This is a genomic window from Fibrobacter sp. UWEL (assembly GCF_900142535.1).
Lineage (GTDB): Bacteria > Fibrobacterota > Fibrobacteria > Fibrobacterales > Fibrobacteraceae > Fibrobacter.
On the sequence record NZ_FRBE01000008.1, the window covers coordinates 1 to 115,343 of the forward strand.

General features: G+C 48.9%; 93 protein-coding genes, 1 tRNA gene and 1 pseudogene (1 of these 95 running past the window's edge). 71 read left to right on the forward strand and 24 right to left on the reverse strand.

Annotated features, from left to right (window positions below; translation table 11 throughout):
* Window positions 1-266: 266 nt before the first annotated feature.
* From BUB59_RS06635 to BUB59_RS06660, 6 genes are all read left to right on the forward strand, one after another.
* A complete protein-coding gene (locus tag BUB59_RS06635) occupies window positions 267-716 on the forward strand; it encodes a hypothetical protein (protein WP_073227438.1) in 450 nt (149 codons plus the stop codon).
* Between the two features lie 18 nt (window positions 717-734).
* On the forward strand, window positions 735-4,673 hold the full coding sequence (locus BUB59_RS06640) for a carbohydrate kinase family protein (RefSeq protein ID WP_073227443.1): 3,939 nt from the start codon (window positions 735-737) through the stop codon (window positions 4,671-4,673).
* A 3-nt stretch (window positions 4,674-4,676) separates the two neighbouring features.
* A complete protein-coding gene (locus BUB59_RS15170) occupies window positions 4,677-5,381 on the forward strand; it encodes a hypothetical protein (RefSeq protein ID WP_143160262.1) in 705 nt (234 codons plus the stop codon).
* Between the two features lie 85 nt (window positions 5,382-5,466).
* A complete protein-coding gene (locus BUB59_RS06650; protein WP_073227449.1) occupies window positions 5,467-7,278 on the forward strand; it encodes a glycoside hydrolase family 9 protein in 1,812 nt (603 codons plus the stop codon).
* Between the two features lie 195 nt (window positions 7,279-7,473).
* On the forward strand, window positions 7,474-10,212 hold the full coding sequence (locus BUB59_RS06655) for a beta-L-arabinofuranosidase domain-containing protein (RefSeq protein WP_083540208.1): 2,739 nt from the start codon (window positions 7,474-7,476) through the stop codon (window positions 10,210-10,212).
* Between the two features lie 90 nt (window positions 10,213-10,302).
* Window positions 10,303-12,072, forward strand: a complete 1,770-nt coding sequence (locus tag BUB59_RS06660) for a DUF4832 domain-containing protein (protein WP_073227453.1) — start codon at window positions 10,303-10,305, stop codon at window positions 12,070-12,072.
* A 166-nt stretch (window positions 12,073-12,238) separates the two neighbouring features.
* Here the strand turns inward: BUB59_RS06660 and rpe are convergent, their stop codons facing one another.
* Window positions 12,239-12,886: a ribulose-phosphate 3-epimerase gene (gene rpe, locus BUB59_RS06665; protein WP_073227455.1), complete on the reverse strand. Its 648-nt coding sequence runs from the start codon at window positions 12,884-12,886 to the stop codon at window positions 12,239-12,241.
* A gap of 131 nt (window positions 12,887-13,017) precedes the next feature.
* On the opposite strand from rpe, the gene BUB59_RS06670 reads away from it, so the two are divergent.
* The gene (locus BUB59_RS06670) at window positions 13,018-13,512 is read left to right on the forward strand and encodes a glycogen-binding domain-containing protein (protein WP_073227458.1); all 495 of its coding nucleotides are present in this window, start codon (window positions 13,018-13,020) and stop codon (window positions 13,510-13,512) included.
* Window positions 13,513-13,669: 157 nt separating this feature from the next.
* Window positions 13,670-16,585, forward strand: a complete 2,916-nt coding sequence (locus BUB59_RS06680; protein WP_159433338.1) for a CotH kinase family protein — start codon at window positions 13,670-13,672, stop codon at window positions 16,583-16,585.
* Between the two features lie 16 nt (window positions 16,586-16,601).
* Here BUB59_RS06680 and BUB59_RS06685 read toward each other — a convergent pair whose 3' ends face one another.
* The 3 genes and pseudogenes from BUB59_RS06685 to BUB59_RS06695 form a co-directional block, all read right to left on the reverse strand.
* On the reverse strand, window positions 16,602-17,876 hold the full coding sequence (locus BUB59_RS06685; RefSeq protein WP_073227465.1) for an ATP-binding protein: 1,275 nt from the start codon (window positions 17,874-17,876) through the stop codon (window positions 16,602-16,604).
* Window positions 17,877-17,962: 86 nt separating this feature from the next.
* Window positions 17,963-18,196, reverse strand: a pseudogene (locus BUB59_RS06690) (hypothetical protein); the annotation flags it as partial.
* A gap of 44 nt (window positions 18,197-18,240) precedes the next feature.
* Window positions 18,241-19,809 carry a hypothetical protein gene (locus tag BUB59_RS06695; protein ID WP_073227472.1) on the reverse strand — a complete coding sequence of 523 codons (1,569 nt, stop codon included), beginning with the start codon at window positions 19,807-19,809 and terminating at the stop codon, window positions 18,241-18,243.
* Between the two features lie 491 nt (window positions 19,810-20,300).
* Here BUB59_RS06695 and BUB59_RS06700 point away from each other — a divergent pair, with 491 nt between their 5' ends.
* Both BUB59_RS06700 and lysA read left to right on the forward strand, forming a co-directional pair.
* Window positions 20,301-21,347: a PDDEXK nuclease domain-containing protein gene (locus tag BUB59_RS06700; RefSeq protein ID WP_073227477.1), complete on the forward strand. Its 1,047-nt coding sequence runs from the start codon at window positions 20,301-20,303 to the stop codon at window positions 21,345-21,347.
* Window positions 21,348-21,528: 181 nt separating this feature from the next.
* The gene (lysA, locus tag BUB59_RS06705; protein ID WP_073227480.1) at window positions 21,529-22,791 is read left to right on the forward strand and encodes a diaminopimelate decarboxylase; all 1,263 of its coding nucleotides are present in this window, start codon (window positions 21,529-21,531) and stop codon (window positions 22,789-22,791) included.
* Between the two features lie 91 nt (window positions 22,792-22,882).
* Here lysA and BUB59_RS06710 read toward each other — a convergent pair whose 3' ends face one another.
* Complete coding sequence (locus tag BUB59_RS06710; protein WP_143160263.1) at window positions 22,883-23,332, reverse strand: hypothetical protein; 450 nt, start codon at window positions 23,330-23,332, stop codon at window positions 22,883-22,885.
* 173 nt (window positions 23,333-23,505) lie between these two features.
* On the opposite strand from BUB59_RS06710, the gene BUB59_RS06715 reads away from it, so the two are divergent.
* From BUB59_RS06715 to BUB59_RS06725, 3 genes are all read left to right on the forward strand, one after another.
* Window positions 23,506-24,672 carry a ribose-phosphate diphosphokinase gene (locus BUB59_RS06715; protein WP_073227487.1) on the forward strand — a complete coding sequence of 389 codons (1,167 nt, stop codon included), beginning with the start codon at window positions 23,506-23,508 and terminating at the stop codon, window positions 24,670-24,672.
* Between the two features lie 150 nt (window positions 24,673-24,822).
* Window positions 24,823-26,214 (forward strand): Na+/H+ antiporter NhaA, encoded by a 1,392-nt coding sequence (nhaA, locus tag BUB59_RS06720; RefSeq protein WP_073227490.1) that lies wholly within the window; start codon window positions 24,823-24,825, stop codon window positions 26,212-26,214.
* 167 nt (window positions 26,215-26,381) lie between these two features.
* Window positions 26,382-26,738, forward strand: a complete 357-nt coding sequence (locus BUB59_RS06725; RefSeq protein WP_083540210.1) for a GIY-YIG nuclease family protein — start codon at window positions 26,382-26,384, stop codon at window positions 26,736-26,738.
* Here the strand turns inward: BUB59_RS06725 and BUB59_RS06730 are convergent.
* Genes BUB59_RS06730 through BUB59_RS06740 form a run of 3 tightly spaced genes read right to left on the reverse strand, consistent with a single transcriptional unit; the run spans window position 26,677 to window position 32,260 of the window.
* A complete protein-coding gene (locus BUB59_RS06730; RefSeq protein ID WP_234979978.1) occupies window positions 26,677-27,456 on the reverse strand; it encodes a sulfite exporter TauE/SafE family protein in 780 nt (259 codons plus the stop codon). The two genes, BUB59_RS06725 and BUB59_RS06730, sit on opposite strands and share 62 nt — an antisense overlap.
* The gene (locus BUB59_RS06735; protein WP_073227493.1) at window positions 27,453-28,736 is read right to left on the reverse strand and encodes a cell envelope integrity TolA family protein; all 1,284 of its coding nucleotides are present in this window, start codon (window positions 28,734-28,736) and stop codon (window positions 27,453-27,455) included. Before BUB59_RS06735 ends, BUB59_RS06730 begins: the two co-directional genes overlap by 4 nt.
* A gap of 47 nt (window positions 28,737-28,783) precedes the next feature.
* Window positions 28,784-32,260 carry a transglycosylase domain-containing protein gene (locus BUB59_RS06740; RefSeq protein ID WP_083540211.1) on the reverse strand — a complete coding sequence of 1,159 codons (3,477 nt, stop codon included), beginning with the start codon at window positions 32,258-32,260 and terminating at the stop codon, window positions 28,784-28,786.
* A gap of 95 nt (window positions 32,261-32,355) precedes the next feature.
* On the opposite strand from BUB59_RS06740, the gene BUB59_RS06745 reads away from it, so the two are divergent.
* The 11 genes from BUB59_RS06745 (at window position 32,356) to BUB59_RS06790 (ending at window position 43,980) form a co-directional block, all read left to right on the forward strand.
* Window positions 32,356-32,444 (forward strand) — tRNA-Ser (locus tag BUB59_RS06745).
* 366 nt (window positions 32,445-32,810) lie between these two features.
* Complete coding sequence (locus tag BUB59_RS06750) at window positions 32,811-33,695, forward strand: Rpn family recombination-promoting nuclease/putative transposase (protein ID WP_073227497.1); 885 nt, start codon at window positions 32,811-32,813, stop codon at window positions 33,693-33,695.
* Between the two features lie 50 nt (window positions 33,696-33,745).
* Window positions 33,746-34,945 carry an FISUMP domain-containing protein gene (locus BUB59_RS06755; protein WP_159433339.1) on the forward strand — a complete coding sequence of 400 codons (1,200 nt, stop codon included), beginning with the start codon at window positions 33,746-33,748 and terminating at the stop codon, window positions 34,943-34,945.
* Between the two features lie 207 nt (window positions 34,946-35,152).
* Complete coding sequence (locus tag BUB59_RS06760; RefSeq protein WP_073227503.1) at window positions 35,153-36,088, forward strand: PD-(D/E)XK nuclease family transposase; 936 nt, start codon at window positions 35,153-35,155, stop codon at window positions 36,086-36,088.
* A gap of 80 nt (window positions 36,089-36,168) precedes the next feature.
* Complete coding sequence (locus BUB59_RS06765; protein WP_073227506.1) at window positions 36,169-37,413, forward strand: FISUMP domain-containing protein; 1,245 nt, start codon at window positions 36,169-36,171, stop codon at window positions 37,411-37,413.
* Window positions 37,414-37,568: 155 nt separating this feature from the next.
* On the forward strand, window positions 37,569-37,739 hold the full coding sequence (locus BUB59_RS15355) for a hypothetical protein (RefSeq protein ID WP_159433340.1): 171 nt from the start codon (window positions 37,569-37,571) through the stop codon (window positions 37,737-37,739).
* A gap of 21 nt (window positions 37,740-37,760) precedes the next feature.
* Window positions 37,761-38,081, forward strand: a complete 321-nt coding sequence (locus BUB59_RS06770; RefSeq protein WP_073227509.1) for a hypothetical protein — start codon at window positions 37,761-37,763, stop codon at window positions 38,079-38,081.
* Between the two features lie 94 nt (window positions 38,082-38,175).
* Window positions 38,176-40,101 carry an LTA synthase family protein gene (locus BUB59_RS06775; protein WP_073227513.1) on the forward strand — a complete coding sequence of 642 codons (1,926 nt, stop codon included), beginning with the start codon at window positions 38,176-38,178 and terminating at the stop codon, window positions 40,099-40,101.
* A gap of 56 nt (window positions 40,102-40,157) precedes the next feature.
* Window positions 40,158-41,273 carry a glycosyltransferase gene (locus BUB59_RS06780; protein WP_073227517.1) on the forward strand — a complete coding sequence of 372 codons (1,116 nt, stop codon included), beginning with the start codon at window positions 40,158-40,160 and terminating at the stop codon, window positions 41,271-41,273.
* A 3-nt stretch (window positions 41,274-41,276) separates the two neighbouring features.
* A complete protein-coding gene (locus BUB59_RS06785) occupies window positions 41,277-42,455 on the forward strand; it encodes a CDP-glycerol glycerophosphotransferase family protein (protein WP_073227522.1) in 1,179 nt (392 codons plus the stop codon).
* Window positions 42,448-43,980: an oligosaccharide flippase family protein gene (locus tag BUB59_RS06790; protein WP_073227524.1), complete on the forward strand. Its 1,533-nt coding sequence runs from the start codon at window positions 42,448-42,450 to the stop codon at window positions 43,978-43,980. Before BUB59_RS06785 ends, BUB59_RS06790 begins: the two co-directional genes overlap by 8 nt.
* Before the next feature lie 123 nt (window positions 43,981-44,103).
* On the opposite strand, the gene BUB59_RS06795 is transcribed toward BUB59_RS06790, so the two are convergent.
* Together BUB59_RS06795 and BUB59_RS06800 are read right to left on the reverse strand one after the other, a co-directional pair.
* Window positions 44,104-44,496 carry a putative toxin-antitoxin system toxin component, PIN family gene (locus tag BUB59_RS06795; protein WP_083540213.1) on the reverse strand — a complete coding sequence of 131 codons (393 nt, stop codon included), beginning with the start codon at window positions 44,494-44,496 and terminating at the stop codon, window positions 44,104-44,106.
* 11 nt (window positions 44,497-44,507) lie between these two features.
* Complete coding sequence (locus BUB59_RS06800) at window positions 44,508-44,750, reverse strand: AbrB/MazE/SpoVT family DNA-binding domain-containing protein (protein WP_073157877.1); 243 nt, start codon at window positions 44,748-44,750, stop codon at window positions 44,508-44,510.
* A gap of 374 nt (window positions 44,751-45,124) precedes the next feature.
* On the opposite strand from BUB59_RS06800, the gene BUB59_RS06805 reads away from it, so the two are divergent.
* The 10 genes from BUB59_RS06805 to BUB59_RS06850 all read left to right on the forward strand — a co-directional run bounded on the left by BUB59_RS06805 (window position 45,125) and on the right by BUB59_RS06850 (window position 57,904).
* The gene (locus tag BUB59_RS06805) at window positions 45,125-46,705 is read left to right on the forward strand and encodes a site-specific DNA-methyltransferase (RefSeq protein WP_073227531.1); all 1,581 of its coding nucleotides are present in this window, start codon (window positions 45,125-45,127) and stop codon (window positions 46,703-46,705) included.
* Window positions 46,705-49,317 carry a DEAD/DEAH box helicase gene (locus tag BUB59_RS06810; protein WP_073227534.1) on the forward strand — a complete coding sequence of 871 codons (2,613 nt, stop codon included), beginning with the start codon at window positions 46,705-46,707 and terminating at the stop codon, window positions 49,315-49,317. The genes BUB59_RS06805 and BUB59_RS06810 overlap by 1 nt, the downstream gene beginning before the upstream one ends.
* 62 nt (window positions 49,318-49,379) lie before the next feature.
* On the forward strand, window positions 49,380-50,192 hold the full coding sequence (lptC, locus tag BUB59_RS06815; RefSeq protein ID WP_234979979.1) for an LPS export ABC transporter periplasmic protein LptC: 813 nt from the start codon (window positions 49,380-49,382) through the stop codon (window positions 50,190-50,192).
* A complete protein-coding gene (locus BUB59_RS06820; RefSeq protein ID WP_073227537.1) occupies window positions 50,192-51,715 on the forward strand; it encodes an LptA/OstA family protein in 1,524 nt (507 codons plus the stop codon). Before lptC ends, BUB59_RS06820 begins: the two co-directional genes overlap by 1 nt.
* Window positions 51,712-52,449 carry an LPS export ABC transporter ATP-binding protein gene (gene lptB, locus BUB59_RS06825; protein ID WP_073227540.1) on the forward strand — a complete coding sequence of 246 codons (738 nt, stop codon included), beginning with the start codon at window positions 51,712-51,714 and terminating at the stop codon, window positions 52,447-52,449. The genes BUB59_RS06820 and lptB overlap by 4 nt, the downstream gene beginning before the upstream one ends.
* Window positions 52,450-52,458: 9 nt before the next feature.
* Window positions 52,459-54,096 carry an RNA polymerase factor sigma-54 gene (rpoN, locus tag BUB59_RS06830; RefSeq protein ID WP_073227544.1) on the forward strand — a complete coding sequence of 546 codons (1,638 nt, stop codon included), beginning with the start codon at window positions 52,459-52,461 and terminating at the stop codon, window positions 54,094-54,096.
* Between the two features lie 948 nt (window positions 54,097-55,044).
* On the forward strand, window positions 55,045-55,362 hold the full coding sequence (gene hpf / locus BUB59_RS06835; protein ID WP_073227547.1) for a ribosome hibernation-promoting factor, HPF/YfiA family: 318 nt from the start codon (window positions 55,045-55,047) through the stop codon (window positions 55,360-55,362).
* 34 nt (window positions 55,363-55,396) lie between these two features.
* Complete coding sequence (gene hprK / locus BUB59_RS06840) at window positions 55,397-56,428, forward strand: HPr(Ser) kinase/phosphatase (protein ID WP_073227550.1); 1,032 nt, start codon at window positions 55,397-55,399, stop codon at window positions 56,426-56,428.
* Window positions 56,421-57,335, forward strand: a complete 915-nt coding sequence (locus tag BUB59_RS06845) for an MlaD family protein (RefSeq protein WP_073227555.1) — start codon at window positions 56,421-56,423, stop codon at window positions 57,333-57,335. The genes hprK and BUB59_RS06845 overlap by 8 nt, the downstream gene beginning before the upstream one ends.
* Window positions 57,336-57,433: 98 nt before the next feature.
* Window positions 57,434-57,904, forward strand: a complete 471-nt coding sequence (locus BUB59_RS06850) for a TraR/DksA family transcriptional regulator (protein ID WP_073227558.1) — start codon at window positions 57,434-57,436, stop codon at window positions 57,902-57,904.
* A 137-nt stretch (window positions 57,905-58,041) separates the two neighbouring features.
* Here the strand turns inward: BUB59_RS06850 and BUB59_RS06855 are convergent, their stop codons facing one another.
* Complete coding sequence (locus tag BUB59_RS06855; RefSeq protein ID WP_234979980.1) at window positions 58,042-59,127, reverse strand: serine hydrolase domain-containing protein; 1,086 nt, start codon at window positions 59,125-59,127, stop codon at window positions 58,042-58,044.
* Window positions 59,128-59,266: 139 nt separating this feature from the next.
* On the opposite strand from BUB59_RS06855, the gene BUB59_RS06865 reads away from it, so the two are divergent.
* The 14 genes from BUB59_RS06865 (at window position 59,267) to BUB59_RS06925 (ending at window position 77,510) form a co-directional block, all read left to right on the forward strand.
* A complete protein-coding gene (locus BUB59_RS06865) occupies window positions 59,267-60,685 on the forward strand; it encodes a response regulator (protein WP_083540215.1) in 1,419 nt (472 codons plus the stop codon).
* Window positions 60,672-62,954, forward strand: a complete 2,283-nt coding sequence (locus tag BUB59_RS06870) for a hybrid sensor histidine kinase/response regulator (protein WP_073227564.1) — start codon at window positions 60,672-60,674, stop codon at window positions 62,952-62,954. The genes BUB59_RS06865 and BUB59_RS06870 overlap by 14 nt, the downstream gene beginning before the upstream one ends.
* Before the next feature lie 8 nt (window positions 62,955-62,962).
* A complete protein-coding gene (locus BUB59_RS06875) occupies window positions 62,963-65,647 on the forward strand; it encodes a response regulator (protein ID WP_073227568.1) in 2,685 nt (894 codons plus the stop codon).
* Window positions 65,647-66,738, forward strand: a complete 1,092-nt coding sequence (locus BUB59_RS06880) for a BMP family ABC transporter substrate-binding protein (RefSeq protein WP_073227572.1) — start codon at window positions 65,647-65,649, stop codon at window positions 66,736-66,738. Before BUB59_RS06875 ends, BUB59_RS06880 begins: the two co-directional genes overlap by 1 nt.
* Window positions 66,731-67,828, forward strand: a complete 1,098-nt coding sequence (locus BUB59_RS06885; RefSeq protein WP_073227575.1) for a BMP family ABC transporter substrate-binding protein — start codon at window positions 66,731-66,733, stop codon at window positions 67,826-67,828. Before BUB59_RS06880 ends, BUB59_RS06885 begins: the two co-directional genes overlap by 8 nt.
* Window positions 67,818-70,484, forward strand: coding sequence for a response regulator (locus BUB59_RS06890; protein ID WP_083540216.1), 2,667 nt, complete (start codon window positions 67,818-67,820; stop codon window positions 70,482-70,484). Before BUB59_RS06885 ends, BUB59_RS06890 begins: the two co-directional genes overlap by 11 nt.
* Window positions 70,468-71,004 carry an NUDIX hydrolase gene (locus BUB59_RS06895; protein ID WP_073227582.1) on the forward strand — a complete coding sequence of 179 codons (537 nt, stop codon included), beginning with the start codon at window positions 70,468-70,470 and terminating at the stop codon, window positions 71,002-71,004. The genes BUB59_RS06890 and BUB59_RS06895 overlap by 17 nt, the downstream gene beginning before the upstream one ends.
* On the forward strand, window positions 70,997-71,863 hold the full coding sequence (locus tag BUB59_RS06900; protein ID WP_234979981.1) for a patatin-like phospholipase family protein: 867 nt from the start codon (window positions 70,997-70,999) through the stop codon (window positions 71,861-71,863). Before BUB59_RS06895 ends, BUB59_RS06900 begins: the two co-directional genes overlap by 8 nt.
* Window positions 71,864-71,886: 23 nt before the next feature.
* Window positions 71,887-72,573 carry a hypothetical protein gene (locus tag BUB59_RS15615; protein WP_234979982.1) on the forward strand — a complete coding sequence of 229 codons (687 nt, stop codon included), beginning with the start codon at window positions 71,887-71,889 and terminating at the stop codon, window positions 72,571-72,573.
* A gap of 35 nt (window positions 72,574-72,608) precedes the next feature.
* Window positions 72,609-73,043 carry a GGDEF domain-containing protein gene (locus BUB59_RS14980; RefSeq protein WP_234979986.1) on the forward strand — a complete coding sequence of 145 codons (435 nt, stop codon included), beginning with the start codon at window positions 72,609-72,611 and terminating at the stop codon, window positions 73,041-73,043.
* Between the two features lie 204 nt (window positions 73,044-73,247).
* Entirely contained in the window at window positions 73,248-74,525 is a 1,278-nt protein-coding gene (locus tag BUB59_RS06910; protein ID WP_073227585.1) for an O-acetylhomoserine aminocarboxypropyltransferase/cysteine synthase family protein, read from the forward strand.
* A 180-nt stretch (window positions 74,526-74,705) separates the two neighbouring features.
* Complete coding sequence (locus tag BUB59_RS06915; protein WP_073227751.1) at window positions 74,706-75,539, forward strand: EcoRI family type II restriction endonuclease; 834 nt, start codon at window positions 74,706-74,708, stop codon at window positions 75,537-75,539.
* A gap of 12 nt (window positions 75,540-75,551) precedes the next feature.
* Window positions 75,552-76,508, forward strand: a complete 957-nt coding sequence (locus BUB59_RS06920; protein WP_073227588.1) for an adenine-specific methyltransferase EcoRI family protein — start codon at window positions 75,552-75,554, stop codon at window positions 76,506-76,508.
* Between the two features lie 84 nt (window positions 76,509-76,592).
* Window positions 76,593-77,510, forward strand: coding sequence for a hypothetical protein (locus BUB59_RS06925; protein ID WP_073227591.1), 918 nt, complete (start codon window positions 76,593-76,595; stop codon window positions 77,508-77,510).
* A gap of 124 nt (window positions 77,511-77,634) precedes the next feature.
* Here the strand turns inward: BUB59_RS06925 and BUB59_RS06930 are convergent, their stop codons facing one another.
* Window positions 77,635-78,570 (reverse strand): DMT family transporter, encoded by a 936-nt coding sequence (locus BUB59_RS06930; protein ID WP_073227594.1) that lies wholly within the window; start codon window positions 78,568-78,570, stop codon window positions 77,635-77,637.
* 77 nt (window positions 78,571-78,647) lie between these two features.
* On the opposite strand from BUB59_RS06930, the gene BUB59_RS06935 reads away from it, so the two are divergent.
* Genes BUB59_RS06935 through BUB59_RS06945 form a run of 3 tightly spaced genes read left to right on the forward strand, consistent with a single transcriptional unit; the run spans window position 78,648 to window position 82,188 of the window.
* Window positions 78,648-79,151: an RNA polymerase sigma factor gene (locus BUB59_RS06935; protein WP_073227597.1), complete on the forward strand. Its 504-nt coding sequence runs from the start codon at window positions 78,648-78,650 to the stop codon at window positions 79,149-79,151.
* Complete coding sequence (locus BUB59_RS06940) at window positions 79,151-79,969, forward strand: hypothetical protein (protein ID WP_073227601.1); 819 nt, start codon at window positions 79,151-79,153, stop codon at window positions 79,967-79,969. Before BUB59_RS06935 ends, BUB59_RS06940 begins: the two co-directional genes overlap by 1 nt.
* Complete coding sequence (locus BUB59_RS06945; protein WP_143160264.1) at window positions 79,969-82,188, forward strand: caspase family protein; 2,220 nt, start codon at window positions 79,969-79,971, stop codon at window positions 82,186-82,188. The genes BUB59_RS06940 and BUB59_RS06945 overlap by 1 nt, the downstream gene beginning before the upstream one ends.
* A gap of 99 nt (window positions 82,189-82,287) precedes the next feature.
* On the opposite strand, the gene BUB59_RS06950 is transcribed toward BUB59_RS06945, so the two are convergent.
* The 3 genes from BUB59_RS06950 to aroC are packed head-to-tail and all read right to left on the reverse strand — an operon-like array spanning window position 82,288 to window position 85,917.
* Window positions 82,288-83,826, reverse strand: coding sequence for a hypothetical protein (locus BUB59_RS06950; RefSeq protein WP_073227608.1), 1,539 nt, complete (start codon window positions 83,824-83,826; stop codon window positions 82,288-82,290).
* 59 nt (window positions 83,827-83,885) lie between these two features.
* Complete coding sequence (locus BUB59_RS06955; RefSeq protein WP_073227612.1) at window positions 83,886-84,815, reverse strand: tetraacyldisaccharide 4'-kinase; 930 nt, start codon at window positions 84,813-84,815, stop codon at window positions 83,886-83,888.
* Window positions 84,816-84,834: 19 nt separating this feature from the next.
* Window positions 84,835-85,917, reverse strand: a complete 1,083-nt coding sequence (aroC, locus tag BUB59_RS06960) for a chorismate synthase (RefSeq protein WP_073227615.1) — start codon at window positions 85,915-85,917, stop codon at window positions 84,835-84,837.
* A gap of 138 nt (window positions 85,918-86,055) precedes the next feature.
* Between aroC and BUB59_RS06965 the strand changes: the two genes are divergently transcribed.
* The 3 genes from BUB59_RS06965 (at window position 86,056) to BUB59_RS06975 (ending at window position 88,070) form a co-directional block, all read left to right on the forward strand.
* On the forward strand, window positions 86,056-86,622 hold the full coding sequence (locus BUB59_RS06965; RefSeq protein ID WP_234979983.1) for a hypothetical protein: 567 nt from the start codon (window positions 86,056-86,058) through the stop codon (window positions 86,620-86,622).
* 322 nt (window positions 86,623-86,944) lie between these two features.
* Window positions 86,945-87,529 carry an NADH peroxidase gene (locus BUB59_RS06970; protein ID WP_073227622.1) on the forward strand — a complete coding sequence of 195 codons (585 nt, stop codon included), beginning with the start codon at window positions 86,945-86,947 and terminating at the stop codon, window positions 87,527-87,529.
* Between the two features lie 22 nt (window positions 87,530-87,551).
* Window positions 87,552-88,070 (forward strand): Fur family transcriptional regulator, encoded by a 519-nt coding sequence (locus BUB59_RS06975; protein ID WP_073227626.1) that lies wholly within the window; start codon window positions 87,552-87,554, stop codon window positions 88,068-88,070.
* A 607-nt stretch (window positions 88,071-88,677) separates the two neighbouring features.
* On the opposite strand, the gene BUB59_RS06980 is transcribed toward BUB59_RS06975, so the two are convergent.
* From BUB59_RS06980 to BUB59_RS06990, 3 genes are read right to left on the reverse strand one after another with little or no spacing between them, the layout of a single operon-like run.
* Window positions 88,678-89,334, reverse strand: coding sequence for a potassium channel family protein (locus BUB59_RS06980; RefSeq protein WP_073227629.1), 657 nt, complete (start codon window positions 89,332-89,334; stop codon window positions 88,678-88,680).
* A 29-nt stretch (window positions 89,335-89,363) separates the two neighbouring features.
* Window positions 89,364-90,077: an FISUMP domain-containing protein gene (locus BUB59_RS06985; RefSeq protein WP_073227632.1), complete on the reverse strand. Its 714-nt coding sequence runs from the start codon at window positions 90,075-90,077 to the stop codon at window positions 89,364-89,366.
* Between the two features lie 54 nt (window positions 90,078-90,131).
* Complete coding sequence (locus BUB59_RS06990; protein ID WP_073227637.1) at window positions 90,132-91,538, reverse strand: TrkH family potassium uptake protein; 1,407 nt, start codon at window positions 91,536-91,538, stop codon at window positions 90,132-90,134.
* A 117-nt stretch (window positions 91,539-91,655) separates the two neighbouring features.
* Between BUB59_RS06990 and BUB59_RS06995 the strand changes: the two genes are divergently transcribed.
* The 4 genes from BUB59_RS06995 to BUB59_RS07010 all read left to right on the forward strand — a co-directional run bounded on the left by BUB59_RS06995 (window position 91,656) and on the right by BUB59_RS07010 (window position 95,360).
* Window positions 91,656-92,552: a bile acid:sodium symporter gene (locus BUB59_RS06995; RefSeq protein ID WP_073227640.1), complete on the forward strand. Its 897-nt coding sequence runs from the start codon at window positions 91,656-91,658 to the stop codon at window positions 92,550-92,552.
* Between the two features lie 12 nt (window positions 92,553-92,564).
* Window positions 92,565-93,371 (forward strand): DNA alkylation repair protein, encoded by an 807-nt coding sequence (locus BUB59_RS07000; RefSeq protein ID WP_073227643.1) that lies wholly within the window; start codon window positions 92,565-92,567, stop codon window positions 93,369-93,371.
* Between the two features lie 96 nt (window positions 93,372-93,467).
* On the forward strand, window positions 93,468-94,196 hold the full coding sequence (locus BUB59_RS07005; protein ID WP_143160265.1) for an MBL fold metallo-hydrolase: 729 nt from the start codon (window positions 93,468-93,470) through the stop codon (window positions 94,194-94,196).
* Window positions 94,197-94,352: 156 nt separating this feature from the next.
* Window positions 94,353-95,360 (forward strand): ADP-ribosylglycohydrolase family protein, encoded by a 1,008-nt coding sequence (locus tag BUB59_RS07010; protein WP_200778807.1) that lies wholly within the window; start codon window positions 94,353-94,355, stop codon window positions 95,358-95,360.
* Window positions 95,361-95,369: 9 nt separating this feature from the next.
* On the opposite strand, the gene BUB59_RS07015 is transcribed toward BUB59_RS07010, so the two are convergent.
* Together BUB59_RS07015 and uvrC are read right to left on the reverse strand one after the other, a co-directional pair.
* Window positions 95,370-95,996, reverse strand: a complete 627-nt coding sequence (locus BUB59_RS07015; protein ID WP_073227649.1) for a formate/nitrite transporter family protein — start codon at window positions 95,994-95,996, stop codon at window positions 95,370-95,372.
* A 412-nt stretch (window positions 95,997-96,408) separates the two neighbouring features.
* Complete coding sequence (gene uvrC, locus BUB59_RS07020; RefSeq protein WP_073227652.1) at window positions 96,409-98,274, reverse strand: excinuclease ABC subunit UvrC; 1,866 nt, start codon at window positions 98,272-98,274, stop codon at window positions 96,409-96,411.
* Window positions 98,275-98,460: 186 nt separating this feature from the next.
* Between uvrC and BUB59_RS07025 the strand changes: the two genes are divergently transcribed.
* Window positions 98,461-99,414 (forward strand): coiled-coil domain-containing protein, encoded by a 954-nt coding sequence (locus BUB59_RS07025; protein ID WP_073227655.1) that lies wholly within the window; start codon window positions 98,461-98,463, stop codon window positions 99,412-99,414.
* Window positions 99,415-99,457: 43 nt separating this feature from the next.
* A complete protein-coding gene (locus tag BUB59_RS07030) occupies window positions 99,458-99,787 on the forward strand; it encodes a hypothetical protein (protein WP_073227658.1) in 330 nt (109 codons plus the stop codon).
* A 141-nt stretch (window positions 99,788-99,928) separates the two neighbouring features.
* Here BUB59_RS07030 and BUB59_RS07035 read toward each other — a convergent pair whose 3' ends face one another.
* Window positions 99,929-100,786 carry an FISUMP domain-containing protein gene (locus tag BUB59_RS07035; RefSeq protein WP_073227660.1) on the reverse strand — a complete coding sequence of 286 codons (858 nt, stop codon included), beginning with the start codon at window positions 100,784-100,786 and terminating at the stop codon, window positions 99,929-99,931.
* A 68-nt stretch (window positions 100,787-100,854) separates the two neighbouring features.
* On the opposite strand from BUB59_RS07035, the gene BUB59_RS07040 reads away from it, so the two are divergent.
* Window positions 100,855-101,247, forward strand: coding sequence for an NADH-quinone oxidoreductase subunit A (locus BUB59_RS07040; protein WP_073227663.1), 393 nt, complete (start codon window positions 100,855-100,857; stop codon window positions 101,245-101,247).
* Window positions 101,248-101,430: 183 nt separating this feature from the next.
* Here BUB59_RS07040 and BUB59_RS07045 read toward each other — a convergent pair whose 3' ends face one another.
* Window positions 101,431-102,549: a BamA/TamA family outer membrane protein gene (locus BUB59_RS07045; protein WP_073227666.1), complete on the reverse strand. Its 1,119-nt coding sequence runs from the start codon at window positions 102,547-102,549 to the stop codon at window positions 101,431-101,433.
* A gap of 119 nt (window positions 102,550-102,668) precedes the next feature.
* On the opposite strand from BUB59_RS07045, the gene BUB59_RS07050 reads away from it, so the two are divergent.
* The 6 genes from BUB59_RS07050 to BUB59_RS07075 all read left to right on the forward strand — a co-directional run bounded on the left by BUB59_RS07050 (window position 102,669) and on the right by BUB59_RS07075 (window position 109,545).
* Window positions 102,669-104,267 (forward strand): hypothetical protein, encoded by a 1,599-nt coding sequence (locus tag BUB59_RS07050; RefSeq protein ID WP_143160266.1) that lies wholly within the window; start codon window positions 102,669-102,671, stop codon window positions 104,265-104,267.
* 43 nt (window positions 104,268-104,310) lie between these two features.
* Window positions 104,311-105,531 carry a fibrobacter succinogenes major paralogous domain-containing protein gene (locus BUB59_RS07055; protein ID WP_073227674.1) on the forward strand — a complete coding sequence of 407 codons (1,221 nt, stop codon included), beginning with the start codon at window positions 104,311-104,313 and terminating at the stop codon, window positions 105,529-105,531.
* Window positions 105,532-105,554: 23 nt separating this feature from the next.
* A complete protein-coding gene (locus BUB59_RS07060; protein ID WP_143160267.1) occupies window positions 105,555-106,124 on the forward strand; it encodes a hypothetical protein in 570 nt (189 codons plus the stop codon).
* A 157-nt stretch (window positions 106,125-106,281) separates the two neighbouring features.
* A complete protein-coding gene (locus tag BUB59_RS07065) occupies window positions 106,282-108,111 on the forward strand; it encodes a toxin-antitoxin system YwqK family antitoxin (RefSeq protein ID WP_073227680.1) in 1,830 nt (609 codons plus the stop codon).
* A gap of 85 nt (window positions 108,112-108,196) precedes the next feature.
* Window positions 108,197-108,709, forward strand: a complete 513-nt coding sequence (locus tag BUB59_RS07070) for a helix-turn-helix domain-containing protein (protein ID WP_200778808.1) — start codon at window positions 108,197-108,199, stop codon at window positions 108,707-108,709.
* 2 nt (window positions 108,710-108,711) lie between these two features.
* Window positions 108,712-109,545, forward strand: coding sequence for an IS3 family transposase (locus tag BUB59_RS07075; protein ID WP_234979987.1), 834 nt, complete (start codon window positions 108,712-108,714; stop codon window positions 109,543-109,545).
* Between the two features lie 297 nt (window positions 109,546-109,842).
* On the opposite strand, the gene BUB59_RS07085 is transcribed toward BUB59_RS07075, so the two are convergent.
* Window positions 109,843-111,414, reverse strand: coding sequence for a hypothetical protein (locus BUB59_RS07085; RefSeq protein WP_143160269.1), 1,572 nt, complete (start codon window positions 111,412-111,414; stop codon window positions 109,843-109,845).
* A gap of 191 nt (window positions 111,415-111,605) precedes the next feature.
* Here BUB59_RS07085 and BUB59_RS07090 point away from each other — a divergent pair, with 191 nt between their 5' ends.
* From BUB59_RS07090 to BUB59_RS07100, 3 genes are all read left to right on the forward strand, one after another.
* Window positions 111,606-112,496: an Rpn family recombination-promoting nuclease/putative transposase gene (locus BUB59_RS07090; protein WP_159433341.1), complete on the forward strand. Its 891-nt coding sequence runs from the start codon at window positions 111,606-111,608 to the stop codon at window positions 112,494-112,496.
* 145 nt (window positions 112,497-112,641) lie between these two features.
* Entirely contained in the window at window positions 112,642-112,896 is a 255-nt protein-coding gene (locus tag BUB59_RS07095; RefSeq protein ID WP_255370636.1) for an AgmX/PglI C-terminal domain-containing protein, read from the forward strand.
* 99 nt (window positions 112,897-112,995) lie between these two features.
* Window positions 112,996-114,051 (forward strand): helix-turn-helix domain-containing protein, encoded by a 1,056-nt coding sequence (locus BUB59_RS07100; RefSeq protein ID WP_073227697.1) that lies wholly within the window; start codon window positions 112,996-112,998, stop codon window positions 114,049-114,051.
* 198 nt (window positions 114,052-114,249) lie between these two features.
* Here the strand turns inward: BUB59_RS07100 and BUB59_RS07105 are convergent, their stop codons facing one another.
* Window positions 114,250-114,522: a CopG family antitoxin gene (locus BUB59_RS07105; RefSeq protein ID WP_234979985.1), complete on the reverse strand. Its 273-nt coding sequence runs from the start codon at window positions 114,520-114,522 to the stop codon at window positions 114,250-114,252.
* 327 nt (window positions 114,523-114,849) lie between these two features.
* Between BUB59_RS07105 and BUB59_RS07110 the strand changes: the two genes are divergently transcribed.
* Window positions 114,850-115,343 carry the 5' portion of a PD-(D/E)XK nuclease family transposase gene (locus tag BUB59_RS07110; RefSeq protein WP_073227701.1) on the forward strand. It continues 373 nt past the right edge of the window, so only the first 494 of its 867 coding nucleotides appear in the window; the start codon lies at window positions 114,850-114,852; the stop codon falls past the right edge of the window.

The window sequence follows — 115,343 nt, forward strand, 5'->3', positions numbered from 1 at the left end:
TGGTAGAGATCAAAAGCCCGAATCCATTCTTTTTCTGTGTGTTTCTTATACATGAAAACCCCGAAGGTTGTGTCCAACTTTCGGGGTTCACATCACATTCGCCTTTGGGGATTTTTGTTTTTAGTTCGTCGGAAGTGGAGCGTCCGCGACTTGGTTCCTTTTGAAAACATAAAAATGGTGGGAAATTTTTTAGAAGCCTCGTTTTTTTTTGGTAGATTTAGTAAGGGTTAACTCTTGAGAATAGATGTAAAATTTAAAGGAAAAAAATGAAAAAAGTTTTTTTATCTCTGTTGATGTTTTTCACTTGTAGTGCGATTGCCCAGAACGAACCTGTGTGCAACGGAAGCAACTCCAATGGTTTTGCGGGTATTCCGCTAACGTCTTGCGCATACTCAATATCGTCGTATAGTATAGGGATGAATGCGGGATTGTTTTTTGTAGATACGGGGTATGATGTAACTTATAATGGAAAAAAATATCGTCTACGATTGGCGGTAACCTCTTCCAGTGCTTATTACAAGGATTATCAGGCTATTCTGCAAACGGCATATGCGACAAGAAGCAAGATTCAATTGATTTATCCAAATTTTGCATTGGTGGGTGTAGGCGATGCCAATGTGGGAATGAGTGATACAGAATGCCGTATGAACCATGATAATGAAGGCAACCCAGCAAATATGTATTGTCCAATTCAGGCAGTCGAGTTACTTAACTAGTTTTTCACATAGATTGTTATGCTTGCCAACTATCGGAATATCCTTGTAGTTTTGTTCATTTTAGCACAATGTGGTTTAGCTTCTGTTCATAAGATTTATCACAATGTTGCGACTATCGTTTCCTTACAAGATGGCGATGAAATTGTACTAGATAGCATGCCTCTGAGTTGGGGCGTGAGTAGGGTTGTGCTAGGTGTGAACTCTGTTCCTGCTTTGCAATTGTCTGGGTATTTGACGATAAATGGGTGTAAGTATTATTTAGATAACTCTTATAAGCAAATAGATTTTGCTTACAATAGTGTTATTTCAGTTAAGTATTATGGTTCAGCACAAAAACTTCCTATCCAGTGGTGGGTGGATTCAGCTCCTATTCAATCAAAATGTGATGATGGCTTCGAGAGTGCTAGGAAAGATTCTATTCGTAGCATTCTTCAGCATTTTGTTGATTCTGTACATGCTTTCAGAATAAAGGATTATGTTGACCTAGGTGAAATTAACTCAGTGACGAATTTTGAAGGTAGTTCTGAAATGTTTAAAATTACAAAACTGCCTGATTGGTTTTATAATCAAATTAATGTAATGATTGAAGCTACAGATGGTCGCGAATTACGTGGGTATGTATATGTCGGTGGAAAAAGGGTGAAGGTTGAGGGATGGAGTTCTAGATTTACTTTGTATCAAAAGACTTCTTTGGTACCGTTCTTTGAGATTGCTTTTCCAGAATATAGAAAGGTGAGAGTTAGATGGTGGGTTGAGTCAAAATCGGTTTCTAAAACAGAGGTAAAGGCTAAAGAAAACATTTTTTCAGAGGATTCTATTAAGGTTGATTACTTATTTGGACAGACTCCTTATACAAAGGAGGTGGTTAGCCTTGTATTTGATAAAAATTCCTTTAGAGACAAAAAGATTCCTTCGGTAGAACGATTGTCTTTTGATCCGCAAGGACCTAATAGGTCGGCTGATTTAGCTATACGTGGTGCAATCTATGATGTGCACGCTGTTTTGAATAGTGGCGATAGTGTTGTTTTCGCTTTGCCTTTGGAATTTGTCTATGATGTTGAACGAGATTCTGTAACCATAGAACATTTTATTGAAGAGGAAAATCGATGGATTGAGGAATCTGTTGATAGTATTGTAGGAAATTACGCTTATTTTAAAGTGGGACATTTTTCGTGGCTACGTACTCTTTGCCGAACTATAACCACGGGCATTGTACACACAATGTTTCCGGCTGTGGCCGTATGTGAAACACTTTCGGAAGAATGTAAAAGAATTGTAAGTGGAGCTATTAATAGTGTCGCGGATGTGGAAACGGGTGCTATGAATGGCGTTGGTTGGGTGCTGACGTTGCTTGAAAACATTGCATGTGGTAGTTTTGGTGTTGTAAAGGATATGTTTTTTCCACCTCAGGATTCAATGTGGAGTATTGGTCAGGGAAAATTGGATACCGCTGCGATTCGAAAGCATGGTGTAGATGTTATTAAGGAATTGAAAAAATTGAGAGAAATGCCACTCAAGATGCTTTCTAAAACTCAATGCGGTATAGGGACTCCGCTACAAACTTGCAGATGGGAAACAACAAAAGATAATTTGGACATTTTGCTGGCTGATGCGATACTTGCACAATTTCCACCTAGCGATGGAGACTCTTCTTATGGAAAAAACAAATATGTTTTTTCCATGGATGAGGAAAAAGGTATGTTAAAAACAATAGCTGGTGATTCCGTAAAGGAAATGAAGTATACGGATTATTTTATGTCTCATAGTTCCTTTGTCGATGAGGCTGTAACCTCCATAGATGGTGTTTTGCAATGTTTTAATGTAGTGAATTACAATGGTTCAAAAATACAGAGTTATGTGAATTTCTATAAATCGTTATTTAGTCTTTCTGGCTATACAGAAACTTGTCATGATTTTTTTGATTTGATTGTTGGTAATGATTTAGGATATCTTGGGTCTACATACGATTGTGCTGTAGATGGGATTTCTGGATTAAGTTTTCTTGTTGATAATTTTGGTGGGTATACGGATATTCTTCAAAAAATATCAGATGTTATGGTAAGGGTGTCTTTGTTAGCTTGGTTAAAAAATGGGGATGACTTTAGAAATTTTTCACTTTTGAAATACAAGACCACATATGACGGGATTCGTGCCTGGCTAGAACTTGTTGGTCCTTTCCTTGCGGAAAATAACATTGTGGTGAAAACATATGGCAGTTTGGCTCTGTATGAGTATATTCATTATGGAACAAAAGAAAATCTTGACATGATAAATAGTGGTTTAAATCGTCATTATGGTCCGAATGGTGGGTATTCCGAAGGTATGGGTTACTCTCAATATATATGGGATGATTTAACCTATGTTCTAGCGGCGCTACAAGATGCGTATAAATCAAAAAATGTGAATTTTCCTGGTATTAACGGAAAATTCTTGAAATCTCCGGATTACATATTTGAATTCTCGAGGCCGGTGAGAACGGTTGTGGAAGATGTTTACTATCCTCTAGGTTTAATTCCCGTGGAAGCTGATGATGGTGTGACGTATAATCCAGACTATCGTGTGTGGGCAAAATTAAAGAATGATCCGAAGTACCTGGCGATGAGTGAAGCATTCCCTTTAAAGGCTGAAAACGGTAAAATTAATGTTCTAGTCTCATTTGGGTTTCCCGATGATAGTTTGTATAAATCTAGCAGAAAAATACTTCCTCAAAGGGATTCTCTTTGGGGAAGTTTTAAGGATGGTGTAGGACTGATTACTGTGGTGAAAAATAGGGATACTGTTGCTCTTTCAATGATTGCCGAAGATGGCGAACTTTGGACTCGTGGGCAGGCGCATGATCAGCAGGACAATTTATCAATTACTCTTTCTAGCTCAAAAAGCGGTTTTTTGATTCAGGATAGGGGGTATTCTAGTTTTGATAAGAGAGGTTCCTCTGATAAATTTCATCGTTATAATGATCACAATGTGTTGACCTATGAGGAGGGACAAGGTGATAATAAGCATATTCCCTTTAGTGATATTTGGTCAAGAGCGTATGATATTTTGGATGACTACCCTGGTTTCAGTTTAGATTTGCTCATCGGAATATTTGATTTATGTAATCGGGTTGGTAATAAGGACTATAATTTTACCGTGGAGGGTGGTCAGGACGCGTCTGTTTTGGAACGTCGAATCGAGGATTATGAAAATAAGGTCGTTGGTTATACGGCAAGGATGACTTGGTCCCATAAAAAAGATGATACCTATGATGCTGTAATTGAAAATAATCGAACAATTCTGTATTTTGGCGAAAACTTTTGGGTAATTGACCGGCCGAACATGGCTGGGTTGAATTGGCTAGCAAATTCACCGATTAATTCTTGGAAAAATACGAAATTAAAATTGTATAGTTCCGCACAGAAGGATGCGGTGGACTTAGGCGCTGAAAATAATCAAAATGGCTTTGATATAGTGCAGAAAGTGTTCAGGGCAGATTTTCATTTTAATGATAGAGGAGAGGTTGTGCTTACGAATTATCCTTATTCGTTGAGTGATGAAAATGCCTTGACATACGTAATGACTTATGCTTTGGGTGAAACCTCCCTTGAAAGGGATGAATTGAATTGTAAAGAGAATTATCAATGTTTTATGAGTTTGAATAAAAGACTGCGGCTTGTCGTTCCGCCAAGGGGTGAAAAATTCAAAATTTGTGATGTACTTCCATTTGATGAGTGTTCTGGCGATGTGTTTTCAAATGGAATAACGATGTTTACAAACTTAGAGAATGATGGTAAGTGGAATTCTTCTTGGGTTTTAGATGGAAGACTGACTTGTGTTGAAAAGGGTAGGGAAGAGGAGTGTGAGTCAGTGAAAGTTTCAAAAACTAATTATTCTTTTGCCAGAAAGGATGGCTCTGTTGTAAACGGCAAATACTCTAATGCGTATTTACCTGCTGTTCCGATTTTATTGTTGAGGTAGATTGTGCAAAAGCTTTTATGGGTGATCCCGCCTTTGCTGATTTTTTTAGGGTGTGATATGAATGCTGGCTGTGATGGAACTTTTGTCAGTTGTTGTGACGGAAGCACGAAAAGACATGCCGAGAGTAATTTGCTGTTGCACTTTTATACAAAATGTAATTTTGATGATGGATGTGACTTAAACTTGTATTTTTCAGGGGCTTTTCGTGATACTATTCGAGGCTCTTGTGGCCTTGATTTTAATTTAATGCTTCAGTCGGATGATTCGCTGGTTTCTGTGCGAAGTGATAGAACGTATATGTTTTCTGTAAAAGAGAAAGAAGATGCTTCCTGGTGGTTTAAAAATGGTGAATATTTCAATTTTCCTTTAATTCATGAAGACCATATTAAGTTCTCTTTAATTGATGCGGATAAGGTGTCGAAGGATTATGATATCGATGTATCTGAAATAGTCCATTCCTATGAGTATGATGGTGATTCTGTACGGGTGAAGGTTTTGGATAATTGCCGTGTGACTTTATTTTGGAGAAAAAAAGGGTATGTTGAAAAAAATTTTGAGTATTATAGAGGTAATATTCAGGGCGAATATTTTTCATTTCCCATATCAGATGATTACCTGTCGTATTTTGATTGCAATTGTTGGCTTCACAAACAAAGCTCTTTTGGAACGGATGATGTTGAAATGGCCTTTCGTATATACTGGAAGTGATTTTTGGGGCTTTTGGTTCCTTTTGAAAACATAAAAATGTGGGTTGCTTTAGCACAAAATCTTGTTTTGTAAGTATATTCAGGACATGAAAAAGTTTAATTCTGTTGTTTTGTCTGTTGCGCTGGGTAGCGCCTTGTCCACAAGCGCTGTCGCCGGCCCCCTTTTGATCAACCAGCTGGGCTTTACCCCGGAATCCGAGAAACTGGCCATTGTGCCGGGCAGTGATGCCAACGAGCTGGAAGTCCGTGACCTTAATGGAAAGACTGTCCTGAAGATGGATGCCCCCATGGTCTATGACTGGGAATACAGCGGGGAAGAAGTTCAGACATACGACTTTTCCGCCGTGAAGACTCCGGGAACCTACCGCCTCTACCGCGGTGGCGAATACCTGGGCAACCCCATTGTCATTGGTGACTGCGTTTATGAAGAGTTGACCAAGGGTGCCATCAAGTGGTTCTATTACCAGCGTGCCAGCATGCCTATCGAGGCCCAGTACGGTGGAAAGTGGGTCCGTGCCGCCGGCCATCCCGATGACCAGGTGATCGTCTATGGTACCGATGCCCGTACCGCTCCTGGCTACGAGAAGGCTGTAGGGAAGAAGCATCCCAAGGCTGGTCAGAACGTGATGATCAACTCTTCCAAGGGTTGGTACGATGCGGGCGACTACGGCAAGTATATCGTGAACTCCGGCATTACCGTGTTCACCCTGCTGGAAATGTACGAGGATTTCCCGACTTATATGGATACCCTCTCCTGGAACATTCCCCGCGAGTTGAAGAACTACCCGGCGCTTCTGGAAGAAGTGAAGTACAATCTGGACTGGATGCTTACCATGCAGGATGTTGACGGTGGCGTTTACCATAAGGTTACCACCTTGATGTTTGGCGCTTCCGTGATGCCGGAACTGGATGGCGCTCCCCGCTATGCCATTATCAAGAACGTCACCGCAACTCTGGATTTTGCCGCAGTCATGGCCCAGGCTTCCGTGATTTACAAGAAGGCCGATGCTGCTTATGCGGAAACTTGCCTGAAGGCTGCAGAAAAGGCTTACGCCTGGGCTAAGAAGTATCCCAAGGCATTCTACAAGCAGCCTTCTGATGTGCAGACCGGTGAATACATGCATGGTGGTGAAGACGGCAAGGATGAATTCCGCTGGGCTGCCGCTGAACTTTATCGCGCCAAGGTTGCCTACGGTGCCGGCAAGGACAAGGCCGCTGCAGGTTACCTGGCTGACCTGAAGAAGAACAAGTTTACTCCCGATGGCGCCTGGTGGGGCAACGTGAATATGCTTGCCGCATTCCGCGTGGCCAAGGACGCTGCAACTTTCGGTGCTGACTTGAACAAGGCCGCAAAGAAGGTGGTGATGGACGAAGCCAACAACCTGCGTGCTGTGGGTGATACTAGCGGTTACCATCTGCCTGCATTCCCCTGGAGCTGGAACTGGGGTTCCAATAGCGCTATGGCCAATAACGCCATGGTATTGCTCCACGCCTATTACCTGACCGGCGACAAGAGCTACGTGGATGGCGCACAGCAGGTCCTTGACTATCTGCTGGGCAAGAACCCCATGGAAATCTCCTACGTGACAGGCTTCGGCTATCGTAGCGCTCGATTCCCGCACCACCGCCCCAGCGAAGGCGACCTGGTGGACGATCCGGTGCCGGGTATGCTGGTGGGTGGACCTCACCTGGGCAAGCAGGATATTAACCTGGACGGCAAGGAACTTTGGAAGTGCCCCAACTATGCCGCCGCAGACAAGCCGGCTCTGGCCTACATCGACAACCGTTGCAGCTATGCTACCAACGAAGTGGCCATTAACTGGAATGCTCCCCTGGCTTATATCTCTGGCGCCCTCCAGGCGGTTTATCTGGGGAACAAGGCTGCCTCTGTGAAATAATCCTCCGGATTGTTGAATTAAGAGTTTAAAAGGACCTCGCGCAAGCGGGGTCTTTTGTCATTTCTGGCGGTTTGGTTTTTGCAATTTCTGCAAAACTGTTTGCGATGAGGGGGTGGATTTAGGGCTTTTTCGGTCCTATTTTTAGAATGGGAAATTCCCTGGATAGGTGTATGTAGATAATCACGAGGGAACAATATGTTCGGAGTATCAATTAAAAGCTCTATTCGCGGCTCTCTTTCTGGAAAGTTCCGCTTGGTTGCCTTGTCGCTGGGTCTTGCGGCAGGCATTGGTTTTGCACAGGATCAGCTTTATACGGAAATGTTTCCGCTGTCTGCTGTTAAGCTCTTGGATGGCCCCCTGAAGGATCGCCAGGACTTGAACGGCGAAACTCTTTTGGCTTATGACACGGATAAGCTGATTGCGCCTTTTTATGAAGAAGCGGGTATGACCCCGAAGGCAACCAAGTTCAGTAACTGGGCGGGCCTGGATGGCCACGTTCTGGGTCATTACTTGAGTGCCCTGGCCATGCATTATGCAGCTACCGGCGACGCAAATATCAAGAAGCGTATGGAATATGTGGTGGACGAGCTGGAAATCATCCAGAAGCAGAATTCCAAGGACGCAAACTTTGTAGGCTACATTAGCGGCGTTCCCAATGGAAAGTCCATGTGGCTGAAATTCAAGGGCGGAAATGCCGGCGCTCAGAGCGGTTATTGGGTACCCTGGTACAACATTCACAAGACTTACGCAGGCTTACGTGATGCCTGGATGTACGGTGGCATTGACAAGGCCAAGACCATGTTCCTTTCTCTTTGCGACTGGGGCATCACCATTACCAACGGCCTCAACGATAGCGCCATGGAATCCATGATGGGTACGGAATACGGTGGCATGAATGAAGTGTACGCCGACGCCTACGAAATTACCAAGAACTCCAAGTACTTGGATGCGGCCAAGAAGTGGTCCCATAAGTGGCTCTTGAACGCCATGGCTGCAAACAACGACGTGCTTTCCAACAAGCACGCCAACACTCAGGTGCCCAAGGTGGTGGGTTTCGCCCGTGTGGCTGAACTGAGTGGCGATAAGACCTACAAGGCCGGCGCCGAAACCTTCTGGGATATCGTGGTGAACAAGCGTAGTATCGCTATTGGCGGTAATAGTATTTCCGAACATTTCCCGGATTACGACAAGTACAACAAGTACATCGAGGAACGTGAAGGACCTGAATCCTGCAACACTTACAATATGCTGAAGCTGACGGAACGTTTGTTCCACATGACGCCCAGCGCCAAGTATGCGGACTTCTATGAACGCGCCTTGTTCAACCATATTCTTTCCACCATTCATCCGACTCACGGTGGCTACTGCTACTTTACACCGGCCCGTCCCCGCCATTACCGCGTGTATTCCAAGGTGAATGCGGGCATGTGGTGCTGCGTTGGCTCCGGCATGGAAAATCCGGGTAAGTATGCGCAGTTCATCTACACTAAGGAAAATGACGCTCTGTACGTGAACCTTTATGCAGCGACGGAATTGAACTGGAGCGAAAAGGGTGTTAAGATCAAGCAGGAAACCGCCTTCCCGAAGGGTGAATCTTCCAAGTTTACCGTCAGCGGTTCCGGCAGTTTCAAGATGATGTTGCGTCATCCTTACTGGGTGAAGGCCGACGAATTCAAGGTGATCGTCAATGGCGATACCGTGGTGACCAAGTCCGATGTTTCCAGCTATGTATCTGCGGGAACGGTAAAGTCCGGCGACGTGGTGGAAGTTCTGTACCCCATGTACACCCATACGGAAGACCTGCGTGGTGTGGACAACTACGTGGCACTTCTTCACGGTCCCATTGTGCTTAGTGCAAAGACAGGTACGGAAGGCTTGAGCGGCTTGGTTGCTGATGACGGTCGCTGGAGCCATATTGCAGGTGGCGCCTTGCAGTCTCTGGATCAGGCCCCCATGCTGGCTAGCGAAAAGGCTGACATTCCTTCCAAGGTGACTCCGGTAAAGGGCGAACCCTTGCACTTTAAGGCTCCTTACTTGTTCGCCGCCCAGAAGGATGCGGGCTTGTTGCTGGAACCCTTCTACGAAGTGCACGATGCTCGCTATATGATGTATTGGATGGTGATGACCGATCCTACTGTTCTTGAGAAGCTGAAGAAGGAACAGGAAGAAGCCTTGGCTCTGGATGACAAGACGGTGGACAAGGTGGCGCCTGGTGAACAGCAGCCCGAAGCAGATCACCGCATGAAGAATGAAAATTCTAGTACGGGAACTGCTAACGGTGAATTCTACCGCGATGCCGGTAAGTGCTCTGGCGGCGATGGCGGATTCATTAGCTACGAGCTGGAAACCAACAGCGAAGACTCTCTGGATCTGATGGTGCGCTACTGGGGTAACGAAGGTTGCACCCGCGCCTTCGACATCATGATTGACGGTGAGAAACTTGCCAGCGAAAACATTGTGAACAAGTGGAAGGTGGATGAATTCGTCAATGTGAAGTATCCCATTCCCGACAACATGGTGAAGGGCAAGAAGGTCATTACCGTAAAGTTCCAGGCAAGTACAGGAATGGTGGGCGGTATCTTTGGAGTGCGCCTCCTGCGTAACAAGCCCAAGCCGGAAGTTGTTGAAACTGTGGATTCAACTTTGGCGATTCGTCGCGGGGCAACTGATGCTACTTCTGGATTTGAGGGTTTCCGCGCCCGCGCCACATCGAATATCCTGCAGCTGGATGCGGGAAGACCCTTGCAGGGCAACGTTTCCTTGAAGATCTTCTCCATGGATGGTCGCATGGTGATGACTCAGGTGCTGAAGGCTGGCCAGTCTGAATTTGCGGTGGATATTTCCGGAATGAAGAACGGCAACTACATCTTGCGCCTGGTACAAAACGGTGCGGTGTACGCAAATACCATCTTCAGCAAGAAGGGCGGCATCTAGACACTTTTTTAGGAGGGTTGGAGAGGACACCTGGCGAAAGCTAGGTGTCTTTTTCGTGTTTTGGGTTTATATTATGGAGGTGAGGTTGGAATGAAGAATAAAGTTTTAGAATTTGCCTTTGTTTTAATCACTGGCTTATTATTCGTGCAGAATGTGCAAGCCAAGGATTATTTGGTGCTGCAGGATTTGGACTACACTGATCAGCTAGAGACTTTGCCCAATTATGACCGCGGCTTTTATTATTCACAGGCGCTCCATGTAAAGGCAAACGGTACGAAGCCTCTGGAAACCATTTACGGTAAATTGGTTCACCTTCGTGCAGATATTGCGGAGTTCAGTAGCCGCGCTTGGCTCTCCATTGATTCCGTGACCACGCCGGGCAAGCGTGATACTACTTGGGGCAAGTCCCAGGATTTGACGGAAGACGCCCTGAGTGTTTTGCAGACCACCTTTGATAACATCCGTAAGAATGGCAGCAAGGTTATTGTCCGTTTCTGTTACGACCCGTGGTTTGATGGCCACTCTAATACTACTGCAGAGCATGAGTGGGTGCTTCGCCATATTGAACAGCTGGCCCCTCTCCTGACAAAGAACATTGACATTGTGGTGGCTCTCGAAATGGGCATGCACGGAGCCTTCGGTGAAATGCATTCCGATACCAGTATTACTTATGCGCGTGTGGCTGAGGCGGTGAACAAGATGTTGCGCCTGACGCCGCCGGAGTTGAAAATTCTCACCCGCACGGCGAACTATTCTGCGGCGGTCCTTGGGTTTGAAAACTGGGGCGTAGATTTCAACATCGATAGCGATGTATTCAAGCAGATTGCGGAAACCAAGGGCGACACCATGTATCGTGTGGGAATGTTCAACGATGGCTATCTCGGGACGGAATATGATTACGGAACCTGGGGCAGTGACTGCGCGAAATCCATCTGCCGCGAGGAAGGCGTGGCCTGGCTTGAAAAGTACAGCGTCAATACACCTTACGGTGGCGAGGCGGTTGCAACAGCCAGCGGCTACAAGGTAATCAATACGCCTGAATTCTTGGCTCACGAAGGCTTCCGTACACACACCAGCTATTTGAATATGCATTGGAACAACAATGTCATTGACAGCTGGAAGGCAGCCCACTTTAGCGGCAAGGATTACGAATACGATGGCGAGGAGGATGAATCCCTAACGGGCTACAAATACATTGAAGATCACTTGGGTTATCGCTTTGTGTTGCGTGAATCCTGGTTGCCGGATACGGTGTTTGCGGGTGAACAATTGAAAGGTAAAATCAAGGTTCAGAATGTGGGCTTTGGAAATTTGACTCGAAAGGCTGCTGTAAAGCTATTGCTTTCAACAGATGAATGTCATGTGGAAAATTTGCCAGAAGAAAGTTGGAATGGTTGTTTTTTCCTGGATACGGTTTCTATCCCTATTGTGTATGTAGATACATTGAAAGATGTAGATTTCAGAAATGTTCATAGCCGTACTATTAAAGTCAATGGTAACGACACCTCCATGACTTTTGACGGAACAAATGAAATTGAGTTCGAGGTCAATGTCCCTCAAAGACCTGGTGAATTTAGAGTCTATTTATATGTAGAAGATGTTTATTTTGCGAATGGATTGTATTCTAACCTTTATCCTATTCCTAATAATGCAATACACATAGGGTCTTTTTTCTTGACGTCAAAGAATAATCCAAACAGAATAATTCCTGCTCGTATGGAGCGAAGCGAGAATGGTGGGAATAATCGAGTCCGCATAGAACGTAATGACCAGAAAATCCAGATCCGCGATGGTCGCGGCAATTCCCGCGACGGAGCCAGCGACAAATTGTTCCGCGTAAATGGGGCGAAACTCCACTAGAGAAATACGGATCTTTTCCGGATGAAAAAACTCCAGCCCGAAAGCTGGAGTTTTTCATTTTATAAACCCTTGCGGATAGATTTTGCGGAATTTGTAAAAGCTAGATCCTTCGACTTCGCTCAGGATGACGTGGGGAACGACGTACCTTCCAGAATGACGGCTTTAATTAACCGTTGACGAGCTTGACGAATTCGCGGCACACTTCTTCAGGATTGGGCTTGCCGAAAATGGCGGAACCCACCACGAATACGTTTGCGCCTGCTTCCTTGCAAGCTAGGATGTTGTCCAGCTTGACGCCGCCATCGATCTGGATGTCCAGTTCCGGCTTCATCTGGCGAAGTTCGCGGATCTTGTCCAGGCAATAGGGGATGAGGCTCTGGCCACCGAAACCCGGGTTCACAGACATGACGAGGACCATGTCCACGATGTCCAGCACATGCTTGATGTTTGCAAGGGGCGTTGCGGGGTTGATTGCCACAGCGGGCTTGACGCCGAGTTCTTGAATCTGGTGCAGCAGGCGATCCAGGTGGTTGGTGGTTTCGGCATGGACGCTGATGAGGTGTGCGCCGGCCTTGGCAAATTCAGCCACGTAGTTTTCGGGATTGGCAATCATCAGGTGGCAATCCAGGGGCAGGTTGGTGCCCTTCTTGACGCAGGCGGAAATGCCCGGGCCAAAGCTGATGTTGGGAACGAAGTTTCCGTCCATGATATCCAGGTGAACGAGGCCTGCGCCGCCATTCTCGATGGCCTTCAGACCGTTACCCAGTTCCAAAAAGTTTGCGTTCAATACGCTAGGTGCGATAATCTGCTTCATGTATGGCAAGTTAGAAATTTTGACTATGACTCGCAAGACTCTGGAGCGCCTTGGCACAAAATTTGCAAAAGATTAGACAGATAAATATTTTTTTACTATTATTGCACGCAAATTAAACAAGGAGAAAAATAATGTCTAAAGGTACTAAGACTGTTGTAGCAAAGCCCGCTGCTAAGAAGGCTTGCGCAAAGCCGGCTGCTAAGGCTACCGAAAAGAAGGCTCCTGCAAAGGCTGCTGAAAAGAAGGTTGTTGCCAAGGCCGAAGAAAAGAAGGTTGCAGCAAAGGCTGCTCCCGCCAAGGCTGCCGCTAAGCCGGCTGCAAAGGCTGCTGCCCCCAAGGCCGCTGCTAAGCCCGCTGCAGAAAAGAAGGCTCCCGCTAAGAAGGCTGCTCCCAAGGCTGCTAAGAAGGTGGCTGTGGTTCTCGAAGCTGAATGCCCCCTGGCAACCACCGTTTCCGTTGCTGGTTCCTTCAACAACTGGATGGTTGACGTTGACATGCTGAAGAAGGACAAGAAGTCTGGTCTCTGGAAGATCAAGCTGGAAGTCCTCCCCGGCGAATACGAATACAAGTTCGTTTGCGACGGCAAGAACTGGGACGAAGGTGCCAACAAGGTCATCAAGGCTTAAATAGATAAGGGAAGGCATCGCCCTCCCTAACACTCTCCTTTCCCAAACGTAAAGAGAGTGTTGATTTTTGAGAAGGTGTCTCCTAGGAGGCGCCTTTTCTTTTATATATTCAAGTTATCTTGTTCATAAAGATTGGTGGTTTTGGAAAATGAAGAGAATGAAATTTGCTTTTGCTGGCATTTTGAGTGCGCTGGCGTTAGGCCTTGGTGCTTGTGGCGACGAAAAAAGTTCTACGGCCCCGGAGGAGCAACCTTTGGGAGGACTGTCTTCGGATTCTGAAGAATCCTTGAGCTCCTCTAGTGCGGGGTACTCCGCAGGATCTATAGTCCCGAGTGTTTCCAGTTCATCTGTTGAGGGAACGTCTGAAGGTGCGTCGGCGGGTTCGTCAGAAGCATCGTCTAGTTCCGCTGCGGACTCTATGGCGAGTTCGTCAGGTTCCGTCGCAGACACGATTGCTGTAGTGGCAAAGCCCCCGGTGGTTTTTACCGAAGTGGATGTTGTGAACTTGTCTTACAAGGATGAGGAAGGCGGTGACGCCGGCTGGGTGGAAGTTTATAATCCTGCGGACACGGCGGTGAACCTGAAGGGATTTTACTTGACCAATACTTTGTCGGATCCCGCGAAGTTCAAGTTCGGTGATGTGGTGGTCAAAGCTAAGTCCCATATGATTGTGTATTTGTCCGGTAGAAACTTGCCTGACTTTGTGGCGCCCCACGATACCACAGATCTTTTGAGTTCCTATTGCGAAACGGAATCGGATGCGGTAAGTTATGCAGGTCGCGGTAATAGCGAAATCAAGCCGTTGCCGGGTCAGTCTGATTTTTGCTTTGTGGAAAACGGAGCCAACAGGGCTGGCGCCCAGTATATTCCCGTGAAGGGAACTTTGGGCTATTATGTTCTGGCCTTGACTATCGGCGCAACGGAAAAGGGCGCGACGGACAAGGAGAAGGTTCCTGTAGATCTTTCCAATGTAAATATGTTCCAGATGAGGGCCTATATTCCCGAAGGCCATTCCATCAACTTCAAGCTGACCCAGAAGGGCTTCCGCGATGTGAAGGGCTGGACCAAGATTTTGGAAGGCACGGGCGATTCCAACACGGTTTATTCCATCAGGCCTACGCTCCACACGGACTATCCTAACATGGCTCAAATTACGGGCGTTCGCCTGGATATTGATAACCACGATTCCATTGCGAAGAATATTAAGGTTTTCAGCTACATCGCCTATAGCCGCGGTCATGAACCTCATGCTAATTTCAAGTCCAAGAAGGAAGGCGGTTCCCTTTACTTGTTTAACGGCGAAAAACAGTTGGTGGATTCTGTGATGTATCCTGCGGCTGTCATTGGAAAAACCTGGTCTTTGGAAGTCGCGACCGGCGCTGGTTCAGACGGCGCGAAACGTTGGGGCTTTGCCGCTGCAACTCCTTACGGCGCAACAGCTGGCGCAGTGGAAAACGCAGCATCACAAAATGCGAAAACAGAATTCCCCAACTCCGGTTTTTATTCAAAGGCATTTAGTATTGCGTTTGGAAGCGCCGACGATTACCGCTGCGAAAAGGGCGGCACTGTTCCTACGGCCACGAGCCCGCTGATGGCTGCTGAATTGAAGATTGATACCACCACGGTTTTGCGTTGCGCTACTTTTACCGACGGCGCAGTTCCTGGTAATGTCATCAATCGCACTTACATTTTCGAGGAACAGCCAACGGTTGCCTCCGTGTTTATTACTGGAGATCCCCTGCAGATGTTCCATGCGGATTCCGGCTTGTTCAAGAACGAGAATTTCTGGGGCGACAAGGAAATTCCTGTGAACATCGAATTGCTGGAACCGGGGAAAACTGCGCCTGGTTTTAGCGAGAATGCAGGCCTTGCCATGAGCGGTAACGCCACCCGCACCTGGGCCAAGAAATCTGTGGAAATCACCTTCCGCGAAAAGTACGGAAAGAACAAGCTGGATTACGCGCTGTTCCCGGAATTCCCCAACCTGAAAAAGTTCAAGAGTTTCAAGCTCCGCAATAACGGAAATAATTTCCACTTTGACTACATTCGCGATATGCTGGCATCCTCCATTACGGAGGGTCTGGGCGTTGATTACCAGCACGGCCGCGCTTCTATCGTTTTCTACAACGGTGAATACTACGGCATCCATAACATCCGCGAATCTTCCAACAAGAATTACTACTTGGCCAACTACAACTTGGACGGTGATCAGATTGATTTGCTGATCAGTTCCGGTGACGTGGCCACAGGTTCTCCGGTGGATTTCAGGGATTTGACCAACCTGCTGTTGACTTCGAAAATGACCGACGAGGATTTGGAAAAAATCAACGAACAGCTGGACTTGAACAACCTAATCAATTACTACGCTGCAGAAATTTTTGCAGACAACCGCGACTGGCCCGGCAACAACCGAAAGATCTGGCGCAGTAAAAATCCCAAGACTGCCTGGAAGTGGTTTATGTTCGATACGGATATGGCTTTCGACAATACCCAGAGCAAGTTGACAGGAAATATTTTCGAGTTTGTCACAGCTGAAAATTCCGGCTGGCCCAACAATCCTGAGTTTACTCTGCACCTGCGCATGTTGCTGAAGAATGAAAATTTCAAGGCCGCATTTATCAACCAGATTGCAACCACACTTTGTATGAACTTTAGTTCAGAACGAGTGGTTGCCCGCATGAATAAATTGCAGGGCGACATCTCCGCAGAAATTGCCCGCGATCAAAAGCGCTGGAGCAAGAACGTTGCTACCATGACAGAACACGAAGGCAGAATCAAGACCTTCGCCACCACCCGCCAGGATGTGGTCCGCAGCGAAATGCAGGAACACTTCGCCTTAGGCGAAATGGTTGACGTAACTCTCGCAAGTTCCGGCAACGGCACCGTGCAAGTTCATTACTTGCCGCTGGATAAATCCTCCCAGAAAATAAAGTTTTTCAAGGGAACGCCCGTGACACTCACTGCCGTTCCCAAGGACGGTGCCATGTTTACTGGCTGGAGCGATGGCATCAAGGACGCAACTCGCACCATTGATCCTACGGATGGCTTGAAGGTGACTGCGAACTTTAAGTAAGCCGTAATCGCTTGTTCTAATTAAGCATCCAGTCGATGGCTGATTGGATGCTTATTTTTTTGTTTTGTACTAGAACCTCGCGGCTTTCGTTAAATGCAATCAAGGTCAGCTTTTCGCAGTCGCACTTGCTTGCAGCATTAACAAGCGCAGATGTTTCTCTCTTGAAACTTTTTTCTGTGCTGATGTCATAGGCGACTTGCACAAGCTCTACAACTTTTCCTTGGCTGCATACAGCAAAATCAACTTCCTTAGATTGTGTAGTGGGCTTGTAGAAATAAACATCCTGAAAATCTTTGGCCGCCCTTCGCAGCAATTCTATGAAAACTACGTTTTCCAGACGCCACCCGAGATTTTCTGGGGAGAGAATATCTTCGCGATTGTCAATAATGCCGGTGTCGACGACATAGCTTTTTTGGTTGCGAAGACGTTCCTTGCTTTTGAAGGTATGCTTGCTTAAAAGGCAAATCAAAAAAGCTTGCTTTAGGTAGTCAACGTATTTGGCGATGGTAGTTGCGCTCAATTCAAATTGTTTTGCGATTTCCTTGTAGTTAATCTCCTGACAATTATTGTTGATGAAATGATTCGCAATGGTTTGCAGAACTTCGGCGTTTCGGATGTTGAATCTGTGCTTGATGTCTTTTTGGATAATCGATGTGATTAAACTTTGTATGTAAGCTCGCTTATTTTTGATGGACTGCAGTTCTGGAAAACCGCCGTCGTGCAGGTATTTGTTGAACGCGATCTTTCTTGCGGCATCGGCCTTGGTGGTGACGCCACTAGTTTCAACATTGTGAAACTTGCAGTATTCAGCAAACGAGAATGGGTAAAGTTTTATTTCGTTGTAGCGGCCTGTAAGGTGGGTAGCAAGTTCGCTGCTAAGGAGTTTTGCGTTTGAGCCTGTAACAAAAACTCGCATTCCAGATCTCAGGAGCCTGTTCACGAAAAGATGCCAGCCGTCGACGTTCTGAATTTCATCTAGGAATACGTACTTAATGTCTGTTCCATAAATCTGGTATAAGGCGCAGAGAAGTTTGTTCAAATCCTCTGTGGAAATCCCATAGAGACGGTCATCATCAAGGTTCGCGTAAGCGTACAAAATGTTATTGCTCTTTAGTGCCTTATGGCAAAGTGTAGATTTTCCACTGCGTCTAACGCCGATGACCACTTGGGCCAAGGCAGAATCAAACTCAAATAGAGATTCCTCAAAACGTGGCACGAGGGAAGATGTATCCATGTTCAGGATTTCTTCTTTCTGTTCGGCAAGCACCTGCAAAATGACATTGTCTTCCATATCTCTGTTCCTTAGTGTGCTAAAATATAATTTTCAGAGTGATAAAGTGTGCTAAAATTTAATTTTTGAGTGTTAAAAGTGTGCTAAATGGAGTTTTCAACAACTCGTTCATCAATATCTTGCGGATTTCGTTCGCCAAGCTCTTCAACATTGATGAAGTCCAGCAGGTATTCATCCTTGAACATTGAAATCGCTTTTTGTGCATTTTTGGCATTTTCTAATTCGCCAGCCGTTGGCTGACGATTTAAAATTGGATTCCATTCTTCAAAGAATTGTCTCATATTTTTGATATTTGATGCAGAAAATCCCCGCAAACCGGGCTAATCTTTTCCATATTTCACTTTGCGCTCATGAACAATAATCCTTATAGTGTCTGGCAGAATTCATAAAATTCGTCGTTTTCCACATAGGCACGAACTAAATCCTGTACTCCATCTGAATTGATACTGACACGAACCATGGGATAATAACGTTCAAATTTTTCTGGATGCGTTTCTATATTCTTAAAAATTTTCTCCCATGTATCCTTCATCAAACGAAGGTTTTTGTTCTGTAAGGCAAAATATTTGAACATTTCCTCAAATTTTTTCTTTGAAATTTCAGCATAATATTCTTCCTTAGTTGCCGCCTTATAAAATTCAATCCATTCTTTAATTTGCTCTAGGAGTTTTGGGCATATTGAATCGCCCTTTTCGTAAAAAGGAAGGTGGTTATAATCTGCAATATCGTATTTTTCTTTTTCAGCTTTTTGTTCTGCGTTAAATTTGTCGTGAACGTCATTCAGCAGGGTGCAATTATCGGGTCTCGCCGAGGCGTTCTTTTTTAAATATTCTTCAACAATTTTTTCTACATCACATTTTGTGCCGATGACAGATGCAAGTTGTTGCTTCAACTCATCAAGGGGAACAAAACGATCAACATTTTTATTCCTCGCTCCCATAAGGAATACGCTTGCAAATTGTTTTTCTACACACATTGTTTCGCCGGAGGCTTCATCTACATCTAGGCAGTTGTGTAAATCTTTTTTCTGCACATGGATATTCGTCTCTAGAATATGATTTAAGAACATCTCGTATGGGTTGCCGGTTTTGTCGTTGCCCAGCAAACTTTCGGGGTTCATGGCGACAAACTCTTCGCAAACAACGGAAACGGGAATAGGGTAGGCGAGGATGTCCCGAATACTCCTAGAAAATCCATACGTTCCAAGTCCATTTCCATTCAGTTTTGCTCTGACAAAATCGCGTTTTGCGGACTCGTCAAACCTTTGTTCAATAAAATCAAAGTATTCCTTGTTCTTTGGACCTAGATAAGTGGCTTCGAAAGTTAGAATACGTTTTTCATTTTCTATTGGAAGTTTAGACACCCGTTCGAAAAGGCGGTTCAAGTCGCAGCGTAAAGGTGTCTTAATCGGTGTTTTCAGATAACGATTTGCTTCTTCAATTGCATAATAGCATTGACCGTAGGTAATATCGCCAGAGCAAATTGCTTCCCCATTCAAACGATCGTCCAGTAAGCAACCTATGGCAAGTAGCGCCATATGGTATGGCTCACCTTGAGTTTTGCTTCCAAAGTATTCATGAAGGTTATTAATGGAGGGGTTCTCAAAATTGACAATACCATGTTGTGCAAGAACGTACATCAACGGGTCGGCGTATTCTTCCGTTGGATCAGATTCGGGAATTCTTCTAGGAAGAAAATGGTCTTCTGCAGTCCTCAAAAAAGTTCCGTCGCCTATTGTAAGCCAGCCAAGTCGACCGTTAATTTCCCTTTCTTTACTGTGTGTTAGACAGTAAATTTTACGATCAAACTTTTTTATTTCATCGTATTCTACGAGGTTGAATTTTTCCACTAGAGTTAGGGTTTCTTCGTATGCCTTTTCCCACTGTTCCGGAGAGACCTTATTAGATACGTTTAAATGAATAAAAACGCCCATATTATTTCCTTATGATGACAAACCATACCCAAGGCCTCCATGGACTTTGGGTACGACAAGTCAATACAACACACGCTTGGCGTGCATTGGTTAAAACAACATTTTTTGGTTAATGGTTCGGTATCAAAATACCGAGGATGTGTTTGCCATTTCGCAGGCGGAGGCCCACTCCCCTAATCAGCCGCGTCACTCGCTGATCCGATTCCTGCTTTCTTTACCGCTAATGTCAAACGATGCAACTGCCGCGCTGGGACTTGGAAGCTAAACCTTTCGGAAAAAACTTCACACCACTATCACACGGATTATCTTCGTCGGCAGTTAATATAAACTCATTCCAAATGGTTGTCAAGAGGGACTAAGAAATTACAAATCTTTAACAAAGTAACCCTTGCAAGATTTTTTGAAAAATCTATTGTTTATCCCGAGCGTTACGAAATGTCTCCTGAACACCTGATAAGAATCAGGTGTTTTTTCAATTTAAAGGAGATACTATGGCCAAACAAAAATCCAATATTCTGCCACAAGATTACACTACTTGGGTTTGCGAACTCAAGAAGCGTTATGCTCAATCACAAATCAAGGCATCCATTGCCGTCAACGGCGAACTGATTGGCTTTTACTACAGTTTAGGCCGCGATATTCAGCAGAAGCAATTTCAGAATACTTATGGCAGCGGGTTTTATAAAAAACTTAGCGAAGACTTGCGCCGTGAAATTCCAAATGCCAAGGGGTTTTCGCCTACGACTTTGAAATATGCGGTGTATTTCTATGACTTGTACAAAGATTTTGTAGATGGACAAAATCGTCCACAACTTGTGGACGATTTGAAGAAAATTCCTTGGGGACATCATCGCTTTATCATCGATTCCTGCAAAGGATCCCCTAAAAAGGCTCTATTCTTCGTAAAAAAGACCATTGAAAACAACTGGTCCCGTTCCGTGTTGCTCACGTTTCTTGATACGGATTTGTATGAGCGTGAAGGTCGAGCTGTTACAAATTTCACCACGACTTTGCCCAAGGCGCAGGGAGATTTGGCTCGTGAATTGACTCGAGACCCGTATTGCTTTGACTTTGTGGAAGTTCGTGGCGATTTTGAGGAGCGGGAACTGAAAGATGCTCTGCTCAAGAATATTGAAATGTTCATGATGGAACTTGGCCGTGGTTTTGCCTACATGGGGCGAGAATACCGTTTGATGGTTGGCGAAACGGAGCAGTTTTTGGATATGCTCTTTTACAACACTAGGTTGCATTGTTATGTGGTGGTTGAAGTGAAAACAGGAAAGTTTGAACCTGCGTACATTGGACAGCTTAGCACTTATGTGGTGGCCGTGAATCACCTGTTGAAAACTCCGGAAGACAAGCCCACGCTTGGAATTTTGGTGTGCAAGGACAAGGACGAAATTCTTGCGCAGTATTCTTTGGAGGGAACTGTCAATCCCATTGCCATTTCGGAATTTGAATTGGCCAAGATTTACCCGAAGGATTTCAAGAGCAGTCTGCCCTCTATCAAGGAACTGGAAGATGGATTAAGGGGATGACTTATAAATCGTTGCGGCTTCTGTTAGGGACCGAAGTGGCGCAGCCATTCGAACGGGTTTACGTTTTTTGTAAGATGAAACTATAAACCCGGTTGAACGAAATGTTTTTGCTAGATCCTTCGACTTCGCTTCGCTCCGCTCAGGATGACACCGGGCGAAGTTTTTCTAAATTTCGCGCCATATGAAGAACACTAATATCCCCGAAGAACAGTTTGTGAAGGCTGCCGCTCAGTTCGGCACCCCGCTTTGGATTTACGACCGCGCAACTATCGAACAGCGTTGCAAGGAAGTGAAGGTTTTTGATAACGTCCGCTTTGCCCAGAAGGCATGCCCGAACCTGAGCGTGATCTCCTTGGTCCGCAAGCAGGGTTGCGTGGTGGATGCTGTGAGCGCTGGCGAAATCGTGCGCGCTCTCAAGGCCGGCTACAAGGGCGGCTGCGAAAAGGGTAAGGTTCCCGAAATCGTCTACACTGCCGACATCTTCGACAAGGACGCCCTGGAATTGGTGAAGGAACACAACATCGCTGTGAACGTTGGTTCTCCCGACATGATCCAGCAGCTGGCTGATGCAGGCGTCAAGTCTGAATTGACTATCCGCGTGAATCCGGGTTTCGGTCACGGTCATTCCCGCAAGACCAACACCGGTGGCGATCTTTCCAAGCACGGTATTTGGCACGAACAGATCAAGGACTGCGTGAAGCTTGCCCAGGCAAACGGCATGTGGATCACTGGTCTGCACATGCATATCGGTTCCGGTTCTGATTTTGAACATCTGGCATCTGTGGCAGAGGCAATGTGCGACGCAAGCCGTCGTCTCGGTTCTCACCTGCGCACCATCAGCGCTGGCGGTGGCCTGCCCATCGAATACCACGAAGAAAACAAGGGCCCGCATATCGACATGCAGGCTTACTATGGCATTTGGGACAATGCCCGCAAGAACATCCAGCAGAGCATCGGTCACGACGTTCATCTGGAAGTGGAACCGGGTCGTTACCTGGTTGCAGAAAGCGGTTACCTCATGGCAGAAATCCGCGCTGTGAAAAAGCAGGGCGATAACTTGTTCTACATCGTGGACGCTGGCTTTACCGACCTGGTTCGCCCCAGCTTCTACGGTTCCTACCATCAGATCTCTGTCATCGCCCGCGATGGCCGCGAACTGAACGAAACTGTTGATGCTGTTGTTGGCGGCCCGCTGTGCGAATCCGGTGACGTGTTCACTCAGGAAGAAGGCGGTTTCGTTGTGACTCGCAAGCTCCCGAAGGCTAAGGTGGGCGACCTGTTGGTTCTCCACGACGCAGGCGCTTACGGTGCAGCAATGTCCAGCAACTACAACAGCCGTCGTTACGCTGCCGAAGTGATGTACACTAACGGCGAAATGAAGGTTGTCCGCGAAAGACAGAGCTGGGAACAGTTGCTGCAGAACGACAGGATTATCGAGTTCTAATTAGATCCTTCGACTCCGCGCTACGCGCTTCGCTCAGGATGACATTTAAAAGGCCGGCGGTAATTCCGTCGGCTTTTTCATTGTTTGAAGTTTATTCTGCGAGGGGTGATTTTTGCCAGGGGTCGTCATATGCTGGCTTAGACTTTCTTGCGGGGTCAGGTTCCGCGTCCTTGTATTTGGGAGGTGTGTCGTCGGTTCCTTCGTAAAGTTCCGGGGGAATCCCTCCGTCATCTCGGTTGTAGGGTTCCAGGTCTCCCAGCAGGAACCAGCGGAACAGGCCCACGGTCCCGCCAATGGCGACTCCGCCTACAAATCCTGCACCTGCCAGGACCAGTCCAAGTACTGCCAGTTCAGCACCTTCGTCGCTTTCTGCTGCGGCACCTCCAATTGCTAAACAAGCTAATCCTGGCAGAGAGCCATAGGTACCTCCATAAGAGGCGTATCGAGCGATGGGATTTGTGGAATTATAGGCGCAACCCGTTGTGCCTAATAATACAGAACAGCATATCAAGATGCTTAATATCTTCGTAAACCTAACCATATCATAAAGTTACAAAAAAATAAGGGGTAAAAAACAAGGGGTAATTCCTTTCTAGGGTGTGCTTGGGGGCGAAACGATTATGAATATAAAGGTATTTGTAAGTTGAAACCTGTAGGAATTCATTCTATATTTCACTATACAAACCTCAAAAAACCTTAAAACAAGGCAATCTTATGTCAGATCGTTTTATCGTGACCGGTAACTTCACCGATGATCCGTTTGCCATCGACATGGCTCAGTACATCGGTCTCCGCGAAGACATTTCCGACGTGGTCTCCCTGAAGACTTTCGCCAACTCCGAATTCTGCCCCCGCTATATGCTGGACGCCGACGACTTGGAACATATCGGCCATCGTCTGGAAGGCAAGATTGTTTTGATTTGCTCTGTTTCTAACCACGAACGTAGCCGTAACGACTACGCCATGCGCAACATGATCCTGGCTCGCGCCGCTAAGGACAATGGCGCAGAACGCGTGGTTCTGGTTGAACCGGACCTGTTCTACTCCGCACAGGACCGCGGTCCTCATCGTATCGGCGAACTGGAAAAGGATCGTCCGGATATCGACCTGAAGAAGTTCGATGGCCAGGCATTCACCAGCATGCTTTACGCTGAATTGCTGAAGAAGTCCGGTGTGGACGCTGTGGTTACTTGCCACAACCACTCCATCAAGGTTCAGAACCTGTTCTCCGATATTTTCGAAGGTCACTTCCACAACCTGATTCCTACCGACGTTTATGCACATTACATCAAGAACAGCAACTTCGTGCAGTGCGGTAAGGACGGTAACAACCTGGTGATCGTCTCTCCGGATAAGGGCGCTCGCCCCTTCATGAACGCTGTATACGATGCCCTCCAGCTCCCCGAATGTAAGCGCGTGGTGATGGACAAGGTCCGTACCGGCGAACGTGAAATCTCCATGACCTTCAACCCGGAACTTTCCGACATCAGCATCGACGAAATCGAAGGCAAGGACGTGATCGTATTCGATGACATGGTCCGTACCGGTACTACCATCGTGCAGTGCTGCGAACACATCAAGAAGGGTAACCCCAACCGCGTGTGCTTCGGCGTCACCCACTTCCACACCAGTGCAGAAGCTCGTGAAAAGCTGAACAGCCCCGCTATCGACGAAATCCTTACCACCTCCACTCTTCCGGATATCATGAACCGTGACTGCCAGGGTCGTCTGCGCAAGAAGCTCACTATCCTGAAGCTCGGCAAGTGGATGGCTCGCCACATCATGCAGATGTACGGTCTGGATGACGGTCGCTTCGAACGCGACTTCTACAAGATCGACATGTCTTCCAAGAATCCTCGTTGGCCGCCTCAGCAGTTCTAATCAGCGCTGCGGTATACGACCACAAAACCGTTTATCGGAAAGAATGCCTCGGATGTCAAAATCCGGGGATTCTTTTTTTATATCGAGAAAAAATTTGATTATCTTTTAATGCATAAGGCTGAATATTAAAACAATCAACCATAGGTGTCTATGTCCGCAAAAGTGACCAGCAGCGACAAGATCGAAGATTTGATCCCGGAAACCCCGGTTCGTAAGATTTTAACCCCCATCGAACGCTTGATGCAGGTGGAAACCACCGGCGGCATCGTTTTGATTATCATGACGGTTGCGGCCCTCCTGTGGGCAAACCTGGGTATCCATAGTTACGAACATGTGTGGCACCTGCCTTTTGCCATTAACATTGCTGGCCACGACCTGGCGACCCTCCTGGGCATCCATCACGGATTTACCCTCCACTGGCTTATTAACGACGCCCTCATGACCATCTTCTTCTTCAACATTGGTCTTGAAGTGAAGGGCGAAATGACCTACGGTGAACTTCACGATCCCAAGGCAGCAAGCCTTCCTATCCTTGCGGCTGCTGGCGGTATGCTGTTCCCGGCTTTGATTTTCCTTGGCGTAAACGCTGCTACCGGTACCGACGCTTCCCGCGGTTGGGGTATCCCTACGGCAACGGATATTGCCTTCGTGGTGGGCTGTATGGCGATCCTTGGCAAGAAGGTTCCCCACGCTCTCCGCGTTATGATCCTGACCTTGGCCATTGCGGATGATATTGGCGCAATTCTTGTGATTGCCATCGGTTACCCCAGCGGTGACGGCATTGTGTTTGGCGCCCTGGGCGCAGCCTTTGCTTTGCTGGTTCTCATTAACGTTCTGTTCCGAATTGGCGTCCGCAATATGTTCCTGCATGGGATTATTGGTGTCGCTGTATGGGCATTCTTCGTAAAGTCCGGCGTTCATCCCACTATTGCTGGTGTGCTGCTGGGCCTTTCCGTACCTGCCAAGGCTGTGGTCACTAGCGGTAAGATCCGCGGTTTTGTTACTGGCATGGACCATGTTCTTTCCGGCGAATCTCAGGACAGCAACGAAAAGTACCGTGTGCTGAGCCTCCTGAGACAGAGCGCTTCCGAAAGTATTTCCCTCCAGGAACGCCTCTACAAGCCCCTGGTACCTTGGGTCAACTTCTTTATCATGCCCCTCTTCGCTCTGGCTAACGCTGGCGTAGAAGTCAAGCTGGGTGGCGTAGAAGTTCCTGTCATGGGCGCTGTTGCTCTGGCTCTGATCTTCGGTAAGCCTATCGGTATTTTCGTCTTCAGTTTCCTGGCTGTAAAGATTGGCATTTCCAAGCAGCCCAGCTATAGCTGGAAGGTGCTGTGGGGCGGTGGCATGCTGGCCGGTATCGGCTTCACCATGGCCCTGTTCGTGGCAAGCCTCGCCTTCGATGTGGGCGACCGTCAGGACTCCGCCAAGCTGGGTATCCTGCTGGGATCCTTCAGTGCCGCAATCCTCGGTACCATCTACATGAGCCTGGTCTCCAAGCCCAGTAAGGATGAACCCGAAGGTGGTCACGGACATCACTAAGATTTAAATCGCGGGCTTCGGCCCGCTTTTTTTAATTATGAGTTACGAATTATGAATTACGAACTCATAACTCATAACTCATAACTCATAACTCATAATTCATAATTCATATCTCGTATCTCGTAACTCATAACAAGTAATTCCTCCTCGTGTCACACTTCGTCTATATGCTTCGTTGTTCTGGAGGCCGCATCTACACGGGCTATGCGGTAGATGTCCAGGCGCGCTACCAGCAGCACTGTACCGGCAAGGGGGCGCGGTTTACCAAGGCTTTCCCGCCGGAGTGTATCCTCAAAACATTTGAGCTGGAGTCCAAGGAACTGGCCCTACGCCTGGAAGCTCGAATCAAGAAGCTGGACAAGCCCCAGAAGGAGCGGCTGACCGCAGGGGACGAGGTGCTGGAACAGTCCTTGTTCAGCGGGCTGTCCGAGGTTCTTAAACCGAAAAAGAAACGCAAAAAAATTATTTCTGCAAAATCAAATCCACGATCAGGTAGATCGCAAGGGCGATGCTGCAGACGCTGATGAAGTTCTCGATGAACTTGTTGCCTTTCTTGCGCTGGAGGGCGCTGCCGAAGTATCCGCCGCACCAGGCGCCTGCGGACATGACGATGGCGATGGGCCAGTTCACCTTTCCGGCGACGGCGAGGGCTGCGGTGCTCACAATCAGGAATACGGTGGTAAGGCAGTTCTTCAGGGCGTTAACGTGAATGGGGTCCAGGCCGGTGTAACGGGTGAGGCTGAAAATCTGGACGAAGCCCACGCCGATTTGCACGATGCATCCGTAGATGGATACCAGGGCGAATCCGATGGCGCCTCCAGGAGTCAGTTTTTCGGGAGGTGTGGCAGGGGGCTTGCCGAAGATATCCTTGCGCAGTCTGCTCATGATGACCACAAGACAGATGGCGCCGGCGATCACTGCCTGGAAGGCCTTGTCGCCGATGCTCACCAGAAAGAAGACGCCAATGCATGCGCCCACTAAAGAGGGGAGGAACAGCTGCTTGAACAGTTTCTTGTTCAGGTAGCCGTGCTTGGACAAGTTGTGGACGCTGCTGATGTTTCCGATAATGAGGCCGATGCGGTTGGTGCCGTTTGCCACGGTAGGAGGAATTCCCAGGAATATCATGATGGGAAGACTTAAGGAACTACCGCCGCCAGCGATGCTATTGATGAGGCTAACTACGGCTCCCAGGATAAAGAATGCGGCGTACTGGCCGTATTCCCACCAACCTGCGTCAATCACTTTGCCATTTCCTTTTCCAGGAAGTTCTTGTTGTCCTGAACCTTCTTGATCAAGGTGCTTTCGGGATATTCACCCAGGCACTTGTCCAGCGGTTCGATGGCGGCCTTCATCAGGTCCTTCTTCTTGGCGGTGTCCTTCTGCTTCTGGGCCTTGGCGAACAGCTGGGACGTTTCCTTACGTTGGGCGTTGCAGAATGCGTCTGCCAGCTGGACGTACTTTTCCATGGCTTCCTTGCGGAGAGTGCTTGCCTTTAACTTGTTCAGAAGTTCCTTGGCCTGGGCATACTTCTTGGCGGCCATCAGCTCGTCGGCTTTCTTCATGGCTTCGGCCGGATCGTTCTTTTCCCAATACTTGGCGTCCTCGGAATCGGTAGCCTGGGCGAGTCCCTTGATGTAGTCGATGAGGGCCTGAATCTTCAGCTGTTCCTCAAAGTCGCGATGGCGCATCTGGAAATCCGTTGCACGCTGCTCGGCTTCCGCAAACTTTGCCTGCTGTTCAGCCAGAGCCTTGATGGAAGCCATTTCCTTCTGGGCACGCTTCAAGGTGTTGTTGTAAGCGATCTGCTTCTGTTCCTTGGCGAACTGAGTGAGGGAATCGCCGGGAGCCAGGGAAATCAAGCTGTCCGCTGTTTCTGCCACCATGCTGTAGGCGGTCTGCACGCGGTTCATGTTGATGATCTGCATGACCAGCGGTTCAAACTGCTTGGCCAGTTCTGCATTGGTTTTTCCAAATTCCTGGAGCAGGGAGTCGGCGGTCTGTTCCCACTGATTCCACAGGGGCTTGATAATGCGAAAACGCTGCAAGTAGGTGACGGCGGAGTCTACCAGACCCTGTTTGTACAAAGTATCGGCGTGTGCGAAAATCTGGTGTGCCAGAGCGGGGAAGTCCTGATAAGGATCCGGTGCGACAGTCTTCTTTTCCAATTCCGCAGGCTGTACAGTCTCGGGTTCCTTGGAAGTGCTGGGAGACTTCGTTTCTTGAGAAACCTCGCTGGTCTTTGCCGCAGGTTGTGCTTCCGGCTTGGCGGTCTTTACTTCCGGTTCTGCGGCCTGTTTTGCTTCGGGCACGTTCTGCACTGCGGGCTGCTGCACCGCCGGCTGTTCCGTGGGGTTGCTTGTTACCGCGGTTGTTTCCGTCGGGTTGTCCTGAGGAATGTTCTGGACGGGTACGTCGGTGCAGGGGGCAGGCGTGCCGCCTGCACAAGCAGTCAGCAGTGTGGCTGCCGCAGCAACCGCCAGACTCTGCAATTTCTTCACGTTCTTTGTAATTCTCTTATCCATAAACCTAAACCAAAAAATTTCAAGTTCTGTTCCGCATCATCCAGCGGTTATTCTGCTTCGATGGGGACGAACATCTTCTTGCCGTCAAAGTCTGCAGGCAAATCCCATTCGTCATCGCTGGAGGCCTTGGGCGCAGGTGCCGGAGCGGCAACAGGGGCTGCGGCAGGAGCGGGTGCGCTTGCTGCGGGCTGTGCGGTGGCTGCGGGTGCGTCAACAGTCGCAGCTGCGGCGGTGGCAGGAACTTCGCTGGCAGAACCTTCGCCTGCGACAGGCTGCGGAGTGCTAGCAGCGGGTGCTGCGTTTGCCTGTTCAGCGGCTGCCTGGGGAACTGCAGGTGCGCTTTCTGCGGTGGCTTCAGCGGGCTGTTCCGTTGCGGGAACTTCAGGAACTGCGGGTGCAGTGTTCATCATTTCCATGCTGGTCATGATGCCAATTTCCGCTGCGCTTTCTGCAGCAAATTCGTGAACCTGGGGCGGAATAAATCCCGGCACGTCCAGCCAGGGCATGGGACGTCTTTCGGTAGCTTCGCCGCTGGCAAGTGCGATACCCGTCATGGGGTCCACCATCAGTTCGCCTCTCTGCTTCTTAAGAATCAGCGGGACTTCCTTTGCCAGCTGGGACGGAAGATCCAGGAAGTCTACCTGATAGGGAGTTCCCAGCACGCGGATTTCGTCGGTGGCGAAAGATGCCCACTGGGGGAGGCCACCATAGGCGCCGGAAATGCGAGTGCGGCCCACCTTCATGGGCTTGTTATTATCGAAGCCCACATAACTGCCGATAGCGACGACGGATTCCGCAGTGGCGCCGCCCAAGTCCTTGTTGTAAGTGGGGATGGCGCCTAGGAAGGCCACGTTCTTGTAATCGTTGGTGGTACCGGTCTTACCAAAGACAGGATAACGCCAGGTGGTACCGTTATCAGGTGCGGAGACCGTGATGTTGTTGTACTGGCTGCGGGCGGTACCGTTCTGGAATACGGAATGAAGCATGGCTGCCATCTGGGTGGTGACGTTTTCATCCAGGATGGTCTTGCTTTCGATGGAATCCGTGAAGATCACGTTACCGTTGCGGTCCTTGATTTCCTTGATCAGGCAGGGCTCGGTCCAAACGTCTCCACCGCTCTTGCACTTGTAAATCTTGCCGGTAAGAATCGTCTGGTAGGCAGTGGTGATGTCGGACAAGGGAATGTCGTTTACACCCAGCGGCATACTGAACACCTTCTGCAGTTTCTGCTGGATACCGATTTCCTTGGCGAAACGTGCGAACTCAGCCATCGCAAGAGAGCGCCTGTAGTCGGGCCAGTAGCGAATCTGGTCTGCTTCCAGATAATTCTTTTCCTTGTCCACCTGTTCCATGGTGATGTTCAGGCGCTTGAAGTCTGCCAGAGAGAAGCTGCCGAACAGCAGTACGGAACTGAGGGGCTGTAAGGTATCTGCCACATCCGGGTCCAGTTCCTTGATTTCGCGGGCTCTCAGGATTTCGCTATAGCGCTTGAAGTTGTGGTTGATGTAGCGGGTTCTTTCCGGATCCTTCTTGGCTTGTTTCAGGGCTAGATCGTTGTACGTACCGTAACGCAGGTTCTGAAGAGCGCGGGCTGTTTCTTCCTTACCTTCGGACATGTACTGGTTAACAAGCTTTTCCTTTGCCTTACTGAACTCAATTTCCTGACGGACGTTGTCGTTCATGGTCAGGCCGAACTTATCGCGCAGGCGAATGAAGTAAGCCTTCTGGTCTTCGTCCGGTTTCTGGGAGTAATTGTTCTCGTCAGCCACGCCCTGGAATTCTTCCGGTGAAAGCTTGTCCAGCAGGTGTTCCAGCAGCCAGATACTTGCAACGTTTTCGGATCGGGTGGCGGCCCAGGCGATGCTCACAACGTCACCCTTGTTCTTGTGGTCGGGACGGGGGTAGTAGAACTGGTTGGTGAACTGGAATACGTTAAAGTCATTTTCCAGAACGTCCTGGTAATTCCAGTTGTACTTGATGGCGAGGGCATAAAGCAGGGGTTTCCAGCTGGAGCCCAGCTGACGCAGTGCCTTAAAGCTACGGTCGTAACCAGTATTGTGGAAACCGCCCTGGCTTGCAATGACCTGACCGTCCTTAATGGCCAGGAGGCCACCCTGGAGCACCGGTTCCGTTTCAATCTTACAGGGGACGGCGCCATTCACGGGCTTATCGTCCAGCACGCTTACCAGAATGATGGTGCCAGTGGAAATGTTTCCTGCGAAAACCTTGTCTGCGTCGGCACCAGTCTGGGTGTTAAAGCTCTTGAGAGCCGCTTCGTTGATTTCGCCCTTCAGCTGTCCGAAGCTTACGGTAATGGAACTGATCTTGCCCTTGGCGTTGGTGGTAATTTTTTCCACGGCGCCATAGAGATAATCGCCCTTTCGGGCCTTACTTGCCTTGGTAATGTACTGGGCCTTGGGGAACACGAATCCGCCCAGCTGAAGCTGCAGGTTACTGATGTTTGCCTGGAGGGCGCGCTTGGCTGCTTCCTGGGATTCCTGGTTCACGGTGGACACGATGGTCAGCTGAGCCTTGTGCCAGTCATCAATATCCTTGCTCTTGAAAAATTCGGTGAAATAATCACTGTTCAGTCGTTCTTCCACGCGTTCCAGGATCGTACTCATGGTGAAGCGGAAGTTGCCGTGCTTGAATTCCAGAGGCTTGCTCAGTTCCTTGTCCATCTCTTCCTGGGTGATGTACTTCTGGTCCACCATACGTCCCAGAACATAGCGCAGACGTTCCTGGCCACGCTTCAGTGCGCGCTGGCGGCGTTCCTCGTTCTTCTGGATAAAGGGGTCATAGTTGAAGGGGCCCTTCACGGAACCTGCGATAAAGGCGCATTCCCCAAGAGTCAGTTTGTCCTTGGGAGCCTTGCTGAACAAATCCTTGTCGAAGAAATACTGGGCGGCGATGGCTACACCCTTGCCGGTGCCGGAGACATGGAACTGGTTCAGATAGAATTCCAGAATTTCTTCCTTGGAGAAGTGGGTTTCCATGCGCAAGGCATTGATCAGTTCCTTCCACTTTTCCTTGATGGAACGTTCCTCGCGGCCAAAGATATTCTTCACGGTCTGCTGGGTAAGTGTGGAGCCGCCCTGACGCATTTTTCCGTTCTTCACGTTGCTGAACATGGCACGGGTAAAGCCGGAGAAGTCAAATCCCACATGGTTCCAGTAGTTTGCGTCTTCCGCTGCAATGAGGGCGTTCACCACATTGGTGGGAATATCGCCGTAGGGGAGGTACAGACGATGGTTTGCATCGAAGAAGGCGCCCAAAAGGGTGTCCCCGTTATCGTAATAGACACGAGTTTCACCGGAAAGCACCTGCATGATGGTTTCGCGATTGAACTGGTTGTCCGGATCTCGGGCGGGCAGGATCTTGAAAACTACGATATAGGCAGGAATACAGCAGATCAGACCCACCAGGGCGAATGCTGCTATGATCTTGAAAAACTTTCTTACGGTGGCGATGCTGAAGAACTTGGTCTTGGCAGCCACTTTTCTCTTCTTTTTTTGGTCGGCCATGGGAAAATTCCGTATATATATGGTAAAATTTAGGTATTTTCGGATTACCCCTTGAAAAAATCGGGATAAATATCTAAAATTAGAGCCCCAAAGATGGGAAGATGGCCGAGCTGGCCGAAGGCGCGTCCCTGCTAAGGACGTATAGGACTTAATCCTATCGCGAGTTCGAATCTCGCTCTTCCCGCTGAAAAGCCCCAGATCGAAAGATCTGGGGTTTTTTCGTGCGCGAAGCGCACTAGACGCAAAGGGGGAACTCTGTTCCCCCCTCTGGACTCCCCCTTGCAAGCAGCCTCGTAATCAGGTAAGGACTCGGCTACTTGACTGCTCAAGATGTGTGTGGGAGTTGGTGTCACGGACTCCCCCTAACTAGCCTGTGGAATAAGTCGTCTGGTTGGTTCGTTATCGGCTAGCGAAGCGCACTAGATGCAAAGTTTACAGAACTTTTACGTAAAATAGAGAAATTTCCGGACCATTACCTCGTGTATAGATAAGTAGGGCAATTTCGCTCTGCGCCTTTGCGGGGGCGTTCCCGCTGGTATCGCATAGGTATATGGATAACAATCGTGATCACGACGGATTTTTCAAGTTCGTCTATTCGGTTCCTGTAAATGCTCGTGCCTTGCTGGAACTGAGCGCAAGGAACAACGGCAATTTGAGTCGCATGCTTGCCGATATTGATTTGGGGACTCTCGAGCGTTTGCCCAGCACTTACAATAACGTGGGCGAACGGGGTGAAGCCGATGTGGCGTTCAAGGCGAAGGCTGCCGGCAAGGACGTGTTCGTGGGCTTGCTTCTGGAGCACAAGTCCTACGATGACAACGCTGTCATTGACCAGATCGGGCGCTACATGTTTAACGTCATGGTGGATAAGAACAACACGGATTTCCGCTGGTTGCCTTCCAAGGCTGTGATTATCTACAACGGTCGCAAGGACTGGGACCCGCTGGCAACGTTCAGGAACAAGGAACGTGCCAAGTTCCAGGGCAATGATTTGCCCTTTGAATGTGTGCTGGTGAATCTCGCGGATATTGCGGATGAGGATATTTCCGCTTCAGAAAATCCGGAAGCCGCCCTGGGCGCGCTCATCATGAAGTATGCGTTTAACGCAAAGGCAATTGAGGAACGCCTTTCTCTGGTTGAGTCTTTGTTCGAAAAGATGCCTAATAATCTCCGCTCTTTGATGTTGGAGAAGATTAAGGTATATTTAGGAGAGTATATCAGCAAGGAGTACTTCATGGAACTGGAAAAGGAATTCGTGAGTATCGGCCAGAGGTTGGGATTCGAAAGCGCTGGCGATTATCGCCGGAAGCTCGAAAAGCAGGTCGCCAACCAGGCGAAGGAAATTTCCACGCTGGCGAATGAAAATTCTTCATTGACAAATGAAAACGCTGCACTTAGGGCCAGAATAGCCGAGTTCATGGCGAATAAGGCGTGACATTCTATCTATAAAAGCTCTGGGGAATCGTCCTCGGAGCTCTTTTGTTTTTGGCGGCATTGTTGCTGGGACTTGTTGCTTGCGGTGATGATTCTGGTACTGGTGCGAAGGACGACGATTCCTCTTCCTCCTCGAGTGTGGAAGAATCCTCCAGCAGTGTGGTCTCGAGTTCTTCTTCCGATGTCATCTCGAGCGAAGTCGAGAGATCTAGCAGCTCCGCAAAGAGTAGTTCTTCCTCCAGTGTCATCCCCGACCCCGATCGGGGATCTAGCAGTTCCTCTAGCAGTGTCGCAAAGAGCAGCTCCTCCGGCGATTCTGAGTACGATTTTGAATGGAACAATGCTTATGCTGTACTTGAAAATCCATGTAATGAATCTAATGAAGGAAAAGTTGGCAAAGCCTGGTATCGAAAAGACGAAGGTGTATTTGTTTGCAGCTATAATAAAAAAGATAAGGATTGGGAATGGACGCAGATAGGCGGCATTTCCTCCAGCTCCGCCAAGAGCAGCAGCTCTAGTGTAAAGGTTTCTTCTAGTAGTGTGTATGAACCCTATAATCATTATGATGATCTTGCCGGCAATACACACGTCGGTAGGGATCGTTATAAGCAGTTTACGGACTCCCGAAATGGCCGCAGCTACTACTACATTACCATTGTCGGTAAGGATACAAATAATGTGAAGGATTCTGTCACTGTGATGGCTGAAAACCTTAACATTGGTAAGGATGTGGCTGGCGTGGATGACCAGAACGATGATTCTGTAATTGAACGTTACTGCTATAAGGATGATACCACATATTGTGATGAATATGGTGGCTTGTACCAGTGGGCTGAAATGATGGACTTGCCCAGCCGTTGCAACACGGAAAGCTGTGCCGATTTGATTAAGGAAAACCACCAGGGAATTTGCCCTGATGGCTGGCGCTTGTTCACTGAAAATGATTTACACATTGTGGTTACATCTGAAGATAATGACGATGGGCTTAAAGGCCTTCGTTCCTCTGCTTTTACTGGATCCAATGCCTCTGGATTCTCATTGCTTGCCGCAGGAAAGAGAACCACCTATAGAAATCCTTTTGAACAAATAACTGAGACTGCCTATTGGTTTTATCCGCAGGAACCGGAATCTGAGTTGGAATGGGCTTATGCTGGGTTCATTGGTACCAGTAGTGCCTATTCGGACGGAGCTATGACAGAAAAGAAAAATGGTGAGTCCGTTCGTTGCGTAAAGCTAGAAACAGAAGAATAACCTCCGTCTCCTAACAACAATCCCATAAAAAGATTCTAGGGAACCCTCATGGTGAGGGCTTCCCATTTTTGCATTTGCGGACTACCACACGTTTTTTACAAGATTTTTACAGAAATCTTGGAAATTTTTCGGCAATCACATCGTGTATAGATATGTAAGGCCAGTCCGCCTTATGCCTTTGCGGGGGCGTTCCCGCCAGGAATCTATATGGCAACTTTTGAAGAAAAAGTCCAAAAGCAAGTTGAAATCATTAAACAGCGTACATTTCTGGATCCAACGCTGGACATGGTGTTCAAGAAAATCTTTTCTAAGGACGTGACGCTGATTCATTTTCTGAATGCGGTCCTGCATCCTACGGAAGATCGTAAAATCATTAGCATTGTGCGCAAGAAGCCTGCATCCTCGCTGATGTCTGCAATCGATACCGAGGAGGTTCGCTTTGATGTTCACGCAAGGCTTAACAACGGAACCTTTGTTGACCTCGAGATGCAGCGGGCTTGGCACGAGGATTTTGCTGATCGCATGGAACTTTATGCCGACCAGCTTTCCATCGAGTCAAAGATTCACTTTGATAGCCAGCGGACTGCCACGGAGAGGGCGGATCATCCTTACCTGATGCCCACTACCTACTCCGTGTGGATTTGCAATTTTCCTGTGAACTTCTGCGAGAGTTACCACGAGGAACTTGGGTTGTTTCGCTTTTCCAGCATCGGTGATCCGGACGCCTTGCCTGTATATAATAAAAAAAGGTATATTGTAATTGACTTGAGTAAGGTGGACGCCAAGGTACTTGACCTCAATACTGCGGAAACGGAATGGCTGGAACTGTTCACCAGGATGGCTTCGGCGAAGGCCGCTCCCAAGACCAGCGACCCCATCATCGCGGATGTCTACAGTCGCATGAAGGTAAGCCTCCACGAGAACAACTTTATCACGGAGATTGCAACAGGTATGGTAACAGAAGCTGAAATCAGTACCCGCATCGGAACCGCCCGCCGCGAAGGCAAGGACGAAGCAAGGTATGAAGACGCCGAGGCTTTCCTTCGCGAAGGGGATTCTATTGAGCGTGTGGCTCGCGTGCTCAAACTTCCTGTAGAAAAGGTCCAGGAGTTGGCGGACAAGATTAAAAACGCCAAGCAATAGATTATGGAAGCTCTGGGGAATCGTCCTCGGAGCTCTTTTGTTTTTGTTATTTTTTCCGCAGGTAAAAACAATTAGGGGTTATGATGAACATTTTGAAAAAGAGTTTGTTTTTGGCGGCATTGTTGCTGGGACTTGTTGCTTGCGGTGATGATTCTGGTACTGGTGCAAAGGACGATGATTCCTCTTCCTCCTCGAGTGTGGAAAAATCCTCCAGCAGTGTGGTCTCGAGTTCTTCTTCCGATGTCATCTCGAGCGAAGTCGAGAGATCTAGCAGTTCCGCAAAGAGTAGTTCTTCCTCCAGTGTCATCCCCGACCCCGATCGGGGATCTAGCAGTTCCTCTTGCAGCGTCGCAAAAAGCAGCTCCTCCGGCGATTCTGAGTACGATTTTGAATGGAACAATGCTTATGCTGTACTTGAAAATCCATGTAATGAATCTAATGAAGGGAAAGTTGGCAAAGCCTGGTATCGAAAAGACGAAGGTGTATTTGTTTGCAGCTATAATAAAAAAGATAAGGATTGGGAATGGACGCAGGTAGGCGGCATTTCCTCCAGCTCCGCCAAGAGCAGCAGCTCTAGTGTAAAGGTTTCTTCCAGCAGTGTGTATGAACCCTATAATCATTATGATGATCTTGCCGGCAATACACACGTCGGTAGGGATCGTTACAAACAGTTTACGGACTCCCGAAATGGCCGCAGTTACTACTACATTACCATTGTCGGTAAGGATACAAATAATGTGAAGGATTCTGTCACTGTAATGGCTGAAAACCTGAATATCGGTAAGGATGTGGCTGGCGTGGATGACCAGAACGATGATTCTGTAATTGAACGTTACTGCTATAAGGATGATACCACATATTGTGATGAATATGGTGGCTTGTACCAGTGGGCGGAAATGATGGACTTGCCCAGCCGTTGCAATACAGAAAGCTGTGCCGATTTGATTAAGGAAAACCACCAGGGAATTTGCCCTGATGGCTGGCGCTTGTTCACTGAAAATGACTTTAACATTGTTGCAAAATCAGACGATAATGACGATGGGCTTAAAGGCCTTCGTTCCTCTGCTTTTACTGGATCCAATGCCACTGGATTTTCATTGTTGGGCGCAGGAAAGAGAAACACCTATAGCAATCCTTTTGAACAAATAACAAAAGCTGCTTATTGGTTCTACCCGCAGGAGTATGAAGGTGACGAAAATAAGGCTTATACAGGCTTTGTATCAACTTCTAGCATCTATCCGGATGGATCTAGAACAGTGAAAAAAAACGGTCTCTCCGTTCGTTGCGTAAAGCTAGAAACAGAACCGTCTTCTGTATCGGAATAGTTTTTAGGACCGGTTTATAAGCCCAAAAACTCGTTTTAGGGGCTTTTTATTCCGAATTGGGTGCGTTTTCCGGGGATATTGTCCGTTTTTTGCTTGACTTTTGGGCTTTTTATTGTGATATTATATCGGAATTGTTTCTATTCTAAGGAGTTCTTATGAAATTGTCCAGTTTTATCACCGGTTTGGCTGTTGGTGCTGTTGCTGCTCTGTTTGTTTCCAAGAAGCTGAACGAATGTGACTGCGATGATGATTGCGAATGCGATTCTCAGGAAAATGCATCTGAAGAAAAGTCTTCTGACGACGATTCCATTCCTGAAAACATCTAACTTTTAACTAAAGGAGTCTTTATGAAGATTTCCAATGTGGTCATTGGTGTTGTTGCTGGCGCTGCAGTTTCCGCCCTGGTTTGCAGTAAGGTTTACAAGAGCCGTCTCAAGGCTGCCGATGCTGACGAAAATCTGGCACAGGCTAACGCTACTATCGACTCTCTCCGTAGCTCCGTAGACTGTTTTAGCAAGCAGCTCAGCGAACGTATCGAGTCCGAACAGACTTATGCCGCCCGCTGCGAAGAACTGAACGCCAAGGTTTCCTCTCAGGATGCCGAAATCGCAAAGCTGAAGGATCTGTGTGCCATTCAGGAAGCTCAGAACCGTAAGCTCCAGGGTTAATTCCCCTGCAGTTCATCCAAAAAACTGACCTTTTTATCCGGAAGCCTCCTAGGACTCCGGATTTTTTATTGTCTAAAAAACTAGATTTGCCCCGATGAAGAATTTTTACTGGGTGGTTTACGGACTTTTGCTGTGGCTGGCTAGGTTAGCCCAGCTTTGCTTCCTTTATTTTATGGAAATGCCTACGGGCGGCCCTATTGTGGATCGCTGGTATCGTTTTTTCCCCCATTGTCTAGTTGCCGAACTGGGTGTTGTGATGGGTTTGTCCCTGCTGGGTTTTGCAGGGTCGCTGCTCATTAAGAAGGGGAGCCTCCGTAAGGTCTGGGGCATCTCCTTTGTGGTCCTGGGCATCCTTTATATTTGGCTCAGCGGTGGGGATGACGAAACCATGCGCTGGATGGGCCAGCACCTTTCCCTCAGTTTCTTCGAGACCTATGCCAATGCGGCTTCTGACCCGGGCCTGGTGGGGCGAATTTTCATCGGTGGCATCGGGCATTTTGGACTGAATATCCTATGGGCAATCCTTACATCTGTGGCGGTGGTTTTTCTGTATCGGATATTCTTCAGGAATACCACGCTTGAGTTTTCAAAGAAAGCAATTATTTCCGCTTTGATTCTTGCCCTTCTGGCTGCAACAGGTTTGTCCAGCCGTTACTGGTTTGCTCCCAGCAAGATGCGTTGGAAGAGAATCGCTCCCTTCGCCTGGCATGTGGGGGAGGAAATCGCCTATAAGTTTTCCTCTGCGGAAAAGCGTGGGGACTATGTTGTGGGTATCAAGGCGTTGGGCGGAAATCCCGATGCGGAATATCCCTTCTGGCACGAGGTTCCTAACGACGCCCAGAATCTGGATTCTTTCAAGAAGCGCCCGCTGGATGAACGTCCCGACGTGATTCTCTTTATGGTGGAAACCTTCCGCGGCTGGACTGCAGACGTGCGCGTAGAATCTACCTGCAAGCGACTGCCCAACTTGTGCAAGCTGGCGAATTCAGGCTTGTACTTCCCTAACGCACACAGCGTAGGGTATCCTTCTATCGAAGGTTTCCTGGGGACTCTTACGGGCTTGTGGAGCCACCCCCGATTTACCTTCCTGTCTGACGTGCCCAATACTCAAATGCGGGCCTTGCCGGATATGCTGAAGGATGCGGGCTACCACCGTATGGTGCTGACTGCTACAGAACCTAGCTTCGACAATTTAAATCCCTGGTTTGAGCGCTGGTTTGACTACTCCGAATACAAGCCGGAAAATCAGCACGACGTTCCTATCGCCAATCGCTTCCGGGAGCTGTACAACGAGCGCCCCAAGGACAAACCGCTGTTCTTTAACTGGATGAGCACTTCCACTCATGTACCCTTTACGCTGCCTAGCGAATACGGCCCCACGCCTAAGGATCTTGAAGAGGCATACCTGCGTACCATGGTTTATCTGGATAGCGCCCTGGGCATTGTGCTGGACGAAATCCGGAAGGGCGATCGAGCCAACAACACCTTGATTGTCCTGACGGGCGATCACGCTTTCGCCAACAAGGCGCAGCACGGCGTTCCTGAATTTATTGGCGGCGCTCAGGATGGCTACACTTGGGTTCCTCTCATTGTGGCAGGTCCTGGAATCGAGCCTCAGGTGGTGAGCGCTCCTGTTTCCCATGTGAATATTGGGCCCACCGTCCTTGAATATCTGGGACTGGAACTTTCCAATAATTTTGTAGGTCAATCGCTGATTGATAATCGGGTACCGGTGGAGCATCTGTCAAATGTTTTCAGCTTCCGTATGGATGACGTGGCCATGAGAAATTTGGGCTACACCTATTACGTCAATATGGAAGACGAATCCGAGTGGACTGTATTTGGCACCATGGCAAATCCGGACTGGGACACTTCCCATCCGGTGGAAGGCTTTGTGTCTGCCCGTAAGCTTACAAGCGCCCCCGCCCGCGCCGAGGAAATCTCCCGAGAAATTCGGGCCGCCGCCTTCGCCTGGGAATACGTGGTGAACAACAACAAGCTGATGCCTTTCCCTCAGTAGCTGGACTGGAATTGTAATTTCTATATTAAAAAAATCACTAAAAACTGGAGTTGAACATGAAAAAGATTCGTTATGGTATGGCGGTGGGAAATTATCTGCCCTATAGCGAAACCTTTATTTATGAACAGATCCAGAAGGGGGAACGCTATTCTCCCTATGTCCTTGCTAGAGGTCTTATTCCTTCTCGGAATCTTTTCCCCTACGATGATGTTGCCGCTCTTTCTGGAATAACCGCCTTATCCTATTTCGTGTGGCGCAATTCCAAACTTTTTGAGCGAACGATCAACGAAAATCACCTGCAGATGATTCATGCGCACTTTGGTTCCAACGGAGCCCTGATTGCGCCAACTGCAAGACGCTGCAAGGTTCCTTTGGTGGTAACTTACCATGGCGTGGATGTGGGCGTTCTTCTGGGGGAGAAAGTTCCCTTGAATTATCTCTTCTACAAGAGAATCTATAAGGATGCTTTTGAAACGGCTGATCTCCTTCTGCCAGCTTCCGAAGAACTGGCGAACTGCCTTGTGGATTTAGGTGCTCCGGCACACAAGATTAAGATTCACCGTTTAGGCGTAAGCTTGGACCGCTTCCGTGTGGCTCCCCGCACTGAAGGTCCTGTGAAATTCATCATGGTTGGCCGCCTGGTGGAAAAGAAGGGCTTCGATTACGGCATCCGTGCTTTTGCAAAAATTTCTAGCTCTGTTCCTCAGGCTAGTCTTTCCATTGTCGGGGAAGGCCCCCTGAAGGATCAGCTTAAGGCCTTGGCGGCAGAACTTCATGTGGAATCCAGCGTTCACTTTGTAGGTAAGATTCCTGCAGACAAGATGCCTGTCTATTTAGAACAGTTTGACGCCTTGGTTGCTCCCTGCGTAGTGGCCAAGAATAATGATCGAGATTCTGGCTTAATCGTCCTGAAGGAAGCTGGTGCTACGGGCATGGCTTCTATCGGCACCTATTGTGGTGGGCTTCCCGAAATTATTGATGATGGGAAAACTGGCCTTCTGGTGGAACAGCGTAACGTGGATCAGCTTGCGGATGCCATGCTGGCCTTGGCTGAAAATTTCCAGTACCGTCAGAAGCTGGGCCTTGCCGCCCGAGCCAAGATGGAGACGGAATACGATTCCGTTATCCAGAATGCAAAACTAGAACAGCTGTTTGATACGGTCTGCAGGTAGAGAATGAAGTATTCTGTAGGATTCCTCCTTTTCTACCCCCTTGATTTTCTGCTGGCGATGTTCTTTAGGCTCATTGCCCCTCTGTTTAAGAACTGCAGACATAATCACCCCTGGGTGATTGGTGGCCATCGCGGACGCATTTACGAGGATAACTCCGGAGCTCTTCATTCCTATATTACCAAGCATACGAATCAGCCTGTGATTTGGATTGCGTCTAACAAGGACCTGATTAAAAAGCTGGAAGCTGCAAATCAAAAAGTTCTAAGGAAGAATTCTTTTAAGGCGAGGCTTGCGATTGTGCAGGCTCCCGTGTTGATTTATTCCCATGGGGAAGATGACCTGGACCAGTTTCTGAAATATTTCAGAACATGCCTAGGCTTGCGAGTGTATTTGAACCATAGTGCCAACTTCTGCAAGACGGGTTACTTTGCTGTTCCTGGAGCGGCTTTATGGAGCGAAGAAAAACGTAAAGCGATGGCCAAGCGAATCGTGGATTTTGATTATCTCCTGGCTGGATCCAAGTACGAAAGGGAAATGTTCTTGAAGGCTTTTCCCTACAAGGACGAAAACCGGATCCTTCCGGATTGCGGCGCCGCCCATATTGATAAATTGCTCATGAATAAGGTGGAACCGGAAAAAAGAATTTTATGGTTTCCTACCTTCCGTGATGAAGAAGACCTGCAGAATCGTCTGGTTGAAATGGAAAATCAGATTCTTCATTCTCAGGTCATTCGTGACTATCTCCAAAAGACTGGGACAACTTTGACGCTGATCTCCCATATCAATTCTAGGATTCAGGTGTCATCTGATTTTCCTCTGTTGACCGTGGAACCTATTGGCCGCATTGGAGAACTGATGCCCAAGTCCATGTGTCTGATTTCGGACTATTCCGGGCTGGTGATTGACTGGATTGTTTTCAATCGTCCCTTCATTCGATTCGCTTACGATGAATCGGACTATATGAAAAAGCGTTCCTTCTACATTCCCCTGCGGGAATTCAGAATTGGTCAAGAGGCCTGGAGCGCAGAAGAACTTGAAAAGATCATTGCATCAGAATGCTGGAAGGATATGAAACCCTTTGAAGAAAAGAGAAATTTCTACAAGGGAAAAATCTATCCGGAGACTAGCCCCGTCTATGCCAAGCGTTGTTACGAAAGGATATTAGAACTGGTTTATGGCTGAAAACGTTCAACTGCAAGATAATCAAGAGAATAGTATCAAGCAGGACCAGAAGTATCTGGTCAAGAGTGCTTTCTACAACCTGGCGGGAACGGTGCTGAAGGTCTTGGCTCCGGTCCTCATGATTGTGGTTGCCCGCGTTTTTGACAAGGCCCTGTTTGGCGTGTTCGTCAGTACGCAACTTTGGGTATTGACCATGAGCCGTGTTGCGGTTCTCGGGTTGGATAAAGGCTTGCACCGTCACTTGCCTCAGAATTTAGTTCAGGGTCGCCCCCGCTACGAAGGCATTATGGAATCCACCTACCGCACCATCCTTTTTGCGGTAATCATTACGGTGGCTGTTCTCGTTGGAGCTCAGTTCAACTTGCAAAGTCTCAGTTCCGGACTTTCCATGTTGAGTACTACGGAAATTTCCCTGTTCATCTTGTCATTAGTTCCCTGGTCTGTCCTTCATATTTTTGCAGGTGCCAGCGAAGGCAATCGCAAGCCTCAGTACAAGATGTTCATTAACGACTTTGCGGTTTACACCTTGGCGCCTATGATTGCCTTGGTGATATACTACGCAGGTGTTCCCGATAAGCTAGCCCTTCCCATTGGACTTTTGGCTTCCAACATTCTCGGTGTCTTGATATTCTATGTAGTCATCAAAAAGCAGTTCCCTGAAATGCCCTGGCGTACCAAGGAGAAGCTGCCTCCTGGCTTGCTTTCCTATTCCCTCCCGCTGGGCTTTTCCGAGGTGGTGACCTCCTTCTTGCTCCGTATGGACTTGTGGATGGTTCTTGCCCTCATTGGTCCCGAGGCCGCCGGCATTTACGCCGTGATGGTAACCATTTCCAACGGCCTTAAGACCATCCGCCAGAGTTATAACCCCATTCTCACCCCCGTTGTGGCGGGCATGAGTGCGGACCGCATCAAGACGGATCTGAAGCCAGTATTCAGCTATTGCGTTTCCATGGTGACGTTGATCCAGCTGACCATCGGATTTTTCATCGTGCTGTTCCCGGAACAGACCATGATGATTGCGGGCAAGTCCTTCATTACGGAGGAAAATCCGGTGGCAGTCCTCGGCATCCTCATGATCGGGAACTTGATCAACGGCATGTTCGGGCTGGCTGGCCCCGTGATCAACGGCCTTGGCAAAAGCAAGTTCATGCTACTCATGAACATCGTTTCCCTGGTTTTTGCCATCGGGATGAACTACCTGCTGATTCCGAAATTCGGTATTGCGGGAGCAGCACTTTCCAGCATGAGCTATCAGATTCTGCAGTGCGTATGGATGAATATCTATGTTCGTCGCATGATTGGATTTTTGCCTTACAAGAAGTCCCTTTCCGTACAGGGATTGTGGATCCTTGCGCTTGTAAGTCTCTATGTTCTCTTGAATAGCCAGGCTTCTGCTTTTGATCCCAGCATCCTTATGAAGGCTGGAATTTACGGTGCGGCAATTCTTATCATCATCGCTACTTTCTATTTCCAGGGACTTGCCGGACAAAAGGCAAAACTTCCCAAGCGAAAGAAGAAAAGTTGATTCTGCGTATAGAGTGACATTAAGATTGTTTTCGCATTGCCTCAAAAGCATTTTTTCATCAGGCAAAATTGCTTTTAATTTCTCGGGCATTTCAGAGAAGTCTAAATCGTCAGCCAGCTCACCTTATTTTGCTACATATTTTTCTATGTACGCCGCCGGTGTCAGAATCTCGGGCCTTGGAAGATTCAGGTCCATAAAATCCTTGTCGCCTGTGACAAGGACATCAATATTCCCAGTAAACGCGCTCAGAAGCACCGGATAGTCATTTGGATCTCGGATTGGTACCACTTGTTTGAATTTTTCCGGGATGATTACAAATTCGAAAGATATAGCCGAGATGAATCTTTCTAAAGCTTCCGTCTTTGTCGAAAACTTTTTCTTGACGACTTTACGCAATTCATCAAGCAGAAAATTTGAAATCAAAAGTTCATGAAAAGAGAAAACATTTTCAAGAAGCAAGTCAAATTTCTGCCCGGGGAATAAAAGCGCGGAAAGCAAGACGTTGGTATCGAGCATTACTCGCAATACTAATCCCGTTCATCCTTGATCATCTTTGTGACATCGTATTCGCACTTTATGTCGGCGGCCATTGCCATGCCGGAAAATTCAGACTGGGCTTGACGCAGAGCCAGCATTGATGAATTCACAAGAACAATCAGGTTGCCTTGCTCAACAAAAGCCACATGGGAGCCTTCTTGAAGGCCCAGTTTTTTGCGGATTTCGATGGGAATGGTTACTTGTCCTTTTGAAGATACTTTTGCTGTTTCCATAATTCTTTACTTTCCTTACTTTCTTTACCTAAATATAATAACATTATTTGACAATGGCAACAAAGGAAAGAAAAACGTTTAACTATATTCTCCTTGACATAGCTTGGCAGAAATGCCGGGCGTTTGATTTTAGGGTATTTGTCCTTAATCTCGCAATCGAAATCTGGAAAATTTTTAATGCGTGAGAATTATGGACGGACGCTCACACCCCATCGGGTGTGGGTCGTTTTGTCTTTTTCGCGCATGGGTTTTCCAGAACCTCGATTGCAAAAGGCTTGCGATTCCACACCTTTTTTGTATCAACAAAAAAAACGGATTCAAGGTCTTTCAATTTCGGAGCAAAGCCCAGGTTTCACTTTTGCCCCGAGGTTCCCTTGCCCTCCTTACACTGGCTCGGAAAAGATGCTGTTCTAAATCATCACCTGGATGTTCCATACAAGACCCTGGAACTGAAGGATTCCTTCAACTGCGAAAAAGGCGCTTCTGAAAACAAGATTATTCATGGCGACAACCTTGAAGCCCTCAAAGCCTTGATGCCAGAATACGAAGGCAAGGTGAAATGCATCTATATTGATCCGCCGTACAATACGGGCAACGAAAACTGGGTGTACAATGACAATGTGAACAGTCCGAAAATCCGTAAATGGCTGGGGCAGGTTGTGGGGAAAGAAGCCGAGGATTTAACCCGACACGACAAGTGGCTGTGCATGATGTACCCGCGATTGAAATTGTTGCACAAACTGCTTCGGGAAGATGGCGCAATTTTTATCAGCATCGACGATAACGAGCAGGCAAATCTGAAACTGATGTGCGATGAAATTTTTGGGGCAGGGAATTTTGTTGCGCAGGTGATATGGGAAAGAGCCTATGCGCCAGTCAATTTGAAAAAACATTTTTCAGAAAGCCATGATTACATCATCTGTTATGCAAAAAAAATTGACACTCTCATTTGCAATGGGTTGCCAAGAACAAGTGACGCAAACAGTCGTTACATTAATCCAGATAATGATCCAAGAGGCGTTTGGAAAGCTAGCGATTGTTCGGTCGGTCCCGCAATCAACGAAAAAATCTATGAAATAGAATTACCTTCGGGGAGAAAAGTTTTGCCATCAAAAGGTAGATGTTGGTTGTATACAAAAGAGCGTTTTGCAGAAATGATTGCCGATAATAGAATTTGGTTCGGTCCAGAAGGTAATAGCGTCCCCGCCGTAAAAAAATTCCTTTCTGAAGTAAAGCAGGGAATTACGCCCATGACTATCTGGAAATACACCGAGGTTGGACATTCTCAAGACGCTACAAAAAAATTAAAGGATTTGTTTGACGGAAAATCTGTATTTGATTATCCTAAATCTGTTGATTTAGTAAAGCGTTGTTTTGAATTATATTCTGATTCCAACTCCATCATCCTTGACTCCTTCGCTGGTTCCGGCACAACAGCCCACGCAGTCCTCAACCTGAACAAACAAGATGGTGGAAACCGTAAGTTCATCCTTGTAGAAATGGAAGACTATGCGAACAACATCACTGCAGAAAGAGTCCGTCGCGTCATCAATGGTTACGGAGAAGGCAAGAATGCTGTGGAGGGAACTGGTGGCGATTTCAACTATTACGAACTCGGCGCCGAAATGTTGCTGGACGGTTCCTTGAACGAAGAACAGCCTTTAGAAAACATCCGCAACTACATCTACTATACAGAAACCAATTCCGTCATCGACTCCTCTGAAGTTTCAAAGAACGGAAACGACTTCTTCTTGGGCAATCACGACAATGCCGCCTACTACCTTTTCTATAAAAAGTCTGAAGTCACGACTCTTGATTTCGAATTCCTTGGAACCATCAGTCAAAAGGCGGAACGCTATGTGATTTACGCCGACAACTGCGTATTGCCCAAAGATTTTCTTTTCAAGAATAACATCGTGTTTAAGAAAATTCCAAGAGATGTGAGGAAATTCTAATGCTTTTAAAACCGTACCAGAAACAGATTATAGATGACCTTGCTCGCTATCTTGAAATTTTAAAAGAAAAAGGGAATACCGCTGTCGCCTTCAACGATTTTTGGCAGACCCATCCCCGCACTGCAATTACGCCTATACTTGGCGAATCCGTGGAACCGTACAAGAACAATGTTCCCGGCGTTCCTCATGTTTGCATCAAGGTTCCGACTGCAGGGGGAAAAACATTTATTGCGGCCAATGCATTGAATACGATTTTCAGCGCATTTGACGCATCTCGCCCAAAAACCGTGGTGTGGCTTGTGCCATCCAATTCGATTTTGGAACAGACCATCCGCAATTTCAGCAATCCAAGGCATCCGTACCGCGAACAGTTGAATACGGATTTTGGTAACAAGGTGGAGGTCTTTGACAAGAAGATGCTATTGCAGGGTGCGGGCTTTAATTGCACTTCTGTTCATGAAAACTTGACGCTTTGCATTCTAGGCTTTGACAGCCTCCGCGCAAGAAAAGCGGAAGACCGTAAAGTCAATGATGAAAATGGAAACCTGCAATCTTTTGCGGGTCGTGTTGAAGAAGATGAAATTTCCGTAATGTCTGTTTTGCGTTCGTTAAATCCTGTTGTAATTGTTGACGAAAGCCACAATGCGGAAAGCGAACTCAGTGTTGAAATGCTGAAAAATCTGAATCCCAGTTTTATTCTGGATTTGACTGCAACGCCTCGCGAGAACAGCAATATCATCAGTTTTACTTCTGCACTTGAACTCAAGAAAGAGAACATGGTGAAGTTGCCGGTGATTGTCTATAACCATCGCAAAAAAGAGGATGTGATAAGTTCCGCTCTAGAACTTCGCATGCGCCTAGAAACGGTTGCGGAGGCTGCACGTAAAAACGGTGCTCCCTACATCCGCCCCATTGTACTTTTTCAGGCAGAACCTAAAATAAAAAATGACAACGCCACTTTTGAAAAAATAAAGTCCATGCTTTTGGAATTGAAAATTCCAGAAGAACAGATTAAGATAAAGACTGCCGACAAGAATGAATTGCAGAATGTGGATTTGATGTCTGCCGATTGCCCGGTACGTTATATCATTACGGTAAACGCGTTGAAAGAAGGTTGGGACTGTCCATTCGCTTATATTCTAGCGAGTCTTGCGGATCGCAGTTCCAGCGTGGACGTGGAACAAATTTTGGGCAGGGTTTTGCGATTGCCCAATGTTTGCAAAAATGAAAATGCAATGCTTAACATGAGCTATGTGTTTACCGCCTCTGCAAAATTCGGCGAAACTCTGGATAGCATCGTGAAGGGCTTGAACCGTGCTGGGTTTAGTAGCAGGGACTATCGCCAAGTTGAAATTGAGGAACCGGAAAATTCTGGTGCGACTGAACCGCCGTTGTTTGCTGACGTTAATAAGCCTGAAGATTTTGATATTTCAAAAATTTTCTGGAAGCCGGTTCCCGTGCTTGGCGGAAACGTTGTGGAAAAATCCGCAGGCCATGCATATATCGACAATGTTGCAGAGCAAAATTCCGTAATCGCAGAAATCACAAAGCAGGCCATTGCCGAAAACCAGAAATTGGAAAATCAAGTTGTGGCAAACGCAAAATCTCCGTTAATGCCTAGTGAGGTGAGCAAGCAAGTGAAAACATACGACGTGAAGGGAATCTTCAAGGAATCCGTAGCAAATCTCAGACTGCCGCAGTTCTATTACAGACACGCTCTGCAAAATGATTTGTTCAACTTGAACTCGGAACCTTTTGAAAAGGACATGCTCCTGAAAAAGTTTCCCCTAAAAAATGCGGACACGAACATTGATTTTCAAAATGTCGAATTGGACATCCGTCGTATCGACTTGGATGAAGCGCAGAAGGATTTCACTCCCACAATTTTCAATGTAGATAAGCAAAGGCAAAATGAAATTGTCCAGTGGCTTACGAATGTAAATGACCTAAACAAGAAAAGAGAACTGTGTGCAAAAAATCTTCGCGGTTGGATTGGCAATATGTATCCCATTCCTGACCCGGATATTATTGAATACATAAACCGGGTTTTGCAGAATTTCTCGGATGCAGACTTGAACAATATGATGAATTCACAGGCGCTTTACGCTGATAAGATTAAGCAAAAAATCAATGAGCTTTCGGCAAAGTATATCGAAAGCGAATTTGACAAGTCCTTGGATCAAGATAAAATAGAATTGAAACCGACTTACGAAATTCCAGAAAAATTAAATCTTTCCGCTGTCGGAAAGCCGCTCCCGAAAACACTTCACGAAGCCGAAGAAAATGTCAATGGTTTTGAGGAAGAAGTAATCAACGTTGTCGCCAATATGGAGAACGTGGAATTCTGGACACGCAATCGCGAAAAGAAGGATTTCTGCATCAATGGCTTTATCAATCACTATCCGGACTTTATCATCAAAACAAAAAATGGCAAGGTCATTTTGTTAGAAACCAAGGGCGACCATCTGGATGCCGAAAAGAAAATTAAATTAGGGAAAAAATGGGCGGAAAAGGCTGGTAATGAATATCGTTATTGCCTGGTGTATAAAACTCGTATGGTTGAGGGCGCATATACGAAAGATGAATTTCTGAATGCACTAGAAAATTGGTAGTGCGGTGCCTCAAGGATTAAATTCCTATACCTACCGGCCATAAATATTTGTAAATTTGAAATGTGGCACGGATTTTGCGTAGAAATGAAATGCGCTTGAACGCCTGGGTTTCGGGCGGTGTTTTTCTGTGCCTTTTCCTAGGGTTACTGGCTTGCCTTACGGGCTGCGAAGAAATTGAAGAGGAAAAACCTTGGATTCAGGTTGAGCGCCCTGATATGCTTTTCACGGACACCACCTTGATGGATAGCTACGACAAGGGTGTTCTTGCCTGGAAATTGAAGACGGCCTACCTGGAACGCTGGGGCAACAAGGACCTGGTGTTTGTTCGCCCGGTGCTGGTGGATATTTACGATTCCCTGGGGGAACGTACGGCATTTTTGCGTGCGGATTCCGGCCGGATGGATATGAAGTTTACCTACGTCCACGCTTATGGCCATGTGTATGCCTTGACTCCCAAGGGCGCATCTGTACGCTCCGACTCCTTGATCTGGGACAAGAAGGATAATCACGTCCGTACGGATAGTTACGTTCGCGTGGTCAGCGAAGATGGCGACGTGCTTCAGGGTAAGGGTTTCATTAGCGACGCCCAGTTGGACAACTGGCGCATTCTTTCCAACGTCACGGGTATTTTTCAGGATGCGGCCAAGCGCCTGAAGGACGAAGACCAGAAGGAAGCGGAAGAAATCGAGAATCGCAATCGGGCTGCGCAGTCACCGCCGAAGCCTGCTCCCAAGCCGGCGCCTTCCTCTAGTGAATCGTCCAAGGAAGAGCCGAAAAAGGATGTTCAGGCGGACAATGCACCGTCTCATCAGCCGTTCCATAATTTGCGTCGCGCGGGCAATCGACCTCCTGCAAAGAAAGCGGAGGGCAACTGATGAATGGTTTATTCCTCAGGAACTTTCTGCTAGTATTTTTGACGAGCCTGCTTGTGCTTTCTGGAGAGGCACTTGCACAGAAGTCTCCTTTAATCATGAAGCATGCGGATAGCCTTGCGGTGGCCCGCAAGCGCGGTTCCCTCCTGCTGCAGGGCCGAGTTCATTTTATTCACGATAGCGTAAACGTCAAGACCCAACGCGCCACCTGGAACAAGGACGGCGAAGTGGTTTCCTGCGAAGGCGGTTTCCTGTTTACCCATCCGTCGGGTTGGATTGATGCTAACCAGGGCGTCTACCAGAAAAAGAAGGGCGTTGCCTCCGCTACGGGAGATGTTCACGCCGGGGATTCCGCCCGCACTTATTACGCTACCGGCGAGTATGTGGTTTACGATAAGGAAAACGAAGTCCTGACCATGCCGGATAAGCCCAGGCTGTATTACTACGACAAGAAGGACTCTGTCAAAAACGGCAAGACGGAAACCACCGTAGATACGGTGACGGTAATAGCAAGGCGTATTGTCTACAACAAGAAGGATTCCTTTGCGGAAGCTCATGGGGATGCGTCCATCACCCATAAGGACGTGTCCATCAAGGCAGACGAAATGACTTACGACCGTAAGGCGGATTATGCCCGCGGGGTGGGACATGTGGTGATTCATCACGACTCCGTGACGGTGTATGCCGACCGCATGAACTACAACAAGAAGGACGATTTTGCGGAAGCGTTTAACAACGTGAAGGTGACGCAGGAAGACATGGTGGTGACTTGCGATACGGGCTATTTCGATCGCAAGAATAACTGGATGTCCATGAAGGGGCACCCCAAATGCGAATTGAAAAATTATAACCTGACGGGAGACTCCATTTTCCTGACCCTGGATTCTACGGGGAAGACCTTGAAGAGCGCTCTGGTGATTCGCAATGCCCACGGCCTCCAGCAGGAAGATGCCAAGAAGGGAAATCCTGGCAGCGTGACGGAAGCTTTTGGCGACACGCTGTATGCCCAGTTTGACGGCAACAAGATTGAACGCCTATACGTGAACTTGAATGCCCGCGGATTCTTCTACGAGAAGGACCTTGAAAGCTACCGCAACAACATGAATGGCGATCGTCTAGACATGTACTTTGAAAAGGGCAAGATGCATCACGCCATTGTTTCTGGAAAGGCCCAAAGCACTTATTATTACGTGAAGAAGGATCGCTCTGTGGCAGGGCGTAACGAGGCTGCCGGCGATACCATCTTCATCAAGTTCGACCCGCGAAAGAATGCTGTAAAGACATTGCGCATGTTGGGTGGATCTTCTACTCCTTCCAGTGGCCGCTATGTGGACATGGAAAAGGAAAACAAGAAAAAGAACGATATGACCGAGAAGAAGGATTTGACAGAATCCATCTCTAAGGACGATAAAGCCAATGGGGATACTTCTGCGAAAAAGTCCAAATCCATGAAAGACTTGTTCAAGGCTCAAAAGGAAAAGAAGGCTTTGGAACGGAAGGCTCAGGAACAGGAGAGCAAGAAATGAAAAACATTGTAAGTACCATTCGTACCGAGAAATTGCGTAAGGTTTATGGTGGTCGCCAGGTGGTGAGCGATGTTTCCATCCGTGTCTCCCAAGGTGAAATCGTTGGACTTCTCGGCCCTAACGGTGCCGGCAAGACTACGTCCTTCTACATGATTGTGGGCATGGTTCGTCCGGAATCCGGCCATATCTTTCTGGATGATATTGAGGTGACGGACAAGCCTATGTACAAGCGCGCCCGCCTGGGTATTGGATATCTCCCTCAGGAAGCTTCCATCTTCCGTAAGCTTACGGTGGAAGAGAACATTATGGCGATTCTTGAAACTCAGGACATGAAGCGCGCCCAGCGTAAGACCCGCCTGGAAGAATTGCTGGAAGAATTCAAGATCACCCACATTCGAAAGACCAAGTCCATGAGTTGCTCCGGTGGTGAACGCCGCCGTCTGGAAATCGCCCGCGCTCTGGCTTCGGATCCTTCGTTCCTCCTGCTGGATGAACCTTTCGCAGGTATTGACCCTATTGCCGTTGCGGACATCCAGTCCATTATTTCGGGACTTCGCGACAAGGGTATGGGTGTGTTGATTACGGACCATAACGTTCGTGAAACTCTTTCCATTACGGATCGCGCTTACATTATGTACAAGAGCCAGGTGCTGACGGAAGGTTCTTCTGAATATCTGGCCAACGATCCCGAGGCAAGACGAATTTATCTGGGCGATAGCTTTAAATTGGATTAAGGTGTTTGTATGGATATCGGTTTAAATGTCGGAATGAAGACGGGTCTGGAACAGACCCTATCGCCTACCATGATTCTGGGGGTCACTATCCTCCAGAAGACTTCCATGGAACTGGAAACTGCCATCCGTGACGAGCTGGAAACGAACCCCTTGCTGGAAGTGGATGAATCCGTTTCTGACGAAGACCGCGAGGTTCGCGAAAGTGAACTGGACGGTAACGACGTCAACGATGATTATGAAAGTCGCGGAGACTCCTTGGACGGTGGCGACTCTATGGATGATTCCGACCGCGGTGCCCTGGATATGGGCGGCGACTTCGACGATTATGGTAGCGACCGCCTGGGGGATGGAACCCGCGAAGACGACGCTTCCTTTAACGAAGTGAACATGATGAGGGAATCCCCCGACGAAGAGTGGGACCGTCCCATCAAGGATTTTGGAAAGCCTCTCCAGGAACAGCTGGAAGATCAGCTGGGTATCTGGAAGGGCACCAGCAAGCTGTTTGAAGACCTGGCGGAAAACGGCTGCGACGAGGCACACTTCCGCGAGCTGGTGAAGTACATCATCAGCTCTGTGGACGAAGACGGCTTCCTGTCCAGCTGCGATGAAGACAAGGTTTGCGGTATCAATTCCTCCGACAAGTTTATCGTTGAAATTGAACGAGTCATTCGTGGTGAATTGGAACTGACGGAAGAATCTGTATCCCTTCCGGTTCACGAGGCATTCCATGTGCTTCACGGATTTTCCCCCAGCGGTGTTGGCGCTCGCAACCAGCGTGAATGTTTCCTGATCCAGGCCAATCGTATTCCTGGTTTCCCTGTGCTGGGAATCAAGATTCTGGAAAGCTGTTACGATGACCTGCTGGCCTTGCGTTACGCTAAAATTGGAAAGACCTTAGGTGTCTCCACGGAAGAAGTACAGGCAGCTGTTCGTGCTTTCGCCCGACTGAGTCCCCATCCGGGTTTCCAGGTAGCTCGCGTTCCTGCCCATACCATTTCTGTGGACTTGAAGCTTGAAGAAAAGAACGGTAAGCTGGATGTGAAATCCGTACGTTCTTCTAACAGCAGGCTTCGCGTGAACTCCACCTACAAGGCTCTGGCCAATAGCAAGAGTGCTTCCAAGGAAGATAAGGCTTACATTCGTGCCCACGTTGCCAAGGCGGAAGAATTCATCAAGGCCATCAACAATCGCTACTCCACCATGGAGTTGGTCATGAAGGAAATTCTCAAGCGCCAGAAAGATTTCTTTACCAAGGGACCGGCGTTCCTGAAGCCCATGGTGCTGCAGGACATTGCTGATGTGATCGGCAAGGATGTGAGTACGGTAAACCGCGTGACCAACGGCAAGTTTGTGGATACGCCCTATGGCATTTTTGAGTTGAAGCGTTTCTTCACCTCTGGCATTAAGCAGAAGGCTACCGCCGGCGCGGATGGTTCCGCAGAAGGTGCCGAAGAGGTGGTGGGCTCCGCTCAGGTCATTGACGCCATGAAGAAGATGATCGAAGAGGAAAATAAGAAGAAGCCTCTTTCCGATCAGGCTATTTCTGACAAGCTAGCGGAAATGGGTATGAAGGTGGCTCGCCGTACGGTGGCCAAGTACCGCGAAAACGTCCTGCACGTTTTGACTGCAAGCCAACGTAAACAATGATGACGCAAGGGGACTCTGTCCCCCTGGACCCCCTTTATTAAGATGCAGAGGGGTTGCCACCCCTCTGGACTCCCCACTCGCTCACGTCGCTATCACAGGCTTTGCCTGTTCAGCTAGCTCCCTCGTGTTTGAGGGGCGCTGAAGCGCCTCCTCAAGAGATGCAGAGGGGCTACTGCACGTCCACAAAGTGGATAATTCTCACTAAGGGCTAAAGCCCTAAGTGTTCATTTACCTCTGGACTCCCCACTCGCTCACGTCGCTATCACAGACTTTGCCTGTTCAGCTAGCTCCCTCGTGTTTGAGGGGCGCTGAAGCGCCTCCTCAAAGGTTGTGGGGTTGGTTCGACTAACTTCCGCAGGACGCGTTTATAGTATGAATTTGCCGGTTGTTGCTGATTCATACTAGCTTATTGTGTAATGCAAGGTCTTTTGATTGTTTTGCTAGGATGAAAACGCCTAGTGGTGGCTTTTCGTCCTATCTCAGGGAGCTCGAACGGTGGGGGACTAGTATGAATTTGCTTAAAGTCGCGGATTTGCACTATGATTTTTAGCTTGTGTGTAATTTGTCCTCGGAAAGACTAGTGCGAATTCTTCCAAAATGTGAAATTCGTACTAGTTCTCTGTGACGATCCAACTATTATACCCTCGCAACTAGTGCAAATTTGGAAAAATCCCAAAATTCATCCTAGTCGCCGTAGTGCGAATTTGCTTGTAATCTCGCTTTTGCACTAGGATTTCTGAAAAGCGCCACCTCAAAGGTTTGTAATTTCTCCTCAAATGCTTTTTTTTGCAGGTTTTCGCCCACTGGCGAGACTGTTCCAAGTTGGAATAGCGGGCGGACGAAAAATTTGTATGTAAACGTACTCTTTCCCGGAAAAAAGATGTATATACTCTAAACGTGGGACGCGAGTCCCGGCAAGAATAACTTTTTTCTACGGAGGTTTTTACTATGGATATTCAGTTTTCTGCTCGCCACTTTAACGCATCTGCAGGTCTCCAGGATCGTATTCAGGAAGAAATGGACAAACTCGCTAAGTTCTACCCGAATATCACCAGTGCTTCCGTTATCCTCGATCACGAAGTAGAACATCAGCGTCATTGCGAAATTACTGTTAGCATCACTGGTTCTCAGGTCGTGGCTTCCGCTGACGAAGAAAATATGGGCAAGGCTGTGGATGTTACCCTTGAACGTATCAAGACTCAGCTGAAGAAGGCCAACGAAAAGCAGAATGACCATCGTGCACAGCCGATTTCTGACGTCGTTTAGTTCTGTCTGGCCTGAAATTATATAATTTTAGACCATGGCTGAATCAAGACTGAAAGATATTAAGATCCTGCATCGGGAACGACTCCTGGTGCGGGACTTTTTTTGTCGTTACGGCAAGGACCTGCAGATGGCCTGCCATTCTTCGGACTCTAGCTTGGACGCTCCCATTGCGGAAAGCGGTATCCATCGCCCGGGCCTTGCCATGGCGGGTTACACTAAGGTATACAGTTCCCAGCAGATCCAGGTAGTGGGCCATACGGAATGGAACTATCTGGAATCCATCGGTCACGAAGGCCGCGTCAAGGTCTTTGAAGGCCTTACGGAGTTTAAGGCTCCCATGTGGGTGGTCACTCACGCCCAGAACCCTCATGCAGAACTGAGGGAAATGTGTGAACGCAAGGGTATTCCCCTGTTTTCTACCACCCTCCATACTTACGAATTTATCAAGCTCTCCCAGCGAATCCTGGAAGAATTCTTTGCGCCCCATGCCATTATCCACGGAAGCCTTGTGGACGTGTATGGCGTCGGCATGCTTTACATTGGCGACAGCAACGTGGGTAAGTCCGAATGCGTGCTGGACCTGGTGGAAAGCGGCCACCGTATGGTCGCTGACGATGTGGTCCATATCAGTAACGTGGGTCGTTCCATTATCGGCCGCCCGGATCCCCTGATCAAGCACCATATGGAAATCCGCGGTGTAGGCATTCTGGATATCCGCTCCATGTTCGGTATCCACGCCATCCGCAAGCAGAAGAAGATTGAAGCTATCGTGGAGCTGCAGCAGTGGCGTCAGGATGGTTCCTATGACCGTACCGGCTTGAACGGTGCCGCCGAAGAAATCATGGGTGTCAAGATCCCGAAGATTGTGATTCCCGTGGCGCCGGGCAAGAACCTGACCGTGATTTCCGAAGTCATCGCCATGAATATCCTCATGAAGATGAACGGCCAGAACGTGGCAGAAGACTTTAACGAAGCCCTGATGCAGAAGATTAAGGCTAAGGCCAAGGGCGAGTATGTGGATGATTTGTTAGATTTCGATCCGCAGAATTGGTCCTACTATGAATAGATTTGTTCGACTGGTCAAGGAAAACGTACTTCCCTCCATTATCTTTACGATACTGGCGGTTTCTTGTGCTGGGGCGTGGTATTTCTTCCATCCGTCCAGCCCTTACCATCCTCGCTATTCCTTTGTGGTGTCCTACCAGGCAATTGGTACCCTGTCTCCCGGAAATCCCGTGGAAGTTCGCGGTATAAAGGCGGGCGAGATTACCAAGGTGCAGCTGACTGAGGATGCGGTGTACGTAACCGCCCGAGTCTATTCTACGGTGAAGATTCCCAAGAATTCCGAGTTCCGCCTGATTAACTCCGGCCTGATGGGTGAACGTGAAATGTGCATCCTGTCCGGCGATAGCGATCAGCTTATTTCCGATGGCGACACCCTGGTGGGCCGTTACGACGAAGGCACTTCCGGCGTGTTCAAGAGCCTGACGGAAGCTTTTGACGACCTGACGGATATTCGAGATACCTTGAAGGCCCTCGTTGAGGCGGTCACGGAAGGGGATGCCGGCAAGCAGATCCAGCGAGTGATTACCAAGGGACAGAAGATTGTCCGCATGACCAAGAAAGACGTTAAGTCCTGGATGGGAGATGCGGAAAAACTGCTGGGGGACTTGGATAAATCCTTGACGGATGCTAAGGATATCATGAACAAGGCCATCGATAAGGGTGGGCCTAAGGTGGACCTACTCCAGGGTTATGTGGAACGTGTGGAAGTTCTCCTGAACCGTGTTGAAAAATCCGCTGACTGGGCCAGGTCTTTCCTGCAGAAGTTCGAGGAAAAGAACACCATAGGCTTGGTGATGGACCCGCAGGAGAAGCTTGCCAAGGAAATGGAAGCCCTGATGAAGGACACCGATGCCTTGTTTGAGGACATCCGAAAGAACAGTTTAAAGCTGAATGTAGACTTTTTCTAGAATTTTTTTCGGGAAACGTGTCCTTTTTGTAAAAAAAAAGTTATTTATCACTCTATTAGTACAAGTGAACGATTTTCCCCTTTAAAAAGGAGTTAACCATGGCTGAAAAGAAACCTGTGAAGATGAGCGATGCCGACCTCAAGTTTTTCGAAGATATGCTGATCGAAAAGCGCCGCGAACTGGTGAACGCCCAGAGCGAAAATGAAAAGGCTGAAACTTTCAAGAGCCAGGTGCAGGCTGGTGACGGTGGCGAATCCAATAGCGCTGACCTGGCAACCGACTATAACGCCCTGGAAACCAACTTCTCCCTGGCTGCTCGTGAAGGTAAGTACCTGGTGTATCTGGAAGAAGCCCTGAAGCGTATCAAGAAGGGTACTTTCGGTGTTTGCAAGGTTTGCGGTGAACTCATTCCCAAGCCCCGCCTGATGGCAGTGCCTACTGCTACCAAGTGCGTGAACTGTAAGGAAGAAACCAAGCGCAAGGAACGTGAAGACAGCCGTCTTGAAATGGCTCGCCTCATGGCCGAAGAACAGCGCCGCGAAATGATGAAGAAGAACGCTGGCCGTTAATTCTTATTATGATGCAAGGGGGTTGCACCCCCTTGGAACCCCTAAAAAAGAAGCCGCCTTCACAAACGAAGTTTGTTTGGCGGCTTCTTTTTTGTTTGAGGGGCGCTGAAGCGCCTCCTCAAAGTGGAATTCGTGAATTATCCTATTTCCCCGAAGAATGTATCTGCTAGTAAGGCGCGGAAGGCGTGGATGCGGTCTGCGTTTGCTTCCCGATGGGGGTAGGTGAAGTTGCTGAGCAGTACTACGGCGGCGCCGCGGTCGGGGTCGGCGACGATGCTTGCCCCGGTAAAGCCCGTCTTTCCAAATGTGCGGGGAGAGATTTTTGTTCCCATAAATTTCGGGGCGTTCAGTTCCCAGCCAAGAGCGGTGCAGTCGCCGGCGGCACCGGCGGGACAGCTCCCATAGGCGGGATTCATAAAGGCGTTGGTGCTGGCCAACTGCAGGATTCCTGCAGGGGCGACGCGGATGCCCTCGCTGGACACGCCATCATTGAGCATCATCTGGACGAACTTCAACAGGTCGGGAACGCAGCTGAACATGCCTGCGCTGCCTACCGGAAATAGCTGGCGTAATACCCAGGCGCTTTCGTCGTGAATTTCCCCCTGGATTTCGCGATTTCTAAAGGCGCACATTTCCGTCGGGGAGATTTCCTCTTTGGGAATCCTATTGAAGTCCCTAGTCAGCGGGTCCCAGCCGGAGCGGTTCATGCCCAGCGGGTCAAAAAAATACTGGCGGCCTTGTTCCTGCAGTGTCATTCCGGTAATTCGGTCCAGGATCATGCCCAGCAACACGCTGGCGGGATTGCCGTAATTGAATGCGTCCCCGGGGGCTTTTTCAAACTGGTACGTGTACAGCGCGTTGAGAATTCCCTCCGGCGGTAGCGTGCGCAAGGTCTTCATGGGAACGCGATAGTCCAGGCTGTGAGTCAGCAGGTGAAAAATGCGGATGTCGTCACGATAGTTTGTCTGTAATTCGGGAATGAAGTCCACGACCTTGCTGTCTACGGAAAGTTTCCCCTCCAGGATATAACGGAGGGCCAGCGTGGACGTGGGGCATACTTTCGTAAGGCTTGCGATATCGAACACCGTATTCTCGGGGGTGTTCAGGGTTACAAGCTTTTTTGTGCCGTCGGGGAGGATAAATCCGGCTACGGCCTTGTTGAAAACGCCCTCGTTTTCGGCATTTTTCAGCAGTTTTACAATTTCGGAATCGTTAAACATCATGGTCTAAATATAAAACTTATGGACGGCGGGGGCAAACGCCTAAATATGGCGAAAATATGGGGAATTCGCCGGTTTGTAAAAATAGGGAAATGTATCAAAAAACTTATATTATGCTTGTAAAACGTATGGAGAATAGAAAATGAGCAACGGTGGAAAGACCATCCTGGTTGTAGACGATGACAACATGTCCTTAAAGATGACTGAACTGATTGTTCAGGAAAACGGCTATAAGGTCGTTACTGCTGATTCTGGGGAAAAGGCCCTGGAAATTCTTCGTCAGGGTGGAATAGACCTAGTTCTTCTGGATATTGAAATGCCCGGCATGAGCGGCATCGAGACATTGGAAGCTATTCGTGCCGATCAGCAGCTGAAGGACGTGAAGGTCATCTTCCTGACGGTGATGATGGTGGAATTTTACAAGCAGGAAGCCACTCGCCTGGGTGCTTCTGATTTCGTGCAGAAGCCTGTGCTGCCTGTGGAACTGGTTTCCCGAATATCCAAGGTTCTCCGTGCTAGCGAAAAGCAGCGCATCCTGGTGGTGGACGATGACTCCATGAACCTGCGCTTTGCCAAGCGTATGCTGGGCGATCACTACGAAATCTCCTGCGTCTCCTCCGGTAGTGAAGCTCTTGCGACCATTAGCGGCTTTATGCCACACCTTGCCCTGTTGGACCTCCATATGCCGGAAATGAACGGCTATGAACTCCTTGCTGAAATCAGAAAGATTCCTCAGTTCGAAGACCTGCCGGTAGTGTTCCTTACGGCAGACAATGACCGCGAAACGGAAATTCAGGTGTTCAAGGCTGGCGCCCTGGACTACATCCAGAAACCTTTCATCGCGGACGTGGTGCTCCATCGCCTGAACCGCATTCTGGACCTGAAGAGACTTCAGTCTTCCCTTCAGGATGAAGTGGAAAAGCAGACTGCGGAACTTTCCGAAAGCCGCCGCAAGGTAACGAACCTTTCTCTCCAGGTGGTGACGACTTTGGCAAGCACCATCGATGCTAAGGACAAGTACACCAACGGTCACTCCATTCGTGTGGCCAAGTATTCCCGTGAACTTGGACGACGCATGGGCAAGACTCCCCAGGAACTGGAAGAGATTTACTTCATCGCCATGCTTCATGATATTGGTAAGATCGGTATTCCCGATGCGATCATCAATAAGACTAGCAAGCTGACGGATGATGAATACAATACCATCAAGACCCATCCGGGAATTGGTGCTGAAATTTTGAAGAACATTTCCGAAATGCCCAACATGGAAATTGGTGCTCACTGGCACCATGAACGTTACGATGGCCGCGGCTACCCCGATGGCCTGAAGGGAACGGAAATTCCTGAAATCGCTCGAATCATTGCAGTGGCGGATGCTTATGACGCCATGACCTCTCGCCGAAGCTACCGTAGCGCTCTTCCCCAGGAAGTGGTCCGCGGTGAAATCGAGAAGGGCAAGGGCCTGCAGTTTGATCCCCAGATCGCGGACAATATGCTGGACATGATCGACGATGACAAGAATTATTCCATGAGAGACGAGGGCAACTATGGAACCTTCTAAACAGTCTCTGTTTAAAAAGTTCATCCGAATTTTCTTTGCTGACGATATTGACATTCAGACTCGAATGTTGAACTTGATGCTGTGGGCGGTTCTCATTGGGGGCCTGCTTATTACAGTCCTCTTGTTGATTATCGATGGCATTGGCGCTGCTGCGGTGATTCTTGGCTTGCTTGCTTTTGTGAGCCTTGGCATTTTCTTCTCCGTAAAGAAACGTCCCCAGCTTTCGGGTACCATTGTTACCTGTTCTGCAAACCTGATTTTCTTTCCCATTATTTTCTGCAAACTGGGTGGGCTCCATAGTGGAGTCATCCTATGGTTCGTGCTGGGATTGATCTTTGCCTTCATTACCCTGCGTGGCGCCTTGAGTTTTGTGGTTTACGGCTTGGGAATTACCGCCCTCTGTGTCTGTATTTTCCTGCTGGATGGCCATCCCGAGTTTGTTTCCGTAATGCCGGAAGGCTTCTGGATGGAAAATGTCATTCTGTCCCTGGCTATTGTGTCTGCAATTTTCGGCGCTATCTTTAAGTACCAGAACTATGTGTACGAAAAGCAGAGCCGACTGCTGATGGATCAGGAGAAGAAACTCCGCGAGACCATGGAAGACTTGAAGGTGGCTAGCCGTGCCAAGTCTGAATTCCTGGCTAACATGAGCCATGAAATCCGTACGCCCATTAACGGCATTCTGGGTATGAACGCCATGCTGTTGAAGGACTGCAAGGACGACAGCCAGAAAGAATATGCCATGAATATCCATAGCGCAGGTCACACCCTGCTTTCCATCATCAACTCTATTCTGGATATTTCCAAGATTGAGTCCGGCAAGATGGAACTGCAGCCTGCGGATTATGAACTGTTCTCCGTATTGAATGACTGCTATAACTTGGTGGCCTCTAGAGCGGAAGACAAGGAATTGAATTTTAAGCTGGACGTAAATCCCAACCTGCCGTCTGGGCTGTGGGGTGATGAAGTCCGCGTGCGCCAGATTATTAACAACCTGCTCTCCAATGCGGTGAAGTATACGGAGAAGGGCTTTATCAAGCTGTCTGTGGATTACGAACTGGCCGGAGGGGAAACGGTCTGTGAAAATGGCTCTCGAGTTTACCTGAAGGTCGTGGTAAGTGACTCCGGTATGGGTATCCGTAGGGAAGACTTGTCCAAGCTGTTCCAGATGTTCCAGCGTATCGACGAGAACCGCAACCGTACGGTGGAAGGTACGGGACTTGGCTTGAACCTGACCAAGAAGCTGGTGGAAATGATGGATGGTTTCATCGAGGCGTCCAGTGAATATGGCAAGGGTTCCGTCTTCTCTGTCACGATTCCGCAGATTGTGAAGAATACCGACCCCATGGGTGACTTCGCGGAAAAGTATCGTGCATCTATCGCTAGAACGGAAACTCAGAAGAAGGTGTTCATGGCTCCTGGCCGCCATATTCTGGTGGTGGACGACGTGAAGATGAACCTGAAGGTGGTGGAAGGCCTCCTGAAGGAAACCAAGATCAAGGTGGATACGGTCAATAGCGGAAAGCTTGCTTTGGACTTGATCCAGCGCAATCGTTATGACATGATTTATCTGGACCACATGATGCCCGAGATGGATGGTATCGAGACCATGCGCCTCATGCGTCTGTTGCCTAATAACCTGAACAGGAATACTCCTATCATCATGCTTACGGCCAATGCCGTGATTGGCGCCAAGGAATTCTACCTGAAGGAAGGTTTCTCCGATTATCTTTCCAAGCCGGTTCGTGAAGCGGACTTGATCGCGTCTTTGAAGAAGTATCTGCCCCAGGAAGCCGTGGTGGTTACAGAATCACCTGCGGAACCGGTTGCGGAGTCCGTTGTTGCTCCGGTCGCTGCCGAAAAGATGGAAGAGAAAATCCAGAAGGTGGAAGCCAATGTTGCAGCCGGCGGCAGTACCGCTTTTGAAAAGCTGAATGCCCTGCCGGATATTGATGCCAAGGCGGGTCTTGAACTGTGCATGAACGATGAAGAATTCTACCTGGAAATGGTGGAAGAGTTCTGCAATGGTAACAAGATGGCGGATCTGGAAAGACTGTTTGCCGCTAATGATTTGGCGAACTATAGAATTACGGTACATGCTTTGAAGAGTACTTCGTTGACGATCGGTCTTGCTGAACTTTCTGCTTCGGCAAAGGCGTTGGAGATGGCTTCTGCAAGTAATGATGTGGAATTTGTCAAAAAGAATCACGCTCCGTTGATGGAAAAGTATGGGCGTATCCTTCAATTGCTGAAAGAGGCTATTTCCTGAGATTGCATATGAAGAAGGAAAAGAATAACAGCGAAAGACGTTTTTGGTTTCAATACCTGGCCATCCTAGTGGTGACGGTGGTATGCCTTGCTTCTGTTACCTGGTTTACATTCAACTCTTTTTCGAGACTGGCGAAGGAAGACGCTGTTCGCATCGGTCAGAACTCCATCCAGAAGGATGGCGTTGCCCTGAATAATTTCCTCCTGAAGAAGAAGGAACTGCTGGACGTTGCTGCCATCCTCATGGAATATGAGCTGAAGCAGGAATCTTCTCAGGAATCTATCAAGTCCCTTCTTTACTATGTATCCCAAAGCTACATCGAGGGAACGGACTCCTTGTTCTCCGGCCTGTATGGCTTTATCAAGGGCGAATACATGGATGGCTTGGGCTGGGTTCCGCCCGAGGGTTACAATCCCTATAAGCGTCCCTGGTATCAGGAAGCGTTCAAGTCTCGCGGTGGCATTGCCCTTGTTTCTCCTTACGATGATACTCGTACCCACAAGTATGCGGTTTCCCTGTCCAAGCGCCTGTCTGACCGCCAGAGCGTTCTTTCCATCGATATTGACATGAGCGAAGTTTTTGAAACTTTGGGCAGAGTCCGCAATGGAAGCGATGGCGACTGGATGGTTATTGATGTAAACGGTCTTGTGGTGGGACACTCCAACGATTCCTTACGCGGTAAGAATTTCCTGAATGCAGAATTCTGGGGAACGCCTCATGAGGAACTTGCCCGTAAGGTGCTCCTGGCCAACGGGGATGACTTTGAGTTTTCCTTCAAGGGGAAGAACTATATGGTCTTCTCCGACATTGTGTTTGATAACTGGCGCGTGGTGAAACTTTCTGACGAGACGGTCCTCTTTGAACGTGCTCGCTGGATTCTTGTCCGCAATATCATGGTGTCCGTATTGCTGTTTATCGTGATCGGTATCTTCTGTACGAACAGCTTCATTAACCGTATCAAGACCCTCCGTTCCAATCGTGCAAAGTCCATCTTCCTTGCCAACATGAGCCATGAAATCCGTACACCGATTAACGGAATCCTGGGCATGAATGCAATCGTGTTGAAGGAAGTCCACGACGAGAGCCTGAAGGAATATGCTTCTAACATCCAGAGCGCGGGTCAGACCCTTCTGTCCATTATTAACGACATTCTGGATATTTCCAAAATTGAATCCGGCAAGATGACCTTGACTCCTACGGAATACGACTTGTTCAATGTTCTGTCGGACTGCTTTAACATTAACTCTCCCAAGGCAACCGCAAAGAACCTGCGATTCACGGTGGAATGCGATCCGGATATTCCCTCCGGCTTGTGGGGCGATGAAGTTCGTATCCGCCAGATTATTAACAACCTGCTTTCCAACGCCGTGAAGTATACGGAGTTTGGCGAAATCAGCCTGTCCGTCGGCTATGATTCCATCCCGAACAGAGATCCCCTGAAGGTGGAAAATTCTGTCATGCTGAAAATCGTCGTGAAGGATTCTGGCATTGGCATTCATCCCGAGGATATGGACGCCATCTTCGGCGCCTTCCAGCGAGTGGACCAGAAGAAGAATCGCAATATCGAAGGTACTGGCCTGGGCTTGAATTTGACGAAGCAGCTGGTTCTGATGAATGGCGGTGACATTTCTGTTCGAAGCCATTACGGGGAAGGTTCCACCTTTATTGTGTCCATCCCGCAGCTGGTGCTGAACATGGAACCCATGGGTGATTTTGCCAGCAAGTACAAGCAGGCTGCAACAACCAGCAACCTGCCTACAGAAACCTTGTTTGCACCTAACGCCCGCGTGTTGGTGGTGGATGACGTGGCCTTGAACCTGAAGGTATTCCGCGGCCTTCTGAAGGATACCAAGGTAAAGATTGACACCGCAATGAATGGCGCCCAGTGTTTGGAACTGGTGAAGGAAAAGCGTTACGATATTATCTTCCTGGATCACATGATGCCTGTGATGGACGGTCTAGAAACCTATGAACGTATGAAGGTTCTGGATACGCCCAACAGGAAAACTCCTGTGGTCATGCTGACCGCCAACGCCATTGTGGGTGCAAAGGAATCTTACCTGAAGTCTGGCTTTGTGGATTACCTCTCCAAGCCGGTGAAGGAATGGGACTTGCTCCGTATGCTCAAGCGCTACCTGCCGGAAGGATTGATCCTGACTGCAGACGATTTGGTCGGGGTGGATGGAAAAATTCCAAGCGCTTCCAAGCCTGCTGGGAAAATCGAGAAGGTTACGGAACCCGCCGTTGAAACGCCTGTTATTCCGGTTGCTCAAGAAACTCCGGCTCAGGAATCCGTTGAGGCTCCGGTGGAGCCCGCAACAGCTCCGGTGGAAACTGCAGTGGATCCCCTGACGGAACTGGGCAAGTTCATCAATGTCAGAATGGGCGTTTTGTATTGCGCCAACGACGAAGAATTCTACAAGGAAATGCTCCAGGAATATACGGACGGCTTTAAACTTCCGGAAATTGAAAGTGCCTTCCAGAAGGATGACTGGAAGAATTACCAGATTCTGGTTCATGCGTTGAAGAGTACTTCCCTGACCATTGGCGCCGAGGAACTATCCAAGGACGCCAAGTCTCTGGAGTTCGCCTGCAAGGACAGCGACTTTGACTTTGTCAAGGAAAATCACCAGCGCGTCATGAAGGATTACGAATCTCTGGTCTCGAATATTAAAAAGGTGATGGGGGCTTAATGAAACAGTTTGCTTTAATTACGCTTGCGATTGTAATCGCTATTGTAATCGGCATCTTCTATATTCAGGTGAATAAGAAGGAAACGGATGTGACCTTGCAGAAGACCCGAGTGGCGGTAATCATGAATGGTGACCGCAATGACCATAGCTGGGGCGAATCTCATGTGGAAGCCATGGAGAAGGTGGCCAAGTCCTTGAACCTGGAAGTTGCCTATCTTGAACACGCGCCCTTCGGTCCGGAATTGGAGCCCATTATAGAAGCGGAAATTGCCAAGGGTGCCAAGGTGGTTATCTGCAATTCCTTTGGCTATGGCGAACAGGAACTGAATGTGGCCGCTAGGCATCCGGAAGTAAAGTTCTTCCATGCAACTGGTATCCAGACCGCCCATAATTTGTCAACCTACTTTGGACGAATTTATCAGATGCGTTACCTGTCTGGCCTGGTGGCTGGCATGATGACCAAAACCAACGAAGTTGGCTATGTGGCCGCTTTCCCCATCTCTGAGGTGAATCGCGGTATTAACGCCTTTGCCATGGGGGTTCAGAAAGTGAATCCCGAGGCTAAGGTTTTTGTCAGCTGGACTCATTCCTGGGTCAGCGATTCTACTGCGACGGAAGCAACCAACAAGCTGTTGAACAACCATGATGTGGACGTGTTGACCGTGCATACGGATGCCCTTGCCCCATATGAAATTGCGGAAAAGAGGGACGTCTGGATTATCGGTTACAACTTGGATAATCAGGAACGCTATCCTAAGCGTTTCTTGACGGCGCCTGTTTGGCGTTGGGAAAATTTCTACGAGCCCCGCCTTCTGGAAGTACTCCAGAATAAGTTCACAAGCCGTTCGTATTGGCTGGGTGCTGAGTCTGGCATGATTGAGCTTTCTCCCATGACCGCTTCTGTGCCTAGCTCTGTGAAGGCCATGGTGGAATCGGAAAAGCAGAAAATTGCCGATGGTGTTTTTGATGTATTCTATGGTCCGGTCTATGACACGGAAGGAAACGTTCGCGTTGAGGCTGGAGAAAGCATGACGGATGAAGACATGCTGAACCATTTTGATTGGTATGTGAAGGGTGTTGTAAATGAGTAAGAGAATTAAATTCGCTGTTGCTGTTGTAATGGTTGCCTTGCTGGTGGTCATTTTCAATATGGTGAATGGCTTTGAGGGAAAGAAAGAAGAAGTCGAAAACAATGTGATTGGTTTGATTCTGCCGGGCGCCATTACGGAAGAAGGCTGGAATGGGGACCATTACAAGAGTGTCAAGTCGGTTTCTGATGAACTGGGCGTTGAACTCCTCGTCGAGGAAAACGTGAAGGAAGGCTCCGGCCAGATTGCTGCTGCCACAAAGCGCTTGATTGCCGCTGGTGCCAAGATGATTATTCTGGGCAGTTTCAACTTTCCCGCAGAGATTGAAGAAGATATGAGAGTCCATCAGGATATCTCCTTCTATGGCATTTCCGGTGAATTGGATATTCCCAATTTCGTCGCTTATTCTTCCCGCGCCTACCAGGCTCGCTATCTGGCGGGGGTGATTGCTGGATTGAATACCAAGACGGATAAGTTGGGTTACGTTGCTGCTATGAACAATAGTGAAGTCAATCGCGGAATCAACGCCTTCACTTTAGGTGCCCGCCGAGTGAATCCCAAGGCCAAGGTTTATGTGGCATGGACCAATTCCTGGGATGATGGCGTCGTGGAACGTGAAAACGTCGACAAGCTGGTAAAGGGTGCTGGTGTAGATGTTTTAGGTTACCAGCAGAATCGTTTGAATGTTCTTGAAGAATCCGAAGCCTTGGGCGTTATGTCTGTGGCTTATAGCCTGAAGACTTCTCCCTATTCTCCTAATGTTCTTGCCTCCACGGTGACGAACTGGGCCAAGGTCTATAAGGAAATTGTTCAGGACTTCCTGCAGAAAAAGCATAGCGTGAATAACTATTGGGTGGGTGCGGATAAGGATGCTATTGAAATTCAGTTCTATTCCAGTGCGGTAAGCGATTCTTCCAGGAAGGTGGTGGAAGAAATTCTGGAATCCTTGAAGAACGGGATGGACGTCTTTGCAGGTCCCATCTATGACAATCGCCACAAGAAGCGTTGTGACAAGAATGAAGTCATCAGTGACTTGATTCTGAGGGATGATATGAGCTGGTTCGTAGATGGAGTGACAATCTATGAAAAGTAGTAGCAGAAATAAACTGTTTGTCTGGATGGCTTTCTTTACAGCCATCCTGTGCTCCGTGGGCTTCTTACTTCAGGATAAGCTGCGAGCCCTCTTTGTAGATTACGTTTCCAGCCAGGTAAGCGCCCAGGCCACGACCATGGCGAATCTGGTCAACGAGAAGATTTCTGTCCAGTTGAAATCCCTCAATGGAATTTCTTATGAGGTGGAAAGGGACAATGCCTATGTAACCAAGGTTCTGGATGCTTACATGGGTAAGGAAGAAGGCGTCTCCTTTGGTATTCTGGCTTTGGACGGAAAGTTGGTGAGCGGCGATACTGCAGTCCAGGTGACCTCCAAGGACTTCTCCGGAATTACACGATCCTTCCGTGGTAATCCTGCAGCCAGTTATTGCAAGGGCAAGGGCTTCCTGCTCAGTACGCCTATTTATCGTAAACGCAACGTGCGTTACGTTCTTTATAAGCTCTATGATGAAGTCAATGCGCAAAAGCATTTTAGTTCCGACTGCTATGGAGGTCGCTGCTATACTTCTATTCGCGATGAATACAGTGAAGTGGTGATTGGTTCCGACAATAAGGAACTGGCCGAAAATCCTGTTTGGCAGGGGGATAACTTCTCTGAGATTCGCGGAAAGTTAAAGAACTTGCTGAACATTTCCGTGGCGGCCGCTGTTCGTGAAAATGTCGAAGGCAAGGCTTACTTCTTCTTTATGGCAGACTTGGAGCTGCCGGGCCTTTCTTTAGTGGGCATGGTTCCCGAAGATGTGGCTGCCCAAGGGGTAGAGAATATTACCGCCCTCATCATATGGGTGTTTGGCTTGCTTCTGATTCTTTTCATCATTGGTTTTGGATACATCTTCGTGTCTGAACGCAAGGCCAAGGAAAGCGATGAACTGCGCCATGCCAAGTACCTGGCAGAAAAGGCTAGTACAGCAAAGAGCCAGTTCCTTGCCAACATGAGTCATGAAATCCGTACGCCCATTAACGGCATTCTCGGTATGGATACCATGCTCCTGAAGGAATGTAAGGACCCGCAACTCAAGGAATATGCACAGAATATCCAGAGTGCTGGCAATACCTTGCTGTCCCTCATTAACGACGTGCTGGACATTTCCAAGATCGAGTCTGGTAAGATGGAAATCGTGCCGGTGGAATACAACTTGTTCTCTATCCTGAATGATAGCTACAACATGGTGGCCATGCGTGCTAGGGATAAATCCCTGAAGTTGGAAATGAAGGTGGACCCCACGATTCCTGCAGCACTCTTTGGCGATGAAGTTCGTATCCGTCAGGTGATTAACAATTTGCTTTCCAATGCGGTGAAGTACACCGGCCAGGGTGGCATTGTATTCAGTATGGATTTCCAGAGAATCGGTGGTCAGGGCCCTACGGCGGTTTCCGATCAGAGTTTGATTAACCTGGTGATTTCCGTTAAGGATACTGGCATGGGTATTCGTGAAGAGGATAAGGGAAAACTCTTCAATAGCTTCCAGCGACTGGATATGGAAAAGAATCGCAGCGTGGAAGGCACGGGCCTGGGCCTGAACTTGACAAAGCATCTGGTGGAGTTGATGGATGGTTCCATTACGGTGGAAAGCGAGTACGGCGTGGGCTCCACGTTTACCGTAGTCATTCCCCAGAAGGTCAAGAAGGAAATTCCCATTGGCGACTTCGGCTCTCGCTATAAGGAATCTGTGGATATCTCTACGGAACCTGTCAACCGATTCCATGCACCTTCCGCCCATATCCTGGTGGTGGACGATGTGCCCATGAATTTGCGCGTGATGATTGGTCTCCTGAAGGAAACTGAAATCAAGATTGATACCGCGGACAATGGTATGGAAGCTCTGGAAAAGATCAAGCGTACTCGTTACGATGTGATTTTCCTGGACCACATGATGCCTGTCATGGATGGCATTGAAACTCTTGCCGTGATGAAGGCTTTGTCTGAAAATCCCAACGTGAAAACACCTGTGGTCATGTTGACCGCAAATGCAATCGTAGGTGCGAAGGATACTTACCTGAAGGAAGGCTTTACGGATTACTTGACCAAGCCTGTCCGTGAGGAATCCCTGTTGGCAATGCTTTTGAAGTATTTGCCCGTGAGCCTGGTAGAACGAGCCGCTCCTCCCCAGAAGACGGAAGACGAAATGCTGGACGATCATGAAGTGTCGCACGCTGCGGTGAAACCGATTACCAGTGCCGTTACGAACCAGAGGGATGTAATTCGTACGCAGGTGCTGGATACTCCGAAAGCGCCTGAAACCGCCTCTAGTTCAAACGGGGTGGGCTCCAGCCGCTTAAAGGCTTTGGGCGCATCTGGCTTTGCTGATATTTCTATTGGTCTTGGCTATTGCATGAACGATGAAGATTTCTATGAGGAAATGCTGCAGGAATTCTGCAATGACGTGAAGATTGATCCCTTGAACGACGCCATGGAAAAAGGTGACTTTGAAAACTATCGCGTCATGGTTCACGCCCTGAAGAGCACCTCCCTGACGATCGGTGCAGTGGACTTATCCAGCTTGGCAAAGTCTATGGAATTTGCCTGCAAGGAAGGTCGTTACGAGTTTGTGACCAAGAATCATAATGAACTGATTCAGCAGTACAGCAACTTCTTGAAGGTGCTGAAGGATATTCTGGATGGAAGAGCAAATTGATGTCTTGAATCCGGACGGAACTTTTGCAGGTTACGCCCGCGGTCGCACTGAGGTTCACGCAAAGGGCCTGTGGCACAGAACCGTTCATATCTGGGCTTTCGATAAGGCTGGACGCATTCTGTTCCAGTTGCGTGCGAAGGTCAAGGAAAACAACCCGGGGCTTCTGGATACGAGCTGCGCTGGCCACATTTCCGCCGGCGATACAAGCCGTAACGCTGCTGTCCGTGAACTGCGGGAAGAGCTGGGCGTCACCAAGCGTCCCGAAGATCTGGAATATCTTTTCGAGTCCGGACATGAGAGCGTGTTGAACGGCGGCGCCTATCTGGACAACGAGTATTATGACACCTACAAGATTGTCCTGTCTGATGAAGAGGCCAATTCCCTGGTGCCCCAGCCCGGCGAAGTAGATGATTTCGTCTGGATGACTCGTGAAGAATTTTTCGCCAAGCACAAGCTGAATCCCGAGAAGTTCGTGGACCACCCGAAGGATTACGTCTGGCTGGAGAGCGGCTGTGTATAAGGACATTGCGTTAGTCCTGGAAGGTGGCGGCATGCGTGGTGCCTATTCCGGCGGTGTTTTGGATGCACTTCACGATGCGGGCCTCAAGTTTGGCGGTTACGCCGGGACTTCTGCAGGCGCTACCCACATTTGCAGTTTCCTTTCGGAACAGCGTGAACGCAATCTCCGGATTGACACAATCCACTCGAAGGATCCCCGCTATCGCGGCTTCAAGTGGTTGCTAAAAACGGGAGACTTCTTCCCTCGGGAATTCTGCTACGTCACTATCCCTCGGGAACTGGATCCTTTTGACTACGCCAAGTTCGAGGAGAACGCCAAGATTTCTCCCTTCTATTGCGTGGCCACCAACGTCGAAACCGGCGAGGGCGAGTACCTCTTGACGCAGGAAGTGGACACGGGCGATGGCCTGGAGTGTGTACGTGCGTCGGCCTCGCTTCCCCTCATGAGTAAGATCGTCGAACTCCGCGGGAAGAAACTTCTGGATGGAGGCGTTGCCGATAGCATTCCCTTTCAGTTTATGGAACGCCAGGGCTTTAAAAAGCAGGTGGTCATCTTGACGCAACAGGATGGCTATGTGAAAAAGCCCAACCCCATGATTCCGCTGTTCAAGATTGTCTACCGCAAGTATCCCAAGTTCGTGGAGGCTGCGGCCACCCGACATATCCGTTATAACGAAGCTACCGCCAGGCTGAAAGAGTATGAAGCCGCCGGCAAGTCCTTCGTGTTCCGCCCCAGCGAGCCCTTCCAGATTTCCCGTCTGGAAAAGGACACCAATAAGCTGGTGGAACTGTACAAGATGGGCCTTCGTGATGGTGAACGTAATCTGTCCGCCTTGAAGGAATTCCTGGAAAGGCCTTAACGGAATCTCGAAGTCTTGGACGTATGGAAAATATCGCCTCCTTTAATCTGACCTGCATTGTCGTGTCCAACCTGTTGGGCATTTTGTTGCTGCTGGTTTTGCTGTCTGGAAACTTCTGGCGTTTCCGTGATAGCACTGCAGAAAACAAGGCCTTGAAGTGCGCTATGCTCTTCACGTTCATCAACTGCCTGATGGACCCTTTGACTTACGCCTTTGACGGTGCCTCTGGAACCTTCCTGCGGATTTTTCTTTACGCCGGAAATTCCTGGATTTACTTTGGCCAGATTGCGGCGGCTGTTAGCTGGGTGGTGTTCTTCTGCTATCACCTGAATGGCGGCGTCCCCAAGTTCCAGCGGGGCCTCCTGATTTTCGCCCAGTCCGTTGCGGGAATTCTGCTTTTGATCAACTTGTTCCATCCCATCGTATTTGAGATGACGGAAGCGAACGTCTATGAACGTCGCGCCCTGTTCTTCGTGTATGCTGTTGGCAATTACACCCTCTTTACGGATACCATCATTCTTTACGTGAAGGCCCGTATCCGCGGTGGCAATCTAAAGTTCTTTCCCCTCTGGGTTTACATCATTCCCCTTACGGCAGGAGGCACCATCCAGTCTCTTGTTTATGGCGTGTCCGTGAATTCCGCCTGCTTGGCAGTTGCCTTGGCCGGCGTTCTCGCCAGTTTACAGAACGAATCTACAGGGATTCTCTAACAGGTCTTTACAACCGCGCCTATCTAGATTCCATCCTGAAGAAGGTGGTGAGAAAGCGCTTGAACATGACCGGCATTATGCTTGACCTGAATGGCTTCAAGGCCATCAATGATACCCAAGGTCATTCCGTCGGTGACCAGGCCCTGATTTCGGCGGCAGAGATTTTCCGCCGTGGTGTTGAAGACCTGGGCATCGTGATTCGCTATGCGGGGGATGAATTCATCATCATGATCAACAGCCAGGATGACATTGACATTTCTACCTGCATGTCCAACATTCGCGATGGATTCCAGGAATTCAATAAAAACTCCGGCGCTTCCTACAAGTTGTCCGTATCCATGGGCTTTTGCAAACTGAATCTTGACGCCATCTCCGTGGATGAATTTCTGAACGAAATCGATTCCCGCATGTACGAGGATAAGAAGGCCTATTACGCCAAGAACACCCAAGTGGATCGCCGCCGTAGTTAGTAATAACTTTAAACTATTACTAACGATAAATTTTACCCCTAGCAAGAGTCTCTTTTATATTCCGCAGGGAGTATAATTCAGTAATTTATTGTGCTAGCTATAGGAACTAACTATATTTAAGCTGTTAAATCCGCGACATGGTCGCAAAGAATGTCATCCCCGGCTTGACCGGGGATCTAACGGTTTAAATAAGAGGAAACAAAAATGGCAAATCTCGAAACTTTGTGCGTTCAGGCTGGTTGGACCCCCAAGAAGGGCGAACCCCGCGTGCTCCCCATCTACCAGAGCACCACTTTCAAGTACGACACTTCCGCCCAGATGGCAGACCTGTTCGACCTGAAGGAATCCGGCTACTTCTACACCCGCCTGCAGAACCCCACCAACGACGCTGTTGCTAGCAAGATCGCCCAGCTGGAAGGTGGCGTAGGTGCCATGCTTACTTCCTCCGGTCAGGCTGCAAATTTCTACGCAGTATTCAACATCTGCGAAGCTGGCGACCACTTCATTTCCACTTCCGCAATCTATGGCGGTACCAGCAACCTCTTCAGCGTTACCATGAAGAAGCTGGGCATCGAATGCACCTTTATCGACCAGGACGCTTCCGATGAAGAAATCGAGAAGGCTTTCCGTCCCAACACCAAGTGCGTCTTCGGCGAAACTGTTGCAAACCCCGCCGGCAAGATTCTTGACCTGGAACGCTTTTCCAATATCGCCCATAAGCATGGCGTGCCCATGATCGTGGACAACACTTTCCCCACCCCGATTCTTTGCCGTCCTTTTGAATTCGGTGTGGATATCGTGACCCACTCTACCACCAAGTACATGGACGGTCATGCCATGGCTGTGGGTGGCGCTGTGGTTGACAGCGGTAACTTTGACTGGGAAGCCCATCACGACAAGTTCAAGGGCCTCACCGAACCGGATCCCTCTTACCATGGTCTTCGTTACACTCAGGCTTTCGGCAAGCTCTGCTACATCACCAAGGCTACTGTGCAGCTCATGCGCGACCTGGGTTCCATTCAGAGCCCGCAGAACGCATTCCTCCTGAATGTTGGCCTGGAAACTCTGTTCCTCCGCATGCCCCGTCATTGCGAAAACGCTCTGGCCGCCGCCAAGTGGCTGAAGAACCACCCGAAGGTTGCCTGGGTGGACTACGCCGGTCTCGAAGACAACGCTTCCTACGCTCTGGCCCAGAAGCAGTTCAAGGGCGGCCTGCCCTGTGGCGTGCTCACCTTCGGTATCAAGGGTGGCCGCGATAAGTCCATCCAGTTCATGGATGCCCTGAAGCTGGTTTGCATCGTGACCCATGTGGCCGACGCCCGTAGCTGCGTGCTCCATCCGGCTAGCCACACTCACCGCCAGCTCACCGATGAACAGCTCATCGAAGCAGGCGTTGCTCCTGACCTGATCCGCTTCAGCGTAGGTATCGAAAACATTGACGATATCATCGCCGATTTGGAACAGGCTTTGGCACAGGTGTAACAGGTGTGAGGGCGGCCTTCTCCCGCGAAAAAAATCCAGAAAAAACGCGGCGGAGCCGCCTAGCCTTATCTCGTAATTTGTAAATCAAATAAAGAACAAGACCTGCAAAAAAGTAGGCCTTGTTTTTTTTGTCATTTTACTGTCAAAAACAAAATGTATATTTATGAAAAAGGCGAATCTATGGCAAAAAAGAATCAATCAAAACGTTTGACTAGCCAGCATAAGGAATCCAAAGGAGCGAAGGGTATTTTTGGGGACGAGGCAAAGTATCATGACATGGACGTGTCCGACCTCTCCGTTCTGGCCAAGGATCTTCTAGAAAAAGATTATCCGCAGTTGGTCTTTAGATACAGGAAAAGCGTTTCCAAGAAAGAAATAAATGAATCCCTAGCTCAAATTGACCCTGAATTAGGACAGACTCTTTTTGTTGAAGATTCAAGTATCAAGCCGGATGGTGGAATAATTGAGGTTAAGGATGATAATGGTAACTGGCGTATAGTTTTAGTTTCTGAGGCTAAACGCCAGGGTAAGGATATTGAAAATATCAAGCAAGGAAAGTTGGTTGGCAAAAAAAATGATCAGGATATAATGAATGCAGGGAACGCCATCGAGCGAGCCCATAAAAACATTTCAGAAATAGCAAATTTTATGTTAAAGGAATCCTATTTCCCCTATGTCCTTTTCTTGGAGGGTTCCAATTTTTTGACAAAAGATGTTGTGGTTGAAAGGCCTGATGGGAGAATGGTTACTTTGGCTTGTAATTCAGGTGCTATCAATAGAATTGATCGCCTAACGGCGTCAAACTATGGTATGCCGATAAACAAGAATCTATGTAAGAACAAGGTTATCCAAGTTGACGATTCTTGTGTAATGCTCCATGCAGCATCTCTTTATACCCAGGGAGACGGAAAACGCTGGAGTATCAAGGATATGATTAAGGTTATGCTGGATGTTGCGAAAACGTCCTTGCAAATGCTAGGAAGAGACTTGTTCAAACAACTGACAAAATCGTAATAGGGTGCTCGTATGGTTCGTAAAGTAAATCATTCCCTTTTAGATAATGCCAAGGTACAAAAAAAGGATGAGTTTTATACGCAGCTTTCGGATATCGAAAGAGAGTTGCAATATTACAAAAAACATTTTAAGAACAAAACTGTTTTCTGTAACTGTGATGATGTAAAAGTCAGCAATTTCTACAAATACTTTGTGGAGCATTTTGAAGAACTTGGCTTGAAAAGGCTAATTTGCGCATGCTACAAAAAGAATGAACCAGACTTATTTTCTAAAACAGAGTCTGCGTTCTACTACGAATATACTGGCAAAGAAAAAAAATATCCAGCTAAGAAGGATGTATCTTTCTTCAAGGGCGATGGCGATTTTCGCAGTAAGGAAAGTATTGAACTGCTGAAAAAAGCGGACATTGTTGTTACGAATCCTCCTTTTTCGTTATTTAGAGAATTTGTCTCTCAGCTAGATGAATTCAACAAGAAATTTCTGATAATAAGTAATATAAATGCGATTACTTATAAGGAGGTTTTTGCGCTCATCAAGGAAAATAAAGTTTGGATGGGTGTGAATATGGGACGAGGCATTTCGGGATTTATCGTTCCCGATCATTATGAGCTTTATGGCCTAGAGACTAAGATAAATGAGGCTGGAGAAAGAATTATATCTCCGAACAATTGTATGTGGCTCACGAATCTAGACAATGCCCAAAGACATGAATTTATTCCTTTGACCAAGGAATATTGTGGAAACGAAAGTGCCTATCCTCGTTTTGACAATTATAACGCGATTAATGTAAATAAAACCCAGGATATTCCTATGGATTATAAGGGAATTATGGGGGTTCCCATTACATTCTTGCACAGATTCAATCCAGACCAATTCAAAATCATCAAATTTCGCAAAGGAGATGATGACCGGGACTTGGCGATAAACGGCAAACCGACATATTTTAGAATATTGATTCAAGGGTGCTGATGCATCAAGAAACCAGCTCTGAGCAAAAAACTCCCGCGACGTACAATCGCGGGAGATTTTGTTTATATTTCAAAAGAGGTCCTCATGAAATTTCGTATTTGCAATATAGCCTTGGCAATGTTGTTCATTGTTCTGCTGGTAGGGTGTGGTACTCCCGTTTATAGACAAGGTATCGTTAACAAGGGCTCTTTTGAAATCGGGGTGCCGGAGAATTTTGCCGGTGTAGGAAAGGCCATTCCTGAAAATTCCACTATCAACAGTTTTTCCGTTGGCTTTGATTATACCACGTCTGCCGAGATGAAGGTGAGCGGAGTCAAGAATTCGGAACTTAAACTCAGCGATTACGACCCTTTGTACGGCGGTTCCGATAATGATTTCACCGTTATAAAAGAAACGAAAGTCAAGAGTTTCAAGTATAAAAGAAATCGTTTTCCTCTATCTGCAAGCTATACGCGCCTTACCAAAAAGTCATCTGAGTTCTATGGTTTTTCTGCGGGGGTTGATCCTGAGCCCTATGGTCGCTTTATTTTCGGGGCCAACAAGGAATCCTTTGAATTTGGCGGCTATGTAGACTTGGGACTGGGAGTTTTTGGAATTGGAGACGTGACGGTTGACTATTACGAATGTCTGTACGTTTATTCAAAGGAAGAACGGTGTTCCGAACGGACCAAGGAACGGCATTTCGAGACAGATGACGGGGCCTTCTGGCGGGCAGGCCTTGGAGTTTTTGCCTCATACTTTGTGAAGAACTTTGCCCTATCATACTCTCCATATCTGTATAAACCGCATCTCCAGGAATTTTTTGACATAAAGGATGAGGACGGAATTTCTGCGGAATTTGGAATACCTGTAATCTATCCGTGGGTGCTTAGCCAGTATGCCGGTGCGTCCCTGTGGCTTAACGAGCACTGGAAAGTGTCCCTAGGCGTAACAGTGTTGAACAGTCTGGATTTTGATGACTTCTTCTTGACAGCCAACGGCTCCATAGGATTCTGGTTCTAGTGCGAATTTCTTAACGGTCCAGAGTCCATTGGCAATATTCCAGGGGCTCAAATCCCAGCTTCTTGTACAGGAGTACTGCAGCTTCGTTGGAATAGGTTTTGGTGACCGCGCCATAGCCCGCGGTTTATCGTTTCTTGTATTCCGCCATGATCATGCCAGTCACAATGGCGGCGGCACCTGCAATGGCTACGGAGGAAATGTGTTCCCCGATGGTGATGGCTGCCGTAATGATGGTAATGAGAGGGAGGGCGAAAATGTAGTTGGAAGCAAGAACTGTTCCCAACCTTTCCATTACTTTATTCCAGATCAGGTAACCAAACAGGTTGCTGAAAATGCAGAGGCATAAAAAGTTGCCTATGACCACCGGTTCCTTGAAGGCGTCCCATGGAATAGGATGTGCGACGAAATTCCCTTCGGTTCCAAGGCCGAAGTAGTCCAATGCGAAAATGGGAAGGGATGTCAAAAATCCATAGAAGAAAATTTTTCGGATGGCGAATAGGGTGGAATACTTGCTCCGAACCGATTCCGTGGAGTAGGAATAGACGGTCCAGGCAATGGCTGCGCCGAAGGCCAGCATGTCGCCTACGGGGGAGAGTTTCAGCACGAATTTCCCGTTAAGGACCACCAGGATCATTCCAAGGAAGGTGATGAAGGAACCTGCGATTTGTCGTTTGCACAACTGCTCCCGCTTAAAGAGGAATACGCCCACCAGCATGATCAACAGGGGGTTGGTGCATACGATCAGGGAAACGTTGCTGCTCTGTGAAATGGTGAGGGCGGTGTTTTCCGACCAGAAGTAGATGGTGCAGCCGGTGACGCCGCCTAGCAGGAAGAATAGTTCATCTTTCCAGCTGTTGGAGCGGAAGCGAATATTTCGTAACCCTACTACCAGCAGCATCAAATAAGTTGCCGCGAAGCGGATGGTGAAAATCTGCACCGCGGAAAAACCGTGGTTGATCAGCACCTTGGTGCTCACGAAGCTTGTGCCCCAGAACAAAATGGTGATAATGGCAAAAAGATGCCACACCGCCAAGGAACCCGAAGATGTCTTGATGCCCATTTTCACGGGCACAAATATAAAATCAAAAAAACTACATTTGGGGTAACACTTTTACTTCCCTGTGGTGTTTTACAGGTATGAATAGGCAAGATATTGCAGACAGAATGGCTTTTTCCAAGGTTTACGAGACCTTCGCACCCATGGTGATGCGTCGCTGCCTCGCTCTCCTGAAGGATGAAGCCGAAGCCAGCGATATGATGCAGAACGTCTTTTTACGGATTTATACCAACCGGAACACCCTGGATCTTTCGTCTCCGTCCAGCCTTCTGTGGAATACGGCTACCAGGCTTTGCCTGAATCGTATTCGCGACAAGAAACGCCGCGGCCTCCATGTGGACTGCAGCGAAATGCTGTTGCAGATTGCTGTAGCCGACGACGAGCAGGATGCCTATGCAGCCGCCGGAATCCTCACGAAGATTTTCGCCAAGGAGCCGGAATCCACCCGCACCATGGCCGTTTTGCATTTCGTCGACGGCATGACTTTAGAAGAAACGGCAGAAGCTGTTGGACTTTCCGTTAGCGGTGTCCGTAAACGTCTCCGCACTTTGCAGGAGAAGGTCAAGAATCTGGAGGTAAAGTAATGAATTCCAAGAATTTTGGTCCCGTATCGGACTACAAGATGGAGCAGTACCTGATTGGTGCTTTGCCCGAAAAAGAAATGAAGGAACTTCAGGAACGTGAAGCATCCGACGAAATTTTTGCAGCCCGCGTGGCAAGCCTGAAGGAACAGAACGAAAAGATTCTGGCAGAGAACCCCTTTGAGAATCTGGCTCTTGACTTGGACAAGCTGGATGCTGCGAATGGTGATGCTGGCGTAAGCACCGCAGATATTCATGCGACGGTGGCCCGCTTCAACATCCTGAAGATTGCGGCTGCGGTGGTAATTGCCCTGGGCATTTTCTCTGCGGTATTTGTGGGTGGCAAGTCTGACGTCATTCAGGAATCCGTGACTACACAAAATGCGGGCGTGGATGTGGCCATGGCCACTGTAGATTCCGACACTCGCATCAAGGGTTTGGACGCCCGCATGGAAGTGTGGAAAAAGTCTGAAAGCGGAATTGTTCAGATGGATGACATGTCCACCGCTTCCGAAGGGGATGAAATTCAGCTCCGCTACTCCGTTCCGGAAAAATGCTACGGCATGATTTTCAGTATGGATGGTAACGGTGCTTTGACAGTGCACCTGGGTAATGACAACGAAGCCGTTGCCCTGGAGCCGGGAAAGATGGTGTCTCTGCCTTACGCCTATAAGCTGGACGATGCACCGCACTTTGAAAAATTCTTCCTGCTGACTTCCGCGAAGGAGTTCGCCGTATATGCCGGCAAGCTGGATGAAATCTTGAAACAGGACGGCCTCAAGGCTGTTACTGTAACGCTTCGTAAGAATGGGGGAGTATAATGTTTAGGAATGCGATCAACACGTTTATGACGCTCTGCGGATTTTCCCTGCTGGCTCTTCTGGGCCTTGCAAGCGCCTCTCACGCTGCAGAAAATAATACCATCGATCGCTATGTCATTGCCATCAGTGCTAACAACGGCGGCAAGGGTCGCCCCATGCTGCGCTATGCGGAAAGCGATGCGAAGTCTTTCGCCAACGTGCTGAAGGACATGGGCGGTGTTAAACAACAGAATTTGATTTTGATTCAGGAACCAAGCGTTAGTTTTTTAAACTCCCGCATGGACGATCTGGACAAGATCATCTCTGCAAACAAGGGTAAGAACGGTCGTGAAGAAATCCTGGTCTACTACAGCGGTCACGCAGACGAAAAGGGCCTGCGCCTGGGCAATGAAGTTTATGCCTGGTCTGAGTTCCGCAAGCGTGTGGATGCGCTTTCTGCAGACGTGAAGATTGCGGTCATCGATGCTTGCGGTTCCGGCGCCATTACCCGCGCTAAGGGCGGTGTGGCAGTACCTGCCTTCATGATGGACCAGAGCAGCGATATGAAGGGATACGCCTTCATTACCAGCAGCACCCAGGATGAATCCAGCCAGGAAAGCGACAAGCTGAAAGGCTCCTTCTTTACCCACTCTCTGGTCAGCGGCCTTCGCGGGGCTGGCGACTTGAGCGGTGACGGGAAGGTCACTCTTTCTGAAGCCTATCAGTTTGCCTTCAACGAAACTCTCCAGAAGACTCAGAGCACCATGGGCGGCGCCCAGCATCCTAGCCGCGATATGAATCTGGCTGGTACCGGCGACGTGGTCATGACCGACTTGCGCAGCATGGGTGCAGGCGTTACCTTCGACGAATATCTGGAAGGCCGCCTCTTCATCCGCGATGAAAAGGGCTCCCTGGTGGCGGAACTTTACAAGGCTGCCGGCCGTAACATGTCCCTGGGTCTTCCCGCGGGTAATTACGAACTTCATCTGGAACGTTCCGCCGCTCACAAGGCCGCAAACATCACGCTGTCCAACGGCAAGATTGAAAACGTTGCCCTCGCACAGTTTAAGGATGTAAAGGCCGAGAAGACGGTGGCTCGCGGTGAAATCAAGTCCGAAAGAACTTGCGCCGCTGGCGATCCCGTCATGTGTTCTTTGGACTCTCTGGATCATAATGCAAGCTTCCGCACTACCTTCAACGCTGTGGATCACGAGAAGGAACCTCGGAAGGGCTTGCAGATCGGTGTCTTTGCTTCCATCGCCGATGACTACATGATTGGAAGTCAGTTGAGCCTTATTGCAAACGTGGCCAAGAAGGAAATGCACGGCATTCAGGTTTCCAGCGTTGTGAACGTGGCTAAGGATCATATGGAAGGCGCCCAGGTTGGATCTACCTTGAACTACGCAAGAAGTTTTGATGGTGTACAGGTTGCTCCTTTTAACATTGCCGCAAGAAAGTCTGAAGGTGTTCAAATTGGAAACATCAATGTGGCTGCAGATACCTTAAGTGCCGTCCAGATTGGCGCCATCAACTATGCAGGTTACACTCCTGTTCAGATTAGCGCCATTAACGTAGCCGGCGGTGCAAATGTTCAGGTCTCTGCAATTAACGTGACTGGTGGACTGTTTGGCCCTCAGGTGGGGGCCATCAACTATGCCCATAAGGCGGAGGGCCGTCAGTGGGGTGTCATCAACATCTGTGCTGAATGCGAGAAGACTCCTATCGGCCTCATCAATATCGTCGGTAATGGCGTGTGGTCTCTGACAGGTACCTTTAATGAAATGGGTGGCACTGCCTACAAGGTGGACTTGGGTACGGCCTACTATTACATCAGCTGGGAATCCTCCAGAAACTTCGAGAAAGGCCACCTCTTCGGTCGCTACGATGACGTCTGGGAATCCGGCCTTGGCATTGGAACTCACTTCGGCAAGTATGGCTCCCATTTCGAACTGGAATACATGTTCCTGAATGTGGCCGATAAAGTGGTGGGTGGCTATGGTACTCCTGCAGAGGATGCTGACGCCTCGTTCCACCATCGCCTGCGCTTCGGTTCCACCTGGGAAATCATCCGCGGTATTGGCCTTACGGGAGGTCTCTCTCTCAACCTCTTGACCGAAGGCTTTGGCGACAGTCTGCCGCTGAAGCCTAGAGGGGACTATCACGAAGATGTTTCCGCAAAGGGTCACGAAGGCCGTATCTGGCCCGGCTTCTACGCAGGCCTTACTGTGGGACGTTTCTAACCTAAAGTCTTGTCGAGGAAACTCGGCATCCGCTATTCAAAAAAACGAGCCTTCCATTCCGGAGGGCTCGTTTCTCGTAAAGAGTTTTTATCTGGAAGCCTACTTGGCGGCGTCTGCCTTTGCAGCGGGTGCTTCAGCCTTGGCCGCGTCCGGTTTAGCAGCTGCTTCAGCCGGCTTATTTGCTTCCTTTGCAGGCGGATACAGTTCCAGGGTCTCCTTCAGCTTGCTTGCAACTGCAATGGCACTGTCGAAGATGGCTCGAATCTCGTTCTGAATCTGGTCGAACAATTCCTTGTTGCAGAACAGATCTTCACGAGCCTGCTTGTTTGCCAGGAACAGTTCCTTCAGGGCCAGCATGTTCTTGGTCTGCCTTTCCATCTGGGCCTTGGCTTCCACCTTGCATTCTTCCAGCTGGACTTGCTTCTGCTGGTAGATTTCCGGATCGTTTTCCTTCAGGATGTAGCTGGGCAAAGTAGCGAAGTCTTCGAACTTGTTACTTGGGGTTGTGGTGTTGAAGGAACTGCGTAGGCCAATACCCTTCACTGCCGCATCGATGGAGATGGTGCAGCTGGAGGTGCCGTGATAGTTGCAGCGAACGCGGGTTTCCACCTTGCGGAATTCGTTGAAGGGGTTGAAGTCTTCGTCGGTTTCCATGTAGCGCAGGGGAACGTACAGCGGGGTAGGTTCGCCGGCGATCGTCACGCGGTAGGAAAGGCAGGGCTCGTTGTTGAAAACCTTCGTCTCGTAAAGATTGCAACTGCTGTGGAACAGACGATGCACATTCTTGTAGAGGGCGACAGCATCGTAAGGATCCTTCAGCAGGTCAGGAATCTCCTTCATGATCTGCGCCTTCACGATGTCGTTAAAGTTGGTACCGATGGTGGCGTTAGAGCTGTTCTTGCCCCAGATGGCGGTGCCCAGGAACAAGGCATCCGTAAACTTGGTTTCCGTTCTTTCGTTAAAGAAAGCAACCGCCTTTACCATGTTGGTCAGGGCGATCCACTTGCGGATAGAAACGTAAATACCTTCCTTGTCGCAGAGTTCTGCCATCTTGCCGATGATGCCCAAGGTATCGGCAGACAAGGTCACCTTCTTGATTTCTGCAGTCCAGGTCTTGATCTCTTCGGGAGAGATGGCGATACCCATGGGCACGCGGAAATCTTCCAGCTTGCTCTGGTTCTGCAGCAACTCGCACAATGCCGCCGGAGAGAGACTTTCCGGCAGGGGGATGCTCAAGGTGACGCGGTCTGCGATGTCGGCGCGGTTCAAGGTCACTTCCGGACGCTGGTCGCTGGTAATGATCAGCGGGGCGTTTCCACGATCCGAAAGGGCAATCTTGACATTTTCCTTGGTTTCTTCATCCGTGGGATTGAAGTTCTGGAAAATGATAACGTCAAAAGTGCTCAGGTTGTTGGGGAAGGCCTGCTGGCGGGTTCCCACTTTCAAAATCTTTGCGTTCTTAAATGCGCTGGCAAGACGTTCTGCCAAGAGGTTCTTGCCGGAGCCTGATCTGCCGAAAAGGTAGAAGGGTTCGCCGCTCACTGCGGCAAGGAAACCCAGCTGAAAACAGGCTTCCCTTTCTGGGATGCCCTTATTCAGCGCTTGAAGCAATTCCGAAATTCTTTTCGTAAGCGTCATAATTCCAATCCTCGTATGAAAAATATAATAAATGGAGGCGGAATTATAAACAAAAGGCTCTATTTTGCCAAAACTTCCTGAATTTGAGCCCTGGCCGGGTCACTGACTTGCACCGTCTGACGGGCTATAAAAATCCTCGGGTTTTGCAACAGGTCTTCGGAAAGTCGAAGTGCATCTTTCTGCGAGAGGATCAAGTTTGATTGAGGGTCGTCACGAAGTGCTAATCGAGTGATTTTTTCAAAATTCCTGTCGTGATCCGGTCGGATAATCTGTTTCGTCAAGGTCAGTTCCGCCCGCTGCAAATCCCGAATAAAACGTTTTGGATCGCCTAAACCGCAGATAGCGATATTTTGTCTGTACTGCGGGAACTCGCCCTTACAGTTGGAGATGCTGTCGATGTGGAACAGGATGTCGGGATTCACTCCATAGCAGCGAAGCCCTAAGGTCTTGTTCAGGTCCCGGGCGTGGTCCTGCAGGAGGCTTCGGAACTTACCTGCGGGAATCAGCTGCTCCACTGCCGTGGGCGCCTTCTCCCAGTCCATCCGGAAAATGGCGTGGGGCCGAAGGCGACTGTCCTCGAATCCGTCATCGCAAAGAATGAAGTCCGGCGCTGTTCCCGTCCCGTGGAGTCCGTCGGGCTCGCCCGCTCGGTCCAGCTCTCGGGCTGTCCTGTAGCGGTTGTCCGTTCCCACCACGTTGACCGCTCCCGTCTGGATTTGTTCCGCCAGCTCCTGCTGGAACAGGCGAATCTCATCGAAGGCAGCCTTATGGCAAAGGATCGCCACCCGCTTCCCTTGGGCTGTTAAACGTCGGGCCAGCCATAAGGTGAAGGGCGTCTTCCCCGCACCGCCGGCTCTGAAACTTCCCACCACAATCAGGCGGGAACGCTTAAGCTCCCTCCCTGGCCTCAGGCACAAAGCATGATGCAACGAATAAGCCGCCCAATAATAGGCGGCGATTATTCTGCGAATGGCGTCGAGAAGTTTCATCCCGCGACCTTCGGGACGATTAAAGAAAATTTCGTTTTTGCTGCAGGAATAGATCCGCAAGAACCAACGCAGCCATGCTTTCCACGATCACGGGAGCGCGCACTGCCACGCAGGGGTCATGTCTACCGCGGGCTGCCAGGGTGCCGTTTTCGCCACCGCGGCCAGCAGTCTTCTGTTCCTGGCTGATGGTTGCTGTAGGCTTGAAGGCCACCTTGCAGTAGATAGGCTCGCCATTGCTGATGCCACCCAAAGAACCGCCAGCGTTGTTGGTCTTGGTGTGGTAGGCGTTGCCGTCAAAGAACAGTTCGTCGTTATGTTCGCTACCGTGCATGCGGGCTGCTGCAAAACCGCTACCGATTTCAAAGCCCTTGCTTGCGGGGATGGAAAGCATTGCCTGAGCCAGCAGAGCATCCAGACGGTCGAACACCGGTTCGCCCAGTGCGATGGGCGGGTTCTTCACCAGCAGGCAGACGGTGCCGCCCACGCTGTCCATGTTCATGCGGGCGTCAGTCACCACCTGTTCCATCTTGGCGCTGGCTTCCGGATCCGGGCAACGGACGGGGGAGGCTTCAATCTGGGAGAGTGTCAAGGTGTCCAAGTTCAGGGGGCCGCAGTCTACATTGCCAATGGAGTTCACCCAGGCCATGATCTCGGTGCCTGCCACCTGCTTCAAGAGCTTCTTGGCCACGGCGCCTGCGGCAACGCGACCGATGGTTTCGCGGGCGGAACTACGTCCACCGCCACGGTAATCTCTAAAACCGTACTTCAGGTCGTAGCACAGGTCTGCGTGTCCCGGACGGTACCACTTCTGGATTTCAGAGTAGTCATGACTGCGCTGGTCTTCGTTGAAAACCGCGAAAGAAATGGGGGTACCTGTGGTTTTTCCTTCAAAAACGCCAGAAAGGATCTTTACCTGGTCCTTTTCGTCGCGGGGAGTGGTCAGCTTGTTCTGGCCAGGGCGACGGCGGTTCAGTTCAGCCTGAACGTCTTCTTCGGTGAGGGGGAGGCCAGCAGGGCAGCCGTCCAGGACGGAACCAACACCTGCACCATGGGATTCACCCCAGGTCGTGACGGAAAAAATCTTACCAAAAGTGCTAGACATGTGGCAAAATATAGATAAAAGTCACTTTTTACAAAAAAAAGAGGTGTGAGCAGCAACACTTTAAAGAAAGTTTACTATCTTTTACATTGGTTTTTAGGAGATACCGTGCGTAGAGCAACCCTTATCATAATGGTTTTAATGATGCTTCTGTCTGCAGAGGTGTTCGCTCGTCGTGCGCCCGAACATACCCAGGATTTTGCTGGTATCGCTTTCGGATCCTCCCGTGAAACTGTTATCGAAGAAGTCATGAAGATGGGCTACCAGCCTTATGGCCAGTCCGGTAAGGAAGGTGAACGTGTTGTCGTTCCTATCTTCAAGTTCGGCGAACTGCCGGTCCAGGTTGACTTCATTTTCAACAGCAACGAAAAGTTCAGTTCCTTCGAAATCCGTACCGGTCGTGTGGAACGTTCCCGTATGAGCAAGGCTTTCGAGGCTGTAGAATACATGTCTGACCAGTTTACCCTCAAGTACGGTAAGCCCAACAGCAATCCCCGTATTGACGAAGAATCCAACCTGAAGGAAGGCGTTCGCAACTTCTATCTGGAATGGCTCTCTGTTTCTACCCTGGATATCAATACTGCTGTGGTCCAGATCGAAGGCCGCTACTTCGCTGTAGGTACCGTGACCCATCGCCTGCTGAGCAATGAAAAGGTCAAGAGTGCCGCTCCCGCCAAGGCGAAGGCTTCTAACGCTCCAGTATTTTAAGTTAAACGCTAGCTTGTTATTCTAGCTGGGTCGTCGGGCTTCAAGGTCCGGCTTTTTTTATTCCCCTGGAAAATACTCTTGTCATTGGGGGAAGTTTCTATTTAGTTTAATGGGGACGTGATCCTTGGTTGGGGGTCAGATTTTTTTTTTCAAAAAATTTTGATTTGCCTATTGACTTTTTGTTGTAATGATTATAAATTTGTAATAGTTACAAAGGAAAGAGCCGGTTGAGATAGTGCCGGCTTCACAAAAATAACCCGCGCGATGGTTTTATGGCAATAGACGTTGCGCAAATCTCGGCGAAGGCCGAAGGAGACATAATATGAAGGTTTGGAAGTGCAAGGTCTGCGGTTACATCCACATGGGTGAAGAAGCTCCCGATGAATGCCCCCTCTGCAAGGCTAAGAAGGCTGCATTCGTATGCGAAGGTGAATCCGCTGCAGCAGCTGCATCCAACGGCGCAAAGGTCGTGAAGACTGTTTTCGCTGACGAACACAAGGTGGGCATCGCCAAGGGTCTGGATCCGGAAGTGGTTCAGGGTCTCCGCGAAAACTTCAACGGCGAATGCTGCGAAGTGGGTATGTACCTTGCCATGAGCCGTCAGGCTGATCGCGAAGGCTATCCCGAAGTTGCAGAAGCTTACAAGCGTATCGCTTTCGAAGAAGCTGAACATGCTGCAAAGTTTGCAGAACTCCTGGGCGAAGTGGTTCACGCTGACACCAAGATGAACCTCCAGCTCCGCGTTGCCGCAGAAGCAGGCGCAACTGAAGGCAAGCTCGCTCTCGCCAAGCGCGCTAAGGAACTGAACTATGATGCTATCCACGACACCGTCCACGAAATGTGCAAGGACGAAGCTCGTCACGGTGGCGCATTCGAAGGTCTCCTGAACCGCTACTTCAACAAGTAATGAGATCCGTTTGAGGTAAGTCATGAAAGATTCCGCAGCAATCCTTACGAGGCATAAGATTCGCCCCTCCGTACAGAGGGTCAGTGTGCTCCGTTACCTGCGGGGCGTCAAGACTCATCCTACGGTGGATACCATTTACCAGGCGCTCCTTCAGGATAATCCCGGCATGTCAAGGACTACGGTCTACAACACGCTGGAACTCTTGAGGTCCAACGGTATCGTGACGGCGCTGGACTTTGGTGAAGGCTTCCTGCGTTATGACGCGCAGAGACTTCCCCACAGTCACTTCCATTGCGATTGCTGTGGCCGGGTATATGACATCATGACGCCGCCACCCAACTGTCTGGACTTGCTTCCAAGAGGTTTCTGCCTGAAGCATACCCAGCTGAATATGAGTGGTGTCTGCGCTGAATGTATGCAGAAACCCGAGCCCGCCGCTTCCGTCGAGTCTGCTGCATCCGTCGAGTCTGCCGCTGCGGTGGCGGAATCCGGAGCGAAGGAGCTGAGTGGCGGTGACGCTAGCTCGCAGGTTCATTCATAGGGAAGACGTTTTCTCCTAATAACAAGGCCCGGTGGCATCTGCCATCGGGCTGTTTTTGCAGGTGGATATCGTCGGAATACGGTTTTCCGAGGGTGGAAGTCGTCGCGGGAGGTTCCCCGCTGGCGGGTTCCGCGGGGTGTTTGTCGCGAAAATGCGGGTTCTCGCGGATAGAACATCCTCGCGGGATGGAATCGCGGGTGGACATCGCCGCAGGCTGAAAAAGTCGCGAAAGGCGGGTCGAAAAAGTCGCAAAATCGCGAAATGCTAGTGCGAAAATCAATTTTTCTTGAAATTCATACTACAAAAGCGGTCTTGTGGTGGCCGGCACTAGTATGAATTTCCGTAATTGCTAGAAATTGCACTAGCTTTTACCCGACGAGAGCGTTTTCTCGCTGGTAATTGTAGTGCAAAAACGCCTTTTCGCGGGAATTCATCCTACTGCTGCAGGAAAGTGCTGGAAATTGCCCCGAAAAAATAGTGCGAATCCCGGTGTTTCCGAAGATTCGCACTACAAAATCCTGAAATCGCACTGCAAAATGCCCAATCGCAGGTCCCGCGGGCTGCCAACCCGCCGTTTTTTTCCTGACGGGGCTGTCGACCCGTGGATTTAAGCTTTCAGCTTATCCAGCGCTTCGTTGGAGCCGATGACGAACAGCACATCGTTTTCCTTAAGGACATAGTCTGCGATGTTACCGATCTTAGGCGTAGGTTCCAGCGGGTCGCGGATGGCAATCACCTGAATGCCGTACTTGTGGGTGAGGCTCAGGTCCTTCAAAGTCTTGTTCCAGAAGGCTTCCGGACAGGCCAGTTCCACGATGGAGTAACCTTCCATGAAAGGCAGGTAGTCCAGCATGTTGGGGCGGTTCAATCTTTCTGCCAGAGAGATCGCCATGTCACGTTCCGGATGGAAGATGTCTGCAACGCCCAGCTTTTCCAGGATGGTAGTATGTGCGGGGCTACTGGACTTAGCGATGATGTGCTTCACGCCCAGTTCGCGCAGGTTCAGTACTGTCAGGAGAGAAGCCTGCAGGTCTTCGCCGATACAGCAGATCACGCTGTCCACCTTAGCCAGGGGCAGGGACTGGAGCTGTTTCTTGCGGGTGCCGTCGGCAACCACTGCCTGGGCAACCTGGTTGGAAATATCTTGAATCTTTTCGGGACTGGGGTCCACCACCATCACGTCATGACCAAGGGCGGTCAGGTGACGTGCCAGGAAGTAGCCTGTATTACCCAGGCCGATTACTACGAATTGTTTAGATGCCATATCCTAAAGATAGAAAATATGGGAGGCGTCTAGAGATTGTCGAAGCTGGATGCCTTGCTAGGGCTTCGGAAGAATTTGGCCTTATTGGGCGCTTCGCCCTTGATACAGCGTACGGAATTGGCCTGATCCTTGTAAAAACCCTTCTTTTTCCACCCGCTTGGGGATTCATAGGTGTAAAAGAAGGCGTAGTCAGCGTAATCCGGGTCGGATTCCGCGGTCCAGAAGGTGGCGGTGTAGTCGTAGGCGTAAAAATCCCCGTTGAAGGCTCTGTAACCGCCCTTATGGGGGAAGATGTCTTCGTCGTAGATAACGTTGGACAGTTCCGCTACGGTGGGGAGACGCCAACCCTCGGGACAGGCCCTCTTGGCCATTTCCCAGGTGTACAGTCTTCCGGTCTTGAGGCAGGTCCTGTCGTTGTTCTCGAAGCAGACGCTAGGGACCTTACGGATGTTCATGTTCTGGGTCATCCAGAGATTGCCGTTGATCCACTTGACAGTGTAGGTCTTGTTGTCTCGAGGGTCCGTGAAGGTCCCTTCCATACTACCCGGGTTGGAACCGTCGTCGGTTCTCTTAATCTCTAGCTTTTCTTTAGCCGCGATGGAGTCTAGTCTTGCTTTTTCCGCGGCGTCTCGGCGGGCCTGTTTTTCGGCCTTTGTCTCAAAGGGGCTTTCGTTCCAAACGGACGCATTGGCGCCCACGGCCGCGAGCAATAGAACCGTAGATAAGAGTTTCAGAAAACGCATAGACCTAACCTCGTTTCCGTCCAATATATAAAAGATGATAGACTGGAGGCTAGATTAGCCCACCATGATGTCTTCTTCGGCGTACCACATACCATCATCCTTGTTGGTTGCCACCGCAGAAATCAAGAACAAGGGTCCCATACGACCGATGAACATGACCGTACAAATCAGGATCTTGCCCGGGATGGACAGGTCGGGGGTGATGCCCATGGACAGACCGCAGGTACTGTAGGCGCTGACCACTTCGAAGAGGATGGTCAGGAAGTTGGACTGCTCGATGGAGTTTCCGTTGGCCTCGGTCTGGAGCAAAATCAGGGTTGCCGCCACCACAACAACGATGGCCACCACGAAGATTCGCACCGCCTTATCCACCGTAGTTTCCGGGATGGTGCGGCCGAGAATTTGAGTCTTTTTACGGCCCAGCAGGCGGTTGAACCCCAGGAGGGCGATCACTGCCGTAGTGGTGGTCTTGATGCCGCCACCGCAGCTACCCGGGTTGGCACCGATGAGCATGATCACGATAAAGAAGAAAAGGCTGCCGATACTGAGGGAGGGCACGTCCACGTTGTTGAGACCTGCGGTACGGCTGGTAAACGCCATGAACACGCTGGACTGGACCTTTTCCCCGAAGGTAAGGCTAGCGAAGACGTTGCTCCATTCGCTAAAGATGAAGAACGCGATGCTGACGCCTACGATAATCAGGGTAAAGCCGGTAGCGATGCGGGTATGGAGGGATACCTTCTGGAAGGAACGCTTCTTGAAGTCGAAAACATAGCGGGCTTCCGTAATGGCCAAAAAGCCGAAACCGCCGGCCAGCGCCAGGACGCAGGTGGTGATGTTCACGATGGGATTCAGCTGGAAACGGACCATGGAATCCGGGAACAGGGTAAAGCCCACGTTACAGAAGGAGCTGATAGCCTGGAAGACGCTCCCGAAGATGCGATCGTAAAGGGAGTACTCCTCCAGGGCGAATTCGTTGAACTGGGTAAAGTACATGACCGCGCCCACCGCTTCCAGCCCGAACATGAAGGGCAGCACTGCCTTAAGGATTCGGGTGGCGTCCACGTTACCTTCCTGGGTGTAGTTGGCCAGCAGGGCGGACTGATGGTTGAATCCCGGATGCATACCGGCCAGCAGGATAATCACCGTAGAAATCGTCATGATACCCAGACCGCCAGCCTGCATGAGGATGACCAGAATCCAGTTACCGAAGATGTTGAAACTGCTACTAATATCAATAGTGGAAAGCCCCGTCACGCAGACTGCGGAGGTAGCCGTAAAGAAGGCGTCCAGGATACCGATGTGTTCGCGCTGGGCAAACGGCATGGACAGCAAGAAGGCTCCAAGAGAAATCAGGGCCAGGTAACCCGCCACGATCATCACGATGGGGTTGCCGGTCTTTTTCTTCTTGTCGACCGTCTTTTCGACATAGTCGAATGCTTCATATCTAGAACGTAACATGGCGCCAAATGTAGTAAATCATTGCCTATAAGTCACTTGCATAATTGGGTTTCTTGCGAGGAGCAAGGTCGCCGAGCCTTGCCGAGGCGTCCGCCTTTAGCTATTTTTGGCGCCGTTATGAAGAATTTGCGCGCCATTTTGATGCCGATTGCCATTATTTTGGGCATTTTGCTTCCTCAAGCCAGCGTTCTTGCGCCGACCCTTCCTTTCCAGATCGGAACCATGATGCTCCTGACCTTCATTGGAAAGGTCCCTCCCCAGGAACACGGCTATACCTTCAAGATTGAAGTTCGAGCCTTTATCGCAAGCCTTTTCCTGCTGGCACTCCTCTGGATTTCTGTGGAAGTTTTCGGCCTGCCTCGCGAAGTTCTTCTGGGTGGCGCCATTATCTGTTTGTGCCCTCCCGCAAATGCCGCTCCCGCCATGGCCAAGATGCTGGGCGGAAACCCGGTACTTGCCCTGAAGATTTTCCTCAGCGGCCACTTGATCGCCTGCTTCAGCATCCCTATTATCTATGGCTACCTGACCGGTTCCGAGGCGGGCTTTGCTGACATTGCCCTGCGCATCTTCAATTCTATCCAGCCCATCATTTCCATCCCCCTGGCGTTGGCCCTGGGCGTGCGCTCCTTCTACCCGGAGTTGGCCGATAAGGTGGCGAAGTTCTCCAAGTACACCATCTTTATCTGGACCTTCAGCGTGTTCGTGATTCTCGCCAAGGCCAGCCGCGACATTCGCGAAATGGGTTTTGCTGACTTGTGGAATAGCGGAACCCTCCCCATGCTTGCCATCGTGGCGCTAGTGATTTGCATTCTGCAGTTTGTGCTGGGCTGGTTCTGCGACAAGAAACATCCCATTGAAAGCTCCCAGAGTATGGGCCAGAAGAATACAACGCTAGTGATTTGGATTGCAAGCCTGTATGCTGGCCCTGTTGCCGCCATCGCCCCCACTTGCTACGTGGTGTGGCAGAATCTGGTGCTCACCTACATGAGTGCAAAAGTCAAACCGAAGAAATAGTATCTTTGGTTTATGACTCACGCGGAACTCGTCAAGAAACTTTTTAAAAATCAGGATTTGAAGTACAAGGAATTCCATACGGCTTTGGTGCCGGGAATTCCTATGGACACTTATATAGGCGTGCGTGTGCCCCTGCTGCGAAAACTGGCGAAAGAGTTTTTTGGTACGACGGGAAATGTCGCGGGTGGGAACGTTGTCGCGGGTGGTGAAGTCGCGAAGTTTATGGATCAGCTTCCTCACAAGTATTTCGAGGAAAACCACATCCATTCCATGCTGCTGGAACATATCAAGGATTTCGATGAGTGTTTGGCTCGTACGGAACAGTTCCTGCCTTACATAAACAACTGGGCCATTTGCGATGGAAAAAAGCCCCGCGCCCTTTTGAAAAAGCCGGACGTGTTCCTGAAACGCATCGCGGAATGGGTCAAGTCGGACCATCCCTATGTAGCCCGCTTTGGCATCAACATGCTGATGGATCTCTTTCTGGATGACCGCTTCGACCCGAAATATTTAAAGTGGGTGGCCTCGGTGGATACGGCCAAGTACAGGTCCCTGCCCGACGGCAGTTTGAATTCGCGGGTGGCGGCGGTGACGCCGGCCGGAGTTCCGCTGGCAAATCCCGAATATTACGTCCAGATGGAAGTGGCCTGGTACTTCGCTACCGCACTTGCAAAACAGTGGGATGCCGCCATCCCTTATATTGAAAAGCGAAAGCTGGACGCCTGGACCCACAATAAGTCCATCCAGAAATCCATTGAAAGCTACCGCGTGTCCGACGAACATAAGGAATACCTGCGGGGGTTGAAAATTTTAAAGTAGCGAAGATGTAACTTTCCCTTCCGTTGTCATTCTGAGCGAAGCCCGTTAGGGCGAAGTCGAAGAATCTATCGTTCTAAATAGATGTACATTTGTCTCGTGCAAGAAAATCTGCTATCAAGAATCCTCCATCTGCCGGCCTCCGGACCTAGCGAAACTAGCCCGCTGAGTGCGGATGTGTACGCCATTCGCGGGGAAACCGCCTGGTGGATTTTTGACGTGGGCGCCTGCGACGAGGCTGCCGACTTCGTGAACAGCCTGCCATGTGATCGTGGGGAGGGCACCGCACCCCTCCAGAAAAATATCGTCATTTCCCATTTCCATCGGGACCATGCCTTCAATCTTTCGCGGGTTCGTTTTGACCGTCTCTTTGTGGGCCGCGAAACTTTCCGTCATTGCGACGCCACCATCCAGGCGCGCCGCGACGTAACTGTGGTGGAATCGCCTGTTGTGATTGAAGACGGCTTGCGATTTTGCATTGAGCCCATTCCCAGCAGTCATGCCAAAGGTTCCTTGATGCTGACCGTGGGCGGCGACGAATCCGCCTGCGACGCTGCTAACCCGAGTACAGCCCGCGATGAGACCAACCCGATTGTCGCCTTCCTAGGCGACTCTACGTATCCTACCGTCGGTCACGGCAAACCCGACTCTTACAACGTGCAGTTGCTCTTCCAGCAGATACAATTCCTGCGGGCCTGCGAGGCACGAAACTTCTATATGAGTCACCGCCGTTTTGTTCCGCGAGAAAAGGAATCGGTCCTGCAGATTCTTGAAGGCTATTACGCCCAGCGGCAACCCAATAAAAATCTGATCGAAGTCTCCCGATAAGCGATTGTCGAGGGACCTTTTTTCATGTCGCTTTTGAAGCGACCATTCTTTCTTTCTTTGCGGCTATATTTATCGCATAAAATCAAATTCTTGCGCCTGCATCTGGCGGGGTTTACTAAAGCCATTTTGGAAACGATAAAGAAAAAGGAGGTTCATATGACAGAAGAACAGAAAAAGAATATGACGGAAGAACAGCGTAAGGCTTATGATAAGAGAATGAGGGAAATCTATCGCAGCGCCGCCAGCAATATGTGCTGGGGCGAATTGGATGAGGAGATGGATTGTTCTCTCGCGTCAGTGGCCCGTCACAAATCAAAGGCTGCTTTGAAGCGCAACTCTTGCCTTCTGGGCGCCATCGCAGGGGATACCATCGGATCGCCTTACGAATTCGACTGCAATAACATTAAGACTACCGAGTTCCCGCTGTTCAATCGAGCCTCCGGTTTTACGGACGATAGCGTTATGACTGTGGCTGTGGCCAATGCTCTCCTGATGGCGGCGGACGACCTGGCCGACGAACTTGACGAAGCAAAAGTGGAAGAATCCATGATTTTCTCCATGCGATCCTTTGGCCGTCGCTGGCCATACGCGGGTTATGGCGGTCGTTTCTGCGACTGGCTGGTTGCTAAAAATCCTCAGCCCTACAACAGCTGGGGCAACGGTTCCGCCATGCGCGTGTCTGCCGTAGGATGGGCATTCGACACTCTTGAAGAAGTGGAAAAGTATGCGGAAATTTCAGCCCGCGTCACCCATAACCATCCCGAGGGAATCAAGGGCGCCAAGGCGGTGGCTGCAGCCATCTTCCTGGGTCGTGCGGGCAAGTCTAAAGAGGAAATCCTCGACTATGTGGAACGTACCTACGGCTATCCCATCAGTCAGATGACCTGCGATAAGATTCGCCCCACCTACCATATGGACGAATCCTGCCAGAACACAGTTCCTCAGGCATTCTGCGCCTTCCGTGAAGGAAATTCCTTCGAGGAAATTGCCCGATTGGCAGTGTCCCTGGGGGGCGACAGCGATACCCTCTGCTGTATCGCCTGCGCCATGGCCGAACCTATCTACGGCATTCCCGAAAACATCCAGCAGGAAACCATCAACCGCCTGGATGAAGAACTCCTGACCGTTCTGACCCGCTTCCAGAAATTTGTAGCAAGTAAGTAGGGGCGTTTTTTACTGAGCGTCTTTATTGATGTTCACGCTGGCGTAGCACACCAGGCATCCGCCGATCAGGTTACCGATGGTAATGACGGCGAGGCGAAGCGCTGTGCTTCCGATTTCCGGTGCGCCTGCAAAAGTCCCTGCGGCGCAACCCTTGATGATTGCGAAAATAAAGTAGAACATGTCTGCAATGCAGTGTTCAAAACCGCAAAGGATAAATCCCATCACCGGGAGCACCACGATCAACGGGTTGTTGCAGCGCTTGTAGCCTTCCACCGCAATAAACATGAGCATGCCGCAGAACACGCCTAGAATCAGGAGGCTCAGCAGGTTGTCGTTATGCTTTACCGCTACCAGCGCGCTAGTGCTGATGGTGAGGCGAGTGGCTGCTACCGTCGCAGCGCCAATGCCCGTACCAATCAAGTTGCCCAGCCAGACCTTGCCCAGATACTTCAGGTAATCCAAGTTCCTGTTGGTGGACAAGTAGCCCACTTTTCCCGTAAATAAGTCAAATTTCAGCAAAATGATGGTGTAAAGCCCCAGGGAAAACAGGAACGTTCCCGCGATCTTGTTATCGACGGAAAGGAAGCTGACGCAACCCACACTAATCATGAGGCCGGCAAAAATGGATTTGATCATGCCGTAAAGATAGAAAAATCCCGCCCCTCTTTTTTAGGGGGACGGGACGAAAAAGGTATGGCATCCGTTCCACGGCAAAATACTCGAAGCTACTCTTATATAAAAGATAGCAGTGCCTTCGGATTTCGTTTTTCCCACCTTTTTAAGCTTTGAAGCATGGTCAAGCCAAGTCAGGGAGCCGTGGGCCTAAACTGTACCATAAGAGCGACGAGCTTTAATAATACTGTTAGATCGGGCATTGATCCGTGAGGATGCCTAGGCCTAATATACCTAAATCAAGTCCGTAAAACAACCCAAAAGTCGAGATAACTTTTTCTTACTCATTCCAAGACGGAATAGGAAAACTTTTTCCTGGATTCTTCGCTTCGCTCAGAATGACGTGTGGAGGGACGACATGACGAATGGGGATTATTTAGCCTTCTTCGTCCTTAAAGGGTGTAATAAAGTCGGCGCAGTACTGGGCGATCTGTTCCCGGAGTTTGTTGCCGCGGACTTTGCCCAGGAGGAGTTCGATGTCCTCTAGGGGGGCGGCCATGAAGGCTTCGGCGCTCTTGTACTTGCTGAGGACTTTCACCCGGGTCTCGTGACCCACGCCGGGCTGTTTCAGCCATTCCACTTCCAGGTCCTTTTTGCGCTTGCTGCGCTGGTAGGTAATGGCAAATCGATGGGCCTCGTCACGGGCGTTCTGCAAGAGTTTTAGTGCAGGGCTGGTGCGCTGCAGGACAATACTCTTGCGGTCATCGGGAAACACAATCTCTTCTAGACGTTTTGCAAGGCCAATGAGCGGCAGGTCCGTATCGTGCCCCAGCTCCTTCAGGATCTGCATGGTGGCGTCTACCTGGCCCTTACCGCCATCGCATACCCATAGGTCGGGCATGGGCGTGCCTTCGTCTTCCAGACGGCGGATACGGCGGGTCATGACTTCGCGCATGCTGGCGAAATCGTCCACACCTTCTACTGTCTTGATAATGAACTTGCGGTAGTTTGCCTTGTCGGGCTTGCCGTTCTTGAAGGCTACAAGACTTGCCACAGTGTTCGTTCCCGACAGATGGGAGATATCCACACATTCAATCCGGAAGGGGGTCTTTTTCAGCCCCAGCACTTTTTGCAGTTCAAATACACTCTGGTCGATTTCGCTGTACTTCTGGACTTCTGCCCGCATTTCCACCAGGATCATGTCGGCGTTGGCGCCTGCCAATTTCAGGAACCCAAGCTTTTCCCCTCGCTGGGGAACGTTGAAGAAGACTTTCCGTCCCGCCTTTTCACTCAGGGCATCGCTCAACAGGGCGGCATCCTCGGGAAGGGTAATGTCGGTGGCAATTTCCTTCGGGATGAATTCTGCGTCGGCGTACCAGGTTAAAATCATCTGGCGGAAGATTTCAGTTTCGTCATCTTCCAGCTCGCATTTCAGGCGGTAATGTCTACGCCCCGTAAGCACCCCGGCGCGGTATTCCAGAATCACGGCGGCAGCAAGAGCGCCGTTCCGGCGGAGGGCCACAATATCCAGAGAAAGATTGGGGTCGGACGTATCCGTCTTGGCGTGAATGCCGGTGGACTGCAATGCCTGAATGGCATCCCGCTTTTTGGCCGCAGTTTCAAAATCCAGATTGGCGGCGGCAGCCTCCATCTCCTTGGTCCAGATTTCCTGAAGGTCGTCCCGCTTTCCTTCCAGTAACAGGCGTGCCTGTAAGACGTCCTTGTAATAATCTTCCTGGCTGATGAGGCCTGCACAAGGTGCCTTGCATCTTCCGATATGATAGTTCAGGCAGGGCCTCTGGGGCGAACGAGCTGGCAACTCCATGGTGCACTCACGAATACCGAACAGTCTTGCCGCGATGTCCTTTAGTTTGTCTACATATCGGGAGCTCATGAACGGGCCGTAGTACTGGTTGCTGTCCTTTTTTACAGATCTCGTAAGGAACAGGCGAGGGAAGGGCTCGCGAACACTGAAGGCCAGGTAGGGAAAGTGCTTGTCGTCTTTCAGCAGCACGTTGTACTTGGGAGTGTGCTTGCGGACTAGGTTTGCTTCCAGGATCAGGGCTTCCGCTTCGGTTTCGGTAATAATCCACTCAATGTCCCGAATGTAAGGTAACATAAGGGTTGCAGCGCGATGTCCCTGGTGATCGCTTCCGTCAAAGTAACTGCGGACTCGGTTTTTAAGGACCTTTGCCTTGCCGATGTAAATGATCTTCCCGGCGGCGTTCTTCATGATGTAAACGCCGGGGCGGTCGGGCAGTTCGTCTAGCCTACGCTGGATGTGTTCATTCACCGAAATCATTGCTCCCCAAGATAGTAAATAGTTTTTTAGGGTCTAGGGGCTAGGGTCTAGGGATTAGGTTTGACATCTATCCCCTGTACCCTACTCTCTAGCCTCTAGTTTCTAATTTCTAACAGTCTCATCGCGCTTTTTTTATATTATCTTATAAGAGTAAGGTTTCAAAACATTTTAAGTTATGGAGCAAGGATGAATTTTGAAAACATGAATGCCCTTTCCCAGAAGATCGAGGCGATCCTGGGAACGGTGCGGGTCCTCAAGGAGGACAACGCGAAACTTCGCCAGCAGCTCAATGCGGCACACGCCGAGGCTCAGGATAAGAGCTTGCTGCTGGAAACTGCAAATGCAAATTTGATTGACTGCAAGGCTGCTCTTGATGCTCGTGCCAACCAGGCCAGCGCTCAGGAAGACAACCTGAATGCAAAGCAGGCTGAAATCGATAACCTGAACGGTCAGATTTCCGAAAAGAATGGCATCATCGATTCCCTCAATGGTCAGGTCACCGAAAAGAACGGCATCATTGATTCCCTCAACGGTCAGGTGGCCGAGAAGAACGGTGCCATTGACGGTCTCAACGGTCAGATTTCCGAGAAGAACGGTATCATCGATTCTCTCAACGGTCAGATCTCCGAGAAGAACGGAATCATCGATTCCCTCAACGGTCAGATTTCCGAAAAGAACGGCATCATTGATTCCCTCAACGGACAGATCAATGACAAGCTGGTTTCCCTGGCTAACATGGCTGAACAGGTCAACGCTCTCAAGAGCCAGATTGCTTCCAAGGATGCTGAACTGGCAGCCAAGCAGGACGAAATCGGTAACCTGAATGGGCAGATTGAAGGCCTCCAGAATCAGACTCAGGACCAGGCTCACGAATTTGCCGAAGTCCAGCAGCAGTTCAACAACCTTCTTTCCACCATCGAAACGGAACTGGGCGAAACCCTCCCCGTTGCCCCTGTGGAAATCAAGGACGAGACTTTCGAAGAACCTCAGGTTGTTGCTGAAGAAGTTCAGGAAGAACCCCAGGAAGACGTGCCCTCTATCGAAGTGCATGGCGCTGAAGAAAACAATGAATCTGAAGAAAAAACCGGGGAACAGTCCTCTGCTGGTCAGGAGGGCCGGCAAACAAGTTTTTTCGACTAAACTGGCTGATGGATGACGATCCATTCGGCGTAGGAAGTAAATAATGGCAGAAATCGAACCTCTCAGATCAGTAAGTATCGACGTTGCGCAGGAATGCATTCAGATTCGCACGGATTTGCCCGATGCGGAACTGAAGGAAATCGGCGAGTTCATTGACTCCCGTTTTAGCCGTTCCGCGAAATTCCAGATGGATAACAAGAAGCGCCTGGCCCTGCTTGCCGTGGAGCTTACCTCCGAGATTTTCGAATTGCGCAAACAGCTCCGTCGTGCCAAGGTGTATTACGACACCATGGAAAAGGACGTGAAGAATTTGTCCCTGTTGCTGGACGAAGGAATTGCACGAGCCACTTCCGGAAGGGAAGACGACATTTAGCTAAATCGTCTAGCTAAATAAGCCTGCGATTATAAAGAACTACAAGGGGCCTCGGCTAACGCCGAGGCCGTTTTGTTTGAAATGTCATCCTGAGCGAAGCACCGATGGTGCGAAGTCGATGGATCTATTTCAGGGTATTTATTAGTTCTGGACGCAGCGGACGTTGTAAGCGCGTTCGCCAGTGGTGCCTGTCTGGAACTCGTGGAGATTATCTTCGCCACCGTAGTTCTTTACGCGGAAGGAAGTGTAATCGCCATCAGGCTGAATCCAGATGTAACCCTGTTCTTCCTTCAGGCCGTAATCCGGAGTATCGGTTTCCAGCTTGAAGCGGCCGCCGACCTGCCACCAGTCGTGATCCACGGCTGCATCCAAAGCTTTCACTTCGGCTTCGGTGGGCAAGCGCCAACCATCGGGGCATGCGCTGAGTGCTGCTGCATAGGTGTAGTAGCCACCATAGGTTGCACACATGTCGTCACCGGAAGTGGTGGTGCAGTAGTAACCCTTGCTGGTCTTGTAGTTGATGTTTTCTTCCATCCACATCTTGCCGGCGATGGTCTTGATCTTGTAGCTCTTCTGATCGCGCTGGTCGATCATCTGGTTGCCACTGACCAGAGGGGGCGTGGGGATGGTGGAAGACATGTTGATTTCAATCGTTGCAGCAGAAGTCGGGGCCGAAGACGCTGCGCTATTTGCAGTAGCATCGCATTCTGCACTCCAACAGAACGTACCGCTGCTATAGTAAGGAACTTCGTAGCTCACATTTTCTTGCTGAATATACACGGTCTCGTGAACGACGGTGGTGTCACGGGTGCCGCTATTGCTAGACGGAGTTGCGGAAGCGGAGCTTTTTGCGCTGGGCTGGACAGAACCTGCGGCGCTGGAAGTACCTACGCTAGTGTGGTTGTCTGCCATCGGTGGTTCGCTGATGGTATCCTCAGCGCAGGCAGAAAACATGCTTACTACACCCAAAAATCCCAATAATGCAGTAATTTTTTTCATGAGTGTAAATATAGTTTACAAATCCTGGTCTTACGCGAAAAAACTTTTTTACTATCTTTGAACCCACTATGACGAACGTTGAAATCTTTGATACTACTTTTGCTATGACCATTCTGGTGGTCCTGGCTCTCGTTGTCCCCACCGTTCTGCTGCTGGCCAACTGGCTGCTCCACCCCGGTAAGATCAAAAATGCCGAAATTAAGGGTACCTCCTACGAATGCGGTATCGCACACGTTTCCGGCACTTCCAACGAACGTTATCCTGTTAAGTATTACATGGTTGCCATGTTGTTCCTGGTCTTCGACCTGGAAGTGGCATTCCTCTATCCCTGGACCATCCAGTTCCTCGTAGGCGACTGGAGCCTCCTGTTCGTCCTTCTCGGATTCCTCGTGATCCTGGAAGCTGGCTATATCTACCTCATGAAGAAGGGCATCCTCAACTGGACCCGCATTCAGGACTAATTGAGGGCTCGGCCCCTCGGTAGACATCCAAAAGTATTCTATCTCAAAAATGACGGTCACAGGGATTCCTGTGGCCGTCTCTTTTTATAACCGGCTAGGCAGTACATCTTGAATGGAACCTACGCTTTGCCTAGCCTCTCGCAAACACCGTGTGTTTGCTCACGTAATGTCTGGTTGGCGTTATTAGAACGCCTGCCTGATGTAGACGGTCATGCCTAGATGGTCGAAGTCTACCCAGCTGAGTTCACCGCGGGCGTAGAGCTGTTCCTTCATGTTGAGGATCAGCATGCCGCCGAACCCGACGGAGCGATGCCACTTGTTGCGCATCAGCTCGCTGAAGTGATCGCCAGATTTTCCACCCTCGAAGAAGATGTCGCCGGCGAGACGCCAGCCTAAGTATTTGCGGAGTTCCGCCTGCAGGATCAAGGCTTGGTTATCTCTAAAGTAGAGGCTCTCCACACCGCGGAATCTCTTGTTGCCATCGGGACCGGCCAGCATATCGAAGGGCACGTCACCGCCGGATCGCTGCCAGAGGGCGCCAACCGCCATGGAGGTTCCCCAGAAGAGGTAGGTGTATCCGCGAAGGTCTAAGGTCTCGATATCAAAGGTGTAATCGCCCAGAAGGTCGCTGTAGAACATCTGCTGCCATTGGGCTAAAAATCCGTGACGTGTCCAGTTGGTGTTATCCCGCGTGTCAAACGCAAGAAGGTAGCCGGCGCCGTTACGCCAGCCCGAACGCGTATTTGCGGGAGGCGTGATCAATCTGTGATTTTCCGAGGCGTCGCCGTCGGTGGGATCGTCAAACTGGATATCGGAATGTTCGATGTGCAGCTCCACGCCGTACTTAAACTGCTTGGGGACGCCAACCGTCGATTCCAATTCCGCGCCGAAATAAAACCTCTGGCGATCGAAGGTTACGTACTTGTCAATGTCCGGATCGTTGCCCATCCCGAAGTAGCTGGCCACCCAGTTCTGGTAGCGCAAATCCAGCCATCCGCTAATCTCATCGTGATAGAGGTAGAAGTAGGGCGTTATCAGGAACTGAAATTGCCCGCGGGTGGAGCCGTAGGCGGATACGTCAATCTCTGGAACCTTCCCGTCTTTTTCGTCCGGCTTCAGGAAGACGATGGCCATTGCGCCAAACTGCAGTTTTGTTTCCTCACTGTATCCAAGTACCGGCAGCGCTGTAAAGCGCTGGAAATTTTCCGCGGCAGAAGTATCCGCGACGCCGCCCGGCAAATCTGCAACGCCACCCGACGAATCTGCGACGGCCTCGCTCCCGAAGGAAAGAGACGCCGTCATTGCGGCCAATAGCAGTGTTTTGGAATACCAGCGCATGCCTCCTAATGTAGTAATAAAAATTCCCGCACACCCATTTTACAACTACTCCCTTTGCTTCGATATACTATTAGAGGGATTGTATGTCGATGTGCTTAAATGAAGATGTTGTGGATGCGTTGCTGGAGAAGGTGGAGCTTTGTTGCTGCGATTCGGTGGGTGCAATCTCCGTGCTGCGGGCGTTGGGGAAAACTTCCTTGGTGGTGCCGGATTGTGTGGCGTTGGGAATCTATCCTGTCAGCGGACTTTTCAAGGACTTCAGCTCCAAGGTCAAAAACAAGTTGAAGAGTTCCCTTCCCGCTCTTGATGAATGCATCGATATGATGGATTACCTGATTCAGGAAAATGCCCACGCCATGAATTGCGGGGGCGTTCAATCCTACGTCCGCAAGCGTTTCGAAGAGGACTGGCACAAGGCTCATCCCTGTACGGAGAAGAATCTAAAGGCGGCGCTAACCTTCAGGAAAAAACGGGGCGAAGACATCCCTCAGGATTGGTCGCCAATCCTGAATCGTCATCTGGAGATTGACTTCAATGAAGCGGGATGTTGTGAATCCATTCAGTCCTCCAATTACTGGACGGAACATCAGGCGAGGCGCATTGATACGATAGCTCGGGACTACAATTTCAGTGAATTGTATAACGTTGCCGATTGCTTTTCGTATCGCGAGTACATTCGCTATTTGGCCTATGTTCCCATGCCCATCATTCAGTTTCCCCGCCTTTATGAATTTGTATGTGGTGTCCCCCAGAAAATCACCCGCAGTGTTGACTTCAAGTTTGTGGCTAAACATATGGATTGTACTGGCGAAGGCTTTTTGAAGGTGGCTAAAAGTTTCATTAAGGATCACTTGCACTTGAGTACGGCTGCGGAAACAGTGAACATCGACATGGGTAGCCTGCGAATTGAAAATGTTCAGTATGAAACGCGAGACTTTGGGGACACGGTTCGAGAGCAACTGAAACATTCTCTCTTTGGAAACAATCACTATTTTGAGGAAGATTGCGATACCACCTACGATAATGTTTTTCATCAAGATCAATCGGACATTACCTTCGTGAAATTTACCTGCACCTTCGATGCCACTGTAACTGCAATCCCCGATTCTAAAACGCCGCCTCTCTTGCTGGATGGTACGGAACAATCCCAGCTGGGGATGCCCCTGACGGGTTCTGCAAATGAAATGCTGTCGGTGCTTCGCTTTGTCTTTGAACATCCCATGCAGTGTTGTGTCATCGGGGACTGGATCTGCCCTGTCCCCACTTTGGACGTCTTGAAAAAGGTGCTTTATGCCAAGCACCTGCAAGAGTGTGAAAGTAACTTTTTTGCCTTGCTGAAGGAAATCAATACTTTCGGAACCGACCGGGAGAAAAATCTTATAAAGCCCATAAACAAGTCTCCTCAAATGGGGGAGTACGATGTGTTCTACAAGGGCGTGTCCATGGATTTTTTTATTCGGGATTTTGGGACGCAGAACTCGGAGGATATTCTCAAGACTGAGCGAAATCTTTTTGAATTCAGCCGAGATGCCATCCAGCTGGTCTTGCCCTATTGGAACATCTTGAGTTCAAATGTTCGCCTGGTGGAATTCATTCATGATTCTATCCAGGGTGATCCCCTGAATTATGTGGACAGCGAGGTTGATTTAGTACGTGATGTGGCCCTTGCCTTGATATCCTGATGTTTAAAAATTCTATCTTAATCCTATCAAGAAGGATGATGTTATGGATTTTAAGAAACTGTTTGGCGTAGGCGCTGCTGCCTCCTTGGCCCTGATGGCCGGCTGTGGGGATGATTCCTCCACCAGCGCAAAGGACTCCGAAAAAGACAGAGATCCTGTTGTAGATACTCTTTATGTCATTACCAAGGATACCCTGGTCCAAAGCAATGTGGACACCTTGGTCCTGAATAACGTGGACACTCTGGTTCTGAATAACGTGGACACCTTGTATGTCAGAGACACTCTGGTTGTCAAGGACACCGTGGTCGTTAAGGATACCTTGGTGGTCCTCGACACTCTGGTGGGCCTCAACGGTGAAAGCTGCTCTGCCGAAGATACGGTAAGCTCAAGCGGTCTGCCTGGTTTCAACATTACTTGCGGAACAACTCGAGTAGGCACCCTGTGGAATGGTGAGAAGGGAAGCTCCGCTTATGAGCAGGCTGTTGCCGCCGGCTTCGTGGGGACCGAAGAAGAATGGCAGGCTACCATCGCCAAGCGCATCAACCAGGATCATTTCGTGGACTTCCGCGACGGTCAGGAATACAGAACCGTAAAGATTGGCAATCAGACCTGGATGGCCGAAAACCTGAATTACAGATACCTGCAGAAGACCGATGACTTCGACTCTTCCAGCTTCTGCTTTGATGGCCTGCTGGAAAACTGCGACAAGTATGGCCGTCTGTATCTTTACTCTGCTGCAATTGACTCCGCCGGCGCTCTGGCAAATGGCGACTACGAATGTGGCGACGGCCTCTCCTGCGAAGGCGAAATGCCCGACGTGGTCAAGGGTATCTGCCCCGATGGCTGGCATCTGCCGGATACCACCGAGTTCCGCGAACTGCTGAACTTTGTGGACCCGAGCGACAACGATACCAAGGACATTTCCGGACTGAAGTCTACCTACGGCTGGCGCGAAGTCACCGTCCATGCTACCGGTCAGAAGGTCATCTACGGCGGCCCCGGTTCCGACATCTATGGCTACGAGGCATTCCCCGCAGGCCATGGCAACCTGGCCCTGGGCGCTACCATGAATTACGAACTGGATAATGTCAGCGCATTCTTCTGGACCGCAAACCCCGAAGTCGATGACGCCACCAAGGCTCACCTCTTCCGCATTACTTCCTTCTCCTACCTGATGGGCGCACACTCCAAGAGTGACGCAAGCTCCATCCGCTGCGTGAAGGATCTGCCTGTTGTCGAGGAAGAGGAAGAAGACGACGAGTAGTTTAAACCCGTATGAGTGATAACGTGAAAACTGGGATACTCGCCGTCGAGGATCCCTACTACATCGAACAGAACATTGTTCCTATGAACGATAGGGGTATTTTCCGCCCCCATCCTCTGGAAAACGGTATCACTCCGTTCCTGAAGCCCCTGGTAAAGAAGGAACGCTTCGACAAGTACTTTTCCTTCCTCTTTGACTACCAGAAAATCAGCGGCCGCATCGTCTTCGAAAAGAAAGACTATAGCCACCTGGTTTCCGCGTTCTCCGTCAAGTTCTTCCCCAAGGAAGACGATTACGACGAAGATACCCTGCAGGAAGTGTGCCGCCTGTTATCCTTGAAACTGCAAGGATTCATCCAGGTGAAAGTATCCAACAAGAAGCTGATCAGTTTCGTCAAGGGCGTTGAACTCAAGTCCAAGACTCCCAAGAAGCAGGATTTCACCTTCCACAAACTTTTTGAACACGCGGCCAATACCGCCCAGGAATCCCTGCAGAAATACATGGACTCCCATTTTGATTTCTGGTTCGCCTGCGGCGAGAACGAAGCCGCCGAATGCAACGCTGTTTATGGGGATGCCGATCCGGAATATTAAGTTGTGCGGTGGTTAAATCGCGAAGGCGCATTACGCGAATCGCATTTTATTTGCTAAGCGCATGTTTGCATCTAGCAGATTTTTTCAAAAAAAATTTTGATATCAGCGCTGTAAAGGGCGATAAAATTTATAGCCAAACTATAAGCGAGGATGTCGTATGTCCAAAATCGATCAGGTTTTTTACGAAAACGGGACCCCTAAGCACGTAATTCCCTATAACGGTGAGTTTATCGATGGCATTGCGGAGTATTTCCACTCTAACGGCCGCTTACGATGCAGGATAGCCTATAATATGGGCAATGTGGTGGATGGGGTCGTCCCGGTTATTGACGAAGACGGCGAAGTGTTCCGGATTGACGTCTGGAAGGGCGGTCATTGTGAAGTATATACCGTGGATCACAAGCTTTTGGGCAAGTTTTCCCTCTTTAATGGCAAAACCGAAGGGGAGGAGGTATGGTATCATCCTAATGGAGTCCTGAAAGAAACCGCCTTTTGTAAGGATGGCAAGTACGAAGGCCACCGTAAGTTTTACGACGAGAAGGGTAATCTTTACGATGATGCCATTTTTGTGAATGACCGACGACATGGAATCCGAGTCCTTTATCACGAAAACGGTGCCGTCCGCGAAACTATTCCCTACGTTGATGATAAAGCCTGCGGGGAGGCAATTCACTATTTTCCGGATGGCAAGATTTTCCGCCGCCGAAACTTCGTGGATGGCTTTATAGAGGGACTGGAAACCTTGTATCATGAAAATGGTTCTGTACGTGCTCTGCTTCACTATCAGAAAGACCTCCTGCATGGACGTTGCGAATACTTTTTCCCCAATGGGAATATCCGCAAGGTGGTGGAGTGCAAGGTTGGCGAGGTCGTCGATGGCAAGGTGCAGATTTATAATCCCGATGGAACCTTGGACCGAGAGGAAGTTTGGGAAAACGGCACGTGCAAATCCTATTACGAGAATGGCGCTCTGATGTCCGAATTCCCCATGTTTAATGGCAAACTCCAGGGGATGATGCGTATTTATCATGAAAATGGTCAGCTTGCCCATGCATATTTTGCCAACAAAGATGTTGTGGAAGGTACTGACCTGACCTATGATGAAAAGGGAAACCTTTACCGTACTACGACATTTGCCAATGGCCAGAAGGAAGGACCCCGCAGGTATTACGATGAAAACGGGATGATGCGTGCAGAGGAACTGTTTAGCGGTGGCCTGAGAAATGGACCTACCAGAGTTTACGATGAGAAAGGAAGGCTTTGCCAGACGATCATGTATGTAGATGGTGTGGAATGTGGCCAAAAAAGTTTCTGCTATCACGAAAACGGCCAACTGGATTCTGAAATCGAAATCATGAATGGTTTGCCCAACGGGGAGGAAATATCCTATCATGAAAATGGTGCGCTGTTCTCTAAGGTCCAGTACAGGAACGGCATGGTGAGCGATGCCGAAACCGATATTTTTGATGAAGACGGGAACCCATTCATACATGTCTTCTGGAAAAATAATGTGGCTCGGGCCTATTACGAGGATGGCACCCTGAAATTTATAGCCTACAATTACAGGAATTGTACGAACGGGATCCAGGTGGATTACCGTGAAGACGGTTCCGTGGAAAACGAAAGTTACTTTTATGATGGCTATGCTTGCGAAAACGAAGAGGAATTTCTGGATCTCACTTTTGAGGGACTCGCAAGATCTAGCCTGCTTGCGTTCGGGCCACTCGGTGTAATCCTGGATCTTGATGCCTATACGGAATTTTTCCGCACAATGCACGAACGTATCGTGCAGCAATCCGAAGCAAAAATCGTGTATGAGGACTATTGCGAGATTACCGATATCGATACCACGGGCAAGTTGACCCTGGAAGACCAACTGCGCCTGATTGCCCGCGAGTTCGTGTTGCGCCTGCGTCTGCCCAATGATGGCCCCACCGAACAGAACATCATCAAATCCTTAAGGAAGCTGGTGATGGGGGGTGTTTAAGTTTTTGAATTTCATTGAAAAGCAGAAATAGAACGAAAGGACCTGATGTGAACCCCGAAAGTTGGACACAACTTTCGGGGTTTTCATGTATAAGAAACACACAGAAAAAGAATGGATCGATGCTTTTGAGATGCATCAAAAACATTTTGGTCCGTCGTATATCTCCAGGCAAACAGGGCTGAGCGAAAGCGAGGTCAAACGAAAGATCAGACAACATCGCGACACAGGGGTGTGGCTGACTGAAAGACTACCCTACACGCGGTCTACACCGGAACTTAAGCGACTCGTTGTTGACGCCGCTGTCAAACAAAGGCTATCTTATGGCGAGATAACAATCAAGTACGGCATAAGTTTCAGCTGCTTACTGTCCTGGCTACGTAAGTTCAGACACGGCGGCTACGAGGAACTTTTCGCCATAAAGCCCAAAGGTAGGCCTCCACAAATGGGACGTCCAAAGAAGACCAGGAAGGAACCGCAGACAGAGCTTGAAAAGGCCCTGAGAGAGAACGAGCTTCTCCGAGCCGAGGTAGCCCTGTTAAAAAAAGTGAGAGCCTTAGTCGAGGAAAGAATCGCCCGGGAACAAGGGAATGGGCGTTAGCCATCAATGAACTAAGGCGGAAATACAGGCTTGAGGATCTGCTGATGCTCAAGGGGATGGCCCGTTCCACCTTCTTCTACCATCTGCGCCAGAAGCCGGACCGTTATGCGGGAGAACGCAAAAGGGTCAAGGCAATACATGCGGAAAACAAGGGACGCTACGGCTATCGCCGCATAGCCGCCCAGCTACGGAACGAAGGATTTAAGATAAACCATAAGACCGTGTACAGGCTCATGAAAGAAATGGGGCTGAAAAACGTCCGCAAGACATGCAGGTACCGCTCGTACAAAGGCGAAGTCGGAAAGACTGCGCCCAACAGGCTGAATCGAAACTTCAGTACCGGAGCCCCCAACAGGAAATGGACTACGGACGTGACACAGATAAATATCGGGAATGAGAAATGTTACCTGTCTCCGATACTGGATATGTACAATGGGGAAATCGTGAGCTACACAATCTCGGATAGACCAAATCTCCAAATGGTGATGGATATGCTTGACAAGGCCTATGCCAAGGGTTACAAGTGGAAACGGCTGATACTGCACTCCGATCAGGGGTGGCACTATCAGCATGCTGACTATCAGCAGTCCCTGAAGGACCATAAAATCATCCAGAGCATGAGCCGCAAGGGCAACTGTCTGGACAACGCCATGATGGAGAACTTCTTCGGTATCATGAAATCAGAACTTCTCTATCCAAACACGTTCAGAAATATGGCCCACTTCAAGCAGGAACTCAAAAAATACATCGAGTACTATAACAATGACCGTATAAAACTGCGCCTAAAAGGAATGAGCCCGGTTGGGTACCGGACTCACAACTCAGTTTTATCCTAACTTTAAACTGTCCAACTTTTTGGGGTCAGTTCAACCCTTGCGGGTCCTTTTTTTAATGACGTCACTAGATTCGCATATACTCCCGTGAATCACCCTAGCTCCCGTGCATTTTTTTTCAAAGCAAACCAGTCCACTAAAGCATCGTAATCTGTTTTGGGTAAACCGCATAATTCCCAAACGGCAGTGTTTAACTCATCTTTGTAATTTCCCATTCGGTGACAGATTTGCAAAGCGCTTTCCATGCGCCCTATCGTATAGCCATCATTGAAACCCTCAGAAAATGCTGAACTGGATGACTCATTCCAAAATTTCAAAGATCTCTTTCCAACGCGTTTCATAGCTATCTAATTCATTCCTTTTGATAATAAGATATTCCATGGCAAGTGTTAAGGCAAGACTAAATGACACGGAGGCATCCCCGCCAAAAACATGGCATTTTTCATGAACAAAAGTTCCAAGGGCCTCGTGAAATTTTAGAGCGTCAAAGCACCTGCGTTTCAAATAAATTGCCTTTGTGCGGAACTTAAAGGAGATACCCTGGTTATTGAATTTTTTTGAATAATTTTTCACCAGGCTCGCCATTCCTGTAACACCTGGCGAATCGTTACCTATGATTCTTTGATCGTATTTAGCTGTACTGTCAAAAAAATCTCCATATATGTCCTGGACAACTTCTTCTAAAAGGTCAAAGGCCCTTTGTTCATGCGGCAAAAGTTCCGCGTCCATTACCATTCCGCCATTTTCTTCGCAAGCTTCTTCCAAGGATTTGTACCCCATCAAGGAGAACGTGCTCTGCCCAAGAATGTATTTGGTACTCTGCTTTTTAAGCCAGCTTTCCGCCTGCAACCTGCGATTCCTGCCGTACTGGGTAAAGACAGGGCTGATACAGAGTAAATTAGGAAATTCTTTCACGAATAAATCGCGTACACTTTTATCTTCACAAATTCGCCTTACGAGTCCATTGACTATCGGATACCAACTCTTCGAATCATAGTTTTTTGCAGGGTATTGCCGCCACACCTTCTTCATCTGTACAAGCATTTTCATTGCGCCACTTGCAGAAATGTTGTCAACAACGTGGCCAATAACACGAATGATTTCACTATGGTAAATCGTTTCTCGTTCGCGGTCGCGTTCCTCGTACGAATGCAGGCATACAACCAAATCGAACGGAATGGATCCCCTCAATTGATAACTGCAAAAAACAGGACCTCTGGGTCCAAAACCAAATGTAAAAGGCAGCGAATCGGAATACGATTCTTTGGCACTGTAATATACAGCGCCTTTTTTCCCTTCCCATATAAGTTCTCCTAGCAAGGGATTTTCTGGATAATAAAAGGAATTCACAACCTCCTGAAATAATTCATAATCACTGGCGCTCACGCCTTCTAATTCCAGGCATGTTGTGTCAGATTTGTCTTCAACAACGTCATAGGCAAGCATTTCCATGTGCTTGCCATCGATTTGGTGGTCAATGTCAATAACTTTCAAACTCCAATCGCCTGAGCGCATTCTCACAGTCCATTTTTTATCACGATATGCACAAAGCGCTGCTATTTTAAAGCCTTCGCCAAAATAGCCTGCATGGGTTTCCTGGCCGTCCCTTTTTGTGGATGCTCCTATATGCACTAGCCACTCATAATTGAAATTTATGCCAGCAGCCTCTAGCATCACAACCCCCTCTTTATACGAGAGTGAAAAACCGGAATGCCATTTGTCGTAACCTACGGCGTCATAAAAATTCTGCAGAAAATCTCTGGCGATAGAAAACGTTTTCCATTTTACGGGATACGTCAAAGCGATATTCAAGGGAACAATCGTACTGGATGACGTTTCACGAGATTCTTTATTGAGCGTGTTATAAAACAAAACGTACCTCTCCTTAGAAAAGAGAAGTACGTCGGGCAGTAATGTAGGTACAAATTAAAAAGCTGGCAAGGTGTTTAAAGAAATTTTACAAAAAACTTCGCGCAAACGGGATGAAAAAAGCGTGTATAGTAATGAATAGGGATGCTCTACTATTCCGCAGAGTGATATCATTCTGTGAACAAAAAATGTATATGAATAAATCATTGCATCACGATTCTTTCTGCAGGGACGTTCTTTCCGATGTGGATAGTTTCCTGGAATTTATGGATTATCTTGCATTCCAGAATGCGGATCTGCAGGTAATCATCAATCTTCTGGATATGAAAACCTTGGAGCGTATTCCGGGAGACTTCAGTGACACGGCGAATACAGGGTTCGCGGATCTTGCGTTCCGAGCCAAGGTAAAGCCGGAATACCTTCCGGGTGAAAAACCCGTGCAGGTGTGCGTGGGGTTCCTGGTGGAGCACAAGTCCTACATGGACAATGACGTCCTGGAACAGTTCCGCAAATATCATTATCACCTGATGGTAGAAAAATTGAAGGAAAATGCAGTCAAGGGCATCCCCTCGATTGCAATCATTCTCTACAATGGCAAGGAAAGCTGGAACCCGCTTGAAAAACTAAACTACTATCCCGATGTTCTGCGGGACATTGTACTTCCCTTCAAGGGAATCTTTGTGGATGTGGAAGGCATCGCAGACGAGGTTTGCCTAGAAAAGTTCAGCCCGCGCCTGGGGGCTTTCATTATCGCTTTGAAATATGCGCGCGAGCTGGAGCCCCACAGGGACATCTTCAAGAATGCCCTTGAACGGCTTGATCTGGAAAAGGACCCTGACTTGGTGGCTTCCATTGATGTATATTTAAGGCGTTGGATATCAAAAAACTTTAAGGAGGTTTTCAAGATGGATTTCGTCAGACCGCCCTATAAGACAATTGAAGATGATGCACGTGAACAGCGCGAAGCCCTTGAGCGGAAAGTCGCCGATAGGGATGCGTTGATTGCCGACAAGGATGCGGAAAATGCATCTTTGATTGCCCGCATCAAGGAACTTGAGGCGGCGCTTGCTGCTAAAAATGGCTAAGTAGTTTTCAGTCACTATAAAATTTAGGCTACCCTGAATGATCGGGGTAGCTTTTTTGTTAGTTGAATCTTTTCAAGATATGACACTAAAGTGTCAAAATTCAAAACTATTTTAATAGGTATGAAGTACTGTATTCTTGCGTTATTTGGCTTGCTGGCCTCCTGGGCTTCACCATATCTATAACAAATTATTAAAACACAGGCCAGGATTCGCGGGAAAGGTGACCTTAAATATCACCATTGCCCCGGATGGCGATGTCTCCAAAATCTCCGTGGCCTCTTCGACAACAGGCTATAGTGAATTTGATGGCGAAATCAAGTCCGCAGTCAGCCGCTGGAAGTTCAGCAAGGTTAAAAGCGGAAACACCACGGTGACAATACCGTTCGATTTTAGTGAATAGGATTTGTAAAGTCCGCATCTCACAAAAAAGTAAAAATTTCATTGTTTACATTTTGTATAATATATTGTATATTTGTAAACAACAATGGAGTTTGCGAATATGTCCGAAGTTTCCACTTTTGCTTTGCGATTGAAGAGCGCCCGCCTTATGAAGGGGTTCTCCATGGACGACCTTTGTGAAAGAATGGAACCGAAGGTCTCCAAAATGGCAATTTCCAAGTACGAATCCGGGAAAATGGACCCAGACAGCGAAGTTCTGATTTCCTTGGCAGACGCGTTGGATCAAACCCCCGATTATTTTTTCCGCCCGTTCACTTTCAAACTGGAATCCATGCGCTTTAGAAAAAAGCAGAACCTAGGGGCCAAGCAAATTGAAAGCGTGAAAATGAACATTGCGGATTTCGTGGAGCGCTATGTCAATATCGAAGAAATCTGCAATGACGCCAACATCGATGTTGATTTTTCCTCCGTTCCTGTCGCCTCTGCAGAACAGGTCAAGGCCGCCGCAGTCAAGCTTCGTGAACGTTGGTGCCTGGGCAAGGACGGCATTGTCAATGTGATAGAAATGCTTGAAGAACACGGCGTAAAAGTTGTGGAGATTGATGCTCCTGACGGATTCGATGGCGTAAGTACCAAGGTCAACGATGTTATCCCGGTGATTGTCCTTGGAAAAAACTTTTTGTACGAACGAAAGCGTTTTACCGCGTTGCACGAACTTGGCCATTTGCTGCTGAATTTTGAAGACCGTTTTTCTGACAAGGAGCAGGAATCCCTTTGCAACCTGTTTGCAAACGAAATGCTGCTTCCTGAAACTGAACTTAGGCGTATCCTTGGCAATTGCAGGAAGAAGGTCTCCGTTAAGGAACTTCGACCGATTCAGATGCGATTCGGTATTTCCTGCGATGCCATTATGTACAAGGCCAAGGAATGTGGAATTGTATCTGCAGCGCTTCATAGGGGCTATTGCATAAGGAAAAACCAAAGTCCAGAATACAAGTCGTTCGTTGAAAGATCCGATTCTCCTGCAGAAACCTCACATCGTTTTGAGTCCCTGGTATATAAGGCTCTTGAAAACGAACTGATTACCATGTCGAAAGCGGCGAGCCTGCTTCGCACTGATGTCATGACTATCCGTAAGGAAATGCTGATAATCTAGAAGCCTTGATGGACGAAAACCCGAGATTGCCAAGGCAGATCTGTGAACAGAAGATTAGTGCGTGGAGATCTGCTTAAATCTTTGAATTTCGCTGAAATGCAGAAATAGAACGAAAGGACCCCTTGTGGGTCCTATTTTTGCAATTGGCGGCGCTTCCTCACCATAGAAGCGGTATGGCGCCTGGGACGATTTCGCCCATTAGGCTGCTCGTGTTTTTCGTCCCCTTGGGGCGCTTACAAATTGAGGAACCATTTTCTGATTTTTAACCTGTTGCAGGAACATGTTGATTAGCCCCTGATACGGAACCCCGACTTTTTCGGCAAGTTCCTTAAAATAATCAATGACATCCTCGTCAAGTTTGATGCAGATAGTCTTCTTCAATTTTTTCGCATAAGGATTTTGAACTGCATTGGAAAAATCATAATTTGGCTTCATCATTTTCTCCTTTCCCAATACTGAGCTGATTCCCATTCGAATATATATAATGTATATATTGATTCTTCTTTAGTCAAGGGATTTTTTTCATCCATTCTTCCTCCAGTCGCTACATGCCTAAAAAGCGACGGCTTGATTCATCTAATAAATGCGCGGCACTCACCGCAAAAAGAACAAAGGCGTACTTGCTCTCGACTTTTGGGCGTTCCCTGGCTCCCATTCCCCACGTCATCCCTTCGGCAGGAAAAATTATTTTTTTACAAAGATTTCTCGCGCAAATGAGACGTTTGCTTCGTGTATATAAGTAGATAGGAACCGTTCTATCTGCGAGCCGGCCGCGTCGCCGGATTATTCAGGATTCAAGTGGAAAAAAACAAGACGAAACTCGCGGAATGCGTTGACAATGCAACTGGCGTCGACAAAAAGGAGAAGATTATAGACTTCTCGAAAATCTATATCACCGACAGGTTCATGTTCCCTCTGGTCATGAGCCACAAGGAAATCGCAAAGCCATTCATCGAGGCGGCTCTCGGCATCAAGATTTATGACCTCAAGGACCCCGAGCAGGAAAAGACGGAGCAGGTGGGCATCTTCAGCAAAAGCGTACGCTACGACGTGTTCACACAGCAAATCAACGAAAACGGTGAAATCATCAGCTCCTTTGATATCGAGATGCAAATTGTTGATACAAAGGAACTTCCCAAGCGAGCTCGCTACTACCAGTCTGTTCGCGATACCAACGACCTGCGCAAGGGGGCCATGTACAAAAGTCTCAAGGACCAGTACGTACTCTTCATCTGCCCCGACGACATCTTTGGTGCGAAACAGGCCGTTTACAGTTTCCAGAACTATGCGAC

Coding starts and splice junctions, on each gene's coding strand:
- BUB59_RS06920 (WP_073227588.1), top strand. CDS start 75,552: ATGGTTCGTAAAGTAAATCATTCCCTTTTAGATAATGCCAAGGTACAA.
- BUB59_RS06790 (WP_073227524.1), top strand. CDS start 42,448: ATGGCTGAAAACGTTCAACTGCAAGATAATCAAGAGAATAGTATCAAG.
- BUB59_RS06915 (WP_073227751.1), top strand. CDS start 74,706: ATGGCAAAAAAGAATCAATCAAAACGTTTGACTAGCCAGCATAAGGAA.
- BUB59_RS06785 (WP_073227522.1), top strand. CDS start 41,277: ATGAAGTATTCTGTAGGATTCCTCCTTTTCTACCCCCTTGATTTTCTG.
- BUB59_RS06770 (WP_073227509.1), top strand. CDS start 37,761: ATGAAGATTTCCAATGTGGTCATTGGTGTTGTTGCTGGCGCTGCAGTT.
- BUB59_RS06780 (WP_073227517.1), top strand. CDS start 40,158: ATGAAAAAGATTCGTTATGGTATGGCGGTGGGAAATTATCTGCCCTAT.
- BUB59_RS06990 (WP_073227637.1), bottom strand. CDS start 91,538: ATGTTACGTTCTAGATATGAAGCATTCGACTATGTCGAAAAGACGGTC.
- BUB59_RS06925 (WP_073227591.1), top strand. CDS start 76,593: ATGAAATTTCGTATTTGCAATATAGCCTTGGCAATGTTGTTCATTGTT.
- BUB59_RS06950 (WP_073227608.1), bottom strand. CDS start 83,826: ATGACGCTTACGAAAAGAATTTCGGAATTGCTTCAAGCGCTGAATAAG.
- BUB59_RS06760 (WP_073227503.1), top strand. CDS start 35,153: ATGGCAACTTTTGAAGAAAAAGTCCAAAAGCAAGTTGAAATCATTAAA.
- BUB59_RS07040 (WP_073227663.1), top strand. CDS start 100,855: ATGACGAACGTTGAAATCTTTGATACTACTTTTGCTATGACCATTCTG.
- BUB59_RS06635 (WP_073227438.1), top strand. CDS start 267: ATGAAAAAAGTTTTTTTATCTCTGTTGATGTTTTTCACTTGTAGTGCG.
- BUB59_RS06670 (WP_073227458.1), top strand. CDS start 13,018: ATGTCTAAAGGTACTAAGACTGTTGTAGCAAAGCCCGCTGCTAAGAAG.
- BUB59_RS06910 (WP_073227585.1), top strand. CDS start 73,248: ATGGCAAATCTCGAAACTTTGTGCGTTCAGGCTGGTTGGACCCCCAAG.
- BUB59_RS06735 (WP_073227493.1), bottom strand. CDS start 28,736: ATGGATAAGAGAATTACAAAGAACGTGAAGAAATTGCAGAGTCTGGCG.
- BUB59_RS06725 (WP_083540210.1), top strand. CDS start 26,382: ATGCTTCGTTGTTCTGGAGGCCGCATCTACACGGGCTATGCGGTAGAT.
- BUB59_RS06980 (WP_073227629.1), bottom strand. CDS start 89,334: ATGGCATCTAAACAATTCGTAGTAATCGGCCTGGGTAATACAGGCTAC.
- BUB59_RS06985 (WP_073227632.1), bottom strand. CDS start 90,077: ATGCGTTTTCTGAAACTCTTATCTACGGTTCTATTGCTCGCGGCCGTG.
- rpoN (WP_073227544.1), top strand. CDS start 52,459: ATGGATATCGGTTTAAATGTCGGAATGAAGACGGGTCTGGAACAGACC.
- BUB59_RS06800 (WP_073157877.1), bottom strand. CDS start 44,750: ATGGAAACAGCAAAAGTATCTTCAAAAGGACAAGTAACCATTCCCATC.
- BUB59_RS06940 (WP_073227601.1), top strand. CDS start 79,151: ATGAATTCCAAGAATTTTGGTCCCGTATCGGACTACAAGATGGAGCAG.
- BUB59_RS06765 (WP_073227506.1), top strand. CDS start 36,169: ATGATGAACATTTTGAAAAAGAGTTTGTTTTTGGCGGCATTGTTGCTG.
- BUB59_RS06710 (WP_143160263.1), bottom strand. CDS start 23,332: ATGGTTAGGTTTACGAAGATATTAAGCATCTTGATATGCTGTTCTGTA.
- BUB59_RS06680 (WP_159433338.1), top strand. CDS start 13,670: ATGAAATTTGCTTTTGCTGGCATTTTGAGTGCGCTGGCGTTAGGCCTT.
- BUB59_RS07010 (WP_200778807.1), top strand. CDS start 94,353: ATGACAGAAGAACAGAAAAAGAATATGACGGAAGAACAGCGTAAGGCT.
- BUB59_RS06820 (WP_073227537.1), top strand. CDS start 50,192: ATGAATGGTTTATTCCTCAGGAACTTTCTGCTAGTATTTTTGACGAGC.
- BUB59_RS06885 (WP_073227575.1), top strand. CDS start 66,731: ATGAGTAAGAGAATTAAATTCGCTGTTGCTGTTGTAATGGTTGCCTTG.
- BUB59_RS07035 (WP_073227660.1), bottom strand. CDS start 100,786: ATGAAAAAAATTACTGCATTATTGGGATTTTTGGGTGTAGTAAGCATG.
- BUB59_RS06845 (WP_073227555.1), top strand. CDS start 56,421: ATGAATAGATTTGTTCGACTGGTCAAGGAAAACGTACTTCCCTCCATT.
- BUB59_RS06795 (WP_083540213.1), bottom strand. CDS start 44,496: ATGCTCGATACCAACGTCTTGCTTTCCGCGCTTTTATTCCCCGGGCAG.
- BUB59_RS06740 (WP_083540211.1), bottom strand. CDS start 32,260: ATGGCCGACCAAAAAAAGAAGAGAAAAGTGGCTGCCAAGACCAAGTTC.
- BUB59_RS06810 (WP_073227534.1), top strand. CDS start 46,705: ATGCTTTTAAAACCGTACCAGAAACAGATTATAGATGACCTTGCTCGC.
- BUB59_RS06895 (WP_073227582.1), top strand. CDS start 70,468: ATGGAAGAGCAAATTGATGTCTTGAATCCGGACGGAACTTTTGCAGGT.
- hpf (WP_073227547.1), top strand. CDS start 55,045: ATGGATATTCAGTTTTCTGCTCGCCACTTTAACGCATCTGCAGGTCTC.
- BUB59_RS06875 (WP_073227568.1), top strand. CDS start 62,963: ATGAAGAAGGAAAAGAATAACAGCGAAAGACGTTTTTGGTTTCAATAC.
- BUB59_RS06640 (WP_073227443.1), top strand. CDS start 735: ATGCTTGCCAACTATCGGAATATCCTTGTAGTTTTGTTCATTTTAGCA.
- BUB59_RS07105 (WP_234979985.1), bottom strand. CDS start 114,522: ATGGGAATCAGCTCAGTATTGGGAAAGGAGAAAATGATGAAGCCAAAT.
- BUB59_RS06650 (WP_073227449.1), top strand. CDS start 5,467: ATGAAAAAGTTTAATTCTGTTGTTTTGTCTGTTGCGCTGGGTAGCGCC.
- BUB59_RS07045 (WP_073227666.1), bottom strand. CDS start 102,549: ATGACGGCGTCTCTTTCCTTCGGGAGCGAGGCCGTCGCAGATTCGTCG.
- BUB59_RS06955 (WP_073227612.1), bottom strand. CDS start 84,815: ATGAAACTTCTCGACGCCATTCGCAGAATAATCGCCGCCTATTATTGG.
- lysA (WP_073227480.1), top strand. CDS start 21,529: ATGAAGAACACTAATATCCCCGAAGAACAGTTTGTGAAGGCTGCCGCT.
- aroC (WP_073227615.1), bottom strand. CDS start 85,917: ATGTCTAGCACTTTTGGTAAGATTTTTTCCGTCACGACCTGGGGTGAA.
- BUB59_RS06930 (WP_073227594.1), bottom strand. CDS start 78,570: ATGGGCATCAAGACATCTTCGGGTTCCTTGGCGGTGTGGCATCTTTTT.
- BUB59_RS06850 (WP_073227558.1), top strand. CDS start 57,434: ATGGCTGAAAAGAAACCTGTGAAGATGAGCGATGCCGACCTCAAGTTT.
- hprK (WP_073227550.1), top strand. CDS start 55,397: ATGGCTGAATCAAGACTGAAAGATATTAAGATCCTGCATCGGGAACGA.
- BUB59_RS06865 (WP_083540215.1), top strand. CDS start 59,267: ATGAGCAACGGTGGAAAGACCATCCTGGTTGTAGACGATGACAACATG.
- BUB59_RS06655 (WP_083540208.1), top strand. CDS start 7,474: ATGTTCGGAGTATCAATTAAAAGCTCTATTCGCGGCTCTCTTTCTGGA.
- BUB59_RS06935 (WP_073227597.1), top strand. CDS start 78,648: ATGAATAGGCAAGATATTGCAGACAGAATGGCTTTTTCCAAGGTTTAC.
- BUB59_RS06855 (WP_234979980.1), bottom strand. CDS start 59,127: ATGATGTTTAACGATTCCGAAATTGTAAAACTGCTGAAAAATGCCGAA.
- BUB59_RS06890 (WP_083540216.1), top strand. CDS start 67,818: ATGAAAAGTAGTAGCAGAAATAAACTGTTTGTCTGGATGGCTTTCTTT.
- BUB59_RS07015 (WP_073227649.1), bottom strand. CDS start 95,996: ATGATCAAATCCATTTTTGCCGGCCTCATGATTAGTGTGGGTTGCGTC.
- BUB59_RS07065 (WP_073227680.1), top strand. CDS start 106,282: ATGTCCAAAATCGATCAGGTTTTTTACGAAAACGGGACCCCTAAGCAC.
- BUB59_RS06715 (WP_073227487.1), top strand. CDS start 23,506: ATGTCAGATCGTTTTATCGTGACCGGTAACTTCACCGATGATCCGTTT.
- BUB59_RS06695 (WP_073227472.1), bottom strand. CDS start 19,809: ATGGGCGTTTTTATTCATTTAAACGTATCTAATAAGGTCTCTCCGGAA.
- BUB59_RS07055 (WP_073227674.1), top strand. CDS start 104,311: ATGGATTTTAAGAAACTGTTTGGCGTAGGCGCTGCTGCCTCCTTGGCC.
- BUB59_RS07100 (WP_073227697.1), top strand. CDS start 112,996: ATGTCCGAAGTTTCCACTTTTGCTTTGCGATTGAAGAGCGCCCGCCTT.
- BUB59_RS06775 (WP_073227513.1), top strand. CDS start 38,176: ATGAAGAATTTTTACTGGGTGGTTTACGGACTTTTGCTGTGGCTGGCT.
- BUB59_RS07025 (WP_073227655.1), top strand. CDS start 98,461: ATGAATTTTGAAAACATGAATGCCCTTTCCCAGAAGATCGAGGCGATC.
- nhaA (WP_073227490.1), top strand. CDS start 24,823: ATGTCCGCAAAAGTGACCAGCAGCGACAAGATCGAAGATTTGATCCCG.
- BUB59_RS15615 (WP_234979982.1), top strand. CDS start 71,887: ATGGAAAATATCGCCTCCTTTAATCTGACCTGCATTGTCGTGTCCAAC.
- rpe (WP_073227455.1), bottom strand. CDS start 12,886: ATGAAGCAGATTATCGCACCTAGCGTATTGAACGCAAACTTTTTGGAA.
- BUB59_RS07030 (WP_073227658.1), top strand. CDS start 99,458: ATGGCAGAAATCGAACCTCTCAGATCAGTAAGTATCGACGTTGCGCAG.
- BUB59_RS07090 (WP_159433341.1), top strand. CDS start 111,606: ATGAATAAATCATTGCATCACGATTCTTTCTGCAGGGACGTTCTTTCC.
- BUB59_RS15355 (WP_159433340.1), top strand. CDS start 37,569: ATGAAATTGTCCAGTTTTATCACCGGTTTGGCTGTTGGTGCTGTTGCT.
- BUB59_RS07000 (WP_073227643.1), top strand. CDS start 92,565: ATGACTCACGCGGAACTCGTCAAGAAACTTTTTAAAAATCAGGATTTG.
- BUB59_RS06995 (WP_073227640.1), top strand. CDS start 91,656: ATGAAGAATTTGCGCGCCATTTTGATGCCGATTGCCATTATTTTGGGC.
- BUB59_RS06870 (WP_073227564.1), top strand. CDS start 60,672: ATGGAACCTTCTAAACAGTCTCTGTTTAAAAAGTTCATCCGAATTTTC.
- BUB59_RS06965 (WP_234979983.1), top strand. CDS start 86,056: ATGATGCTTCTGTCTGCAGAGGTGTTCGCTCGTCGTGCGCCCGAACAT.
- BUB59_RS06660 (WP_073227453.1), top strand. CDS start 10,303: ATGAAGAATAAAGTTTTAGAATTTGCCTTTGTTTTAATCACTGGCTTA.
- BUB59_RS06700 (WP_073227477.1), top strand. CDS start 20,301: ATGGCCAAACAAAAATCCAATATTCTGCCACAAGATTACACTACTTGG.
- BUB59_RS06880 (WP_073227572.1), top strand. CDS start 65,647: ATGAAACAGTTTGCTTTAATTACGCTTGCGATTGTAATCGCTATTGTA.
- BUB59_RS06750 (WP_073227497.1), top strand. CDS start 32,811: ATGGATAACAATCGTGATCACGACGGATTTTTCAAGTTCGTCTATTCG.
- BUB59_RS07070 (WP_200778808.1), top strand. CDS start 108,197: ATGTATAAGAAACACACAGAAAAAGAATGGATCGATGCTTTTGAGATG.
- BUB59_RS06945 (WP_143160264.1), top strand. CDS start 79,969: ATGTTTAGGAATGCGATCAACACGTTTATGACGCTCTGCGGATTTTCC.
- BUB59_RS06685 (WP_073227465.1), bottom strand. CDS start 17,876: ATGGAAGACAATGTCATTTTGCAGGTGCTTGCCGAACAGAAAGAAGAA.
- uvrC (WP_073227652.1), bottom strand. CDS start 98,274: ATGATTTCGGTGAATGAACACATCCAGCGTAGGCTAGACGAACTGCCC.
- lptB (WP_073227540.1), top strand. CDS start 51,712: ATGAAAAACATTGTAAGTACCATTCGTACCGAGAAATTGCGTAAGGTT.
- BUB59_RS07050 (WP_143160266.1), top strand. CDS start 102,669: ATGTCGATGTGCTTAAATGAAGATGTTGTGGATGCGTTGCTGGAGAAG.
- BUB59_RS06975 (WP_073227626.1), top strand. CDS start 87,552: ATGAAAGATTCCGCAGCAATCCTTACGAGGCATAAGATTCGCCCCTCC.
- BUB59_RS06970 (WP_073227622.1), top strand. CDS start 86,945: ATGAAGGTTTGGAAGTGCAAGGTCTGCGGTTACATCCACATGGGTGAA.